Genomic DNA, 93,827 nt, shown 5'->3' with positions numbered 1-93,827 from the left:
GGATCCGGATATTCAGCAAATGCAGCTGACGTTGAAGATGGTCAAGGAGTTCATCAAGCAGCAGGCGCAGCAGCTGAAGGACAAGCAAGACGTGCAAGATCAGGTGAAGGGCGCGGAAAAAGCGTTGGAAGACGTCGACAAGATTCTGAAGGGCGGGCCGGAAGCGGAAGCGGCGATGGGGGAGCAGATGAGCGCCAACATCGTAGATGCCGCAAGCAACATCAATGTGACCGCCTGAATTTCGAAAGCGGTGGATTTCAGCGCGCGAAGGCGCGCCGGACAAGCCGCCAGACTACCCATAGCCGGGCGCCGCCCTGCAGCCAGCGGCGCAGGCGCGGACTCGGCAATAGTTTGCCCAGCGTTTCCAGCGTCGAACCGAGCCAGCCTTCGCGCCACAGCGAGAAGCCTGAGCCGGCCAGCCGCATCGGCTGGAGCAGCCTTTCCTTCTCCAGCTTCAGTTTGATGCGCAGGGCTTCGCCCTTCATCACCAACAGCTGTTTCTTCAGTTCTCGGTCCTGCGGCGTCACGCGCGCTCCCCGCCAGGACCCAAGGCTGTCCAGTCTTTCCGGATTTCCTCAAGGGTGGTTGCGAATGGCGCGGATTGCCGGCGCATGCGTTGCCGCAGGCCCAGCAGAAGCGCGAGGCCGCCGCCGCACAGCAGCAGGGCAAGGCCGGCCATGATGGCCAGCCGCCATTCGGGCGGCGTCAGCGCCCACAGGGCGAGCACGGCGGCGATCAGGCCGCAGCCGAGCAGAACCAGGCCCAGCATGCCCTGCAGCAGATTGCCGACGATCTCGTCCTTCAGCTCCTGTGCTTCCAGCGTCAGCAGCTCGGCGCGGGTCAGGAACAGCGACGCCAAGCCGCCCGCGAACGAACGCAGGGTGCCGGGGCGGGGGGCTTGGGTGGGATCGGACATGGGGCTCAGCGGCGGGAAACCAGCATGCCCAGCAGGAAGGCGACGCCGGCGGCGATGCCGATGGATTTCCACGGATTGTCGTGGACATACTGATCGGTGGCCTTGGCGGCTTCCTTGGCCTTGCCGACCACGGCGACTTCGGCGTCGCGCAGCTTGGCCTTGGCGGTGCCCAGCTTGTCCGAGAGGCGCTTGCGCAGCTCCTTGGCTTGCTGGCTGCCGTCGTCGACGGTAGCGTTGATCAATTCCTCGGTGCTGCTCAGCACTTGGCGCACATCATCCAGCAATTGCTCTTTTTCCTTGGCGCTAGCGGCGGTGGACATGACTACCTCCTGGCGAATATTGAAAATAAAGCGATCCGGCGCGACTTGGCATGGCACGCCGCGCCGAAGTCCAAGCTAACAGGCCGGCGTGGCCGAGTCAAACTGCCGCGCGGACGGCCCGCTAATGTTGGTAGAGCGCTTCATCCAGCGAAGGTTCCTGCGGGCTTTGCGCCGCGCGGACGCAGAGCATGCCGGTCAGCGCCATCAGCGCGCAGTAGAGCACGCAGATCCAGGGGCTCCAGGGCATGGCGGCGATCAGCAGCAGCGGCGTGACGCTGGCCCACGCAGAGTAGGCGACGTTGTAGGTGAACGAGATGCCGGACACGCGGACCTCGGCCGGGAACATGGCCACCATGATGGACGGTACCACGCCGACGATGCCGCAGCACAGGCCGGCGAAGGCGTAGGCGAGGCCCGGCCAGCCCCAGCCGGCGATCAGGTCGGCGTACAGCGCGGCGATGCCGACCGGCAGCAGCAGGCTGTACAGGATCAGGCTGCGGCGCTGGCCGATGCGGTCGCAGACATGGCCGGCGATCACGCAGCCGATGTTGAGGAAGACGATGCCCACGCTGCTGAGCGCGAACGCGCGGTCGGCGTGCATGCCGAAGCGCTGCTGCAGCAAGGTGGGCGTCACCACCACCAGCACCACCACCGCCGAGGTGAGCACGCAGGTCAGCACCGCCGCCGGCAGCAGGGCGTGTTTATGCCGGCGCAGCACGTCGACCAGCGGATAGGCGGCGCGCTCGTCCTGGCGCTCCCGCATCGCCAGGAACACAGGCGTCTCGCTCAGCCAGCGCCGCAGCCAGACGCCCAGCAAGCCGAACGGCCCGCCCAGTAGAAAGGGGATGCGCCAGCCGTAGTCCAGCATTTCCTGCGGCGTGAACGCCCGCGCCAGCAGCGTGGCGGTCAGCGCGCCCAACAGATAGCCGAAGGTCAGGCCGGCCTGCAGCACGCCCAGCGCGTAGCCGCGGCGGCCCCGCGGCGCGTGCTCGGCGACGAAGGACCATGCGCTGGGGACTTCTCCGCCCACCGCCGCGCCCTGCAAGACGCGCAGCGACAGCAGCAGCAGCGGAGCGAGGATGCCGATGTCGGTGTAGGTGGGCATCAGGCCGATCAGCAGGCAGGGGCCGGCCATCATCAGGATGGTGAGGCTGAACACGTGCTTGCGGCCAAGGCGGTCGGCGAAGTGGGCCATCAGGATGCCGCCCAGCGGCCGCGCCAGGTAACCGGTGGCGAAAATGCCGAAGGTTTGCAGCAGACGCAGCCACTCGGGCATGTCGGGCGGGAAGAACAGCTTGCTCAGCGTGGTGGCGAAGAAGGCGAAGATGATGAAATCGTAGATTTCCAGCGCGCCGCCCAGCGCGGCCAGGCCCAGGGTCTGGTAGTCGGCGCGGGTGAGCGGGGTGGATTGGGAGTCAGTCATGGGCAATCACGGAGTGCTGGGGCCGCCGCCATGGGACGGCCGCTGTAAAAGGCCCCGCGGGCACGCCGGCGCGCCGCAATGCTGCGGGCGCGCGGAACCGTGGGACGGGGCGATTGGTTGGCATGGACGCCAGTTTAGCGCGGGAATCGCATTCCGCGGGAATAATAATATTCTATTTGCATTGCCTGGCCGCGGGGGCTTCGCCATTCGCTTCGGCGGCGGGCAGCAGGCGCGCGGCCAGAAAATCGATGAATGCCCGTGACTTGGGCGGCAAATGGCGGTTGGCGGGCCAGACGGCGGAGAATTTTCCGGGTTCGGCCGCGCAATCCTCCAGCACCGGCCGCAAGCGGCCGTCGGCCAGCTCGCGGCGGACCGCGAAGTCCGGCAGCCAGGCGATGCCCAGGCCGTCGCTGGCGGCGGCGACCAGCGCTTCTATGCTGTTGCAGCTGAGAAAGGCGTTCGGCTGCGGCGGCGAGCCGGCCGGGACGCGCAGCGCCCATGGCTGCAATTGGCCGTTGTAGGGGAAGCGGTAGCGCAGGCAGGCATGGGCCTGCAAATCATCGGGCCGCTGCGGTTCGCCGCGGCGGCGGAAATAGTCGGGCGAGCCGACCAAGGCGAAGCGGAACGGCCCCAGCAGCCGCGCCTGCAGCCTGGAGTCGTCCAGTTCGCCGCTGCGCACCGCCACGTCGACGCCTTCTGCCACCAGATCCACCATGCGGTCGCTGAAGTCCAGTTCCAGCGTGATTTCCGGATAGCAGGCATGGAATTCAGGCAGCAACGGCGACAGCATGCGGTGTCCGATCAGCGGCAGGCTGACTTTCAGGCGGCCGCGCGGCGCGGCGGCGCTGTGCGCCAGTTCGGCCGAGGCTTCTTCCAGTTCCGCCAGGATGCGGCGGCTGCGTTCAAACAGCAGCAACCCTTCCTGGGTCAGGTGGATGCGGCGGGTGCTGCGGTGAAACAGCCGCGCCGCCAGTTTGTCCTCCAACCGGCTGACGCTCTTGCTGACGGCTGAGGCCGATATTCCCAAGCGTTCGCCGGCGGCGACGAAGCTGCCCAGCTCCGCCGCGCGGACAAAGGCCAGCAGACCGCTCAAGCTGTCCATGCCGTTCATGCTGCGGCTCCTTTGCTGATAAAATTTCATTAATCAGATGACATTGTGCCTGTTTTTCCATGCAATTGCGCTGCCTATCATTTGCCGTGTCAAAACCCGCGTTTGGCGATGGCCGCGCGCTGGATGAAAGGAGAGGCGAATGCAAAGGAAGCAAATGGAACGGCATGGCGGGAAATGGTCGGTGTTGGCGGCGGTTTGTCTGGCCGCGCTGGCGCTGCCGTGGAGCTTTGTCGGCGGCGCGGTGGCGACGCCGGCTATCGGGCGGGAACTGGGCGGCAGCCCGCAGGCGCTGGGGTGGGTGACCAGCGCCTTCATGCTGAGCTTCGGCAGTTGCCTGATGGCCGCCGGCGCGCTGGCCGACCAGCATGGCCGCAAACGTCTGTTCGGCGTCGGGATCGGCGGGTTCGCGGCGTCGTCGCTGGCCATCAGCCTGGTGCCGGACTTGTGGTGGCTGAATGGCTTGCGCGCCATGCAGGGGCTGGCCGCCGCCGCGGCGATGGCCGGCGGCTCGGCCGCGCTGGCGCAGGAGTACGAGGGGGAGGCGAGAGCGCGCGCCTTCAGCTTGCTGGGCACGACTTTCGGCCTGGGGCTGGCCTTTGGCCCGTTGCTGTCCGGCTGCCTGATCCAATGGCTGGGCTGGCGCGCCATCTTCGCCTGCGGCGCGGCGATCGGCGTGGCGGCCCTGTTGCTGGCGCTGCCGCGCATGCGCGAATCGCGAGATCCGGACGCCGCGGGTCTGGATTGGCCGGGCGCGGCCAGTTTCACCTCGATGCTGGCCTTGTTCACGACAGCGCTGCTGCAGGGGCCGCAGCAGGGATGGCGCAGTCTGTCGGTGCTGGCGCTGCTGGGAGGAGCTCTGGGCTTGCTGCTGGCCTTCATCTGGCTGGAGCGGCGGGCGGCGCGGCCGATGCTGGATCTGTCCTTGTTCCGCTACCCGGCCTTTGTCGGCGCGCAATGCCTGCCGCTGGCCACCAGCTATTGCTATGTCGCCTTGCTGGTGCTGCTGCCCTTGCGTTTCATCGGCATCGATGGGCGGGGAGAGGCTGACGCGGGACTGTGGATGCTGGCCCTGTCGGCGCCGATGCTGGCGATGCCGTCGCTGGCGGTCTGGCTGACGCGCTGGTTTTCCGCCGGCTTCGTTTCGGCAGGGGGCTTGCTGGCGGCTGCGCTGGGGCTGGCCGGCCTAAGCCAGGCGGAGGCCGGCTCGCCCGCCATGGCGCTGGCGCTGCTGTTGATCGGCAGCGGCAGCGGGCTGCCTTGGGGGTTGATGGACGGCTTGTCCGTCAGCGTGGTGCCCAAGGAGCGCGCCGGCATGGCCAGCGGCATCTTCAGCACCACCCGGGTGGCGGGCGAGGGCATGGCGCTGGCGGTCGTCAGCGCATTGATGGCCGGCCTCACCGGCAGGGCGCTGGACGGCGTTGGCCTGAGCGCGTCGACGGCCGCCGCGCAGCGGCTGGCCTCCGGCAATCTGGCCCAGGCTCACGCCCTGCTGCCGATGGCGGATATCGGCAAGCTGGCGCAAGCGTATGACTGGGCTTTCCAGCAATTGCTGTATCTATTGACCGCATTGACGCTGCTGTCGGCTTTGATGGTGTCGGCTTTGTTGAGGCGGGGGAGCGGAAAGGCGCGCTTGGCCTAGCGGAACGGGCAAGGAAAAACGTTACCCGAATCTCCCGCAAGCTCAGCGCACGATATCCGGAGCTTCCGAGCAGACTCTGTTGCGCCCGGCCTTCTTGGCCTGATACAGGGCCTCATCCGCCCGCTTCACCAGATCGTCCGCTGTTTCTCCCTTGCGCAGAACCGCAACGCCAAAGCTGCTGGTCTTGCTGCCAATCTCTGAGAAGGTGTGCGCTTGCACGCTGGCGCGCAAGTGTTCGGCCAGGCGCAAGGCCTGTTCCAGAGTGGTCTGAGGGCAGAGGATCAGGAATTCTTCTCCGCCCCAGCGGCCCACCGTGTCGGTCGGCCGCACCGTGCGGCTCAAGATGCCGGTGAATTCCTGAAGCAAGGCGTCTCCGACCAGATGCCCGCGGCTGTCGTTGACGGACTTGAACTTGTCGATGTCGGCCAGGATCACCGCCAGCGGGCGGCTGTCAGAGTCGGCCAGCGGCATGGCGCTCTTGAAAACCTCGTCCAGGCCCCGGCGGTTGGCTGTGCCGGTCAGCTTGTCGGTTAAGGCCTGCCGGGCCAGCTGCTGGTGGGCTTCGAGCAGCTCGGCCGTTCGCTGCGCGACCTCCTGGCTCAGAATCTCGTTGTGGCGAACCTGGAATTCGTGCGCCTTTTGGAGTCGGCCATAGGCATCGTTGAGCCTGTCGACCAGCACGCTCAGTTCATCGCGCGGTCCTTGCGGGCCCCGGCGCAGCACAAAGGGCGTGAAACGCTTCCCTGGCTCGAACGACTGGGCGAACTCCGCCATCTGCGTCAAATGCCGCGTGATCATCCATGAAATCAGCAAGAGGATGCTGATCGAAGTCACCAGCGACTTGCCGCTTTGCGTCGCCAGCACGATGCCAATGCGATCAAGGGTGCGGCGATAGAGCGTGTGCAGGTTGGGCGCAATGTAGATCTTGCCAACGACCACCCCATTGCGCCGCAAGACGTACTCGAAGCGCCTTCCCGCGCCAGCATCAAGCTGCCCGGTTGTCAGCATGGCCGACTGGCTGGGACCGTAGTGGATCGTGGCGCCGGCGACCCAGGGTGAATGACCGATGCCATCGAGCTGCACCTGCATGCCGGCGACGTTGAAGTTCCAGGCCGCATCGGCAATGCCAGGCAACTGGCTCTGCTCGATGTAGCGCATGCCCTGCTCGAGTTCGGACACATCGCGTCGGTAGTCGAAGAACAACTGCACCGAGGTCGCGATCAGCGCGGCCGTCGTGCTGATGCAGAGGATCCAGACCAGCATGCGCCGCGCCAGTCCACGCGGCGCGAGGAAAATCAACAGGAAGTTGCGCAATCGGGCGCTATCCCTGGCCTGGGGCTTTGCATCCATGCTTACTTCGCCTGCCTGCGGAACGGTGAATAGCGGGCGTAGACTGCTTCGTAGCGGTTGGCGGCTTCCGGATCAAGCAAGCGGGCTTCCGCGTCGATCCACGGTGGGCGCCTGCCAGCCTTGGCGACGACCTCATTGACACGCTTGACGATTTTTCGTCCCCACGCTCCCTTGGTGCAAGCGGCATACCCGACCGTGTATTCAGGGTGGCCGGCGATGGGGAGGTAAATAAATTTGACCGACGGCGGCAATTTCAGGTGCCTGGCGAACCAATAGACCTCGTCCGGATAGGCGATGATGTAGTCTACCCATCCGCTGGCCAGCTGGTTGAAAGGCGCCACGTCGTCGGCACTCGTCTGAAGGATGTTCTTTTGCCCGGCTGTCCTCGTGAAAGCGGACAGAACGACGGGCGGGTAGCCCCGCATCTCTTGTCGGACGGTGGTCAGCGATAGGTCTTGCATCAGCCGGGCGATGTCCATGGCGCCGTCGGCATTGCGGTAGGCCGTCAGACGGGCCGCCCGGTCGGAGCGCGCGACGATGTAATACGGCAGCACGAATTCGACCGGATTGCTGAATTCCATATACGCTTCGCGCTCGGTCGTCTTGAGCAGGCTGGGCTGGCAAACGTGCTCTCCCTGCTTCATCAGGCCGGAGACGCGCGCCAAGCTGGCGCGCTCGATGACGTTGTGGTACTCGGGCGTGCGCTCAATGAAATATCGCAGAAACACGTCAGCGTATCCTTGGCCCTTGTCGGGGCCGTCGATAATGGTGACCGGTGGATTGCCCGGCATTTGCCATCTGATGGTGTTGTCGTCGGCCCGAGCGTTGGCGCTCATCATCAGATGGCACAGCGCCATTCCTGCGCCAACGAGCGTCCAGGAAGAGGCGGTCTTCATCTTCCCGACGGTGGCTTGCAACATTTCCGTATCCCTTTCAATACACTAGCGATCGAGCCTGTGGTTCCTGGCCGGCTCGATGAGTTTCAGCAAATTCGGGCAGTGTCCCAGCTGCGTTGGCGCATCGCTGATCGCCCCGCCGCGAGCGACGCACTGGCCGGGCGGGAGCGGGGTTTTCTGTTCGACAAAGCGGACAAGCAGATCGAAGGCATGCTGCGCGTGCGGCTCGATCAACTCAAGCTGAGGGAAGAGGGTGGCGTAGCGCTCGACGTGATTGCCGTTCTGGATTTCGTAGAGCCGATAGGATTGGGCATGCGCGCCGCCTGCCGCGGCGACCTGCCGCGCATAGGCTCGCGCATGGTGATCGATGGGCAGCAACGCATCCATGGTGCCGGCGACCGTGATCAGCGGACGCTTGATCTTGCCGTCGGTGGCGATGGCCGCCACATTGTTTCCGACCGCAGAGGCGGACAGCCGCGCCAAGTAGTTGTAGCGGCCTAGCTCGGAGCCATAGGTGTTGTAGCTAGGGTCCAAGCGTTTTTGCCATTGGCACTGCGTGGGCTTCCAAAATGAGTCAGCGTGCATGCCCCATAGCGAGGCCGGGCCGTTTGCTGTGTCGGCGACGAGATCGGGCGGATAGCCGGCCGCCATGATGTTCAACGCGGCGGTGCTCGTCGGGGAGAAGTCGGAGGCGAGATAGTCGGGGTAGTTGAGGATCGCCGGGGGCAGGTCAGTCAACAGGTTCGGCCCGCGGGGATCGACGAAAGTGCCTGCCCACTCCACGCCGCCGTCGAAGTATTCCGGCGCGGTTTCGATCGCGCGGCGCACCTGATAGCCGCCGTTCGACGCGCCGACCGCATAGGTATAGCGCGGCTTGCGGCCATACTGCGCCTCTACGCCGCGGCGCGCCAGGTCAGAGGCCATCACCATGAAGTCGCGCCAGCGGGTGAACTCCTGGCCAGGATCGTCATCGTAGTAATGGACATAGCTCGGCTTATCCAGAGTCCCGGTTCGGCAGGCCAGCCGATCCTCCGCCGTGCTCGCGTACGCGCTGAGCGCGCCCTTGTTTTGCGACGCATAGGCATAGCCCTGCTGCAGCACGTAATCGCTCCAGACGAAGTCGCCGTTGAATTCGCTGCGGGCGCCGGAAGCGCCGGCCACGACAAGGCGGCCGTTCCAGTCCTTGGGCAGCCGCAGCAGGAAGCGCGCCTGCCCCAGCGGATCCTTGGCGAAGCGGGCCTGAATCTGCAAGCCGGGGACCATCTTTTTGATGGGCGGTCTGTGGGCGGGATCTGCCACGAGTATGTCGCGGTCGGCCTGCGGCATGAACGCCAAATGAGGCAGGCCGGGCAGCGAGTCGTTGGCCGGCGTGGTGTTGGGATTGCGGGTCGTCAGATCGGGGCTTTCGACGCAACTGGCGTCGGCGAGTTGCGAGTCCAATTTGCGGAGCAGGCGTTCGCAGGCGCTCTGTTCACCGGCAGTGGCCGCGCCAGCGAGCAGCAGCAGGGCAAGGGCGGCGGCTGTCGATTTCCACATGACTCGTTTCCTTGGTTTGATGTTTTTGTAGCCAGCTCAGCGGTAATCGCCCGGCAACCCAACGGTTACGTGATGCCATTGGTGATGCAGAATAACTGAATCGTTTGTCCTTTCCTAGACACCTCGAGAGCCTTGCGCCAGGTCCAGCAAGGAGGCGTCATGAGCAAGCCGCAGCCCACCCTGGACTCAAGCGTGTCTAGAGAAGCGGGGGCGACTCGGATGTCGCCAAACGGAAAAGCAAAAAAGCCCGCAATCATGCGGGCTTGTGTGTGTTTTGGCGCCTGTCGGCGCCAGGCCTCAGATCATTCCCACTCAATGGTCGCCGGCGGCTTGCCGCTGACGTCGTAGACCACGCGGTTGATGCCCTTCACCTCATTGATGATGCGGTTGGACGCGCGGCCCAGCAGGCTGTACGGCAGCTCGGCCCAGTGCGCGGTCATGAAGTCGCTGGTCACCACGGCGCGCAATGCGACGACATAGTCGTAAGTGCGGCCGTCGCCCATCACGCCGACGGACTTCACTGGCAGGAACACGGCGAAGGCCTGGCTGGTCAGCTCGTACCAGTTCTTGCCGGTCTTCTCGTCCACGGTATTGCGCAGCTCTTCGATGAAGATGGCGTCGGCCTGGCGCAGCAGGTCGGCGTACTCCTTCTTCACTTCGCCGAGGATGCGCACGCCCAGGCCCGGGCCCGGGAACGGGTGGCGGTAGACCATGTCGTGGGGCAGGCCGAGCGCCACGCCCAGCTGGCGCACTTCGTCCTTGAACAGCTCGCGCAGCGGCTCCAAGAGCTTCAGGTTCATGTCTTCCGGCAGGCCGCCCACATTGTGGTGGCTCTTGATGGTGTGCGCTTTCTTGGTCTTGGCGCCGGCCGATTCGATCACGTCCGGATAGATGGTGCCCTGGGCCAGCCACTTGGCGTTGGTCAGCTTGCCGGATTCGCGGTCGAAGACTTCGATGAATTCCGCGCCGATGATCTTGCGCTTCTTCTCCGGGTCGGACTCGCCTGCCAGCTTGGCCATGAAGTCGGCTTCGGCCTGCACGTGGACCACCTTGACGCCCAGGTTCTGGGCGAACATTTCCATCACCATCTTGCCTTCGTTCAGGCGCAAGAGGCCGTGGTCGACGAAGACGCAGGTGAGTTGATCGCCGATGGCGCGGTGGATCAGCGCGGCGGCTACCGAGGAGTCGACGCCGCCGGACAGGCCGAGGATGACTTCTTCGTCGCCGACTTGCTCGCGGATCTTCTTCACCGCTTCGTCGATGTAGTTGGGCATGGTCCAGCTGGGCTTGCAGCCGGCCACGTGCAGCACGAAGCGGTGGATCATCTCGGTGCCGCGCTTGGTATGGGTCACTTCCGGGTGGAATTGCACGCCGTAGAAGCCGCGGGCTTCGTCAGCCATCGCCGCGTACGGGCAGGACGGGGTTTCGGCGATCACTTGGAAGCCGGCCGGCAGCGCGGTCACCTTGTCGCCGTGGCTCATCCATACGTCGAGGAAGCCGTTGCCGGCGTCGTCGATCTGATCCTGCAGGCCTTCCAGCAGCTTGGAGTGGTGGCGCGCCTTGATCTGGGCGTAGCCGAACTCGCGTTTGTCGCCGCTTTCCACCTTGCCGCCCAGGGTCTGGGCCATGAACTGCATGCCGTAGCAGATGCCCAGCACCGGCACGCCCAGCTCGAACAGCTTGGGATCGGCCTGGTAGTCTGACTCGTACACCGAGTTGGGGCCGCCGGACAGGATGATGGCCTTGGGCGCGAAGGCCTTGATCTCTTCGATGGGCATGTCGAAAGAATGAAGCTCACAGTAAACGTGAGCTTCGCGTACGCGGCGGGCGATCAACTGGGTGACCTGGGAGCCGAAGTCGAGAATGAGGATCTTGTCCATGCCTATCCTTGAAAAGTAATGCAGGCCGTTAAGGCCATTATCGTCAATGCTGAAAATTATTCTGTGGTTTCGGGGTGCTCAGTCTTCGCTGGGCGGCAGCCGGCGCGGCGGCTCCGAGCGCTCCGGCACGCGATCGCTGCGCGCGATCAGCAGCAGCGCGCCCATCAGCACCATGCCCAGCGCCACGAAGTGGGTGGCGCGCAGGCCGAGCTGGTCTATCGCGTAGACGCTGGCGCCGGCGTAGGCCAGCATCGGGCTGGTGACCAGCGTCGATTTGTTGAAGCCGTCCAGCGCGAATAGCAACACGCCCGCGGCGAACAGCAGTAGGGCGAGCAGGGTGGAGGTGTTGGGCAGCAGGGCGGTGCTTTTCAGGAACCAGACGCTGCCCAGGCAGATCAGGGCGATGGGAAGGGCCGCGCCGCGCTTCATGCCGCGCCCCGCTGGTTCTTCATCACGCGCTGTTTTTCGCGCTGCCATTCGCGGTCTTTCTCGGTGTCGCGCTTGTCGTGCAGCTTCTTGCCCTTGGCCAGGCCGACCTCGGCCTTCACATTGCCCTTGGCGTAGTGAAGGTCCAGCGCCATCATGGTGTAGCCGGCGCGTTCCACCTTGCCGATGAAGCGGTTGATCTGCTCCTGCGACATCAGCAGCTTGCGCGGACGCACCGGGTCCGGGTTGACGTGGGTGGAGGCGGACTGCAGCGGAGTGATGTGGCAGCCGATCAGCCAGAAGGCGCCGTTTTTCCAGTCGACGTAGCTTTCCTTCAACTGGACGCGGCCGGCGCGGATGGCCTTGACTTCCCACCCTTCCAGCACAAGCCCGGCCTCGAGTTTTTCCTCGATGAAGTAGTCGTGGAAAGCCTTGCGGTTCTGGATGATGCTCATGTGTGGCGGGTTCCTTTGAATCCGGCATTGTATCAGAAGCCGGGCCGCAACCAAAATCGTGTCTTTTCAGTGGCTTGATGTGAAAGGACTTGGTTGCGGGCGCGCCGTGAAGCCGGAATGGGCGGCAATAGGCGCTTTTTGCTAGAATTGCGGCTTGATTGTCAGTTTCGAGACCCCGGCCGCGCCGGGTTTTTGCCGATGCAGCTTGTCGAAAAGAGCGTCCTGGTGGCGCATACGCCAGCGCAGATGTTTGCGCTGGTGGACGATATCGAACATTACAGCCGCTTCCTGCCCTGGTGCGGCAAGGCGGAGGTGTTGTCGCGCGACGGGGGGCAGGTGGTGGCCAGCCTGCATATCGATTACCTGAAGGTGCGGCAGCACTTCACCACCCGCAACCACAACGTGGAAAACGAATCGATCCGGATGGAATTGGTGGAAGGGCCGTTCGAGTTGCTGGAGGGGCTGTGGCATTTCAAGCCGCTGGGCGATTTCGGCTGCAAGATCGAATTCAGCCTGCGTTACCAATTCTCCAGCCGCATTCTGGAAAAACTGATCGGGCCGGTGTTCGGCCATATCTCTGGCTCGCTGGTGGATGCCTTCATCAAGGAAGCGGACAGGAAGTACGGGGATGACTGAGCGTTTGAGGGTGGAAGTGGCTTATGCCCGGCCGGATCGGCAGTGGCTGGTCGAGGTGAGCCTGCCTGCCGGAGCGGCGGCGGCGGATGCGGTGCGCGCATCCGGCATTCTGGCATCCTGCCCGGAGCTGGATGAGGCGGCATTGAAGCTGGGGGTGTTCGGCAAGGCGGTCAAGTCCGACGCGGTGCTGCGCGATCGTGACCGGGTGGAGATCTATCGTCCGCTGCTGGCCGATCCCAAGGAGGTGCGCAGACAGCGCGCCGAGGCGGGCAAGAGGATGAAAAAAGGCGGTTGAGCCTGAAGGATGGAAACAAAAAAGGATGGCCCGGAAGCCATCCTTTTTTTATTGCGGAAACGCCGTCTCAGCCGGGCATGTCTTCGGCCGAACAGACGCGGTTCTTGCCGTTGATCTTGGCCTGGTACATCGCGTGGTCGGCGCGCTCCAGCACGTCGGCCTCCTGCTCGCCGAGGTGCCAGCGCGCGACGCCGGCGCTGAAGGTGATCAACAGCTTGTCGTTGTTGGCCAGGAAGAAGGTTTTGGTCAGCTCGCGCTGCAGCCGTTGCACGGCCTGCACCGCTTCGGTTTCCGGCGTGTCCGGCATCAGGATCACGAACTCCTCGCCGCCGAAGCGGGCGACGATGTCGGCCGGGCGCAGGGTGAGCTTGATGGTGTCCACCAGATATTTCAGCGCGTCGTCGCCGGCCAGGTGGCCGTAGCGGTCGTTCAACTGCTTGAAGTTGTCGACGTCGATCAGCGCGACCGACAGCGGCGCGGCGGTGCGCTCGGCGCGGCCGATCTCGCGCTGGAAGTATTCCGCCAGGCCGCGGCGGTTGTAGGCGCCGGTCAGCTGGTCTTCCTTCACCTTGGCGCTGGCGGCCTCCAGCGCGGTTTCCAATTCTCTGATGCGGCGTTCGGCCGCCTCCACCTGCTCTTTGGCGGAAACCAGCTCGTCGCGGGAGCGGGTCAGGTCCAGCTGCATGATGGAGGTGTCTTCCATCAGCGAGCCTATGATGCCGCTCAACTCGTCGACGCCGGGCATCTGCTTCAGCTTTTCGCTGTGCGCCTGGATCTTGCCGTGGAATTCGTCGGTGCTGTCGGTCATCATCGCCAGCCGGCTGACGAAACGGTCCAGCAGCGCGCGCAGCGAGCTGGCGGCTTCGTCCAGCGAGGTCTTCAGCATGCCTTGCTTGCGGATCACCTCTTTCAAGCTGGTTTCCAGCTGGTAGATCTGCTGCATGGACAGCGGTTCGTGAGACAGGATTTCCTGCAGCGAGCTGACCTGGCCGAGCAGGTACTCGTCGGAGCGGTTCAGCTCGGCGACATTGTCCAGCATCAGCTTGAGCAGATTGGCGAGGCCGGTGGCCAGGCGTCCCTCCTGCTGGGATTGCAGCTCCAGCTTGATCATGAACGCCCTGAGCTTGGGCATGAACACGTTCAGGCTGGCATCGTCGGCGATGCCGTCCAGCTCCTGTAGCAGCGTTTCCAGGCCGTCCACCAGATCGGGGTAGTCGGCCAGGCGCGGCTCCAGGCCATGCTTGAGCGCGAAGGACAGCGTGCGCTGCCATGCCTGCCAGCTGCTTGCCGTCTCGGCGGACTGCTGGTCGTCGGCGTCCAGCGCGGGCAGAGGATCGGGAGGGGGGAGGGTGCGGCTGGATGGCGCGGCGTTCCAGTTTTGCAGCAGGGCGACCAGCTTCTGGTTGAGCTCTTCGGGCTGGTTGCCGTAATTGATCAGCACCCGCTCCAGCGTGCTTTGCTTGTGGTGCTGGGGGAGGTCGGGCTGGCGCAGATCCCAGCTCTTGACCAGGGTCTGGATCAGTTGGCCCCAGCTTTGCGTCAGTTGCTGGGCCGAGAAAATGCCGCGCAGGAAGTCGATGATCAGCTGGGGGGCTTGCTCCCAGCGGTTTTCATCCAGCACCTGGCGCAAGCGGGTCATGGTGACCTTGGCCTGGACATTGTCTTGGGGCAGCGTTTCCAGGGCCCGCAACAGCAGCACAGCCAGTTTGTTGTCGCGCCCGATGGGGGTTTGCGTCAACTCATGGTAGACCCGCTCGAAGTTTTCAGGTGTCGGAAGCAGCTTGCGCATGGATAGCTGCTTCAGGGTTTCTCTTGCCACTTCGATGGGATTCTGTGTCGTCATTGCCCAAACCTTGGTGCTTTTAAGGCGGCCTGCCATCATCGGTCGTCAGTGGGTGGGTGTGCGTTATCGACGGTTCGCCGCAGAGGAGGACTTGCTGGGATCCAGCAACTGGAAAAACACCTCGCCGTTGCGAATCATGCCAAGTTCGTTCCTAGCTCTTTCTTCGATCGCGTCACTGCCTTGTTTCAGATCGCGCACTTCTGCGTCCAGGGCGGCGTTGCGGGCGACCAGCTTTTGGGTGGTCGCCCGCTGTTCTTGCAGCTGCTTGTCCAGCTGCCAGACCCTGAGCCAACTGCCCTTGCCGAACCAGAGTGGCCATTGCAGGGCGAGGATCACGGTTACCAGGGTCACGGTCAGCCAGCGCATGCAATTACTTCAAATGGTAGAAAGCGGCACGGCCGGGGTAGTGGGCGGCGTCGCCCAGTTCTTCCTCGATGCGCAGCAGTTGGTTGTACTTGGCCATGCGGTCCGAGCGCGACAGCGAGCCGGTCTTGATCTGCATGCAGTTGGTGGCGACTGCGAGGTCGGCAATGGTGCTGTCCTCGGTTTCGCCGGAGCGGTGGCTCATAACGCAGGTATAGCGGGAACGTTTGGCCAGATCAACTGCTTTCAGGGTTTCCGACAGCGTGCCGATCTGGTTGACCTTCACCAGCAGCGAGTTGGCTACGCCCTTGGCGATGCCGTCTGCCAGGATTTTGGGGTTGGTGACGAATACGTCGTCGCCGACGATCTGCACCTTCTGGCCCAGGCGTTCGGTCAGCAGCTTCCAGCCTGCCCAGTCCTGTTCCGCCATGCCGTCCTCGATCGAGATGATCGGGTACTTGTCGGCCAGGTTTTCCAGGTAGTCGGCGAACTCTTCCGAGCTCAGCGACAGCTTTTCCGCGGTCAGGTGGTACTTGCCGTCGCGGAAGAATTCCGAAGCGGCGCAGTCCAGCGCGATCATCACGTCCTGGCCGGCCACGTAGCCCGCCGCGTCCACGGCTTCCAGGATCAGCTTGATCGCGTCTTCATGGCTTTCCAGGTTGGGCGCGAAGCCGCCTTCGTCGCCGACGGTGGTGGCGTAGCCATGGCGGTCGCAAATCTTCTTCAGGTGATGGAAGATCTCGGCGCCCATGCGCAGCGCTTCGCGGAAGGTTTGCGCGCCGACCGGAATGATCATGAATTCCTGGATGTCCAGGGTATTGTTGGCGTGTTCGCCGCCGTTGATGACGTTCATCATCGGCACCGGCAGCGCCATCGGGCCGGCGCCGCCCAGGTAGCGGTACAGCGGCAGGCCGGCGTCTTCGGCGGCGGCGCGGGCCACGGCCATCGAGACGGCCAGCATGGCGTTGGCGCCGAGGCGGGATTTGGTCTCGGTGCCGTCGAGTTCGATCAGGGTTTTGTCGATGAAGGTCTGGTCGGAGGCATCCAGGCCGATGATGGCTTCGCAAATCTCGGTGTTGATGTTGTCAACGGCCTTCAGCACGCCTTTGCCCAGATAGCGGCTCTTGTCGCCATCGCGCAGTTCCAGGGCTTCCCGGGTGCCGGTGGAGGCGCCGGACGGCACCGCCGCGCGGCCCATGACGCCGGATTCCAGCAGCACGTCCGCTTCCACGGTCGGATTGCCGCGGGAGTCCAGGATTTCGCGAGCTACCACGTCAACGATCGAACTCATTGTCTTTCCCTTCATAGCTTTCAGTTGAACTTGCAGAGGGCGGCCCGCCCGAAGGATCGGGCGGACATTACCAGCTGTGTATTACAGCGAGCGCTCAGCTTGGGATTGTGCCGCCCACGCTCGTCCGGCGCATTGAGCGTGGTCAGCAACTGCCAATCAGCCGGCTTGCTTGTCGGCCTGGTGCGCCAGCGCGGCCTTCACGTAGGCGATGAACAGCGGGTGGCCGTCACGCGGAGTGGAGGTGAATTCCGGGTGGAACTGACAGGCGAAGAACCAGCGGTGATTGGACAGCTCGATGGTCTCGACCAGCTTCTCGTGGCCGGCGGAGCGGCCGCTGATGGTCAGGCCGGCCTGCTCCAGGCGCTGGATGTAGTAGTTGTTGACCTCGTAGCGGTGGCGGTGGCGCTCGGTGATTTCAGCGCTGCCGTACACGCGCGCGGCCAGCGAGCCGGGAACCAGGTCGCATTGCTGGCCGCCCAGGCGCATGGTGCCGCCCATGTTGGAGTTCTCGTCGCGTTTTTCGATCTTGCCGTCGTGGTTCACCCACTCGTCGATCAGCGCCACCACCGGGAAGTTGGTGTCGAGGTCGAATTCGGTGGAGTTGGCGCCGGCCATGCCCGCCACGTCGCGGGCGTATTCGATCAGCGCGATCTGCATGCCCAGGCAGATGCCGAGGTAGGGAATGTCGTTCTCGCGGGCGAATTTCACCGCCTTGATCTTGCCTTCCACGCCGCGCTTGCCGAAGCCGCCTGGCACCAGGATGGCGTCCATGTCGCGCAGCGATTCGGCGCCGTCGCGCTCGATCTCTTCAGAGTCGACGTAGATGATGTCGACCTTGGTGCGGGTGTGGATGCCGGCGTGCTTCAGCGCTTCGGTCAGCGACTTGTACGACTCGGTCAGGTCGACATACTTGCCCACCATCGCGATCTTGATCGCGTGGTCAGGCTTTTCGATCGCGTCGATGATGTCGTTCCAGGCCGACAGGTCGGCCTTGGGCAGGTCCAGTTGCAGCTGTTCGGCGATGATGTCGTCGATGCCCTGGGCGTGCAGCATGGCCGGCACTTTGTAGATGGAGTCGGAATCGTAGCAGCCGATCACCGCGTTCTCTTCCACATTGCAGAACAACGCGATCTTGCGCTTTTCGTCTTCCGGCAGCTCGCGGTCCATCCGGCACAGCAGGATGTCCGGCTGGATGCCGATCTCGCGCAGCTCCTTCACCGAGTGCTGGGTCGGCTTGGTCTTGATTTCGCCGGCGGTGGCGATGTAGGGCACGTAGGACAGGTGCACGTACAGCGTGTTCTTGCGGCCGTGGTTGGAGCGCATCTGGCGGATGGCTTCCAGGAAGGGCAACGATTCGATGTCGCCCACTGTGCCGCCGATTTCGACGATGGCGACGTCGGCGTCGGCCGCGCCTTCGCCCATCTTCAGCTTGATTTCGTCGGTGATGTGCGGGATCACTTGGACGGTGCCGCCCAGGTAATCGCCGCGGCGTTCCTTGGTGATGACCGATTCGTACACCTGGCCGGTGGTGAAGTTGTTGCTCTTCTTCATCTTGGCGTGGATGAAGCGCTCGTAGTGGCCCAGGTCCAGGTCGGTTTCCGCGCCGTCTTCGGTGACGAACACCTCGCCGTGCTGGAAGGGGCTCATGGTGCCCGGGTCGACGTTGATGTAGGGGTCGAGCTTCAGCATGGTGACTCTCAGCCCGCGGGATTCGAGGATCGCGGCGATGGACGCAGCGGCAATGCCCTTGCCCAGGGAGGACACCACGCCACCGGTTACGAAGATGTACTTGGTCATGAGATTACGGCTCTGTGGGAATCCGGGATTTTACCCTGAAATCGAACGAAGTTGAATCACTTGCTGCATCTTGTTGCTGACTCTTGGTCGGCGCAGAATGCAACACTCACTATAGACACCCGGCGATAAAGCTCGCATGGCTGTGGCGAATCCGTTACAATGCCCGCCGACTGTTTCATTATGAGAGAGCGCCCGTCAACGCGTCGGGTGCTCGTTCCGCTTGAATTACTGGCTTTTTATATGTTATAAAGCCAGCTTTTACCGGTTTTGGGAGTTTAACCATGGCGCGTGTTTGCAAAGTCACCGGCAAGCGTCCGATGACCGGGAACAACGTTTCCCACGCCAACAACAAGACTAAACGTCGTTTCCTGCCGAACCTGCAATATCGCAAGTTCTGGGTGGAAAGCGAAAACCGCTGGGTGCGCCTGCGCGTATCCAACGCTGCACTGCGTACCATCGACAAGGTGGGCATTGATGTAGTGCTGGCTGATCTGCGCGCTCGCGGCGAGATCTAAGCGGTCAACCAGATAAAGCACTGAGGTATACATCATGCGCGATAAGATCAAGCTGGAATCCACTGCTGGTACCGGCCACTTCTACACCACCACCAAGAACAAGCGCACCATGCCGGAAAAAATGGAGATCAAGAAGTTTGATCCCGTTGCCCGCAAGCACGTTCTGTACAAAGAAACCAAGCTGAAATAAGCTGGTTTTGGGTTGGTAAAGAGCCCTTCTCTGGTGCACGGAGAAGGGTTTTTTGTTTGTCCCGCCGGCGGCTTTGCCGGCAGTGCGCGAAAAAAGCCAGTCATGCGACTGGCTTTTTTCATTGGGTTTCCGGTTTTGTCAGGATTCGGCCTGGCGGAAGATTTTCCTCGCCAGCAGCAGATCCTGCCAGGCTTTGGCCTTGTCCGGCTGGTTGCGGAGCAGGTAGGCGGGATGATAGCTGACCACCAGCGGCACGCCCTGGTAGCGATGCACCTTGCCGCGCAGCCGGCCGATGGAGTCCTCGGTTTCCAGCAGCGTCTGGGCGGCGAAGCGGCCCAGCGCGATGATCAGCGTCGGCTGAATATGGCGGATCTGTTGCAGCAGGTAGCCGTTGCAGGCGGCGATTTCGTCCGGGGCCGGATTGCGGTTGCCCGGCGGGCGGCACTTGAGCACGTTGGCGATATAGACGTCCTGGTCTCGCTCCAGTCCCGCGGCGGACAGCATATTGTCCAGCAGCTGGCCGGCGCGGCCGACGAAGGGTTGGCCTTGCCGGTCTTCGTTTTCGCCCGGCGCCTCGCCTATCAGCATCCAGCGCGCTTGGGGATTGCCGCGGCCGAACACCGTCTGGGTGCGGGTTTCGCACAGGCGGCAGTCCTGGCAGTCGGCCACCTTGCGTTGCAGCAGGGGCCAGTCTACCGGCGCGAGTTCGGCGCGAACCTCGGCGCGCAGCGGCTCGGTGGTAGGCGTCGGTTCGACGAAGTCCGGGATGATGGGGGCCGGCTCGGGCGCCTGCGCGGCGATCGGCGGCGGCGCGGTCGGCTCCGCTCCGCGGGCGGCAAGGGATTCGGCTGGCGGCGCTGCCATGGCCATGGCGGGCGGCTCAGTTTGTGCGGCGTCTGTTTGCCGCGACTGGCGCAGCAGCTGCGCCGGGTGTTGCTCGAACCACCCGGCGCGGGGCTGCCAGGCAGGTCCCAGGCCCATTTCCTGTCGCTGCAGGCTGGCGCGGCTCATAGCGACGCCTCCATCAGGATCGCGTGCTCGCGGCCGCCGCTGACGGGATAGTAGTTCTTGCGCAGCCCGCACTGGCGGAAGCCGCAGCGCTGGTAGAGCTTGCGGGCCGGCGCATTGCTTTCCCGCACTTCCAGAAACAGTCTGTGGCAGCAGTCGTCGCGCAGGTTCTGCAGCATGGACTGCATCAGTTGCAGCCCGAAGCCTTGGCTCTGGTGCGCTTTGGCGATGACGATATTGAGAATTTCCGCCTCGTCCAGCACGCGCATGATCAGTGCGAAGCCCATCAGCGAGCCGTCATTGCCAAACAGGCCATAGCAGGGGTAGCCGGCGGCCAGGCTGTCACGGTACTGCCCGACGCGCCAGGGGTGTTGCGTCGCCTGCTGTTCCAGATCGGCCAGTTGCTGCGGATCGGAGGGGTGGAAGAGGCGGACCGAGCTCATCGGCTGCGCGCCTGCTGTTGTTCGATCGAGGTCAGCGCCACCTTGTTGCGCACGTAGAGCAGCTCGGCCTCGCGCGGATGGCGCGCGGGATAGCGGCCGCTTTCCGCCAGCCGGATATAAGCGGCGGCATGGGGGCGGGCATGGGGCGACAGCGGCAGGCGCTCCCGGGCATCCGCCAGCAGTTGGGGATAGCTGTCGAAACCATCGCCGGCGAGCATGGAGACGCCTTCGGGCAGCGACACGTCTTCCGGCGAGACCACGGCGATCGGGCTGAGCCGTTGCCAGTCGGGTCCGACGCGGTACAGCGCGCTGTAGACCTGCTGCATGCGGGCGTCGAAACAGACCTGCACCAGCCCTTCGCCAGCCTGCCAGGCCAGGTTGTCCAGCGTGGGGACGGCGGTGACGGGCAGGTCGGCGGAGTAGGCTAGCCCCTGGGCGATGCCGCAGGCGATGCGCAGGCCGGTGAACGACCCCGGACCCTGGCCGAATACGATGCCGTCCAGCGCGTTCAGCGAGACGCCCGCCTCGGCGAGCAGCCGCGACACTTCCGGCAGCGTGCGCTCGGCGTGCTTCTGCTCCACGCATTGGTGGAAAACGAGCGTGTCGTCGCCGTGGCTAAGCGCGAGCGACAGGTAGGTGGTGGACGTATCCAGGGCTAACAGTTTCATTGGGCGTGATGCGACCTTGCAAGGCAGGGAATTATAAGCCCAGTTCCTCTACCCAGGCGAGCGCGGAGATATGCGCCTGGTTCAGCTGTTCGGTGGACAGGCCCAATTGGTCGCACAATTGCGGCACGCCGTCCATTTCCCCATCCTCGCAGGCGCGGGCCAGCTTCAGGTAAAGGCTGATCGCGCCGCGCTCATGCAGCAGGGCATCCATGACCTGAGGCGGGAGCTGCAGGTGCTCGATGATCTTGTCCATCGGCATGTCGAACAGCACATCCAGCAGGCTGAACAGGCCGACGATGAATAGATTGTCGTTGACGTCGTGGCGCTCGCCCAGCTCGACGCCCAGCAGCTCCATGAAGCGGCCGCGGGTGATGGCAGTCTTTTGCAGCGCCGGCGGGGCGTTGTTGTCATCGGAGGCGGTCACCAGCAGCAAGGTCAGCCAGCGGTACAGTTTCTGGTAACCCAGAACCGTGACGGCATGGGAGAAGGAGCTGATCGTGGTGTTGAGGCCGGCGGCGGCGGAGTTGACGTAGCGCAGCAGCTTGTAGGATAGGGCGACGTCGCGTTTGAGGACCTGCTCGATGTCGCGGATGTCGGCGTCTATGCGCAGCAGGTTCAGCAGCTCCAGCGTGTTGCTGAAGGCCGGATGAATCACCTTCGCCGCCAGCGTTTCGGGCCGGGCGAAATAATAGCCCTGAAAGCCGTCCATGCCGAGTTCCTTGCACAGGTGGAACTGGGCGTGGGTTTCCACCCGTTCGGCAATGCGGATCAGCGGGTAGCTGCGCAATCGCGCGGCCAGCATCTGGAAGCGGGTGGTGTCCTGGCTCTGAATATCCAGCTTGACGTAGTTGGCGAGTTCCAGAAAGGCCGCGGCCGGGGATTCGAAGCTGAAGTCGTCCAGCGCGATGCCGAAACCCATGGAGCGCAGATGGCGGGCGCGGGACAGCAGCTCGTTGCTGGGCACGATGCGAGGGGACAGGTCCAGGATGATGCGGCGAGGCGGCAGCAGCTCCAGAAAGTCGCTGTTGAGCATGGTTTCGCCGACATTGATGAAGGCCAGCTTGTTGCCGATCAGCCAGCTGGTTCCCATATTGTTGAGCGTGTTGACCAGCACGTCGGTGTCAGCCTGAAGCTCTGAGTGGCGGCCGACCCCGACCGCATCCCCGTTGGGACGAAAAAGCAGCTCATAACCTATGAGCTGCTGGTTGCGGTTCAGTACCGGCTGCCTTCCGATGAAGGCGGTGTTGGTGGTCATCACTGCACCCTGAGTTTAGGTGGCAATCATATCCGTCGTCCGCGCCTGGGTATTGTTGCTCTCGCTGGAGGCGAGAAGATCTTCCATGTCGAGCACCAGCACGACTGAGCCGTCGCCGGACAGCGTGGCGCCGGCCACGCCTTTCGGGCGGATGTTCTGCAACGGCTTGATCACCACGTCGTCACGGCCGACAAAAGAGTCGATTGCCAGAATGAAGGATTTTTCCGCGGACTGCATCAGCACGCCGAAGTAAGGTTTCTGGGTGGGCTCCCAGCTCAGCAGGCTCGCCAGCGTTTTCAGCGGCAGGATTTCGTCGCGGACCACGATGGTGGGCTTGCCCGACACTTCCTGAATCGCGCTGCCGTCGATGGTGATGATTTCGCGAACCATTGCCAGCGGCACGGCGAACGGCTGGTTGCAGGCGCGGACCACCAGTACGGGCAAGATAGCCAAAGTCAGCGGCAGCGAGATGCTGATGCGGGTGCCTTCGCCTGCCGCCGAGCTGATGTCGATCCGGCCGTTCAGCTTCTGGATGTTGGTGCGCACCACGTCCATGCCGACGCCGCGGCCGGACACGCTGGAAATCTGGTCCTTGGTGGAGAAGCCGGGCAAGAAGATCAGCTGTAGGCATTGCTTCTCGTCGAGGGAGTTGGCCGTTTCCTGATCGATCAGCCCCTTCTCGATCGCCTTGCGGCGCAATGCGTCCGGGTTCATGCCCTTGCCGTCGTCGGTGATCTCGATCAGGATGTGATCGCCCACTTGCTCCGCGGTCAGCTGAACCAGAGCCTGCGGCTTTTTGCCGGCGGCGATGCGCTCCTCGGGGGACTCGATGCCGTGATCGACCGCATTGCGCACCAAGTGGACCAGCGGATCATTCAGGTCTTCGATCATGGTCTTGTCGAGCTCGGTCTCCTCGCCGGACAATACCAGTTCCACTTCCTTGCCCAATTGGCGAGCCAGATCGCGCGCCAAGCGCGGATATTTCTGGAACAGGCGGCCGATCGGCTGCATGCGGGTTTTCATCACCGCGTTTTGCAGATCCCCGACCAGCAGGTCCAACTGGCTGATCGCTTCATCCAGGGAGCGCAGCGTGTTGGTGTCGCGGTTGCCTTGCAGAATTTCAGTGCGCAGCGTGGTCAGGCGGTTTTTGGTCAGGCCGATTTCGCCGGACAGGTTCAGCACCATGTCCAGACGCACGGTGTCGATGCGGATGGTGTTTTCCTGAGGGCCGCTGGCTGCCGGAGCGCCGCCTGACTTGGCGGGGGCAGGCTTGGGCGCCGGCTTTGCGACCGCTGGCGGCTGGGCGGCGGGTGCCGGAGCCGCTGCGGCCGCGGCCGGCGCTGCAGCCGGGGCGGTGGGTGCGGCTGCAGGCGCTGCCGCCGGAGCGGCGGAGGCCGGAGCCACGGCCTGGTACAGCTGATTCCAGTCGGGGCCGTTGCCGGCGGGGGCGGAGGGCGCTGCGGGAGCAGGAGCGGGGGCCGCGGCGGCTGGCTCGGCCGGAGCTTCGGCAGTGACGGGCTGGCCGGCCAGGGCGGCGTCCAGCGCGGCGAGCACGCGGGCGTCCGCGTCGCCGGGCATCAAGCCTTGGCTCAGCGTGCCGAACATGTCCCGGACAATGCCGGTGGCGTCGAGAATCACATCCATCACTTCCGAGGTGATGTGCATTTCTCCGTTGCGCAGCTTGTCGAACAGGTTTTCCGTGCGGTGGCACAAGTTCACCATCGGGATGACGTTGAGGAAACCTGCGCCGCCCTTGATGGTATGGAAGCCGCGGAAGATGTCATTGAGCAGAGCCTTGTCTTCCGGGCGCTTTTCAAGCTCGACCAGCTTGTTGTCCACATCGGACAGGAGGTCGGTAGACTCCATCAGGAAGTCCCCTAGCAACTCTTCCATGCCGCCAAATTCGCTCATTTTTCCACCCCACGCGTTCTGCGTTGTCTTGCTTGCGTTGCTTTAGAAGCCCAGGCTTTCCAGCAGGTCGTCCACTTGCTGCTGGCTGTTCACCACATCGGTCCTGCCTTCCGGATTGATGACCGGACCGTTCAGCAGGCTGGTATTCAGCTCTCCCTTCTTTTCATCGGGGGAGAACTCGATCAGGAAGCTGACCAACTCGGTTTCCAGGATCTTGACCATGCCCATCATTTTCTTGATCACTTGGCCCGTCAGGTCCTGGAAGTCCTGCGCCATGACGATTTCAAGCAATTGGGCATTGGTGGCCTGGGTTTGATTGGGCACGTCTTTCAAATACTGCTGGGTTTCGGCGGCCAGGTTTTTGAACTCTTCGATGCTCAGCAGATTGGCGAACAGCTTTTCCCAGCGCGCGCTCAGCGCCATGGCCTGGCTTTCCAGCTTGTCCTGGAACGGCTTGGCGATGTCGGTGGCGTTCAGCACGCGCTCTGCCGAGTTTTCCGTCAGCGTGGCGATATAGGCCAAGCGGTCTTTTGCGTCGGGAATCGTTTCTGCCACTTTTTCCAGCGACTTGTCATAGCCCAGATCGCGCAGGGCGTCGTGCATCTTGCGGGTCATCTGTCCGATATGCTCATACATCGTCGAAGGACTGGTCTCGCTCGAGAACAATTTGGCACCAGCCTCTTCGGCCGCGGGGGCGGCAGCGACGGGCGGTTCGGGTTCGCTGCTTTGTTGCTGGGCGATGCTGTTGAACAGCGCTTCCAGTTCCGGCGAGTCTCCGTTCTCCATAATATGGTCCGGCACGTTCAATCCTCCTCAATGCAAATGCGGGCAACCTTGCGCGATGTTCAGGCTGGTTTGTTCATGTTCTGGAAGATTTTGCTCATCTTCTCTTCCATGGTGGCGGCGGTGAACGGTTTTACGATGTAGCCGCTGGCACCAGCCATGGCCGCCTCGATGATGTTTTCTCTTTTGGCCTCGGCGGTGATCATCATGAACGGCAGATGCTTCAGTTGGGGATCCGCCCGCACTGCTTTGAGGAGCTCGATGCCCGTCATATTGGGCATGTTCCAGTCGGAGACGACGAAGTCGAAGCTTTGGGTTTTCAGCTTGTGCAGCGCGACCTGGCCGTCTTCGGCCTCGTCGACGTTGGTAAAACCCAATTCTTTCAGCAGGTTGCGGACGATTCTGCGCATGGTGGAGAAGTCGTCCACGACCAGGAATCGCATATTCTTGTCTGACATCGAGGTATATCCTGAATTATCTATGTTCCATCAAGGCGCACATTGTAGCGACTACCTTTGCAGGAATGGAATCAAAGTTTCTGCCAGTACGCCCGGGTCGAACTTGGCAACGTAGGAATCCACCCCGACACTGGAGCCCATCGCACGGTTGGCGTTGGACGACAGCGACGAGTGCATGATCACCGGAATGCCCTTGAAACGCTGATCGGATTTGATCAGCTTGGTCAGCACATAGCCGTCCATTTCCGGCATCTCGGCATCGACCAAAATGATTTTCAGGTAGTCGTGCAGGCATTCTCCATCGGCCCAGTTTCGGCCGGCCAGCACTTGCAGGCGATCCCATGCTTCGCGGCCGTTGGTCGCCTGCTGGAACTTGATGCCCATCTTTTCCAGCACGCCGGTGATTTCCTTGCGGGCGACCACCGAATCGTCGACGAAGAAGATGTACTGGTCAGTTTCCAGTTGGGCTGTGGGCACATCGGGCAGCCGAGGCTCGCCGACTACGCTGGCCAGAATCTGTTCGACGTCGAGAATGGAAACCAGCTTGCCATTTTCCAGTTCGGTCACCGCTGTGATCAGGGTCTGATTGGTGCCGGCCGCCGCCATGATGTTTTCCGGCGCCCGCACCTTGTCCCAATCGACGCGGATGATGCGGTCAACGGAGTCCACCAGAAAAGCTTGCGTGCTCTTGTTGAACTCGGTGACGATCATCGTGTCGAACTTGCTGCCACCGTGGTCATGGCCGATGAATTTGGCCAGCGAAATCACCGGAATGATATTGCCGCGCAGCGACAGCACCCCCTCCACCCCGAACGGCATATTGGGCGTTTTGGTGATGGTCGGCGTCTGCGAGACCTCGCGCACCTTGAACACGTTGATGCCGAATGTTTCGCGCGTTCCCAGCGAGAACAGCAGAATCTCCATCTTGTTGGAGCCGGCTAGCTTGGTCCTGGCGTCAACACTGGCGAGCAAGGAGGCGTCGGTGCTAGGCATGTCGTATCCCTATCCCTTGAAAATCTTGAAGAAGGCCTGTTAGTTGCTGGGTTCCAGTTTCAGCATCTGGCGCAGCTTGCTGGCGAGCTTCTGCGGTTCAAACTTTGACACATAGGCGTCCACGCCGACGGATTCGCCCAGCTTCTGGTTGGACGAACCGGAAAGCGACGAGTGCATCAGTACCGGAATGCCGGCGAAGCGCGGGTCGCTCTTGATCATCTTGGTCAGCATATAGCCGTCCATCTCCGGCATTTCCACGTCGGTCAGCACCAAGTGCAGCTCGTCGGACAGCTTGCGTCCGGCGGCTTCCGCCTGCTGAGCCATCTTCTGCAGGTCTTCCCAGCCACGCATGCCGTTGATCGCCGAGGTATAGCGGATGTTCATCACTTCCAGCGTGCGCTCGATCTGCTTGCGGGCGACTGCGCTGTCGTCGGCGAAGAAGATGCGGCGGTCTTCCTTGACCGGTTCGATATTGATGAAGCTGTGCCCGTCGTCAATGATGCTGGTTTCCGCCAGCACCTTTTCCACATCCATCATCATCACCAGCGTGCCGTTGTCCAACTCGGTGACAGCGGTCACCAGGCCGGCCATGCGGTTGGTGATCATGTCCGGCGGCACGCGCATCGCAGACCAGTCCAGCCGCAGAATGGTGTCCACGGCTTCGACCAGGAAACCCTGGGTATGGCCGTTGTACTCGGTAACAATCATGATCTCCGGCCGATTGCTGGTCACGATACCGGAGTATTTGGCCAGATCGATCACGGGAACCAGCGCGCCACGCAGGCTGACCATGCCTTCCACCGAAGACGGCATTTCCGGAGCGGAGGTGATCTCCGGGGTGCGCATCACTTCGCGGACCTTGAATACGTTGATACCAAAAATTTCTTTGCGACCGGTACGCTGGTCATGCCCCAAGGAAAACAGAAGGATTTCCAGCTTGTTGGTGCCTGCCAGTTTGGTTCTGGCGTCGATTTTTTTGAGAAGCTCTGACACAGAAACCTCCACAGCATCTTTTGGAATGGCGCACTACTTCCCTTTATACGCCAGATATTGGTTTTTCCCGTTTTTTTTTGCTCTTGGCGACGGCAACTGCATGTTGGCGCGCTATGGGCTGATCATTATCATACCGTTTAAGTGGTTTTTACAAATGACAGTGAAGCGATGCCTACTATGGTTTCAAGCCTGAAGGATCAGCAGCAACTCGAGGCCGCGTTCGAGCAATTCAATGCGGTTTCCAGTCAACTCATTGATGCATATAGACAACTTGAGGTTCAGGTCAATGTTTTGAACGCTCAGCTGGATGAGGCGAACAGTCAGTTGCGAAAACAGCGCGACGAGAATGCCGAACTCGCCGAACGGCTGGCGTCATTGCTCAAGATGCTGCCGGCTGGCGTGGTGGAGCTGTCGCCGGAAGGCCGGGTGACCGCTGAGAATCTGGCGGCGGAGTCTCTGCTAAGTGGTTGTTATATAGGAGAAGAGTGGGGCTGCTTGCTGGCGCGCTTGCTTAACCAGGAAGCGGATGGCAGCTTCGCTGTGGGCGGAGAGGGCGAGTCCAGGCGTTTGACGTTGCAGTATCAGGACCTGCCGGCGTCGGGCGGGCGAATTGTGCTTATTCACGACGTGACCCGGCTGCATCAACTCAATAGCGAGCTCGCTCAGCAGCAGAATCTGGCGTCTATGGGCAGTATGGCGGCATCGCTGGCGCATCAGCTGCGCACGCCGCTGGCCAGCGCGATGTTGTATACGGCCAACTTGAAGCAGGATATTCCCCGTCCGGAAGACCGGGCGCGCTTTGTCGACAAGAGCTTGGCGCGGATGCGGGCGCTGGAGGGGCTGATCCAGAACATGCTGGGGTTCGTGCGCGGCCAGGTGTCGTCGCTGGAGACGGCGAAAGTGGCTCCGCTGCTGGAGGATGTCTGCGCGGTGCTGGCGCCGCAATGTCATGACAAAGGTGTGTTTTTTGATTGCAATCTGCCCGCCGACTCTGCCATAACGGTCTTGATAGACCGTAAGGCGTTGCAGGGAGCGTTGATCAATCTGCTGGAGAACGCCTTGCAGTTCGCGTCGCCCGGCGGAAGGGTAGGCTTGGCGGTGGCGCCCGACGGCGATGACGTCGTATTCTGTGTCGATGACGATGGCCCGGGGGTGGACGACGCGGTGCGGGAGCGGATTTTCGAACCATTCTTCACGCAGCGTCCCGGCGGAACGGGCCTGGGACTGGCGATCGTGAAGAAGGTGGCTGAAGAGTTGGGGGGAAGTGTACGTTGTTACAACAAGGTGGCGGGCGGCGCCTGTTTCGAATTGAGGCTGCCGGCATCCCGGGAGTGAGTCCGGATGCGGTGGAGGCGCCCGTTCAATTTGTCAGCGAACCTATGGAAAGCCGAGGATCAGTGATGAGACCGATAGTCAAAGTCGAGGGGAATGTCGGGAAGATGGTGCTGATTGGGCAGTTTGATTTCAACCTGCACAAGGAATTCCGCCAAGCCAGCCAGGAATTGCTGGACACCCCCGATGTCCAGGAAATCCAGGTTGATTTCGATCAGGTGCCATTTCTTGACAGTTCCGCGCTGGGCATGCTGCTGTTGCTGAAGGAGCGGGCTGCGGGTCAGAAGAAAACGATGGTGCTGGTCAACTGCCGGGAAGCGGTGATGCAGGTCTTCGAGATCGCCTGCTTCAACAAGATGTTCACGATCCGGCCGGCGGCCTGAGCATGGTCATTGCTTGCGCCGCCGTCGGCATGCTCGCGCGGCGCGCGAGCGTTTCTTCAGAAGTGGTTCTAGCCCGCCTTCGGGCGCCGAGCCAGAGGCGCGTTCTGGCGCTGCCAAAGCGTTCTCTCGGCCGCATATTTGCGGCTTTGGTTTTGCCGGGGATGCCTTTTGTCTGTCGCTGAGGCATGCCATTCGCGCAAAACTATTCACTTCAGCATATGCCGCTTGATTTGCCGGTTTTTATGGTTGATCACGTAATTAAAGGCGATGTCGGGTTCGGTGCGCTCGGTTATCCATCCCAGAATGGCGGATGGCTGGACCGCCTCATTGTGTTGTTCCGATATTGTCGTGAAGAGTGATGACGTTGAGGTGGTGAGTCAGCTTGTGTTGGCAGGCCGCCGCTTGCTTTCCGGACCGGGGGGCGATCCGGATGACTGGCGGCGCCGGCATGGCTGGTCCGCAGGAAGCCGAGCGGGTGGGGCCATGCGTATTTCAACTGGAGTCTCGATAGCGGGAACGCGATGCCTAAGAAAATCCTCACGGTGGATGACTCCGCGTCGATTCGCCAAATGGTCAGTTTCACGCTGAAGAGCGCCGGCTATGAAGTGGCGGAGGCGGTGGACGGCAACGCAGGCTTGAGCAAGGCGCAGGGCACGCAGTTCGATCTGGTGCTGACCGACCAGAATATGCCGGGAATGGATGGTTTGACGCTGATCCGCTCGCTGCGCAAGCAACCCTCCTACAACGCCACCCCCATCCTGATGCTGACCACGGAGTCCAGCGATCAGATGAAGGCGCTGGGCAGGGCGGCCGGCGCTTCCGGATGGCTGGTCAAGCCATTCGATCCGCAGAAGCTGTTGGACGTCGTGAAGCGCCTGATCGGTTAACGCGGCCATCGCCAGAGGGGACGATTGTGACGATCGATATGTCCCAGTTTCACCAAGTATTTTTCGACGAGGCGGAAGAACATCTGGCCACGATGGAGTCGCTTCTGTTGGCGATGGATGTGGCTCGGCAAGAGCAAGAGGATCTTCATGCGATATTCCGCGCCGCCCATTCGATCAAGGGCGGCGCAGCCACTTTCGGCTTCGCCGAGATGGCCGAACTGACCCATGTGCTGGAAAACCTGCTGGACAGGGTGCGCAAAGGCGCGATGGAGCTGACCGCGCAGATGGTGGACGCCTTTTTGCAGGCGAAAGACGCGCTGCAGGCGATGCTGGTCGCGTACAAAAACGGCGAGGCGCTGGACGGAGAGCGGCGGGGCGAAATTCAACGGCGCCTGGAGGAGATCGAAAACCGGGCGGCGGAAATCAGCGATCCGGCGCCCGCGCAGGATGCCGTCCAGGCGGCGGAGTCGCTGTGGACGCTGTTTCTCGAACTGACGCCCGCCGCTGGCCAGGATATCCACCCCTTGTTGGCGAATCTGGCGGCGCAGGGCGAGCTGACCATCGTGCAAGAGGGCAAGCCGGATGACGAGTTGCCTTGGGTGGCGGTATTCACTTCTTCTCTGGCGGCGGACGAAGTCGCCGAATCGCTGGCGTTCACGCTGTCGCCCGAGCAGTTCCGCGTCAGTGTGGATCGCGGCGGCGAAGGCGGGGATGAGTACGGCTTTTTCTTGCTGGACGACCGCGTGGAGCCAGGCAAGCGCGCGACGGCGGGAGGCGTGTCCTACATGGACGAGGATGGCGGTTTTGGCTTATTCGAACCGCTGCCCAGCCAGCATGCGCCAGACGGGGATCCCGGGGCGAGGAGACTGGCGCAAATGGAGCGGGATGGCAGCTTCGGCCTGTTCGAACCGCTGACCGCTCCGGGGCGGGACGGCGCGCAGGATGTCGATGGCGATGGCTTCGGCCTGTTCGGCGGCGCGCCTGGCGTGGGCGCGGCCGCATCGTCGGCGCCGAAGCCGGCCGCGCCGGTGCGGCCGCAGCCGGATAAGGGCGCGGGCGAGAACTCGATCCGGGTCAATATCGAGAAGGTCGACATGCTGTTGAATCTGGTGGGCGAGCTGGTGATCACCCAGTCCATGCTGATGCAGTCCGGCAGCGCGCTGGACCCGGTGGAGCATGAGCGCCTGCTCAACGGCATCAGTTCCCTGCAGCGCAACTCGCGCGAACTGCAGGAAGCGGTGATGTCCATCCGCATGACTCCCATCGCCTTCGTGTTCAACCGCTTTCCCCGCGTGGTCCGTGACCTGGCGGGCAAGCTGGGGAAACAGATCGACCTGAAAATGGTGGGCGAGAACACCGAGCTGGACAAAGGCTTCATCGAAAAACTATCCGATCCTTTGACCCACCTAGTGCGCAACAGCCTTGACCACGGCATCGAGTCGCCGGAGCAACGCGCGGCCAAAGGAAAATCGCCGGCCGGCCGGCTGACGCTGCGGGCCTTTCATCAGGGCGGCAGCATCGTGATCGAGGTCAGCGACGACGGCGCGGGGCTCAACCGCGAACGCATCCTGGCCAAGGCGCGAGAGCGCGGCATGCCGGTCAGCGACAGTATGTCGGATGCCGAAGTGTGGGGGCTGATCTTCGAGGCCGGCTTCTCCACCGCTGCCGAAGTGACCGACGTGTCAGGCCGCGGGGTGGGCATGGACGTGGTCAAGCGCAATATCCAGAACATGGGCGGCCGGATCGAGATCGACTCCATGGCCGATGTCGGCACCACGATGAGCATACGCCTGCCATTGACGCTGGCGATCATGGACGGCATGTCGGTGAGGGTCGGGCACGAAATCTACGTGCTGCCGCTGGGCTTCATTCTGGAGTCGCTGCAGCCGGAGCCGGCTGCGATCAAGACGGTGGCCGGGCGCGGCGAACTGGTGCACATCCGCGGCGAATACCTGCCCATCGTCGCGCTGGGGCGGTATTTCAATGTGGGTTCGGCCAGGCTGCGGGCGGACGAGGGCATTCTGGTGATCGTGGAGGCGTCCGGCGCCAGGGTGGCGCTGCTGGTGGACGATCTGATCGGGCAGCAGCAATTCGTGGTCAAAAATCTGGAAACCAACTACCGCAAGGTGGATGGCTTGTCCGGCGCCACGATACTGGGGGATGGGCAGGTGGCGCTGATCCTCGACATTTCCACCATCGCGCGCAGCAATGGCGGCCCGCGCGGATCTGCCGCGCCGATGGCGGCCGCCGCAGAATGACAGCCGGAGACGCGACATGCAACTGGACAATCTGAGCGATGCCCAGGCGAGGGGCGAAGGGGCGAGGGAGCTGCTGGTGTTCACGCTGGGCAGCGAGGAGTATGGGCTGGATATCCTCAAGGTGCAGGAGATACGCGGCTACGACACGGTCACCCGCATCGCCAACGCGCCGGCGTTCATCAAGGGCGTGATCAATCTGCGCGGCAGCATCGTGCCCATCGTCGACCTGCGCCTCAAGTTCGGGCTGGGCGAACCGCATTACAACGAATTCACCGTGGTGATCATCCTCAATATCGGCAAGCGCACGGTCGGCATCGTGGTGGACGGCGTGTCCGACGTGATCCAGTTGGGCGAGGAGGCGATGCGCGCGCCGCCGGAGTTCGGCTCGACCGTCGATACCGCCTATATCGAGGGGCTGGGCACGGTGGGGGAGCAGATGATCATCGTTGTCGATATCGAGCGTCTGATGCGCAGCGAGGAAATGGCGCTGACCGACGAGGTGGCCGCCCGGGCCTGAGGCCGGGCGCCGAGCACGGAGGAGAGCATGAGCGACATCAAGTTGAAGCAGCAATTGACGCTGGGTATCGGCTTGCTGATGGCAGCGATGGCGGCCGCCCTGTATCTGGCCCAGGCGCAGCTGCACCGCCTGCAGGGCGCCGCCGACGATCTGGCCGGCGGCCAGGCGGCGCGGATCAGCCAGTTGGCGTTGGCCGGCCAGGCCCAGCAGGCATCCCAGCTGCTGGTGCGGCAGCTGGGCGGCTTGCTGCCCGAGACCGAGCTGGCGGCGCAGCGCGCGGCTCAGCCGCCGCTGGACAATGCGCTGGACGGCGTGACCGGCCGCCTCAATAGCCTGTCGGCGCATGCCTCGCCCGAGGCCAAGGCGCGGCTGGACGCGGCCCGCAATCTCGACGCTCCGCTGCGCAACCAGATCGCCGCCTACCGCCAGCTGCTGGCGGGAGGAAAGACGGAGGAAGCGAGCGGCTACTTGTCGGCCACGCTGTGGCCGGCGGCGCTGAAGTACCAGGACGCCATCGGCCGGTACGCGCGCTTCGAGGGCGAACAGGCGGCGAATGCCGCGCCCGAGGGCGACGCTGTTTCCGCCGGGATGATCAGCAACGAGCTGATCAGCATGGGCGCCACGCTGTTGTTGCTGGCCGCCGCGCTGGCCTGGCTGTTGCGCCGCGCGCTGGACCGGCAGTTCGGCGGGGATCCGCAATTGCTGGCCACCGTGCTGCGCGAGCTGGCCGACGGGGAAGTGCGGACCGAGTTCCAGGTGAGGCCGGGGGACAGGAGCAGCCTGTTCGCCTGTCTGGCCGATGTGGCCGCGCATGCCCGGGAAAACCTGAGGGTGCGCAACGCGCTGGACGTCTGCACCACCAATGTGATGATCGCGGATGAGAATCACTGCATCATCTATACCAACCAGTCGGTGTTGAAAATGTTCCAGCAGGCGGAGGCCGACATCCGCCGCGACATTCCCCGTTTCTCGGTCGCAGGGTTGATCGGCAGCAATATCGACGATTTCCACAAGAATCCGTCGTACCAGCGCGGCCTGCTGCAGCAGGTGAGGGAGACCCATCGCTCGTCCATCACCGTCGGCGGGCGGACCTTCAGCCTGATCCTGACGCCCATCGTCGGTTCAGGGGGAGAGCGCCTGGGAGAGGTGGTGGAGTGGCAGGACAACACCGAGATGCTCAGGCTGAAGCGCGAGGCAGACCTGCGCGCCGACAAGGCAAGCAAGCAGGCGGCGGAGAACGCCCGCATCCGCAGCGCGCTGGACGTGTGCACCACCAATGTGATGATCGCGGACGAGACCCATCACATCATCTATGCCAACCAAGCGGTGCTGAGCATGTTCCAGCAGGCGGAAGCCGACATCCGGCGCGAGATTCCCCGCTTCTCGTCCGCCGGGCTGCTCGGCGGCAAGATAGACGACTTCCACAAGAATCCGGCGTACCAGCATGGCGTGTTGCAGCAGGCGAGAGGCACGCACCGCTCGTCCATCGTGGTCGGCGGGCGGACTTTCAGCCTGATCCTGTCGCCCATTATCAATGCCGAGGGCGAGCGGCTGGGCGCGGTGGTCGAATGGCAGGACAATACCGAGACGCTGAGGCTAAAGGCCGAGGCGGATGCCCAGGCGGTCGAGGCGGCCCGCGTCGCGGGCGAGAACGCGCGCATCCGCAGCGCGCTCGACAACTGCACCACCAATGTGATGATCGCCGACAACGAGCGCAAGATCATCTACATGAACCACAGCGTGACCGACATGCTGCGCGGGGTGGAGTCGGACTTGCGCAAGGCGCTGCCCAATTTCGACGTGCGCCGGCTGATAGGCGCCAGCATCGACGAATTCCACAAGAGTCCTGCCCATCAGCGCGAGTTGCTGGCCAATTTGCGTTCCACCTATCGCACTGAAATCCGGGTGGCGGGCCGGACTTTCTCCTTGGTGGCCAATCCGGTGTTCGACGCCGGCGGCGAGCGTCTGGGCTCGGTGGTGGAGTGGAAGGATCGCACCGCCGAGGTGGATATCGAGCGCGAGGTGTCGGAGATCGTCAGGGCCGCGTCGGCGGGCGAGTTCGGCAAGCGGATCGCAGCGGAGGGCAAGCAGGGATTCTTCCGCCAATTGGGCGAGGGCATCAACCAGTTGCTGGATGTCACCAGCAGCGGCCTGAACGATATCGCCAACGTGCTGGGCGCGCTGGCCAGCGGCGATCTGACCAAGACCATCCATTCCGATTACGAGGGCCTGTTCGGCCAGTTGAAGACGGACAGCAATGCCACGGTCGAGCGTTTGCTGGAAATCGTCACCAATATCAAGGACTCCACCGACGCGATCAACACCGCGGCCAAGGAAATCGCCGCCGGCAACGCCAACCTGTCCAACCGCACCGAGCAGCAGGCGGCCAGCCTGGAGCAAACCGCTTCCAGCATGGAGGAGATCACCAGCACCGTTAAGCAGAACGCGGAAAACGCCAGGAAAGCCAATTCGCTGGCCACCGGCGCGTCGGATATCGCCGCGCGCGGCGGCAAGGTGGTCGGCGACGTGGTGTCGACGATGAACGAGATCAACGAGAGCGCGAAGAAGATCGTCGACATCATCAGCGTGATCGACGGCATCGCGTTCCAGACCAATATCCTGGCGCTGAACGCCGCGGTGGAGGCCGCGCGGGCCGGCGAGCAGGGCCGCGGCTTCGCGGTGGTGGCGAGCGAGGTGAGGAACCTGGCCCAGCGTTCCGCGGCCGCGGCCAAGGAGATCAAGTCGCTGATCGGAAACTCGGTCGGCAAGGTGGAGTCGGGCAGCAGGCTGGTGGACGAAGCCGGCCGCACGATGAACGAGATCGTGGTGTCGATCCGCCGCGTCGCCGACATCATGAGCGATATTTCGGCGGCGTCGATGGAGCAGAGCTCCGGCATCGAGCAAGTCAATCTCGCGGTCACCCAGATGGACGAGAACACCCAGAAAAACGCGGCGCTGGTCGAGCAGGCGGCGGCGGCGGCGGAGTCTCTGGAAGAACAGGCCCGTTATTTGTCCGGCGCGGTGGCGGTGTTCAAGCTGGACGACAAGCTGCAGCATGGCAGGCCGGCCATGTCCAAGCCTGCTCCGCGTCCGGCGGGGGGAGTCCCGCCCCGGACAGGCTTGGCCGGAGAGCTGGAGCGCAAGGCCAGCCAGCATTCCGGCCGCTACCAGATCAAGCCGAAGGCGATTGAGCCCATCCAGCCTCAAAAAGATGGCGAAGACGGCTGGGAGGAGTTTTGAGGATCTGAGGACTGGCTGGATATGGGATGCGCAGCCGCCGGGATGGCGGCTGCGCGGGGGGATGCGACATGGCCGACGAAACGGAACTCAAGTTCACCCGCAACGACTTCAAGCGGGTTCGCGAGATGATCTATCAGCGGGTAGGCATTTCGCTCAGCGATTCCAAAACCCATATGGCGTACGCCCGACTGTCCAAGCGGGTGCGCTCGCGCGGGCTGCGCAGCTTTGCCGACTATCTCGACCTGTTGCAGCACAGCGATGAAAGCGACGAGTGGCAGGGCTTCATCAATGCGTTGACCACCAATCTGACCTCGTTCTTCCGGGAATCCCATCACTTCGACATCCTGCGCGAACACGCCAGGGCGCGCCGGAAAAACGGCGAAACGTTCAGGGTATGGAGCGCGGCTTCGTCCACCGGAGAGGAGCCGTACTCGATCGCCATCACCTTGCTCGAGCTGCGGCGGGAGGCCGGCGGCGGCGCCTTCCAGCTGCTGGCGTCCGATATCGATACCAATGTGTTGCAGCAGGCGGCGCATGGCATCTATCCCAGGGAGCGGGCCGAGAAGGTGTCGAGCGCCCAGCTGCAGCGATATTTCGACAGGGGCGTGGGGCGCAACGAGGGCATGATCCGGCTCAAGCGGCAGGTGCGTGACGCGGTGTCCTTCTTCCAGTTCAATCTGGTGGCGCCAAGCTGGCCGGACATCGGCCGCTTCGACGCGATCTTCTGCCGCAATGTGATGATCTATTTCGACAAGCCCACCCAGACGGCCATCCTGAACCGGCTGGCCGGCTGCCTTCGGCCGGATGGCTTGCTGATGCTTGGACATTCGGAAAACATCACGCACCTGACCGACGCCTACGCCGGCTGCGGCAGAACCACCTATCGGCTGGCGCATCCTGGCGGAGGGGAGGAGGACGAATGAGCGTGGCGGGCAGGAAGATACGGGTGGTGGTGGTGGACGATTCGGCGCTGGTGCGCAGCCTGCTGACCGCCATCGTCAACGAGGCGCCGGACATGGAGGTGGTGGCGACGGCGGCCGATCCCATCATCGCCAGGGAGAAAATACGGGAAACCAATCCCGACGTGGTGACGCTGGATGTGGAAATGCCGCGGATGGACGGACTGGAGTTCCTGCGCCGCCTGATGCGCTTGAGGCCGACGCCGGTGCTGATGATCTCGTCCTTCACCGACGCGGGATCGGAAACCACGCTCGCGGCGCTCGAGATCGGCGCCGTCGATTTCATCCACAAGCCCGCCAACGACATCGCGCGGCACATGCAGGAGTACGCGGAGGACATACGCGAGAAGCTCAGGGCGGCCGCCGAGGCCCGGTTGAGGCAGCCAGGCCGCTTTCTTCCGCCGCGGTCGGCGAGGAGGATGGGCGTGGCCGCGCCGCTGAGAAAGGATGTGCTGGTGTTCGTCGGTGCCTCCACTGGAGGAACCGAGGCGATCAAGGACTTTCTGATGGGCATGCCGGCCGATGGACCGCCCATTCTGATCGTGCAGCACATGCCCGAGCGCTTCACTTTCACTTTCGCGATGCGGCTGGACAGGCTGTGCCCGGTACGGGTGAAGGAGGCCGAGGATGGCGAGGCGGTGCGGCCCGGGGTCGCCTATATCGCGCCAGGCCATTCCCATATGCGGCTGGCTCCGGCCGCCGCCGGCGGCTACCGGATCGCGCTGGACCAGGGCGAGAGGATCAATCGCCATCGTCCGGCGGTGGATCCCTTGTTCGAGTCCGCGGCCAGGCTGTTGGGCAAGCAGGCCATCGGCGTGATTCTCACCGGCATGGGCAAGGACGGCGCGGAGGGTCTGTTGCAGATGCGTCGCGCCGGCGCCGCGACTTTCGGGCAGGATGAAGCCAGCTGCGTGGTATACGGCATGCCGCGGGAGGCGTTCAATATCGGCGCGGTGATGCAGGTGCACCCTTTGAATCGGTTGGCGGAAAAGGTGGTCGAGTGCCTGCAGGGCCATGCCGAAGGGGCGATTACATGAGCCATGCCGATCCGGCGCCGAGCTACAGCCGCCAGTACTACGACAAGCATTTCCAGATCATGGCGGTCAAGGTGTTTCCCGGCGAGTTCCACGCCACCAACCAGCCCAGGCTCCTGACGACGTTGCTGGGCTCTTGCGTATCGGTATGCCTGAGCGACCGCCTCTCCGGCGTGGCCGGCATGAACCACTTTTTGCTGCCTGAAGGCTCGCTGGACCTGGGGGCCGGCGAGTCCGCCGCCCGCTTCGGCGTCAATGCGATGGAGTTGCTGATCACCGACATGCAAAAGCTGGGCGCGATGCGCAATCGGCTGGAAGCCAAGATTTTCGGGGCCGGCAATGTGCTGGACGGCATGACGATGGTCAAGGTGGGGGAGCGCAACACCGATTTCATCCGCAGCTACCTGGCCAACGAGCAGATTCCCATCCTGGCCGAGGATTTATTGGGAGATTACGCGCGCAAGGTGTACTTCTTCACGGAGACGGGCAAGGTGCTGATCAAGAAATTGAAGCGTCCCAGCGCGGCGATCAAGCAAGAGCTGCCGTATCGCGGCCGCATCGTGGACAGTAACGAGGGTTCCAGGACCGGCGACATCGATCTGTTCATCTGAGCCGGCGAGCAGGCCCGAAACGAAAAAGGCGGCCGGAAGGCCGCCTCTGGTTTTGAGCGGAATGCGGATCAGCGCTCCAAATGGGGCAGCTTGTCCTTCACGTCGGCCCAGTCGGCGTGGTCGGGCAGCGGATCGACGCGCTCGACGATGCTTGGCCAGCGCTTGGCCAGCTCCGCGTTGAGCGCGATGAATCCTTCCTGGCCCTTGGGCACGTCGTCTTCCGCGTAGATGGCGCTGACGGGGCACTCGGGCACGCATAGCGAGCAGTCTATGCACTCGTCCGGATCGATCGCCAGGAAGTTGGGGCCTTCGCGGAAGCAGTCGACCGGGCAGACTTCCACGCAGTCGGTGTATTTGCATTTGATACAGGCATCGGTTACAACGTACGCCATTCGTGTATCCTCAGTAAAGCTGGATCGTGATTCGGGATAATCGTTATTTTAGCGATAAATTCCCTTTCTGACGCTCCGGCAAATCCCTCAAGATGTCCAATCCGATCTACCGGGGCCGTTTCGCCCCTAGTCCCACCGGTCTGCTGCACGCGGGTTCGCTCAGCACCGCCGTCGGCAGCTACCTGGAAGCGCGCAGCCGCGGCGGCGAATGGCTGCTGCGGATGGAGGATCTGGATCCTCCGCGCGAGGTGCCGGGCGCGGCCGACGATATCCTGCGCACGCTGGAGGCTTTCGGTTTCGAGTGGGACGGCGAGGTGGCATACCAGAGCCGCCGCCATGGCTTGTACCGCGCCGCGCTGGAACGGTTGGCCGCTGCCGGCCATGCCTACGCCTGCTGCTGCACCCGCAAGGAAATCGCCGCGCATGCCCGGCGCGGCCTGGATGGCTATGTTTACCCGGGCACCTGCCGGCGCGGCTGCCCCGACGGCCGCTTGGGCCGGGCCTGGCGCTTGGCCGTGGCCGGAGGGGAGCGGGTGGTGGACGACAGGCTGCAGGGCGCGTATCGGCAGGACCTGGCGCGCGACATCGGCGACTTCGTGTTGCTGCGCGCCGACGGCTTCTGGGCCTATCAGCTCGCGGTGGTGGTCGACGACGCCGATCAGGGCGTCACCGACATCGTCCGCGGCGCGGATCTGCTGGTGTCCACACCTCGCCAGCTGGCGGTTTACGACGCGCTTGGCCTGCCCGCGCCCGGTTATTGCCACCTGCCGGTGCTGACCAACGCGGCCGGCGAAAAATTGTCCAAGCAGACGCTGGCGCCGGCGATATCGACCCGCGACGCCGCGCGGCAGCTCGGCGCGACGCTCGAGCTGCTGGGCCATGCTCCGCCGGCCGGTTGCGAGAGCCTGGACGAGCTGTGGTGCTGGGCGGTGGCGAATTGGTCACTGCGCCGCGTGCCGGCCGGCCCGCTGCAACTCCCTCATTCCTGATGACTTTTCATGCGGATGACATAGGCATCTGTCCGCTAGCGGTTTTTTGTTGAAAAAAATCGTCAATGCGACATGTTTTTACGTCAAAACTGTGTTTTAATGCGCCCTTTTTTTGGCGCGGCGGCAGGCCGCACCCGGCTGCGGCGCAGCCGAGAGTCCCGGCTTCGGCTATCTTGAAGCCATGGCCCATAGGCTTGCCGATGCGGTTTTGACCTTTTCCGCATGTCTGACGCCGGGTGCGGCCACCCCGGCGCGCGATGCTTTCGTTCCCACGGAGAGCCAGGTTTGAACGAAAACAGTTCCACTAAGAAGAAGGGCTCGCTCGGAGTCTGGATGTGCACCGCCCTAGTGGTGGGCAATATGATAGGCTCCGGCGTTTTCCTGCTGCCGGCCTCGTTGGCGCCGTTCGGCGGCGTGTCGATGCTGGGTTGGCTGGTGACCTCCTGCGGCGCCATCTGCCTGGCGCTGGTGTTCGCCCGCCTGTCGGCCATCCTGCCGCGCGAAGGCGGGCCGTACGCTTACATCCACGCGGGTTTCGGCGATTTCGCCGGCTTCTGGATCGCCTGGGGCTACTGGATCGCGCTGTGGGCCGGCAACGCCGCGCTGGCGGTGGCGGCCACCAGCTATATGCAGGTGTTCTTCCCGGTGCTGGGGCACAACGAGCCGCTGGCCGGCGCCGTCGCCATCGGCCTGATCTGGATCGTCACCTGGATCAACAGCCGCGGCGCGCGCAGCTCCGGCGTGGTGGCGGTGGTGACCACGCTGCTGAAGCTGCTGCCGCTGGCTGCGGTCACCTTCATCGGCTTCTTCCATTTTCAGCCGGACAATCTGGCGTTCAACCCGCACAACAAGCCCCTGTTGTCCTCTCTGTCGGCGACGATGGCGCTGACATTGTGGGCCTTCCTCGGCCTGGAGTCGGCGTCGGTGCCGGCCGGCGACGTAGTGGAGCCGGAGAAGACCATTCCGCGGGCCACCGTGATCGGCACCCTGCTGGCCACCGTGCTCTACATCCTGTCCACGGTGTCGCTGATGGGCCTGATGCCGGCCGATGTGCTGGCCGCTTCGCAGGCGCCGTTCGCCGACGCGGCCAAGCTGATGTGGGGCGACTGGGGCTACTGGCTGGTGGGCTTCGGCGCGGTGGTGTCCTGCTTCGGCGCGCTCAACGGCTGGAGCCTGATGCAGGCGCACGTGCCGGCGGCCGCGGCCAAGGATGGCCTGTTTCCCCGCCGTTTCGACCAGCGCAACGCGGCCGGCGTGCCCATCTTCGGCCTGGTGCTGTCCAGCGCGCTGGTCACCATTCTGATGGCGATGAAGTATGCCGGCGGCGACAGCGGAGTGAAGATCTTCGAGTTCATCATCCTGCTGGCCACCGCCACCACGCTGCTGCCGTACGCGTTCTGCTCGATGGCGCTGATCGCCATCATGCTGATGCGCGGCAAGGAGTTCACGGCCAAGGATTACATCGCGCCCGGTTTCTTCGCCGGCATCGGCTTCGTCTACTCGCTGTGGGCGCTGTACGGCTCCGGCGCCGACATCGTGATGTGGGGCATGCTGCTGTTGCTGATGGGCCTGCCCATCTATGTCTGGCAGTTGAAGGAGCGGTTTGCCGCAGATTGACCGGCGTGCCGATCAGTGAAAAAGCGCAGCGCGACAGCCTGCGCTTTTTCGTTTTCGAACCATTTCGACGTATGAAAATGAGCGGTTTTTTTCCTTGAAAAACATTTATTCAGACTGTTTGATATAGAAATAATATTGGCTTGCCAAGGCCCGGATATTGACACCATAATCGCCGGATCATACAGGAGAGAGCGGCTTTTCGGCCGCCGCCGAAGGCGCAAGCGCACCCGCAATCGCTCAGGCAAAAGGACTGTATCATCGGGCCGGCGGCAGCCGGTTCGCGCAATCTGGAGAGCGGCGTCCGCGCGACGCCCACCGAAGGGGCTAACGGCTTATCCGGCCGGAAAATCTCAGGTGCAGGGACAGAGGGGTGTGGTTGATAGAGGATATCCACACTTTGCTCGAAGGAACCGCGCCATGACGGCCCCGAAACGTACTCCGCTGTATGAAGCCCACCTCGCCGCCGGCGCCAAGATGGTCGATTTCGCCGGTTGGGAAATGCCCATCCATTACGGTTCCCAGCTGAAAGAGCACGAAATCGTCCGCAGCGACGCCGGCATGTTCGACGTCTCCCACATGACGGTGATCGACATCACCGGTTCCGACGCCAAAGCCTGGCTGCAAAAACTGATCGCCAACGACGTGTCCAAGCTCGGCTTCGAGGGCAAGGCGCTGTATTCCGGCATGCTGACCCCGGAAGGCACCGTCGTCGACGACCTGATCGTTTATCTCACTGCTTACGGCTACCGCATGGTGGTCAACGCCGGCACCACCGAGAAAGACCTGGCCTGGATGGAAGCCCAGAAGGCCGGCTTCGACGTGGCGCTCAAGGTGCGCCGCGATCTGGCGATGCTGGCGGTGCAGGGCCCCAAGGCGATTGAAAAAGTCTGTTCCATCAAGCCGGAGCTGGCCGAAGCCATCCGCGCGCTGAAAGTATTCCAGGGCCTGCCGCAGGGCGAGTGGTTCTACGCCCGCACCGGCTATACCGGCGAAGACGGGCTGGAAATCATGGTGCCGGCCGACCAGGCCATCGCCTTCTTCAATCAATTGCAAGCCGTCGGCGTGTCGCCGATCGGCCTGGGCGCGCGCGACACGCTGCGCCTGGAGGCCGGCATGAATCTGTACGGCCACGACATGGACGAGACCGTGTCGCCGCTGGAAGCCGGCATGGGCTGGACCATCGCCTGGGAGCCGGCCGAGCGCAAGTTCAACGGCCGCGAGGCGCTGGAAGCGCAAAAGGCCGCCGGCGTGAAGATGAAGCAGGTGGGCCTGGTGCTGGAAGGCCGCGGCGTGCTGCGCGAAGGCCTGAAGGTGGTGGTGGAGGGCGTCGGCGAAGGCGTGATCACCAGCGGCACCTTCTCGCCGACGCTGAAGCACTCGATCGCCATCGCCCGGGTGCCGGCCGCCACCGGCGCCGCCGCCCAGGTGGACCTGCGCGGCACGCTGACCGATGTGCGCGTGGTGAAGATGCCTTTTGTCCGCAACGGCAAGAAAGTTTTCGAATAATCGGGCAGCGCCTCGAGGCGACTGCCGTCACCATTGATCTGATCTTAAGCTGGAGAACTTCAAGATGAGCAACATTCCCGCCGAACTGAAATACGTCGACAGCCACGAGTGGCTGCGCCTGGAAGCCGACGGTTCCGTCACCGTGGGCATCACCGCGCACGCGCAGGAATTGCTGGGCGACATCGTCTTCGTCGAGCTGCCGAAAGTCGGCGCGCATCTGGCCAAGGATGAGCAGGCCGGCGTGGTGGAGTCGGTGAAGGCCGCTTCCGACGTCTACTGTCCGATCGCCGGCGAAGTGCTGGCCGTCAACGAGGAACTGGAAGGCGAGCCGGAACTGGCCAACAGCGATCCGTACGGCGACGGCTGGTTCTTCAAGATCAAGCCGGCCAACGCCACGGATCTGGATGGCCTGATGGACGCCGCCGCCTACGCCAAGGAAATCGGCGCCTGATAGCCTGACCGCCCCGCCGTCGCAAGACGCCGGGGCGTTGTTTTTCCCGGCGCGGCCTCGCGCAGGCCGCCGCAAAGAAGGAAGTCCCAAGCATGTCGCTCTCCGAACTCTTCAATCGCCACGAATTCCTCGCCCGCCACATTGGCCCGTCCGACGCCGAGCGCGCCGAGATGCTGGCCGCCGTCGGCGTGCCGTCCATCGACGCGCTGGTCGACCAGACCTTGCCGGCCGACATCCGCCTGAACCGCCGCCTGGATCTGCCGTCGCCGCAGCCGGAAGCGGAGGCGCTGGCCGCGCTGAAGGCGGTAGCAAGCAAGAACGTGGTCAACAAGTCCTTCATCGGCCTGGGTTACTACCCGGTGCTGACCCCTACGGTCATCCTGCGCAATGTGCTGGAAAATCCGGGCTGGTACACCGCCTATACCCCGTATCAGGCCGAGATCGCCCAAGGCCGTCTGGAATCGTTGCTGAACTTCCAGCAGATGGTGATCGACCTGACCGGCCTGGAAATGGCCAACGCGTCCCTGCTGGACGAGGCCACTGCCGCCGCCGAAGCGATGGCGATGGCCAAGCGCGTCTCCAAGTCCAAGTCCGTCAGCTTCTTCGTCGACAGCCGCGTGCTGCCGCAGACGCTGGACGTGATGAAGACCCGCGCCAAGTACTTCGGCTTCGAGCTGGTGCAAGGCCATCCGGAAGAGGCCGGCAACGGCGATTACTTCGGCGCGCTCTTCCAGTATCCGGGCGAAGCCGGCGACCTGATCGACCTGACCCCGCACATCGCGGCGATCAAGGCCAAGGGCGGCGTGGTCGCCGTCGCCGCCGACGTGATGGCGCTGGTGGCGCTGAAGTCGCCGGCGGAAATGGGCGCCGACATCGCGCTGGGCAACACCCAGCGCTTCGGCGTGCCGATGGGCTTCGGCGGCCCGCACGCGGCTTACTTCGCGTTCAAGGACGAGATGAAACGCTCGGCGCCGGGCCGCATCATCGGCGTGTCCATCGACGCCAAGGGCAAGACCGCGCTGCGCATGGCGCTGCAGACCCGCGAGCAGCATATCCGCCGCGAGAAGGCCAACTCCAATATCTGTACCAGCCAGGTGTTGCTGGCCAATATCGCCGGCCTGTATGCCGTTTACCACGGCGCGGAAGGGGTGCGGCGCATCGCCGCCCGCATCCATCGGCTGGCCGCCATCTTCGCCCACGCGGTGAAAGAGGCCGGCGGCAAGCTGGCGTTCGACCGCTTCTTCGACACCGTGCAGGTGGACGCGCCCAAGGCCGATGCCATCTACGCCGCGGCGCTGGCCGCCGGCTACAATCTGCGCCGCGTCGGCAAGACCGTGCTGGGCGTGGCTTTCCACGAGGCCGCCACCGAGGCGGATCTGGCCAAGCTGATCGAGCTGTTCACCGGCAAGCCGGCCGACATCGCCGCCTTGGACGCCGCCGCCCAGGACGCGATCCCGGCCGCGCTCAAGCGCGAGTCGGCCATCCTGACCCACCCGGTGTTCAACACCCACCATAGCGAGCACGAGATGCTGCGCTATATGAAGAAGCTGGAAAACCGCGACCTGGCGATGAATCACTCGATGATCTCGCTGGGCAGCTGCACCATGAAGCTGAACGCCACCAGCGAGATGATTCCGATCACCTGGCCGGAATTCGCCAATATGCACCCGTTCGCGCCGCGCGAGCAGACTGTCGGCTATCTGCAGCTGATCGAAGGCCTGCAGACGCAGTTGAAGGCGATCACCGGCTTCGACGCGATCTCGATGCAGCCCAACTCCGGCGCCCAGGGCGAATACGCCGGCCTGTTGGCCATCAGCCGCTACCATGAGTCGCGCGGCGAGGGCCACCGCGACATCTGCCTGATTCCGCAATCGGCGCACGGCACCAACCCGGCCACCGCGCAGATGATGAATATGCAGGTGGTGGTGGTGAAGTGCGACGAGGCCGGCAATGTCGACGTCGCCGACCTGAAGGCCAAGGCCGAACAGCACGCCGCCAATCTGGCCGCGCTGATGATCACCTATCCGTCCACCCACGGCGTGTTCGAGCAGGGCATCAAACAGATCTGCGAGATCGTCCACGCCCACGGCGGCCAGGTGTACATGGACGGCGCCAACCTCAACGCCCAGGTGGGCCTGACCCGCCCGGCCGACATCGGCGCCGACGTGTCGCACATGAACCTGCACAAGACCTTCTGCATCCCGCACGGCGGCGGCGGGCCGGGCATGGGCCCGATCGGCCTGAAGGCGCATTTGGCGCCGTTCATCGCCAATCATGTGGTGGCGCCGGTGCCGGGCGCGGTGGAAGGGCAGACCGCGGTCTCGGCCGCGCCGTTCGGCTCGGCTTCCATCCTGCCGATCTCTTACATGTACATCGCGATGATGGGTGCCGAGGGCATGAAGCAGGCGACGGAGAACGCGCTGCTGTCGGCCAACTATCTGGCCACTCGCCTGGCCGAGCATTTCCCGGTGCTGTACACCGGCGCCAATGGCCGTGTCGCCCACGAGTGCATCATCGATCTGCGCCCGCTGAAGGCCGCTTCTGGCGTGACGGAGGTGGACGTGGCAAAACGGCTGATGGACTACGGCTTCCACGCGCCGACCATGAGCTTCCCGGTGCCGGGCACGCTGATGATCGAGCCGACCGAATCCGAGCCCAAGGCCGAGCTGGATCGCTTCATCGCGGCGATGGCTTCCATCCGCGCCGAGATCGACCAGGTGCAAAGCGGCGCATGGCCTGCGGACAACAATCCGCTCGTCAACGCGCCGCACAGCAAGGCCGACATCGCCGGCGACTGGAACCGCCCGTACAGCCGCGAACAGGGCCTGTTCCCGCTGCCTTACGTGCTGGAGAACAAGTTCTGGCCGAGCGTGAACCGCATTGACGATGTCTACGGCGACCGCAACGTGGTATGCAGCTGCCCGGGCATGGAAAACTACGCGTAAACGCCTGCCGGCCTGGCCGGCTCCGCCTCAACCCGCCGGTTTTTGCCGGCGGTTTTTTTATGTCTGATAAATGTATAAGGGTAAATACTTAGAAATAATAACTAAGTAGTCATACGTTCACGTTCGAACTATCACTAAGAGGGATGCAAAGCCGCCTGGCGGGAACGACGCGCAGGCGCATATTTGGGGCAGGAAGCAAGCGGGAGTGAGTGAAAATGTGCGTCGCTAATTTTGATGCTTTTTATCGCGGAAACGATTCCTTTTATGGCGACAGGCCGGCGCTGTCGCTGATGTATTTTCTGGAGAAATATGGCGTGGGCGGCGGCGGCAGGGGGCTGGACCTGGCTTGCGGCCAGGGCCGCAACGCCTTGTACCTGGCGAACCGCGGATTCTCCATGTTCGGCGTGGATGAGTCGTCCGAGGCCGTGTCCAAGATGGGCGAGCAGGCTGATCGGCGGCGGCTGGACGTCAGCGGCAAGGTGGTCAACCTGACCGAGCTGGAAATCGAGCCGCAGCGCTACCGCATCATCATCGCCTATACCGCGCTGGATCATGTCGATGCGGCCGCCGGCGAGCGGCTGGCCCAGGCGATGATGGCGGGGCTGGAGCCGGGCGGCTATCTGTTCGCCGCGGTGTTCATGGTGGATGACCCAGGCTGCGCCGGAACGGGCGGGGGCGTCAGCGAAACCGCGGCTTATGTCCGCCACTACTACCAACCGGGCGAGTTGCGCGAGCAGTTCTCCGGATTGACGCCTCTGGCTTACCAGGAGGAGTTCGCGCTGGATCTCAGCCATGGGCATCCGCATCACCACAGCATGGCCAGGTTGTTCGCCCATAAACAGGCCGCCTGAGGGCGCGGTCGCCAATCCAGAAAACAGGGCGCGAGCCCTGTTTTTCATTGCGGGACGGGAAGGCGGGCGCCGATCGCTTGAGCCGGATTTCGCGATGAGCAAAAAACGCGTCAGGAAATGAGACGTGTTTGTTACAATGGCGGGCGCTCGCGATGGCAGTCGCGCGGCGCTTTTTTGATGAATAAATAAAAGGTTAGCGGCGGACATGCCGATAAGAAGCGTACTTTGCTGGCAGGGGGGCGACCTGGAGCTGCTGGAGGCCTTGAGCTTGCCGGTGTGGATTTTCGATATCGACCACAAGCGGGTGTTCTGGGCCAACGAGGCCGGGCTGCAGGTGTGGGGCGCGGCTAGCCTGCTGGAGTTGCAGGCGCGCGACATGTCGCAGGATATGTCGGTGTCGGTGGCGCAACGGCTGGCCCAGTACCAGCAGGACTTCGAACGCGAAGGCAGCTGTTTCGTGGAAAGCTGGACGCTGTATCCCAATGGCCGGCCCTGCGTGCTCAAGGTGAAGTTCCGCGGCATACGGGTGAATGGCCGGATGCTGATGTTCTGCGAGGCGCAGAACAGCCTCAGCGCCGACCCGGCGTCCCTGCGCAGCACGGAGGCGCTGTTGCACACCTCGGTGCTGATCACGCTTTACGACGGCGAGGGCCGCGCGCTGTATCGCAACCCGGCCTCGCGCGAGCAGCTGGCGGTGGCCGGAGAAGGCTGGCGCCAGCATTTCGTCCACGACAGCGATTGGCAGCAACTGCGGCAGGGCGTGGCCGCCTGCGGCGAGTCGCGGCTGCTGGCGCGGGTCAATACCCGGGAGGGCATGCGCTGGCACGAGGTGTCGGCCCGCGCCTGCCGCGACGCCGTCACCGGGCAGGACGCGCTGCTGGTCAGCGAGGTGGACATCACCGATCTCAAGCACGCCGAGGCGCGCGCCAGCTTCCTGGCCAACCACGACGTGCTCACCGGCTTGCCCAACCGCAACGGCATCCGCAGCGAGTTGCTGCCCCATCTGCAGCAGGCGCTGCGCAATGGCCGCCAGGTGGCGCTGATGTTCATCGACCTGGACCGCTTCAAGAACGTCAACGATTCGCTCGGCCACGCCTGCGGCGACGAGCTGCTGATCCGGATGGCCGGGCGGCTGGTCGGCCTGCTTGGCCATGAGGAGAAGGCCGCTAGGCTGGGCGGCGACGAGTTCCTGGTGATGCTGAGCGCGCCGCAGGTGGCGGAGCAGGCGGAGGCGCTGGGGCGCCGCATCCTGCAGGCGCTGGCGGTGCCGATGCGGCTGGAGGGCATGGACGTCGGCGTGTCGGCGTCCATCGGCGTCAGCGTGTGCGAGGGCCGGACGCTGGACCTGGAGCAGATGATGCGCCACGCCGATCTGGCGATGTACGCCGCCAAGGACGCGGGACGCAACAACCTGATGTTCTTCACGCCGGCGCTGGAGGCGCGCAGCCAGGCGCAGCTGGCGCTGGAGAACGATATCCGCCGGGGCCTGGAGCACGGCGAATTCGTCGCCTACTTCCAGCCGCGGGTGGACATCGCCAGCGGACAGGTGGTCGGCGCCGAGGCCCTGGCGCGCTGGCGCCATCCCTTGCGCGGCCTGTTGATGCCGGACAGCTTCATTCCCATCTGCGAAGACTGCGGCATGGTGATGGAACTGGGCCGGCAGATCCTGGTTCAGGCCGCGCGCCAGCAGCGCCAGTGGCGCGACCGGGGGCTGGACTTGCTGGTGTCGGTCAACCTGTCCGCCAGCCAGTTTGTCGATCCCGGCCTGCCCGGCCTGGTGGAGCAGATACTGGCCGACAGCGGCTGCCAGCCGGACAAGCTGGAGCTGGAGATCACCGAATCGGTGCTGCTGGGGCACGATGAGCAAACCATGCACACCTTGCAGGCCCTGCGCGCGCTGGGGCTGCGCATCGCGGTGGACGATTTCGGCACCGGCTATTCCAATCTGGCCTATCTGCAGCGCTACCCGCTGACCTCGCTGAAGATAGACCGTTCCTTCATCGCCGACCTGGACGACAAGCCGGCCATCGCCGAACTGATCACGACACTGTGCCGGATGATGGGATTGAACATGGTGGCGGAAGGCGTGGAAACCGAAGCGCAGCTGGCGTGGCTGGCCGAGCGCGGCTGCCAGGAATACCAGGGCTATCTGTGCAGCCCGGCCTTGTCCGCCCAGGAGTTTCTGCAGCGCCTGTTCTAGCGCTGTCGATAGCGGGGGAGGCGAGGGAGGCCGCCGATCATCCTGTTTCCTCAGCGGACAGCGGCCGCCATGGACGGCGTCTTTATATCAATATGTGGATTAAATCGTTGGATTCGAGGCATTCTTCGCTTACCCTATGCCGGTAATGCAGGCGGCATGTTCCGGCCTGCGGCAAGGAGAATGAGATGAAGACATTGAGCGCCGCCGCGTTGGCGGCCCTGCTGCCGATGGCCGCTGTCGCGGCCAAGCCCCTGACCGTATGCACCGACGCCAACCCGGAAGGCTTCGACGTGGTGCAGTACAACTCGCTGGTCACCACCAACGCTTCCGCCGACATATTGATGAACCGCCTGGTGGAGTACGACGCCGCCGCCGGCAAGCTGCAGCCGGGCCTGGCCAGCAGCTGGGAGGTGAGCGCGGATGGCTTGAACTACACCTTCCACCTGCGGCCCAACGTCGGTTTCCACAATACCGACTACTTCAAGCCGACGCGCAAGCTGAACGCCGACGATGTGGCGTTCACCTTCGACCGGATGCTGAACCCCGACAATCCCTGGTACAAGACCGCGCCGGCCGGCTATCCGCATGCGCAGGCGATGCAGTTTCCCAAGCTGATCAAGGCGGTGCGCAAGCTCGATCCGCTGACGGTGCGCTTCGAGCTGAATTATCCGGAAGCCACCTTCCTGTCCAGCCTGACCATGGGCTTCGCTTCCATCTATTCCGCCGAATACATGTCGCAGCTGCTGGCCGCCGGCAAGACCGGCGAACTCAACAGCAAGCCTGTCGGCACCGGGCCTTTCGTGTTCAAGAGCTTCGCCAAGGACGCCTTGGTGCGCTACGCGCCCAATCCGGGCTATTTCGGCGCCAAGCCCAAAGTATTAGCGCTGGTGTACGCGATCACCCCGGATTCCAATGTGCGGCTGCAGAAGCTGCGCGCCGGCGAATGCCAGATCGCGCTGTCGCCCAAGCCGCAGGATGTGCAGGCGGCCAAGGCGGACGGCAAGCTGCAGGTGTCGCAGACGCCGGCCTTCATGACCGCCTTCGTCGCCTTCAACAGCCAGAAGAAGCCGTTGGACAACCCACAGGTGCGTCAGGCGATCAATCTCGCCTTCGACAAGGCCAGTTATTTGAAGACGGTATTCGGCAATGCCGCCGGCGCCGCCAGTCTGGTCTATCCGCCCAATACCTGGAGCTACGACAAGACCATCAAGCCCTATGCCTATGATCCGGCGCAGGCGAAGAAGCTGCTGGCCCAGGCCGGCTATCCCAATGGATTCGACGTTTCGGTGTGGGTGCGCCCCAGCGGCAGCACGCTGAACCCCAATCCCAAGGCCGGCGCGGAGCTGTTGCAGGCCGATTTGGCCAAGGTGGGCGTACGGCTGCAGATCAAGGTGCTGGAGTGGGGCGAGCTGATCAAGCGCGGCAAGGCCGGCGAGCACGAGATGCTGTTCATGGGCTGGGCCGGCGACAACGGCGATCCGGACAATTTCCTGACGCCGCAGTTTTCCTGCGCCGCGGTGCAGTCCGGCACCAATTTCGCCCGTTATTGCGACGGCAAGCTGGACAAGCTGATCGCCGACGGCAAGAAAACCAGCGATTTCAAGGCCAGAGCCAAATTGTATCAAGCCGCCCAGCACGCCATCCATGAGCAGGCGTTGTGGCTGCCGCTGGCGCATCCGATCGCCTATGGCTTGGCGCGCAAGGAGGTGACGGGCTACATTGTTAATCCTTATGGACGGGTCAATTTCGCTAGTGTTGGCTTGAAATAAACGATTTATCGAGTAAAAATAGACCACTCCGTTTTATAAACAGAGTGGTCTCTTTCTTTTTTGGGTTTGCGCCAGAGCAAAGCCGCACTCGTCTCGGACGGAGATAATGCTTGATGGCGCGCAGGATGGGGCGTCGCCGCGACAAAGCGCTGATGCGTGGCGCGGAGCCGTGTTGCCAGTTGCATGCAGACCGCCGGGATTTGGTAGTATTGCTGGAGCGGCCGCGCCTGGCGCGGCTGTTGGGAGAGAGAGGAGCGCCTTGCCGTTGGCGTGTCTTGCTTGTTCTTAGAATGTGCCCGCCCTCGCTTGGGCATGCGCTTTCGCGTATCATGCGCTGGGCTCGGGCCGATAAATGATAAAACAATAGATGCAAACTAGACGAACACAGCAAAGCCGCAGGGAGTCCACCATAGGCAAACTGGTGGAGGCGGCGATCGAATGCCTGATGGAGAGCGGCTACCACGGCACCAGCGTGCAACTGATCTGCGGCCGCGCCGGCGTTTCGCAAGGCGCGCTGTTCCGCCACTTCGCCACCAAGAACGAGCTGATGCAGCCGGTGGGGCGCAAGGTGGTGGACGACATCTTCGAGTCCGCGCTCGCGTTGGCGGCGCAATTGCCGGCCGGCATGTCCGAGGAGGAGCGCATCATCGCGCTGATGAAGGCGCTGGTGATGTCGCCGCGCCACATCGTGCTGCTGGAGCTGCTGATGGCGGCGCGCACCACGCCGGATCTGCGCGACATCTTCCTGGGCAGCTCCAGCACCTATTTCCGCGACCGCTTCGTAGCGATGATGGCCTCGCTGTTTCCGCGCTACGCGATCTCCACCGGCTTCTTCGCCACCCTGCTCACCATGATGACTACGATGCACGGCATGGCGCTGTATCGCACGCTGGCCGAGCACCCGGAAGGCGACAAGATGCGCGAGCAATGGCTGCTGTCCGCGTTGAGGGCCGAGCTGGAGCGGATACGTCAGGAAGGGGCGGATACCCGCAACCCGGTTTACCAGCTGCCGTTCTGAATATCCGTTTTTCAGCTGAAAACCCCGTCGCTTGCGGCGGGCTTTTCTTTATCTATTGGATTTGGAATTGATCCGCTAGCAGGGAAGGGGCATGCGATTGTGCGGTGCTGGCCGCTAGGATTGTTCTATTCATCCATTTGAAACGGACATGAAAAAAGACCCGCCGAAGCGGGTCTTTTTGCGTCTAAGTTCGCAGGTTCTTGCGTCGAACCGTTGAATTAGAAGGCGTGAACCATGTTCAGGCCGAAGGACTTCAGATCCTTGTTGCCGTTGCCCTTAACGGCGATCTGGCCGTATTGAGCGCCGAAGGTGGTGCGCTTGGAGATGGCGTAGTCAGCACCCAGAACGTATTGATCGTACTTGGTGTTGTCGATGGATACGCCGTTCACCTTCACGTTGTTGCCGTGAGCGTAGGTGAATTTCGGAGTGATGGCACCGAAGGTGTAAGCAGCGGTCAACGCGTACTCTTGGGTCTTCACTTGATCGGTGATCTTGTAGCCTGCCGGAGCGGACTCGCCAACCAGACCGGCCCAGCTGCTGCCGATGATGTCGTAGCCACCCTTCTCTTGTTGGTAGCCCAAGCCTACGAACAGGTTGTTGGCGTTGTAACCAACTTCCAGGCGATGCTTGTCGTTAGCTTGGTAAGAGGTTTGGGTGTAAACGGTGGTGCTTACGCCCAGGACGGTAACCGGGGTGTTAACGCCGGAGCTTGCCTTGGATTGATGAGTGTAAGCGTACTTGCCGAAGAAGCCGCTGTTTTCGTAGCCCAGGCCAACAACGGAAGTTTCGCGGTCTTGCGAACCGGTGGTCTTGTCTTCCTTGGTACCGTACTGGATGGCGGCGGTCAGGCCCGGAACTACGGCCGGCAGGTCGTAGCGTACGGAATTCTTCAGACGAACGCCGTCACGAGTGAAGATGCTCAGGCCCAGCGCGTCGCTGTTGTATTCCCAAGTATCAACAGTGCCCATATCGCTGTCCAGGAAGTTGGACACGTTACCCAGGCGCACGGTACCGAAGCCGCCTTGCAGGCCAATGAAGGAATTACGGTTAGCGAAGGTGCCGCTGCTGGACTTGCCGTATTGATCCTTGTTGCCGTCAACAGCGAAGCCGGTTTCAACTTGCCAGATGGTCTTCAGGCCGTTGCCCAGATCTTCAGTACCCTTGAAGCCGATACGGGAACCCAGGTCGTCGATGTTGGTTTGCTTGGTAACGCCGTTGTCGTTGTATTCAACGCCGCCTTTGAGTTTGCCGTAGATGGTTACGTCGGCGAATGCGGCAGCCGGCAGGGTGGCTACCAGCAGGGCGATCAGACTCTTTTTCATGGTCAAGTCATCCTTTTTTAGGTTTAGGAATGTGAGCAAATGCTATTGGCTGGGTTGTGAAAATGCAACTTCACCTGCCGAATTGTGTTGCTATCAAGCAACTCATGTTGTGTTTTGCGCAGTATGAAATTCGATTTTGTTTGTTGTAAGTTGCTGAATTGTCAGGATTGTTACTGTGGTGGTGTGTGGCTTTGGAGTGTGTTGCAAAAAAGCATCAATGTTATGAAATGCTTATGATTATTGGATTTTATGAGGATGGCTGCCTGAAATTGGCAAAAAAATAGCCCGTCCGGAAGGGGGCGGGCTGAAAAATCAACGTGACTTGAAGTGAATCCAGCAGGCGCGGATTGCATCCACGTGAATTCGCTTTCGATCATGATAAAAGAAAGCATTAGCTCTGTAAATGGAGTAGATATTCCATTTTTGAATTGTTTGTCAATGCGGATTGTATTCAAGGTATTGATTTTATTTGAAAATTTACACGTTGAATAAGTTGCAAAAATGCGCATCTATAGTGCTGTAGTGAGGCATTTTGGCTACGAAGTCATGCGTTTGGGGGCTTGATGCGTGCCTGGCGCGGCAGCCGGCGATTGTGGAAATCCCCTACAATGTCGCCTCCGGATCCGAGGCTGAGGCCAGGTATATATAAGGTATGCAAACACTGACAGTGGTGGGGCTGGGAAGGTTGGGGCGCAGCGTGGCCAGGCTGGCGGCGCTGAGCGGCGCCTATCGTCTGCTCGATGTGATGGGGCGGCGCTTGCCGCCGCTGGAGGAGGCGCGCGCCTTTGTCGGCGCCGGGCGGCTGGTGAACGACATGAGGCAGTTGGCTCCAGCCGATCTGTATCTGCTGGCGGTGCCGGATGCCGCCATCGCATCCTGCGCGCGCACGCTGGCGGCGGCGGGCGTGGCGCCTGGGGGCTCTGTGGTGTTTCATGCTAGCGGCGCGGCCGACGCTTCGTTGTTGCAGCCGCTGGCGGAGCAGGGGGTGTTGACCGCCAGCCTGCACCCTGCATTTTCCTTCGCCGATCCCGGACGGGCGGTGGAGGGCTTTGCCGGCACGCTGTGCGCGTTGGAGGGCGATGAGGAGGCCTGCCGCAGGCTGGAGGCTTTCGCGCGCGCGCTGGGCGGGCGGCCGTTCCGGCTGGCGCCCGGCGGCAAGGCCGCCTATCACGCCGGCTTGTCGGTGGCGTCCAATTTCCTGGTGGCGCTGACCGAGATGGCGCGGCAGCTGACGGCCCGCGCCGGCGTGCCGCCGGAATTGACGCAGCCTTTGCTGGGCGGCTTGATGCGGCAGACGCTGGACAATGCGCTGGAGATGGGGCCGTACGAGGCGCTGACCGGGCCGATCCTGCGCGGCGATATCGGCACCGTCGAGCGCCATCTGGAGGTGTTGGCCGATACCGGCTTGCTTCCCGCCTACCGCGCGCTGGGCCGCCAGGTGGTGGCGCTGGCCGGAGATCGCCTGCAGGAACCGGCGCGCCAGCAGTTGCTGGCGCTGTTGTATTGAGCCGGCTTGGCGCGCCAGTCGTGCGGGTAGGCGCGGCGCCGGATCAGGGGGTGGTTGGCGGCTCTTGGCGCGGGGCGGGCACTTTGAATACCTGGCGCAGGTAGGCGAGGAAGGTTTCGTCGCTGCACATGGTCTTGCCCGGGCTGTCGGATAGCTTGGCCACCGGCTGGCCGTTGCAGCTGACCAGCTTCAGCACGATTTGCAGCGGCTCCAGCCCCATGTCGTTGGTGAAGTGGGTGCCGATGCCGAAGCTGACCTGGATGTGCGGGCTGAAGTGGCGCTGCAGCGCCAGCGCGCTGTCCACGCTGAGGCCGTCGCTGAAGGTCAGCATCTTGGTCGCCGGATCGATCCGCAGCTTGCGGTAATGGGCGATCGCCCGCTCTCCCCATATATAAGGATCGCCGCTGTCGTGGCGCAGGCCGTCGAACAGCTTGGCGAAATAGAGGTCGAAATCGGCGAGGAAGGCGTCCATGCCGACCACATCGGTCAGCGCGATGCCCAGGTCGCCGCGATATTCCTGCACCCATGATTCCAGCGCGGCCTTCTGGAAGTCCCGCAGCCGCACGCCCAGCGCCTGAAATGCTTGGAAGAATTCGTGCGCCATGGTGCCGATCGGCGTGATGCCCAGCTTGCGGGCCAGGTAGACGTTGCTGGTGCCGCGGAATACCTGCGGCAGCGCATGGTTCAGCCTTTCCACCACGTGGGCCTGCCAGTCGCGGCTGAAGCGGCGGCGGGTGCCGAAGTCGGCGATCAGCAGCGGAAAGCGCTGGCCGGCGGCCTCCTCGCGCTGGAAGCGCTCCAGTTCCGCCAGCTTGGCTTCCAGCCGGCGGCGGCCTTCCTCGCGCACCGCCTTGCTGTCCAGCGGGCGGAAATACAGCTCGTTGACGATGGCCAGCACGAAGATCTCGAAGAACATCGCTTGCACCATCGGGCCTTTGATCCGGATGGCCAGCTGCTCGCCTTCCTCGCTCACGCTGATGAAGCGGCGCTGCAGGTGGAACAGTTCCAGGTAGTCGACATAGTCGCTTTTGATGAAGCGCAGGCCGCGCAGATAATCCAGCTCGTCCTGGCTGAAGCGCAGTTCGCACAGCATGTCCAGCTGGGCCTCCAGTTGCTGTTTCAGCTGGGTCAGCGGCGTGTCCGGGTGGTTGCGGCAGCGGAATTCGTATTCGCCGTGAGCGGCGGGAAACTGGTGCAGCACCACCTGCAGCATGGTGAACTTGTAAAGATCGGTATCCAGCAGCGACTGGATGATGGGCGTGTTCTTGAGCATGGCGCTTCTCAGGCGGCGTGGATCACGAAAATGGCCGGCCGCTTGTGCAGATCGGGCGGGGTTTGCGGCCAGTCCTGCACCCGGTGGCTGACGATGGTCTGCGTCGGCAGGGTCAGGTCGCAGGCTACCGCGAGCCGGGTGGAGGGCGCCAGCGTTTCCCGCAGCTGTTGCAGCAGCGCATTGTTGCGGTACGGCGTTTCGATGAACAGCTGGGTCTCGTTGTTCTTGCGCGAGCGTTGTTCCAGCTCTTTCACCCGTTTGGCCTTTTCGGCGGCGTCCACCGGCAGGTAGCCATGGAAGGCGAAGCATTGGCCGTTGGCGCCGCTGGCCATCAGCGCCAGCAGGATGGAGGAGGGGCCGATCAACGGTTCGACGCGGATGCCGTGCTGGTGCGCCAGCGCCACCAGCTGCGCGCCGGGGTCTGCCACCGCCGGGCAGCCGGCTTCGGAGATCAGGCCGACATCGTGGCCGGCCTTCAGCGGCGCCAGCAGCGCGGCGACATCCGCCTCCTTGGTGTGCTCGTTCAGCGTGCTCATCGCCAGCTCGCGGATCGGCGTCGCCACGCCCAGCGCCTTCAGGTGCTTGCGCGCGGTTTTTTCCGCTTCGACGACGAAATGGCGGATGTGGACGACTTTGGCGCGCTCGCCTTCCGGCAGCCAGGCGATGTTTTCATCGCCCAGCGGGGCGGGGATCAGGAACAGGGCGCCGCTCATCGCAGCACCTCCACGCCCTCGTTGCCCAGCATGGTGACCAGCTGGAACAGCGGCACGCCGATCAGCGCGTTGGGGTCGTCGGACTCCACTTTCTCCAGCAGCGCGCCGCCCAGACCTTCGCTCTTGGCGCTGCCCGCGCAGTGGAGGGCGTCCGGCTCGCGGGCGAGATAATTGCGGATCTGCGCCTCGGTCAGCGCGCGCAGCGTGACGCGGGTGATGCCCACGCATTCCTGCAGCCGGCCGCTGGCGCTGTTGTACAGCGCCAACGCCGAGTGGAAGACCACGGTGCGGCCGCTCATCCACATCAGCATCTCCACGCCCTGCTCGAAGCCGCCGGGCTTGCCGATCTGCTTGCCGTCCAGCAGCGCCACCTGATCGGAGCCTATGATCAGGGAATCAGGATGCTTGCCGGCCAGCGACTGGGCCTTGGTGCGGGCCAGGCGCACCGCGGTTTCCAGCGCGGTTTCGCCGGGCAGCGGCGTTTCATCGCAGATCGGCGGTTCGGAGTGGAAGGGCAGGCCCAGGCGGGCGATGATTTCTTGGCGGTAGCGGGAGGTGGAAGCCAGTACGATGTGCATGTTGCGAGCCGGTTGACGGCAACGCCGGCGGCGCGGCCGCGTCGGCCGGCGGCCACGGTTCGGCCTTGCCTTGTTTCTTTTGACAAATCAGGGGAATGGATTGTACCATGCGGAGTTTATGTCTAAACCGATTTTGATCGATCCGCTCAAGTTCGCCCGGGAAGGGCGCTCGCTGTCCGGCAAGCTGCCGGTCGGCGGGCTGGACGAGCGCGTTCATAGCGACCTGTCGGATACCTCTGGCGAGGTGTCTTATCAGCTCGACGGCTCTCGAGACGAGCTGCAGCGTTTTACGCTGCGCATCCGCCTGACGGCGGACCTGCGCGTCACCTGCCAGCGCTGCCTGGACGGCATGCCGTTCAGCCTGGGCACCGATTCGGTGCTCACGCTGTTCGCCAGCCAGGAAAAGCTGGACGAGGCCTGCGAGCAGGGCGAAGAGCTGGACGCGGTTCTCGCCGAACCCGAACTGGACGTGATTGCGCTGATCGAAGACGAAATCATCATGGGCTTGCCGCATTCGCCGAAACACGACGAATGCAGCAGGGATACTCTCTCGCTCGCCAAGGCTGACAAGCCCAACCCGTTTGCGGTGCTGGCGGCGCTTAAGAGACCCAAGTCCGAGTAACCCGGATTCGCATTAGAATCTACTTGAATTTCTTAGGAGTCGACCATGGCTGTTCAACAGAACAAAAAGTCCCCGTCCAAGCGCGGCATGCATCGTGCACACGATTTTCTGACCGCTCCGGCTCTGGCAGTTGAAGCCAGCACCGGCGAAGCCCACCTGCGCCACCACATCAGCCCGAACGGCTTCTACCGTGGCCGCAAGGTTGTGAAGACCAAGGGCGAGTAATCTCCCTGTCCTCGCTTCCTTTCCTTTTTTGGTAGGCACTTTATACCGCAATCGTTGATGACTATCACCGTCGCGGTTGATGCTATGGGCGGTGACGTTGGCCTCAAGGTTACCGTCCCGGCATCGATCCAATTCCTGCAAGACCACCCCGACATCCATCTGATTCTCGTAGGCGACCAGCCGGCCCTGGAGGCTGAATTGGCCCTGCACGATGGCGCCGTGCGTGAGCGCATCCTCATCCAGCATGCCACCCAGGTGGTGGGAATGGACGAGGCGCCTCAGCTCGCCCTCAAGAATAAAAAAGATTCGTCGATGCGGGTGGCGATCAATCTGGTCAAGGAAGGCAAAGCGCAGGCCGCCGTTTCCGCCGGCAACACCGGCGCGCTGATGGCTACCGCCCGCTTCGTCCTCAAGACCATCCCGGGCATCGACCGTCCCGCCATCGCGAAGCTGCTGCCCAATGTCAAGGGCACTTCCTGCGTGCTGGATCTGGGCGCCAATGTCGATTGCACCCCAGAACAACTTTTGCAGTTCGGCATCATGGGTTCCGAACTGATGGCCTGCCTGCAAGGCAAGGCCAATCCTTCCGTCGGCCTGTTGAATATCGGCAGCGAAGATATCAAGGGCAACGACAATATCAAGAAGACTGCCGAGCTGTTGCGCCAGTCGGAGCTGAACTTCTACGGCAACGTGGAGGGCGACGACATCTGCAAGGGCACGACCGATGTGGTAGTCTGCGATGGTTTTACCGGCAATGTGGCGCTCAAGACAGCTGAGGGGCTGGCGCACATGTTCGCCGTATTCCTGAGGGAAGAGTTCGGCCGCAGCTGGTGGACGCGTTTGTGCGCGTTGGCCGCGCTGCCGGTGCTGGGCCTTTTCAAGAAGCGCATCGATCCGCGCCGCTACAACGGGGCCAGCCTGCTGGGCCTGCGCGGCATCGTGGTGAAAAGCCACGGCGGCGCCGATGTCACAGGATTCCGTTACGCGTTGGCGCAGGCATGCGAGGAGGCCGGTTCCGACGTGATTGCACACATCGCCGATCGGGTTGCCAAACAACTAGACAACCTCAAGCAATCCGAGGCGGAAGCGAACTGAAACATATGGGCTATTCCCGCATTCTCGGCACTGGCAGCTTCCTGCCGTCCCGGGTGCTCACCAATGCGCAATTGGCCGAACGGGTGGAAACCAGCGACGAGTGGATTGTCTCTCGCACCGGCATCCGCGCGCGCCATATTGCCGATGAAGGGCACAAGACCAGCGATCTGGCGCTGAAGGCGGCGGAAGCCGCCATCGCCAGCGCAGGCATCGACAAGGTCGAGATCGACCTGATCATCGTCGCCACCACCACTCCCGACATGATTTTTCCCAGCACCGCCTGCATCCTGCAGGAGAAGCTGGGCTTGCCCGGCGTGCCGGCTTTCGACGTGCAGGCGGTGTGCGCCGGCTTCGCTTACGCGCTGGCCACCGCCAACGCCTACATCAAGAGCGGCATGTCGAAGAAGGCATTGGTGATCGGCGCCGAAATCATGTCGCGCGTGCTGGACTGGGATGATCGCCGGACCTGCGTGCTGTTCGGCGACGGCGCCGGCGCGGTGGTGCTGGGCGCGTCCGACGAGCCCGGCATCCTGCATGCCAAGCTGGCGGCCGACGGCCGTTACCAGGGCTTGCTGAACACGCCGGCGCAAATCTCCGGCGGCAAGATCCAGGGCATGCCCTATCTGCACATGGATGGCCCGGCGGTATTCAAGTTCGCCGTCAAGTCGCTGTCCGAAATCGCCGCCGCCACGCTGGCGGAGGCGGGCGTCGACAAGGCCGATCTGGATTGGCTGGTGCCGCATCAGGCCAACTTGCGCATCATCGAGTCCACGGCCAAGCATCTGGGCCTGTCGATGGACAAGGTCGTCGTCACCTTGCCGGAGCAGGGCAATACTTCGGCCGCCTCCATTCCGCTGGCGCTGGACGCCGCGGTGCGCGACGGACGCATCCAGCGCGGCCAGACCGTGATGCTGGAAGGCATTGGCGGCGGTTTCGCCTGGGGCGCGGTGCTGCTGACCTTCTGATTGGAATTCCACAAAGTGGCTTTTTCGCCGCGTGATCGCCGATAATGACAGCGTTTATTGATCGGCCTCGTGGCGCGAACGGCCGCTTTGCGTCATCCTTTGCGTCGAATTCTGTGGAGTCGACTATGGCTTTTGCTTTTCTTTTTCCGGGACAGGGCTCGCAGAGTCTGAAGATGATGGACGGCTTCGCCGACCTGCCCGTGGTGCAGCATACTTTCGAAGAGGCGTCCGACACGCTGTCGCTGGACCTGTGGGCGATGCTGCAGGCGGATGGCGCCGACGCGATCAACGCCACCGTGAACACCCAGCCCATCATGCTGGCCGCCGGTTACGCCACGTATCTGGCGTGGCAGGAGCTGAACGGCAAGCAGCCGTCCATCGTGGCCGGCCATAGCCTGGGCGAATACACCGCTCTGGTGGCCGCCGGCGCGCTGCCGTTCGCCGAGGCGGTGAAGCTGGTGCGCCTGCGCGCCGAGGCGATGCAGGCCGCGGTGCCGGCCGGCGCCGGCGCGATGGCGGCCATTCTCAACCTGTCCGACGACGACATCCGCGCCGCCTGCGCGGAAGCCGCCCAGGGCGAGGTGGTGGAAGCCGTCAACTTCAACTCCCCGGGCCAGGTGGTGATCGCCGGCAACAAGGGCGCGGTCGAGCGGGCGATGGACTTGTGCAAGGCCAAGGGAGCCAAGCGCGCGCTGCCGTTGCCGGTATCGGTGCCGTCGCATTGCTCGCTGATGCGGCCGGCAGCCGAGCGACTGGCCGAGGCGCTGCAGGGCGTGCACCTGAGCGCGCCGGCCATTCCGGTGCTGCACAACGCCGATGTGGCCAGTTACAACGACGCGTCGCAAATCGGCGACGCGCTGACCCGCCAGCTGTACATGCCGGTGCGCTGGACCGAAACCATCCAGAAGTTGGCCGCCGACGGCGTGACCATGATGGCCGAGTGCGGGCCGGGCAAAGTGCTGGCGGGCCTCGCCAAACGCATCGACGGCAACGTCAAGTGCCTGGCGCTGACTGATCGCGCGGCGCTGGAAGCCGCGCGCGAAGCGCTGGCCTGACGTGAAATTCCGGCGGGCCGGCCCAGGCCGGACCGCCATCGCCCCTTTCGGCGACAGCCGGGCGGGACGTTGACAATAAGGAGACACATTGATGAGTCTGCAAGGCAAAGTGGCGCTGGTGACCGGCGCCTCGCGCGGCATTGGCGCGGCGATCGCCGACGCGCTGGCCGCCGAGGGCGCGGTGGTCATCGGCACCGCCACGTCGGAATCCGGCGCGGCCGCCATTCATGAGCGCCTGTCCGCAGCCGGCGGCGCCGGCCGCGTGCTGAACGTCACCGAGGAGGGCGCGGTCGACGCGCTGATCGAGTCGGTGGAGAAAGAGTTCGGCGCGGTGGCGGTGTTGGTGAACAACGCCGGCATCACCCGCGACGGCCTCCTGATGCGGATGAAGGATGAGGACTGGGACGCCATCATGGACACCAACCTGAAGTCGGTGTTCAAAACCTCCAAAGCGGTGATGCGCGGTATGATGAAGGCCCGCAGCGGCCGCATCATCAACATCGCCTCCGTGGTGGGCGCGATGGGCAATGCCGGCCAGGCCAACTACGCGGCCGCCAAGGCGGGCATCATCGGCTTCACCAAGTCGATGGCGCGCGAGGTGGGCAGCCGCAACATCACCGTCAACTGCGTGGCGCCGGGCTTCATCGACACCGACATGACCCGCGCGCTGCCGGAAGCGCAGCGCGAGGCGCTGGTTGGCCAGATTTCGCTGGGCCGTTTGGGCGATGCCAAGGACATCGCCGATGCCGTGGTATTCCTGGCATCGGATCGCGCATCCTACATTACGGGCCAGACTTTGCACGTGAATGGCGGCATGCTGATGCCTTAATTCTTGTCCGGCTGGCGCCGGATAGAGATTTAGGTAGGCTGCTCTAATTTTTTTTTGTAGAATACCGGGGTTTTGTGATCCCGAATCAGAAAGGTCAAGGGTTTAAACAAATGGAAAACATCGAAGCGCGCGTCAAGAAGATCGTTGCCGAGCAACTGGGCGTGAACGAAGCCGAAATCAAGGTGGAAAGCTCTTTCGTCGACGATCTGGGCGCCGATTCCCTGGACACCGTTGAACTGGTGATGGCACTGGAAGAAGAGTTCGAGTGCGAGATCCCGGACGAAGAGGCCGAGAAGATCACCACCGTTCAACAAGCCATCGACTACGTGACTGGCCATCTGAACAAGTAATCCCTCTTTTCGGGACCGGGACCTCTGCGTGGTGTGGCTTCGGCTCGCCTGCAGAGGTTCTTTTGTTAAGAAGGTTCCAAACGCGCGTTTGAACCTGGCTTGTGCTTGTCAGACGCGCGTGGTTTCATCGGGAGACTGCCCTCCCATCTATCACGGAGATTCTTCGTGTCCAAACGCAGAGTAGTAGTCACCGGCCTGGGCCATGTGTCCCCGGTCGGCAATGACGTCGCCACCGGCTGGGCCAACCTGTTGGCCGGCAAGAGCGGCATCGCCAAGATCACCCGATTCGACGCCAGCGACATGGCTTGCCAGATCGCGGGCGAGGTCAAGGACTTCAATATCGGCGACTATATCTCGCCGAAGGAAGCGCGCCGCAACGACCTGTTCATCCATTACGGCATCGCCGCGGCCCTGCAGGCCGTCGCCGACGCCGGGCTGGATGACATTCCGGGCCTGGACAAGACCCGCGTCGGCGTCAACATCGGCTCCGGCATCGGCGGCCTGCCGCTGATCGAAGAGACCGGCGTGGCGCTGATGGAGGGCGGCCCGCGCAAGATCGGCCCGTTCTTCATTCCGGGCTCGCTGATCAACCTGATCGCCGGCCAGGTCTCCATCCTGAAGGGCTATCAGGGGCCTAGCTACGGCATCGTGTCCGCCTGCACCACCGGCGCGCACTGCATCGGCGACGCCGCTCGTCTGATTCAGTACGGCGACGCCGACGTGATGGTGGCCGGCGGCGCCGAGGGCGCGGTTTCGCGCCTGGGCATCGGCGGCTTCGCCGCGATGAAGGCGATGTCCACCCGCAACGACGACCCCGAGGCCGCCTCCCGTCCGTGGGACAAGGGCCGCGACGGTTTCGTGATGGGCGAGGGCGCCGGCGTGCTGGTGCTGGAAGAGTATGAGCACGCGGTGAAGCGCGGCGCCAAGATCTATGCCGAGCTGATCGGCTTCGGCATGAGTTCCGACGCGCACCACATCACCGCGCCCAGCTCCGAAGGTCCGGCGCGCGGCGTGAGCAACGCGCTGCGCGACGCCGGCATCAACGCCGACGCGGTGCAGTACGTGAACGCGCACGGCACGTCCACCCCGCTGGGCGACGCCAACGAAACGACCGCCATCAAGATGGCGTTCGGCGATCACGCCAAGAAGCTGGTGGTCAACTCCACCAAGTCGATGACCGGCCACTTGCTGGGCGGCGCCGGCGGCGTGGAAGCGATCTACACCATCCTGGCGATCCACAATCAGGTGTCCCCGCCGACCATCAATCTGGTCGAGCAGGATCTGGAGGCTGGCTGCGATCTGGATTACGTGGCCAACACCGCGCGCGACATGAAGATCGAGGTGGGGATTTCCAACTCCTTCGGTTTCGGCGGAACCAACGGCACCCTGGTGTTCAAACGGGTCTGATCGACGCCGCAGGCGATTGACAGAGCGAACCGCTGCGTTACACTCGCAGCGGTTTTTCTTTTTTCGCCGCCGCTCAAGGCGGGCGGCGGTGTTGCAAATCAGCGCCGGGCCTTGCCGGCCCAGGACAGTAGATGTTCACTCAGAAACTCGACTTCATTCCCGACCTGTTGGCGCTGCATGCCGCCGATCGCGAACACTTCCCCTATCTGATGCAATCGTCCGGCGACAGCGGCTGGGATCTGCTGTTGATGCAGGGCGAGCGGCGCGTGTTCATGGCGGGCGAGGGGCAGGCTTTTCTCGACCAGGTGCGCGGGTTCCGGCCGCGGGCGGTGTCCAATCCGCATGGACTGCCCTTTGTCGGCGGCTGGTTCGTCTACCTGGCTTATGATCTGCTGTCTGAGTTCGAGCCGCATGTTCCGGCCGCTTTGCCGGACAGCTTTCCGCTGGCGGTGTGGGCGCGCGCGCCGGCCGCGGTGCTGGTGGACCGCGCCAAGAACGAAGCCTGGCTGGTCGGCGAGACCGCCGACGACTGGCACGCGCTGGAACGGCTGGTGGCGGCGAGGCCCGCTTTCGCGCCCAAGCCGGTGGCGCTGGCCGGCCTGGAGGAAGATCCGCCCGAGTGGTACACCGACGCGGTGGCCCGCCTCAAGCGCTACATCTACGAAGGCGACGTGTTCCAGGTGAACATCTCGCGCGGCTGGCGGGCCGAGCTGGCCGACGGCATCGCCGCGCCCGACCTGTTCGCCGCGCTGCGCCGCGCCAATCCGGCGCCGTTCTCGGCGCTGGCGGACTTCGGCGACGCGCAGATCGTCAGCTCCTCGCCGGAGCGGCTGGTGCGGGTGCGCGACGGCTGGGCCGAAACCCGGCCGATCGCCGGCACCCATCCGCGCTCCCAGGATCCAGCCGAGGACGCCGAGTTGAAAAAACGGCTGATCACCAGCATCAAGGAGCGCGCCGAGCACGTGATGCTGATCGATCTGGAGCGCAACGATCTGGGCCGCATCAGCCGCCCGGGCACGGTCGAGGTCAACGAGCTGATGGCGGTGGCCAGCTATGCCTACGTCCACCACATCGAATCCAATGTCCGCGGCAAGCTGCGCGACGACGTCGCGCCGGCGGACGTGCTGCGCGCGCTATTCCCCGGCGGCACCATCACCGGCTGTCCCAAGGTGCGGACCATGCAGATCATCCGCGAGCTGGAAAACAGCGCGCGCCGCGCCTATACCGGCAGCCTGGGCTATCTGAACCGCGACGGCACCATGGACTTCAACATCCTGATCCGCACCTTCATGCAGGAAGGCGGCAAGCTGCGCTTCCGCGCCGGCGGCGGCATCGTCGCCGATTCCGACCCCGAGCGCGAATTGCAGGAAACCCGCCACAAGGCGCGCGGCCTGCTCAGGGCGCTGGGCGTGGAGCAGGCCTGATGGCGATGCTGGTCAACGGCCTGCCGGGCGAGGCGGTGTCGGCGCTGGATCGCGGCTTCAACTACGGCGACGGCGTGTTCCGCACCATGCAGCTGCGCCGCGGCCGGCCGTGGATGTGGCGCTGGCAGTACGCGCGGCTGGCCGACGACGCCGCGCGGCTGGCGCTGACGCTGCCGGACGAGCAGATGTTGCTGGACGAGTTGATGGCGCTGGGCCGCGAACACGCGCTGGCGGTGGGCAAGATCGTGATCACCCGCGGCGCCGGCGCGCGCGGCTACGCGATGGCGGGCGCAGGCGCGCCGACGCGCATCGTGTCGGCCGCGCCGTGGGCCGGTTATCCGGCGGAGTATGGCGAGCGGGGCGTCGAGGCGCGCTGGTGCGAGCTGAGGCTGTCGCTGCAGCCGCGCCTGGCCGGCGTCAAGCACCTGAACCGGCTGGAGAGCGTGCTGGCGCGGTCGGAATGGAATGACCCGGCGATACAGGAAGGCCTGCTGCTGGACCAGGACGGCTGGCTGGCCGAGGGCACGATGAGCAATGTCTACCTGCTGCGGGAGGGAGAGATCCAGACCCCTTTGCTGGATCGCTGCGGCGTTAACGGCGCGGTGCGGGATTGGTTGACGGACAATGTTTCAAATTTCGGACTCAAATTTTCAGAAAAGCGACTTTCCGCCGCCGATTTGATTGACGCTGAGGCGGTGTTTCTCTCCAATAGCCTGATGGGCATCTGGCCGCTGGCCCGTCTGGGCGAGCGCGTCTGGATGCCTTCACCTTTGCTGCAGGCATTGCGGCAAGCCTTACTACAACAAGCCTGATGCATGGCGCCGGGGAACGTCGGCGCGATGTCCCGCTTGCCGCGCCGGCCGGCTCTTCCCTTCTTTCGCATCGATCCGATCGCGCCGGATGGGACGGGTTTTGTCCAGCGTCGCGCCAGGCGCGGCGGGCTGGATAACCCGGACAAGAGGTTGCCTGTGAAATTGATCCTGAAACTGCTGGCCGGCATGGCGGTCGGCCTATTGCTGGGGCTGTACGCGCCCGGGCCGCTGCTGACGCTGATGCTGACTTTCAAAGGACTGTTCAGCCAGTTCATCGGCTTCATGATCCCGCTGATCATCGTGTTCTACATCATGAGCGGCATCGCCGCGCTGGAGACCGGCTCCGGCCGCATGCTGGGCTGGACCGTGGGCCTGGCCTACGCCTCCACCATCCTGTCCGGCGTGCTGGCCTTCACCGCCGCGTCCGCCTTGCTGCCGCAATGGCTGGGCGAGGCCGCCGCCGCGCCGGCCGCCGCCAACCCGCTGGCGCCCTTGTTCAAGCTGGAGATCAAGCCGCTGTTCGACGTGATGACGGCGCTGATGCTGGCCTTCGTGTTCGGCCTGGGCATCGCCGCCACCGGCGCGGCGCGCTTGCGCGAGATCGCCGAGCAGGGCAAGGACATCGTCGAGAAGGTGCTGGCGCGCGTGCTGGTGCCGCTGCTGCCGGCCTACATCGCCTGCGAATTCGCCGACATGGCGGCCGCCGGCACCGCCTTCGCCACGCTGAAGACCTTCGGCGTGGTGCTGCTGATGGCCATCGCGCTGCACTGGCTGTGGCTGGCCGTGCTGTACGGCGCCAGCGGCGCGCTCTTGGGCCGCAATCCGCTGTCGCTGCTGCGCGCGATGCTGCCGGCCTATTTCACCGCGCTGGGCACCATGTCGTCCGCGGCCACCATCCCGGTGGCGCTGCGCTCGGCCGGCAATATGAAGGTGTCGCCGCCGGTGGTGAATTTCGTGATGCCGCTGTGCGCCACCATCCACCTGTGCGGCTCCACCATCACCCTGGTCAGCTGCGCCACCGCGGTGATGCTGATGACCCACGGCCTGGACGTGCCGGGCTGGGACGTGATGCTGCCTTTCATCCTGCTGCTGGGCGTGACCATGGTGGCCGCCCCGGGCGCGCCGGGCGGCGGCGTGATGTCGGCGCTGGGCATCCTCTCCAGCGTGCTGGGCTTTCCGGAAGCCAGCCTGGCGCTGATGATCGCCCTCTATCTGGCGCAGGACAGCTTCGGCACCGCCTGCAATGTGGCCGGCGACGGCGTGGTCGCGCTGTGGGTGGACCGCCTGGTGGGCCGCGCCCCGCAGCCGGCCGGCGAGGCGGCCGTCCAGCGCGGTTGACGGTGATTTGCTAAGCAGAACAAGTGATTTGGGGGATAGGGCGGCGCTGGTTATAGTGTCTGCCTGACCGTTTGGCTGCCGCCTCAGCGCGGGAGTTTCGGTTTCTCTCGTTAATCGTGTTTGTTTTGGCCGGGCCGCGCGCCCGGCTTTTTCTTGCCCGTCCGTTTTGCGGCTATAGCGGCTGAAACCATTCCTCGCTGGCCGGCAGCGTCAGGCCGTGGCGCAGCCGGGCCGCCTGCCATGCCGCGCGGAATGCGTCGCGATCAGCGATGCCGGGGTAGACCTCCATCCAGGTGTCGGCGTCGTCGCAGCGGCGCAGCAGCTCGCCGGTCCAGCCGGCCGCGGCCAGCTCCATCTGCAGCGCGCGGAATCGGCCCAGCACGGCTTCGCGCTCGGAGGGCACCTTGAAATAGCAATACAGCGTCGCGGTCATCGAAATCTCCAGACTGGCCATGGCGGCAAAATTGTTTATGATAGACCTTCTCGCCGCGCACGTGGCGGCAGGACAAGGGGGATGCAGGTGCAGCAGCAGATAGACACCCTGGTGGTGGCGGGCGTCGGCCTGATCGGCGGCTCGTTCGCGCTGGCGCTCAAGCGCGCCGGCAGGGTGAAGACCGTGATCGGCGTCGGGCGCACGCTGGCCAACCTGGAAAAAGCGCTGACGCTGGGCGTGGCGGACGAGATCAGCCAGGACATCGGCGCCGTCGCCCGCCGCGCCGACATGGTGCTGCTGGCCTCGCCGGTGGGCCAGATGGGCGCGTTGATGGCGGCGCTGGCGCCTGGGCTGCGTCCGGGGGCGGTGGTCACCGACGGCGGCAGCACCAAGAGCGACGTGGCGGCGCTGTATCGCCGGCACCTGCCCGGCCATCTGCCGTGGTGCGTGCCGGCTCACCCAATCGCCGGCTCCGACATGTCGGGCGCCGTGGCCGCCCAGTACGGTCTGTACGAAAACCGCCGCGTGGTGCTGACGCCGCTGGCCGAAACCGCCCCCGAGGCGGTGGAGACGGTGGCGGAGCTGTGGCGCGCCTGCGGCGCGGAAATCCACTGCATGGACGCCGCCGAGCACGACGCGGTGTTCGCCAGCGTCAGCCATCTGCCGCATCTGCTGGCTTTTTCCTACGTGGACCGGGTGGCGGCCAAGGCCAATGCCGAGCGCTGCTTCGATTTCGCCGCCACCGGCTTTCGCGATTTCACCCGCATCGCCGGCAGCCACCCCGAAATGTGGACCGACATCAGCCTGGCCAACCGCGACGCGCTACTAGCCGAGCTGGCGGATTACCGCGCCGGACTGGATCGCCTGGCCTCTTTGCTGGAGGCCGGCGACGCGGATGGCCTGAACCGGCTGTTCGGCGAGGCGCGCGCCGCGCGCACGCGCTGGCATCAGCAATTCCTGAGAAAGGGTTAGCGATGGACGGCAAGGTGGCGTTGGTGACCGGCGGCACGCGCGGAATCGGCGCCGCCGCCTCGCGCTTGCTGGTCGCCGCCGGTTGGCGGGTGGCCGCCAACTATCGTTCGGACGAGGCCAGCGCCGCCGCTTTGAAGGCCGAGCTGGGCGAAGCGGTGCAGCTGTTCCGCGCCGACGCGTCCGATGAAAAAGCCATCGTCCGCCTGTTCGATGATGTGTGCTGCCATTACGGCCGGCTGGACGGACTGGTCAACAATGCCGGCGTCACCGCGCCGATGTGCCGGCTGGAAGACTACAGCGCCGAGCGGGTGGAGCGGGTGTTGCGCGTCAATGTGCTGGGGCCGCTGCTGTGCTGCCGCGAAGCGGTGAGGCGCATGTCCATCCTCCGTGGCGGCGACGGCGGCGCCATCGTCAATGTGTCGTCCGCCGCGTCGCGGCTGGGCTCCGCCGGCGAGTACATCGATTACGCCGCCAGCAAGGGCGCGATCGACACGCTGACCCTGGGCCTGGCGCGCGAGGTGGCGGAAGAGGGCATCCGCGTCAACGCGGTGCGCCCCGGCCTGATCGCCACCGACATCCACGCCGCCAGCGGCGAGGCGGGCCGGGTGGCCAGGCTGGCGCCGACGGTGCCGATGCGGCGCGGCGGCCGGCCGGAGGAGGTGGCCGAGGCCATCGTCTGGCTGCTGTCCAACGCCGCCTCGTTTTGCACCGGCAGCCTGCTGGACGTGTCGGGAGGCCGTTAGTCTCTACGCACGCCGGCCAGAAAGTTGGCCACCAAGGGCGAGTCTTCGTCGCGGCGGACGGCGATGCCCATCGATAGATAGGCGCCGTCGTCGGCCAGCGGCACGTAGCGCACCGCCGGTATCTGCACGCATTCCAGCGGCGAGGGCAGGATGGCGATGCCGACGCCGGCCGCCACCAGGCCGATCTGGGTGATCGCTTCGCCCGCCTCTTGCACCATTCTCAATTCCAGGCCGTTCTGCAGCGCCAGCTGGCGCACCACCTCGCTGAGGCCGGAGCCGGACTCGCGCGGGTAGCCGATCAGCGGCTCGCCGGCCAGCCGCCTCAGCGCCAGCGTTTTTTCCGCGGCCAGCGGATGGGCGCTGGGCACCACCGCCAGCAAACGGTCGCGGTGCAGCTCCTCCACCCGGATCAAGGGGCTGGGCGTCGGGCCGTTGAAGCGGACGAAGCCCAGGTCCAGCTGGCGGCGTTCCAGCGCGTCGAATTGGCCGGCGGTGAACATTTCGCTCAGCGTCAGCCTGACTGCGGGATAGTCGCGCCGGTAATGCTGCAGGCTGTGGTGCAGGATGGGCGTCAGCGGCAAAGAGGAGGTGAAGCCGATGCGCAGCTCGCCGGTTTCGCCGTCGGCGGCGCGACGCACGGCGGCGGCCGCCGCCGCGCTGTCGGCCAGGATCTGGCGCGCGCGCGGCAGCAACTGCAGCCCGGCGGCGGTGAGCTCCACCTTGCGCTGGTGGCGGCGGAACAGCGGCGCGCCCAGCTCGGCCTCCAGCGACTGGATCTGCTGGCTCAGCGGCGGCTGGCCGATGTGCAGCCGCTCGGCGGCGCGGGTGAAGTGCAGCTCCTCGGCCACGGCGATGAAGTAGCGCAGATGGCGCAGTTCCATATTGATACTTTTAAAGTATTAATCATGGTTGAAATATATATTGGACTGCGGTTTTACCCAAGCCTAAGCTGACGGTGTCGTTGAAGAAGAGATTGATGCCGTGTCCGCCCCCTCCGTTACGCTGCAAGACAGCCAGCCAGATTCCGTTGCCTCATCCGGCAAGCTCCACGCCGGCACCCCGGCCTTCCGCTCCACCGCGCGGGCGATGTTCGTCGGCGGTTTTTGCACTTTCGCCATGGTTTACGGCACCCAGCCCTTGATGCCGCTGTTCGCCCATGATTTCTCGCTGACGCCGGCCGCGGCCAGCGGCGTGGTGTCGATGTCCACCGGCGGGCTGGCGCTGGCGCTGATTCCGGCCAGCCTGCTGGCAGACCGCTTCGGCCGCCGGGCGCTGATGAACCTGGCGCTGGCGCTAGGCGCTGTCCTGATGCTGCTGTCCGCCTTCGTCGCCGGCTTCGGCGCCTTTTTGCAGCTGCGCGCGGTCTTCGGCCTGGTGATGGCCGGCTTGCCGGCGGTGGCGATGGCCTATTTGAGCGAGGAAGTCGACGCCAGGTCGCTGGGCCATTCGATGGGGCTGTACATCGCCGGCAACGCGCTGGGCGGCATGTGCGGCCGGCTGTTGGCCTCGCTGCTGGCCGATCACGTCGGCTGGCGCGGCGCGGTGCTGGCGCTGGCCGCGATCGGCTGTGTCGGCGCCTGGCAGTTCTGGCGCTGGCTGCCGGCCTCGCGCCATTTCCAGCCGCGCCGCCACGACTTCGCCCGCATGGGGCGCGAACTGCGCGGCATGCTGCGCGACGGCGGCTTGCCTTGGCTGTTCCTCTCCGCTTTCCTGCTGATGGGCTGCTTCGTCAGCCTGTACAACTACCTGGGCTTCCGCCTGCTGGCCGCGCCGTTCCATCTGAGCCAGAGCGCGCTGGCGCTGGTGTTCTCGCTGTACGTGGTGGGCATCTGGTCATCGGCCTGGGTGGGACGGTTGGCGGATGGCCTGGGCCGGCGCAATGTGCTGTGGATGATGGTGGCGATGATGCTGGCGGGACTGCTGCTGACGCTGGGGGATACGCTATGGCTGCTGGTGCCGGGCGTGGCGCTGTTCACCTTCGGCTTTTTCGCCGCGCATTCGGTGGCCAGCAGCTGGGTGGGCCTGCGGGCCCGCGAGGGCAGGGCCTTGGCTTCGGCGCTGTATCTGACCGCCTATTACCTGGGTTCCAGCGTGTTCGGCTCGATGTCCGGCCTGATGTGGGGGAGAGGCGGCTGGCACGGCGTGGCCACGGCGCTGGCGCTGGTTCTGCTGGTCCAGCTGGGCGTCAGCCTGTGGCTGAGATGGCTGCAGCCCTTGCCGCAGGCTTGAGTCCTGGGCCTTGCATGGCGGGCAAGGCCGCGAGGGAAGAAAGGCCGATCACAGACTTGCCGCGATGTGGCCATTCAGTTCTGTTTGACCATCCAGAACCTGATTTGGACTGGCGTGGCGGCAGGCCATCGGTTTCATCCAAAGTCTTCTCATGCAGGCGGGCTTGGGCTGGCGTGTCCCGGGCTACTGCACTTTGTCCAGGCGGCGGCTGACGCTGCAGGTTCAAGTTCCCTACCGGAAAAGCTCAGGCGCACTGCATCTTGCAGGCCGATAGCGCCGGTATCAAATGGTCAAGTGGCAGCGCGGCAAGTGCGTGCTGCCATCTGGAACCGCTTCAGCATGCCAGGCCGTCCGCGCACGCTGGCTGTGGCGCGAATCTGTCTGGGGAAAGGGGACGCTCGCCCCGCCCAGGAGCGTCTTAAGAACGCCATTCATTGCATTTCTCGTCGATCATCAATAAATATACCCGGGTAATATTGACGGAAATTTTACCCGGGTGTAAATTGACCGCATCACGACTCCGATGGCTGTTATATGAACCCCGCTACCGACGTTCTGCCCTATGCCGTGTTTGACGGGCATCGAAAAATTGCATCCGGTCCACTAGCTGTGGCCGCGCTTGCGGTGAAGCAAGCTATGGAGAGTGGTTCGGTGGGGCCGGTTTTGATCTTCGACAATACGACTGGCCGTACTATCGATATCGATCTTCGTGGCACGGTCGATGAAATAACTGCCCGCCACACACAAACACCAGTCCCGGATAGTACGGATGGGGCTGGCGGCAAGTCCGAGCCTAGTGAGCCCCGTGGCAGAGGGCGTCCAAAACTGGGGGTTGTCGCTCGTGAAGTCACGCTATTGCCCCGGCATTGGGATTGGCTATCAGCGCAACCAGGGGGGGCTTCTGTCGCACTGCGGAAGCTTGTCGAGGATGCCCGACGCGTGAATGCGCAGAGGGAGAATCGACGCGCTGCGCAGGAGCGCACATATCACTTCATGTCCGCTATTGCAGGGGATTTGCCAGGCTTCGAAGAGGCTTCGCGGGCGCTATTTGCCGATGATCCTCTGAGATTTAGCGAACTTATAAAAAAATGGCCGGCAGATGTGCGTGACCACGCAATGGCACTTGGCTTCCGTGATGCGCCATGAATTGCACTCTTAAGAGGCAGAAATAATGGATGAAATTGATCTGAACAGTGGCGCACTCGCGCCAGTGACGCAAGAAATGGATCTTATCGCGTTACGCGTGACGGGCAAGATACCCGATGACCTCAACGGCATGCTAGTGCGCAATGGACCTAACCCGCTGTCAGGGCGGTTCGAAGGGGTGGGGTTGGATGCGTGGTGGCCGGAAGCCGCCATGCTGCACGCAATCACATTTGATAGTGGCCGCGTGGTTGGCTACCGTAATCGGTGGTTGCGTACTCAACGATGGGCGCGTACCTATTCTCCAGACAATGAATCGTCATGCCTTGAAACGAATCCGAACATCAACGTTATTAGCCATGCTGGTGAAATGTATGCCCTGGCGGAAGGCGGGGCGCCGCTCACTATTTCAGCAACGCTAGACACGCTTGGTGGCGCGAATCAGCTCGCAGGCTTTGCCTCAGGCATGACAGGGCACCCGAAAATTGACCACTATACAGGGGAGCTTGTGACCTTTCGCGCAGACTGGAAACAGCCCTACCTGCGCTACGGGGTGATCAACCATCTTGGTCAGTTGGTCGTCGATACGGAAATTGAGATGTCTTCGCCATCGATGATGCACGACATGGCGATAACAGAAACACATAGCATTTTTCTCGATCTGAATGTCGGCTATGACTTTTCGATGCTTGACCGGGGACATAAAATGCCTCTTCGATGGCGGGATGAGCACTGCGCACGACTAGGCGTGATTCCACGGCAGGGGGGAGACGTTCAATGGTTCGAGATATCGCCATGTTGTATTCTGCATGTCGTCAATGCTTTCAATGAAGATGAACAAACGATAGTGCTTGATGTCGTCCGCTATCCATGGTTCATGCGCATGGCACCTGATGGCGGGTCGTTTGATGGCAATCCCGCAGCTGTGCTGTGGCGGTACCGAATTGATGTCAGGTCAGGAATCGTGGATGAGGCGCCCGCATGTGACTACGCGATGGAGTTTCCACGGGTGAATGAGAAGCTGACGGGTCGCCCTTATCGATATTTGTATGCCGTTGAACAACCGACGCTTATTGAGCTCCGCGGAATTATAAGGTTCGACTGGCACAGCGGCGCGATCGCACGATATGTCGTCCCCCCGGGGGATCACAACAGTGAACCGGTTTTCGTTCCGAGACCAGGTGCCAAAACAGAGGACGATGGATGGCTGCTGTGCTGCGTATATCGGCGATTGACGGATACCAGCGATGTGGTCGTGCTTGATGCACGTAATATCGCTTCGGGGCCAGTCGCGACCGTGCATTTGCCGACGAGAATTCCTGCTGGATTTCATGGGGCATGGCTATCGAGTTAATTGCAGAAGTCGCAACCTGATCTGGCAGTCACCAGTTTTGACAGGAGCTGACTGCCAGATTCATGCGAGTTGGTGACTTTTGCAAACCGACAACATAGTGACGGAAATTTCGGTGGTTCCGGTGTGCAACCTCTGGTAGCAAAGGCCCGCGCCGCTGACCCAGCCGTAGCAGGGCCTCCAGTCTGATTGAACCGGCTGTCGCCGAGCGCGTCCTGCGCGATTGACGCAAATTCCGGAAGATGAGCGCCATTTCTTCGCGAGATGCATTGCTTCAAATTGTTGGAGGAACGGGGGCTGCCTGGTGCCTCGAGGGTCAAGTGCAAGTGCGTGCTGCCATCTTGAACCGCTTCGGCATGCTGGGCCGTCCGTGCTCGGTGGTTGTGGCATAAATCGATTTGGGGAAAGAGGGAGCTCGCTCTCGCCGGGATGTGTGCAATAGAGCCGCGGAAAAGACAGCACCCCGACTGGGCGGGGTGCTGGAGCATGAAGCCGGCGTTGGGCAGTAAGTGGCTTATTGTATGATGCCGCCGCCCAGGCAGATGTCGCCGTGGTAGAGCACGGCCGACTGGCCCGGCGTCACCGCCCATTGCTTTTCCGCGAAGGTGAGCGTGGCCTGGCCGTCGACGATGGGCGACAGCGAACAGGCGGCATCCGCCATCCGGTAGCGGTTCTTGGCGCTGTAGTCGCCAGGCTGCGGCGCGTCCGGCAGCGTCCAGCTGAGGTCGGCCATCGCCAGCGTCGGCTTCAGCAGCAGCGGATGGTCGTGGCCCTGGACCACGATCAGCCTGTTGCCCGGGATGTCTTTGCCGGCGACGAACCACGGCTCGCCGTTGCCGTCGCGGGAGCCGCCTATGGTCAGGCCCTTGCGCTGGCCCAGCGTGTAGTACATCAGGCCGATGTGTTCGCCCACCACCTTGCCGTCCGGCGTCACCATCTGGCCGGGCGAGGTGGGCAGGTAGCGCTGCAGGAATTCGCGGAACGGGCGTTCGCCGATGAAGCAGATGCCGGTGGAGTCCTTCTTGGCCGCGGTCGGCAGGCCGGCTTGCTCGGCCAGCTGGCGCACTTCGGTCTTGCGGATGTCGCCCAGCGGGAAGATGGCCTTGGCCAGTTGATGCTGTTGCAGACGGTACAGGAAGTAGCTTTGGTCCTTGGTATGGTCCACCGCCTTCATCAGGTAGTGGGTGCCGTCCTGTTCCAGCTTGCGCGCGTAGTGGCCGGTGGCGATGCAGTCGGCGCCCAGCGCCATCGCGTAGTCGAGAAAGGCCTTGAACTTGATCTCGGCGTTGCACAGCACGTCCGGGTTCGGCGTGCGGCCGGCCGAGTATTCCTTCAGGAAATACGAGAACACGCGGTCCTTGTATTCCTTGGCGAAATTGACGATTTCCATGTCGATGCCGACGATGTCGGCCACGCTCATCGCGTCCAGCGCATCCTGCTTGATCGAGCAGTATTCGTCGTCGTTGTCGTCTTCCCAGTTCTGCATGAACACGCCGATCACCTCATGGCCTTGCTGCTTCAGCAGCCAGGCGGTCACCGACGAATCCACGCCGCCGGACATGCCGACGACTATGCGTTTCTTACCCGTCACGGGGCGTTTCCTTCCTTGCTTTTGCTTGCCTGTCTGACAGGCTCGGATACGGCCGGAGGCTCGTATCCCGTCATCCAAACTGAAAGGGGAACCACCACGGGCGGTTCCCCGAAATCCTTGAACCAGGTGTCCACCGCCCAATCCTGATTGGCGGCGTTGTCGTGCAGCACGCCGGTGTAGTGCAGATCCAGAATCCACGGCGCCCGCCATTCAGGTGGCGCCGCGCGATGGAATTTCAACCATCCTTGCCGCTGCAGGTAGTTGAGGAAGGTGGTGACGTTGCTGCTGTGGTCCACGCAGTCCATCCGGCCTTCGGCCGGGCCGTCGCGGAAATTGCCGCCCTTGTCCTGCCAGATCGGCGTGCCGCGCGCGGCGATGCGGTACAGCGTCAGCACGGCGTCGGCCACCGCTTCGCGCTCGGACGCGGCGGAGTCGGCCCGGCTCATGCGCGCGGCCAGCCAGTCATGCTCCTCGTCGGAGATGTCGAACTGGGCGTGTCTGGAACATCCGTAATGATAACAGATGTTTAGCCCGTCGGCGCGGGCGGCGGGCAGGAGCAGGGCAAGCAGCAGCGGTATCAAGAGTCGCATCGGGCATCCTGTGGCGGGCGGGTCAGCGCAGGTCGTGTATCAGTTGCAGAGGATACGCGATGCCATTGCGATAGTCTGCAAGGCATTGCAGCACTACCGGGCTGCGCAGCCGCGCCGCCTGAGTGGCGATGTCCTCGTAGGCCAGCCAGTGCACGCCGACGATGCCCGCGTCCAGCCGCGGCGGAGAGGCGGGCGGGGCGGCGTCGCCGTGGAAGGCGAAACGCATGTAGGTGATGTCGCCATCCTGCGCGTCGGCCAGGTAGATGCCGGTGAGTCCGCGCGGGGTGAAGCGCCAGCCGCTTTCTTCGAGCGCCTCGCGCGCCACCGCCTGCAGCAGGGTCTCGCCGCGCTCCAGATGGCCGGCGGGCTGGTTGAGCCGCAGGCCGGACGGCGTTTCCTCCTCGATCATCAGGAAGCGGCCGCCGCGCTCGACGATGGCGGCGACTGTTGTATTCGGTTTCCACTGACGCTCTTTGTTATTGACAATCATTCTTGTTTATTTCTATGATGATAATTATTCTTGATTGTAAGCCAGAGGGGGCTTCCGATGTATGTCTGCTTGTGCAATGCAGTGACCGACAGCCAGATCCGCCAAGCGGTTCATGGCGGAGCCACGCGCATGTGCGACCTGCGTCGGGAACTCGGCGTCGCCTCCGATTGCGGCAAGTGCGCCTGCATGGCCAACCAGATACGCAAGGACGCGCAAAGCGAACTGACCGTCTGTTCGGTGGCCCGCACCGCCGCCTGACCCTCTCTCAAAGGGGCGGGAAGTCGCTCCTCATGCCAGCCCGCGAGCTGGCTGTTCCTATTTACGCCTTGAGCTATGCGCATGCTGTGCCATAATGCCTGAACGATTTTTCAGGAGAATATGACATGCAAGGCGACAAGAAGGTCATCAAGTACCTGAACCAGATCCTCAAGAACGAGCTCACCGCGATCAACCAGTACTTCCTGCATGCCCGCATGTACAAGAACTGGGGCCTGAAGAAGCTGAACGAGCACGAGTACGAGGAATCCATCGACGAGATGAAGCACGCCGACAAGCTGATCGAGCGCGTGCTGTTCCTGGAAGGTCTGCCCAATCTGCAGGATCTGGGCAAGCTGCACATCGGCGAGAACCCGAAGGAAATGCTGGAGTGCGATCTGAAGCTGGAGATGGAGGCGCTGCCCTTGCTGCGCGAGGCGATCGCCTACTGTGAAACCTCCAAGGACTACGTCAGCCGCGACATGCTGGAAGACATTCTGGAGAGCGAGGAAGAGCACGTGGACTGGCTGGAGACCCAGCTGGGCCTGATCGAGAAAGTCGGCCTGCAGAACTACCTGCAAAGCCAGATGGAAGACGCTTCCTGATCTCGCGAACATGCAAGAAAAAAGGGCTGTCGCAACGACAGCCCTTTTTTTGCGTCCGGCTTATTTCTTAGCCGCAGTCTTGGCAGGCTCCGCGGCGGGCGCCGAGGCGTCGACCATTTCGCTTTCCCACGGCAGCGGCACTTTCTGCTGGTGTATGGTCAGGCCCTTGGCGTCGTATTTCAGATCGGTGGAAATCTGGCCGTTGTCCTCCACCAGATAGCCGCCCGACTTCCATTGCGACAACTGGCTGTCCAGCAGGCTCCTGGCCAGGTCTTCCACTTCCTGCATGTTCGGCTGCTCTTCGGCGCTCTGGTCTACGGTGAACAGATTGCGGGCCTGGGTCAGCACCAGTTCTTCCAGCGTCTGGCGCGGCAGGCTCAGCTTGGCGTCGGCCTCGATGCGCTTGGCCAGCTGCGTGATGTCGTTGAGGTCGGCCGGGGTGAAGCCGTTGATGCCCAGGCTGCCCTGCAGCTTGGCCTCGCCTGCGGGCATCTTCAGGTAGAACTCGTTGATCAGCAGCTTGGGATTATTCTCCAGCAGCGGGATCGCGTTCTTCTTGATGGTGTCGACGTATTGCTTGCGCAGCACCGCCGGGTCCACGCCTTCGAACGGAATCTCGCTGATCGCTTTGTCCAGCTTTACCAGCGTCGGACCGTGCAGATGGTTGGCGGACACGTCCAGCCGCAGCGGGCCATAGCGGTTGGCGTTGAAGCTCAGCTCGGCGAAGTTCACCTTGCCGCGGGTGTTGACGAATTCGTCCTGCTCGCTGGTGACGATCTGGTAGCTGAAGTTCTTCAGCACCACCGACGACGGCTTGAACTCGCCGGACGGGTTGACGAACTCGCCGACGCGGACGCGGGTCATCAGGTAGATCAGCTCGTTCAGCTTGATGCTGTACGGCACGCTCTCGCGCGAGCTCAGCTGCACATTGCCTATGGTCAGTTCGCTGGTGCCGAGCTTGACGCCGGTGTTGCCCGGGCGCATGTCGGACACGTAGCGCACGCCTTCGAACGAGATGCCGCCCTTGCTGGCGGCTTCCAGCAGGAAGCCGGGCGACAGCGCCTCGGTCTTGTATTCCTTGTAGCCGTTGGCGTAATCGACCTTGAGGTCGAAGCCTTTCCACTTCATCTTGACGCCGGACAGCGCTTCTTCGTAATCGAAGGCCGGCACCGCCACTTCCAGCAGGCCGCCGCCGCCGAAGCCGATGCGGTTGGTGATGGCGATCGGCTCCTTGTCGCCGAAGAAGGTCTTCAGCGTCTTGCGGGTGGCGTCGCTCATCGCGAACTCGGTGCGCACCAGCGCGCGGCCCGGGCGGAAGTCGAAGCCGGCCAGGCCCGGCAGCGGGCCGTGCTTGACGTTGTTGGTGAACTTGATCGTGGAGTTCAGCAGCGGCTTCATATTGTCCGGCAGCATGTTCTCGTACGGGCCGGACAAGTGGCGGTTGAATACCAGCTCGGTGGTCTCGGTGGACGAGAACCAGCCGCGCTGGTAGCTGTGCGATTTGACCTTGAACAGCGGCAGGCCGGAGAGCATCCGGTACTGCTCCTGCAAGGTTTCCTCGGCCTTGACGCCGGCCCAGTAGCTGGAGCCCGCGTACAGGACGAACAAGCCGCCGATGGCGGCGCCGGCAATGATCAGTCGACGTTTTGGCAACACTAGTATTTTTCTGAACTAGGGTGAAATGATGCCCTATGGTACACCAATGCACCGGCGGATGCGCTCCCGGCGCGCTTGACCGGCAAATTTGATTCTGCATGGTGGCAGGGCTTGTTATAGAATAGAGCTTTGTCTCTAAGTCGACGGACGCATCGAATACATGAACCTGAACTGGCTCAACGGTCTGTTGGATCTGCCATGGTGGGGCAATATCGTCGCCGCCCTGATCCTGACCCACATCACCATCGCCGCGGTCACGATTTTCCTGCACCGCCACCAGGCCCACCGCGCGCTGGACCTGCACCCGATTCCCAGCCACTTCTTCCGTTTCTGGTTGTGGCTGACCACCGGCATGGTCACCAAGCAGTGGGCGGCCATCCATCGCAAGCACCACGCGCGCTGCGAAACGCAGGAAGACCCGCACAGCCCGCAGGTGCTCGGCATCAAGAAGGTGCTGTGGGAAGGGGCCGAGCTGTACCGCGCCGCCTGCAAGGACCAGTCCATCATGGACAAGTTCGGCCACGGCACGCCTGACGACTGGCTGGAGCGCAATGTCTACAGCAAGCACAACGCCAAGGGCATCGTGCTGATGCTGCTCATCGATCTGGCGCTGTTCGGGCCGATCGGCCTGTCGATCTGGGCCGTGCAGATGGTGTGGATCCCGTTCTGGGCCGCCGGCGTGATCAACGGCCTGGGCCACTTCTGGGGCTACCGCAATTTCGAGAACGAGGACGCCTCCACCAATCTGGTGCCCTGGGGCATCCTGGTGGGCGGCGAAGAACTGCACAACAATCACCATACCTTCGGCACCTCGGCCAAGCTGTCGTACAAGTGGTACGAGTTCGACATCGGCTGGATGTATATCCGCATGCTGGAAATCTGCGGTCTGGCCAAGGTGCGGAAGGTGGCGCCGCAACTGGCCCATGATCCGTCGCGCCCGCAGCTGGATCTGGAGCATCTGCAGGCCATCGTAGCCAACCGCTACGCGATCGCCGCGCGTTACGCCCGCGAGCTGAAGGCCGAGTGCGGCGCGGAATTGGCCAAGCTGAGCCTGCCCGAGCTGCCGCAGGTCAACCTGCCGCGCAAGATGAAGGTATGGCTGAAGCAGGACGCCAAGGACCTGCCCGAGTGCGACCGCGACCAGTTGGCCCGCATTCTGGAACAAAGCCATGTGCTGGCCACCATCTACACCATGCGCCAGGAACTGACCCGTCTGTGGGAGCGTTCCAGCCTGAGCCGCGAGCAGTTGCTGCAGGAGCTGCAGGACTGGTGCGCGCGCGCCGAAGCGTCCGGCATCGCCGCGCTGCAGCGTTTCTCGCTGAGCCTGAGGCAGACCGCGCTGGCCTGACGCCTGATACCGTTTTCATTGCCAACCCCGCATCCGACGATGCGGGGTTTTTTATCGCCGGCATGCCGTTAGAGTTTTTCTCTATATTCAAATATAAAATAAAGTTTTGTTTCAAAATATCCAAAAGAAATATAATGGCGGCCTGTTGCTATCCGAGCGAGGTCATCGAGATGAGTGCATTGCAATTGGCGCAGACGCAGTCCGATCTGCCTTACATCCACGGTTTTTCCGCCACCGAGCAGGCGCGGCTGGTGCGCCAGGCGCGCTTTTCCGAGGCGATGGTGTACCGCGACGTCGATTTTTCCGGCGTGCAAAAGTTGCTGGAGGTTGGCTGCGGCGTGGGCGCGCAGACGGAAATCCTGCTGCGCCGCTTCCCCGACGTCGACATCACCGGCCTGGATTTCAGCCAGCGGCAACTGGCGGTCGCGCGCCAGCGCTTGCAGGGCAGCCCCGAACATGGCCGGGCGAAGCTGCTGCACATGGATGCCGAGGATCTTGATTTTCCGCCCGCCAGCTTCGACGGCGCCTTCCTGTGCTGGATTCTCGAACACGTGCACTCGCCGGAGCGCGTGCTGGCCGAGGTGCGGCGGGTGCTGAAGCCCGGCGCGCGGCTGTACGCGACGGAGGCGATGAACGCCACCTTTTTCCTGGCGCCGTATTCGGCCAATCTGCAAAAGTACTGGATGGCATTCAACGACCACCAGTTGTCGGTGGGCGGCGATCCCTTCGTCGGCGCCAAGCTGGGCAACATCCTGATGCGGCTGGGTTTTCGCCATGTGGAGACCAAGGTGAAAACCTGGCATCTGGATAGCCGCGAGCCGCACCGGCGCCAGCAGGTGCTGGATTACTGGACCGAGCTCTTGCTGTCCGCCGCCGACCAATTGATAGAAGCGGGCAGGGTGGACGCCGAGTTGGTCGATTTAATGACGAAAGAATTAAGATTGCTTAGAAGCGACCCGGAACTGGTATTCTTCTACAGCTTCATGCAGGCCAGTGCGGTGGTATGAAGGCTTATTATATTTAGTAGGACGATTTCGGTTTTGTAGAAGGTTTTGCGATTTTTATATAACAAAAAATTACTAAAAGTAATTTTAAAATAGCCAGGAGTATTGAAATGCAGGACAATAGCGTTCTATCGTTGATCGGCAATACGCCGCTGGTCCGCGTCAGCCATCTGGACACCGGCCCATGCGAGCTGTATCTGAAGCTGGAAAGCCACAATCCGGGCGGCTCGATCAAGGACCGCATCGCGCTGACCATGATCGAGGCGGCCGAGCGCGACGGCAAACTGAAGCCCGGCGGCGCCATCATCGAGGCCACCGCGGGCAATACCGGGCTCGGCCTCGCGCTGGTGGCGGCGCAGAAGGGCTATCCGCTGACGCTGGTGGTGCCGGACAAGATGAGCCGGGAAAAGATTCTGCATCTGCAGGCGCTGGGCGCCAAGGTGGTGCTGACCCGCTCGGATGTCGGCAAGGGCCACCCGGAGTATTACCAGGACATGGCGGCGCGCATCGCCAGCGAGACGCCGGGCGCTTACTACATCGACCAGTTCAACAATCCGGCCAATCCGCTGGCGCATGAAACCACCACCGGACCTGAGATATTCCGCCAGATGAACGGCAAAGTGGACGCGGTGGTGGTCGGCGTCGGCTCCAGCGGCACGCTGACCGGGCTGACCCGCTTTTTCCGCGCCCAGTCGCCGGCCACCGCCTTCGTGCTGGCCGACCCGGTGGGCTCGGTGATGGCCGATTACGTCGAAACCGGCAGCTTCGGCCAGGCGGGCAGCTGGCTGATCGAGGGCATAGGCGAGGATTTCATCCCGCCGCTGACCGATCTGTCGATGGTGAAGCGCGCCTTCCGCATCAGCGACCAGGAAAGCTTCGACACCGCGCAGCAACTGCTGAGCAGCGAGGGCATCCTGGCCGGCTCCTCGTCCGGCGCGCTGCTGGCGGCGGCGCTGCGTTATTGCCGCGAGCAGACCGAGCCCAAGCGGGTGGTGACGCTGGTGTGCGACAGCGGCAACAAGTATCTGTCCAAGATGTACAACCGCGACTGGCTGGTGGACCAGGGCATGCTGCGCCTGCCCGAGGTAGGCGGCCTGACCGACCTGATCGTCCGCCGCCACCAGGACGGCAGCACCGTGTCGTGCCATCCGGACGAGCCGCTCAACGTCGCCTATCAGCGCATGCGGCTGCACGATGTGTCGCAGATGCCGGTGCTGGATGACGACAAGGTGGTCGGCGTGCTGGACGAGTGGGACCTGTTGCTGTCGGTGCACGGCGAGCCGGAAAACTTCCGCCAGACGGTGGCCAGCGCGATGAGCGGCCACGTGCGCACGCTGTCTCCGCAAGCCTCGCTGCAGGATCTGCTGCAGGTGTTCAACGACGGCCACATCGCGCTGATCGTCGACAAGGGCCGCTACCTGGGCCTGATCACCCAGGCGGATCTGCTGTCATTCTGGCGCCGGCAGCCGAAAGCCGCTTAAACCGATTTCCCGCCCCGACGCGATGCGCCGGGGCGCATGATTTTGAGAAAGGATAAAACATGACCGATTTCCACACCCTGGCCGTGACCGCCGGCGCCCACGAGGACCCGTTCGGCGCGGTGATGCCGCCGATCTACGCCACCTCCACCTACCGCCAGCACGCGCCGGGCGAGCACACCGGCTATGAGTATTCCCGCTCGCAGAACCCGACCCGCGAGGCGCTGGAGCGCGCGGTGGCCGAACTGGAAGGCGGCGCCCGCGGCTACGCTTTCGGTTCCGGCCTGGCGGCGATTTCCACCGTGCTGGAGCTGTTGCCGGCCGGCAGCCACCTGATCGCGGTCAATGATTTGTACGGCGGCACCTACCGCCTGTTCGAGAAGGTGCGCAAGGCCAGCGCCAACCTGGAGGTGACCTATGTCGCCTCCGAGGACAGCGCCGCGCTGGAGGCCGCCATCCGGCCGAACACGCGGATGATCTGGGTGGAAACGCCGTCCAATCCGCTCAACCAGCTGGTGGATCTGCAGCAGGTGTCCGCCATCGCCCGCCGCCATGGCTTGATCGGCGTGGTCGACAACACCTTCGCCTCGCCGGTCAACCAGCGGCCGCTGGACTTCGGCTTCGACATCGTCGTCCACTCCGCCACCAAGTATCTGAACGGCCACTCCGACGTGGTGGCCGGCGTGGCAGTGGTCAGCCGCGACAAGCCGGAGCTGGCCGAGCAACTGGCTTTCCTGCACAACGCGGTGGGCGCCATCCTCGACGCCTTCCCCAGCTTCCTGGTGCTGCGCGGCTTGCGCACGCTGGCGCTGCGCATCGAGCAGCACAACCGCAACGGCCTGGCCATCGCGCGCTGGCTGGAAGCGCAGCCGTGGGTGGAGAAGGTGCTGTATCCGGGCCTGGAGAGCCATCCGCAGCATGAGCTGGCGCGCCGCCAGATGCAGGGCTACGGCGGCATCGTGTCGTTCTACCTGAAGGGCGACGTCAAGGCCTTCCTGGCCAAGCTCAAGCTGTTCGCGCTGGCCGAGAGCCTGGGCGGTGTCGAGAGCCTGGTCTGCCTGCCGGCGGCGATGACCCATGCGTCTATCCCGGCCGAGCGCCGCGCGGCGCTGGGCATCCACGACAACCTGATCCGCCTGTCGGTCGGCGTCGAGGGCGAGGCGGCGCTGATCGCGGACCTGGAGCGGGCGCAGCGGGACAGCTGAGGGCTTTATCGCTAGAATCAGCCGTCATGCCCACCCACTCATCCAATAAGGAGAACGATATGAGCATTTACCGTCACAAGCAGGGCGCCCGCCTGGCCGAAGCCGTGGTCACCAATGGCCTGATCTTCCTGGCGGGCCAGGTGCCGGAAAACACCGACGCCGACGCGCGCGGCCAGACCGAGAACGTGCTCGCTCAGATCGATGCCCTGCTGGCGGAGCTGGATTCGGACAAGAGCAAGATCGTCGACGTCACCATTTTCCTGGCCAATCTGGCCGATTACGACGCGATGAACGCCGCCTGGGACGCCTGGGTGCCGGCCGGCAACGTGCCCGCCCGCGCCACGGTGGAAGCCAAGCTGGCGAACCCGGCGTGGAAAGTGGAAATCAAACTGGTGGCCGCGCGCTGATCAGCCGCGCATTCCTGCCGGGGGATTGACGGCGGCGACGCCGGTCCCGTCGGAGTTAGAAAGCCCGGAGCCTGCATCGCAGGTTCCGGGTTTTTTCATTTCGTCAGCTCATCTGTTGATTCCAGAGCGCAATTGCTTTTCCATTTTCTTTTCTCCCGCGGGCGCCCCCAGCTTGGGGCTTGTCGGGACAAGAAGTAAACATTCCTAAGTAATTTCAATTAGTTGTTTTCTAATTGAAACGTCATTTTGTCTTCGCTAGAACGGATATAGGCGCTTCATTCAAGCCGGCAGGCGGGGATGAGCGCCTTTTCCACATCCAGCCGTTTGATTTTCGGCCGGTAGGGCTTTCAGGGAGATAAGCACAATGTTCATTCTCAAACCGATCGCCGGCGCATCGATTGCGCTTGCCGCGTTGCTGGCCAGCGGCGCCAGCCAGGCGCAAAACGCCGTTCCCGTGGACGCGGCGCCGACCTGTACGGTGACCCCGGGCATGTTCCAGAGCTGGTTCCTGCTCGACCGGGTGACGCCCAATGGCGCGGTCACGCCGGCAAACAGCGTCAAGTTCAACCACGACACCGTCAATCCGCCGGCCAGCAACAAGACCATCAATTGCAATTTCTACCAGTGGTCGCAGCGGATGTTTCTGTGGCTGACGTCCGCGCCGATGCGCATGTACGGCGGCAGCGGAACGGTGATGGATTCGGTGGCGTTCTACAGCGTGCTGGATAGCGATGACGGCAAGGCGCGTTGCCTGGTCAACCGCGAACTGGGCGTGAACACCTGCGGCGGCAAGCCGGCCTCGGTGTTCAACATCCGGGTGAACAAGCCGCGCTTCGACAAGACCGATACTGTCGACAATGACAGCGCTGTCAATCAGGCCGACGGCAGCGGGCCGAAGCAGGCGGACGGCGCGGCGTTGATGGCGCAGGGCGGCAAGATGGTCTACTACACCATCCTGGTCAACGACGTGTACGCCTTTTTCGCCTCGGCCAGCGGCACCAAGAATCCCAGGCTGCGTTTTCCCACTACCCAGGCCGAGCTCGACAAGGTGCTGGCCTGGACCAAGCAGCACCACCATCAGGTGCCGGACGCCGACGCGCTGGCGCTGGAACTGAAAGCTTCCTGGGTGGACGCCAGCGGCCTGGATACCAACCGCTACATCACCACCGTGGGCGAGATTCCGGTGTTCGATACCCGCGATCCGCAGAAATGGGTGCAAACCGGCAGCCGCCAGGCGCTGCTGGCGCTGGTGGGGCTGCATGTGGTCGGCAGCGCGGCCGGGCATCCGGAAATGATCTGGGCCACGTATGAGCACGACAACAATTCGCCCAACGGCACCTATTCCTATGTCAACGCCAAGGGCGCCACCGTGGCGGTGCCGCAGGAAGTGCCGCGCGGCATGCTGTTTTCGGCCAATGGCGCGGCCGGGCCGTTCAATGTCCAGCACATGTACGTCGATCCGGATGCCAGCCCGCTGACGATCAAAGCCAGCGCGGGACAAACCATCTCGCCCAGCGACACCCTGCGGACCTTCCCCTGGGGCGTGTCCGCGGCCTTGCCGATACTGCCGGCGCAAAGCGCGGCGCAGGCCAACAGCGAGGTGATTTCGATCAACAACAGCGTGCGCAGCTTATTGAAGCAGGGCGACATCCGGCGCAACTATTTGTTGATCGGCGCCACCTGGACCAATGGCGGCAACGATCCGTACAACCCGTTCCAGCCGACAGGCGGCAACAACCAGCCCAATCACGTCGGCGGCAACGCGCTGGCTAATTCGACGATGGAAACCTACGTTACCCTGGGCAACAAGCTCTACAACTGCTTTTCCTGCCACAACGTCGGCAAGGCCACCAACACCAACGTCAAGGCCACGGTGGGCGTCAGCCACATCTACGAGAGCATCAAGCCGTTCACCGACCCCAAGCTGAACCAGCTGTGGGAGCGCGCGCTGGCCCGGTGAGCGCGGAGCTGCGGCGCGGTCCGGACGGGCCGCGCCGTTTTTATTCTGGCGTCCGGCAGGACGCCATCCGCGCGGCTCATTGCGGCGGGGGCGGCTTGCCGTTCGGCGGCGGAGGGGGAGGATGGTCGGGCACCGCCGCCATCCGGGACGGCATCATCTTGCACTTGCCGGTCATTTTCTCGCCGCGGGGCGTGGTGAACGACACGGCGTCGCCGGCTTGCTTGCCGTTGCAGGCCTGAAACGCCTCGTCGGGCGGCACGCGCGGGTGGTCCGGCGCGGGGGCGGCCTGGATCGATGCCGTTGCCAGCAGGGCGCATAGAAGCGGCGGAATGGCGATGCGCATGGGGCGTCTCCCGGGAAGATGTTTCACGATAGGCGGACGTTTGCATGAAGAACAAGTAGACTCCTGATCTTCCGAACAGTTTTTGTCTGTTTTTTTACTTTAAAAATATCGCGCAAGTGAATGTAATTCATTGATTTTTTATTGAAAATTCAATGAATTGGACCTTGTTTGCAAGTTTGAACCGCAGATTTTCGACCGCTAAGACTATTGGTATGCGTTTGGTATTGACGGCGCAGCAAACCGAACCCGCATTCCCAGCAAGGAGAGTCCAGCCATGCAGTCGAAATCCGCAATCATCCTGGCGGCCGCGCTCGGCCTGGCCGCCATCGCCGCCGGCCCCGCGACCGCGCAGCCGCTTCCCACATTAAGCGCAAGCCAGGAACAGGGCATCGCCGAAGCCGCCCGCCAGGGCCTGGCCGGCTTCGTCAAGCGGAACCAGGCCGAATACGGCGCCCGCCTGCCGGACGGCTTTCCGCTCTCGGTGGCGGACGGGCGGGAGCTGGCCTCGCTGCGGCTTGGCCGGGGATTCCCGGTGTACAGCGTGAATCCGCAGCGCCTGCTCGCCGCCGATGCCGACCTGAGCGCCTTGATGGCGCCCACCGGCAGCTGGCGCTTCGTGGCGCTGTCCGGTTCGCGGCCGGTGGGGCTGGTGACCGTGGAAAAGGTGGAGGGCCGCTGGCAGGCGATTGCCTTCGGCGCCGCCGAGCTGGCCAAAAATGTCGAAGCCGCGCAAGCCGGCCATGGCGGCCAGACCCGCTTCCTGCGCGTCTACCAGGCCCAGTCCGATTTTCTGGAGGTGGCGCAGACGGACGGCAAGCCGCGCTTCGCCGCGCTGATGTCCGCCCGCGAGACGCTGTCGCTGAAAAAACAGCCGGCGCTGCTGGACGGCGCGGACCTGATCGAGCCGCTGCGCGCCGCGGTGCGCGCCAATCTGGCCAGCTTCCGTTGAGGAGGGGGTGAACATGAACAAGCGCTTGAACACGACGATTCTGGCGGCGGTCCTGCTGGCGGCGACGGCCGCCGCCCAGGCGGACAGCAAGGTGCTGGGCGTGCCCCTGACGGTGCAGGAGCACAGCCAGTGGTGCTGGGCCGGATCGAGCAAGGCGGTGCTGGCGTGGTACAAGCAGGCGCCCAGCCAGTGCGCCATCGTCAACTGGGCCTTCGGCATCAACTACGCCTGCGGCAACAGCAACTTCAACTGGAACAGCGACGCCAACAGCCCAAACAATATGTTCGGCGGCGGCGGCAGCCTGCAGGACATCTTGCGCAACTGGGGGGTGTCCAACTTTACCGTCTACGACTATCTGTCATGGACCCATGTGCAGCAGGACATCCAGGCCAACCGCCCGTTCGTGATCCGTTACGGCTGGACCAATGGCGGCGGCCACTTCATCGTCGGCCGCGGCTATCAGACCGGTGGCGGCAATTACCTGTACATGATGAACCCGTGGCCGGGCGAGGGGATGACCTATGCCTTGTACAACAGCGTGGTGTCGGCCAGCGACCACGATTGGACCCACACGCTGAGGATGAGCGTCAGCCCCTGAGCGGGAGCGCGGATGCGAAAACGGCGGGCTGAGCCCGCCGTTTGCCGTTCAGAAGCCGCCGTCGTAGCGCAGCGATGCGGCCGGCGGCCGGCCGGCCAGGAAGTCGTCCACCGCGTCGCCGAGCAGCGCGGCCAGACCGTCCCGCTGCGCGTCCACCGGGATCACGTCCAGGCTGCGCGTCCAGGTCAGCTGGCGCTTGGCCAGCTGGCGGGTGGCGGCGATGCCGCGCTCGACGAATTCGTCCAGGCCGTACAGTCCGTCCTGATGCTCCCAGGCCTGGCGGTAGCCGACGCAGCGCATCGAGGGCAGATTCAGCGTCAGCTCCGGATATTCCGCGCGCAGCCGGCTGACCTCGTCGAGAAAGCCTTGCTCCAGCATGACGCGGAAGCGTTCGGCGACGCGCGCGTGCAGCCAGCCGCGCTCGCGCGGCACCAGCGCCAGCGGCAGGAAGCGGAAGCCGGCGGCGGCTTCCTTGCCCTGGGCGATCAGCTCCGACATCGGCCTGCCGCTGAGCAGGCACACTTCCAGCGCGCGGTGGATGCGCTGCGAGTCGTTGGGATTGAGCCGCGCCGCGGTGGCCGGGTCCAGCTCGGCCAGGCGGGCGTGCATCGCCGGCCAGCCCAGCAGCGCGGCGTCGGCGTCCAGCTCGGCGCGCAGCGCGGCGTCGGCTTGCGGCAGGTCGGACAGGCCTTCCAGCAGCGCCTTGTAATACAGCATGGTGCCGCCCACCAGCAGCGGCAGCCGGCCGCGGGACTGGATCTCCGCGATCAACCGGTTGGCGTCGGCGTGGAACTGCGCGGCGGAATAGCTTTGCAGCGGGCTGATGATGTCTATCAGATGATGGGGACAGGCCGCCATTTCCGCGGCGGAGGGCTTGGCGGTGCCGATGTCCATGCCGCGGTAGACCAGCGCCGAATCGACGCTGACGATCTCGACGGGAAAACGACAGGCCAGCTCCAGCGCCAGCCCGGTCTTGCCGGAGGCGGTGGGGCCCATCAGCAGTATCGCTTGCGGGGTGTCGCTCATGGTATTGCTCGTTGCGGTCAGGGGGCGATTGTCGCATAGCCGGCGGGGACATGCGCGAAAGGCTTGACCTTGCCGCTCAGCTGTTTACGATGTGAGTATCGACCCTGGGAGCAGCCAATGAAAATCGAAGCAGCCAGCGAGCAGCATCTGTCCGCCTATCGCCGCTATTTTCAGGCTTGTCGCGACGAGGATTTCGAATACTATCGCGGCCTGCCCAGCGATCCCGACGGCTGGCTGCGCAAGGTGGTGCAGCACGCCGACGGCGAAGCGCTGCCGGATGGCTGGGTGCCTTGCCAGACCTGGTTCCTGCTGAGCGACGACGGCGAGATCGCCGGCGCGGCGCGGTTGAGGGAGGGCGAAACCGCGGTGATCCAGGACTTGATCGGCCACATCGGTTTCGAAGTCCTGCCGCAGTGGCGCGGCAATGGCTATGGCCGGGTGCTGCTGCAGTACGTGCAGGCGATGGCGCCGCCGCCGGCATGCGGCAACTGGGTGCTGGTGTGCGATGCGGACAATCAGGCGACGGTGCGCACGATAGAGGCCTGCGGCGGCCAGCGGCTGGAAGACATGCCGCAGCCGGACGGCCGCGTGCTCCGGCGTTACAGCCTCGCTTCGATGAGCCTGATGCAATAGTTTCGCGCGCGGCCGAAGTCGTGTAGAATCCACGACTTCCCGCGCTTACGAAATTCTCCGGCACCCCGGTTTAATGTCCACCATTACCGATTTAAAGTATTTGAAGATTGTGCTGGAGACGGCCTTGCTGACAGCGCAGGAACCCTTGTCGGTTTCCCAGTTGAAACGGCTGTTCACCGAGGACGTCAAGGCCGCGCTGATCAACGACATCCTGGAAGATATCCAGGGCGACTGGCGCGGCAGGGGCATAGAGCTGGTCAAGCTGGCTTCCGGCTGGCGCTTCCGCGCCCGGGCCGAATTCACGCCTTACCTGAACCGGCTTAACCCGGAAAAGCCGCCGCGCTATTCGCGGGCGGTGATGGAAACCCTGGCGATCATCGCCTACAAACAACCTGTGACTCGCGGCGACATCGAAGCGATACGTGGAGTATCGGTGTCCACCAATGTGATGCAGACCCTGCTGGAGCGGGGCTGGATCGAAGTCATCGGCCATAAGGACGTACCGGGCCGCCCCGGCCTGTACGCCACCACACGCAAATTTCTGGATGATCTGAGCTTCGTCTCGCTGAACGACCTGCCGCCGCTGGCGGAGTTGGGCAGCCTGGTGGTGCCGGACAGCCAAACGCAGGACGACGGCCCCGACGCGGGCGCAGACGATCTCCCCCTCGACGATGAGGCGGACAATTTAGAGCCAGTCGCGGAATAACGCTTCCGCCAGTTGCTCGCATGGAAAGAGCAAGCACATGTCTACAAAAGGACAACGTAACCACGCGCGCCAACCGGTCGCGCGTGCCAAAGGTCATGAAACCTCGCAGCCGCGCCAGAATGCCGGCCGCAGCCAGAGCCAGTCGCGCCAGGGCCAAGGCAAGAACACTCCCGCCGGCGCCCAGCCGCGCTTCCCGCAGCAGCAACAGGGCCAGCAGGCGCGCCGAGGCGGCCAGCGCCTGGCGCGCGACGCTTACGGCAACCCCATCGCGCCGACGCAGAACGGCGCGCCGCTGTTCAAGCTGAGCCGCCGCGAGCAGGAGCAGCAGGCGCTGGCCGCGGGCAACCGCAAGCCGCAGTATCAACGCGACAGCAATGGCGACATCAACGGCAATGTGGCGCTGGACCACGAGCAGCGTTTCGGCAATAAGAACGCCGCGCGCCCGGCCGCCAACAGCAATGCCGCCAGGGGCCGCAAGCCGGCGGCCGCCCAGGCCCAGTCCGGCCAGGCGCCGGCGGCGGAAGCCAAGCCGCGCGGCGACGCCAAGCCCAAGCTGCAAGTGCAGAAGGCCAAGAAGCTGCGCCTGCGCAGCCCCAGCCAGGACATCAAGAACAAGGCGCAGAAGCTGAAGGAAGTGCGCGTCGATCTGAACGAGATCGAGCCGGTGCGCCTGCAGAAGGCCCTGTCCTCGTCCGGCGTCGGCTCCCGCCGCGAGATGGAAGAGTGGATCGAGGCCGGCCTGGTCACCGTCAACGGCAAGAAGGCCAGCCTGGGCGACAAGGTGGGTCCGCAGGACAAGGTGCTGGTCAAGGGCGACCAGATCAAGCTGAAATGGCCGGACCGCCTGCCGCGCGTGATCATGTACCACAAGGAAGAGGGCGAGATCGTCACCCGCGACGATCCGGAAGGCCGCGTCACCGTATTCGACCGCCTGCCGCAAGCCAAGTCCAGCCGCTGGGTGGCCATCGGCCGCCTGGACGTCAACACCGCCGGCCTGCTGCTGATCACCACCAGCGGCGAGCTGGCCAACCGCATGATGCACCCCAGCTTCGAAGTGGAGCGCGAGTACTCGGTGCGCGTGCTGGGCGACCTGACTCCTGAAATCATGAAGGAAATGACCAAGGGCGTGGAACTGGAAGACGGCGAAGCCCGTTTCGACCGCATCTTCCAGACCGGCGGCCAGGAAGAGTCCGCCAACCAGTGGTTCAACGTGGTGATCAAGGAAGGCCGCAATCGCGAAGTGCGCCGCATGTTCGAGCATTTCGGCCTGACCGTCAGCCGCCTGATGCGCGTGCGCTTCGGCAATATCGGCCTGCCTCCCCGCCTGAAGCGCGGCCAGTTCTATGAACTGAACGCCGCCGAGGTGGCCGCGGTGATGAAATGGTCCAACCTGACCGTCACCGGCGGCAAGAAGACCGGCGGCCAGCGCCGCGGTTCGCCTCGCAAGCCCAAGGCCGCGCGCAGCGAGTAAGCCGGGGTTTCCGCGACAGCGGAATCCGCGTCGAAGATATGGGCGACCGCCGAGAGGCGGTTGCCCGTTTTGTTTTCGGGAGGTCTGTTGGAAGAATTCGAACAATGCCAAGCCGGCCTGCCCTTGCCGGCGCCGGAGCGAAAACAGCGTGCGTCCATCGTCATCATCGAGGACGGCAGACTGCTGTTGATGCACAGGGTGAAGCCGGGCAAGGACTATTACTCGCTGCCCGGCGGCAATATCAAGCGTAGCGAGACGGCGGCGATCGCCTGCGTGCGCGAGACGCGCGAGGAAACCGGGCTGAACGTCTGGCTAGAGCCCGGCCCGCTGTGCGTGCTGGAGAGCGAGAGCCGGACCGAGCACGTGTTCGTCGCCCGCGAGCATCGCGGGATGTTGAGACTGGGCGGTCCGGAGCTGGCCAAGCTGTCGCCGGACAATCTTTACGAATTGGTCTGGCTGGACGCCGAGGCCTTGGCGCGGGTCAAGCTGCGGCCCAAGTCGCTGCGTTCGCATTGCCTGGCCCTGCTGGAGGCGGCGGGACAGGCTGGGGCATAATGGCGCAACCTGTATCAGGATGAACGACATGAGCAAGGCGTTTACCAAAGAAGACGAGCAGCAGGACGACGACCTGCCGGCCGAGCGCCGCCTGCCGGCCTCGACCAAGAACTACATCACGCCGGCCGGCTGGCAGCGGCTGAAGGACGAGCTGTACCACCTGGTGAACCGCGAGCGTCCGGAGATGGTGCAGGTGGTGAACTGGGCGGCCAGCAACG

At 63.6% G+C, this 93,827-nt stretch carries 94 protein-coding genes, 1 pseudogene and 2 riboswitches (1 of these 97 running past the window's edge); of the genes and pseudogenes, 58 read left to right on the top strand and 37 right to left on the bottom strand.

Annotated elements, in window-relative coordinates; translation table 11 throughout:
* On the top strand, positions 1-238 hold a 238-nt coding region (locus ACY3GB_RS07955), incomplete at its 5' end, for a hypothetical protein (RefSeq protein ID WP_463088278.1).
* 19 nt (positions 239-257) lie between these two features.
* Here ACY3GB_RS07955 and ACY3GB_RS07950 read toward each other — a convergent pair.
* The 5 genes from ACY3GB_RS07950 to ACY3GB_RS07930 all read right to left on the bottom strand — a co-directional run bounded on the left by ACY3GB_RS07950 (position 258) and on the right by ACY3GB_RS07930 (position 3,770).
* Complete coding sequence (locus ACY3GB_RS07950) at positions 258-527, bottom strand: hypothetical protein (RefSeq protein WP_463088277.1); 270 nt, start codon at positions 525-527, stop codon at positions 258-260.
* Positions 524-916, bottom strand: coding sequence for a phage holin family protein (locus ACY3GB_RS07945; protein ID WP_463088276.1), 393 nt, complete (start codon positions 914-916; stop codon positions 524-526). Before ACY3GB_RS07945 ends, ACY3GB_RS07950 begins: the two co-directional genes overlap by 4 nt.
* A gap of 5 nt (positions 917-921) precedes the next feature.
* Positions 922-1,236 (bottom strand): ElaB/YgaM/YqjD family protein, encoded by a 315-nt coding sequence (locus tag ACY3GB_RS07940; protein ID WP_463088275.1) that lies wholly within the window; start codon positions 1,234-1,236, stop codon positions 922-924.
* A 121-nt stretch (positions 1,237-1,357) separates the two neighbouring features.
* Complete coding sequence (locus ACY3GB_RS07935) at positions 1,358-2,659, bottom strand: MFS transporter (protein WP_463088274.1); 1,302 nt, start codon at positions 2,657-2,659, stop codon at positions 1,358-1,360.
* Positions 2,660-2,831: 172 nt separating this feature from the next.
* The gene (locus ACY3GB_RS07930) at positions 2,832-3,770 is read right to left on the bottom strand and encodes a LysR family transcriptional regulator (protein ID WP_463088273.1); all 939 of its coding nucleotides are present in this window, start codon (positions 3,768-3,770) and stop codon (positions 2,832-2,834) included.
* A 139-nt stretch (positions 3,771-3,909) separates the two neighbouring features.
* Here ACY3GB_RS07930 and ACY3GB_RS07925 point away from each other — a divergent pair, with 139 nt between their 5' ends.
* Positions 3,910-5,409, top strand: coding sequence for an MFS transporter (locus ACY3GB_RS07925; protein ID WP_463088272.1), 1,500 nt, complete (start codon positions 3,910-3,912; stop codon positions 5,407-5,409).
* Between the two features lie 42 nt (positions 5,410-5,451).
* Here the strand turns inward: ACY3GB_RS07925 and ACY3GB_RS07920 are convergent, their stop codons facing one another.
* From ACY3GB_RS07920 to smpB, 6 genes are all read right to left on the bottom strand, one after another.
* Positions 5,452-6,759: a sensor domain-containing diguanylate cyclase gene (locus ACY3GB_RS07920; RefSeq protein ID WP_463088271.1), complete on the bottom strand. Its 1,308-nt coding sequence runs from the start codon at positions 6,757-6,759 to the stop codon at positions 5,452-5,454.
* Between the two features lie 2 nt (positions 6,760-6,761).
* A complete protein-coding gene (locus ACY3GB_RS07915) occupies positions 6,762-7,679 on the bottom strand; it encodes a hypothetical protein (protein ID WP_463088270.1) in 918 nt (305 codons plus the stop codon).
* Positions 7,680-7,700: 21 nt separating this feature from the next.
* Positions 7,701-9,191 carry a 3-hydroxybutyrate oligomer hydrolase family protein gene (locus ACY3GB_RS07910; protein ID WP_463088269.1) on the bottom strand — a complete coding sequence of 497 codons (1,491 nt, stop codon included), beginning with the start codon at positions 9,189-9,191 and terminating at the stop codon, positions 7,701-7,703.
* 302 nt (positions 9,192-9,493) lie between these two features.
* Positions 9,494-11,077, bottom strand: a complete 1,584-nt coding sequence (gene guaA, locus ACY3GB_RS07905; RefSeq protein ID WP_463090926.1) for a glutamine-hydrolyzing GMP synthase — start codon at positions 11,075-11,077, stop codon at positions 9,494-9,496.
* Positions 11,078-11,149: 72 nt separating this feature from the next.
* On the bottom strand, positions 11,150-11,500 hold the full coding sequence (locus ACY3GB_RS07900; protein ID WP_463088268.1) for a hypothetical protein: 351 nt from the start codon (positions 11,498-11,500) through the stop codon (positions 11,150-11,152).
* On the bottom strand, positions 11,497-11,973 hold the full coding sequence (gene smpB, locus ACY3GB_RS07895) for an SsrA-binding protein SmpB (protein ID WP_268750400.1): 477 nt from the start codon (positions 11,971-11,973) through the stop codon (positions 11,497-11,499). Before smpB ends, ACY3GB_RS07900 begins: the two co-directional genes overlap by 4 nt.
* Positions 11,974-12,150: 177 nt before the next feature.
* On the opposite strand from smpB, the gene ACY3GB_RS07890 reads away from it, so the two are divergent.
* On the top strand, positions 12,151-12,588 hold the full coding sequence (locus ACY3GB_RS07890; RefSeq protein WP_463088267.1) for a type II toxin-antitoxin system RatA family toxin: 438 nt from the start codon (positions 12,151-12,153) through the stop codon (positions 12,586-12,588).
* Positions 12,581-12,883 carry an RnfH family protein gene (locus ACY3GB_RS07885; protein WP_463088266.1) on the top strand — a complete coding sequence of 101 codons (303 nt, stop codon included), beginning with the start codon at positions 12,581-12,583 and terminating at the stop codon, positions 12,881-12,883. Before ACY3GB_RS07890 ends, ACY3GB_RS07885 begins: the two co-directional genes overlap by 8 nt.
* 67 nt (positions 12,884-12,950) lie before the next feature.
* Here ACY3GB_RS07885 and ACY3GB_RS07880 read toward each other — a convergent pair whose 3' ends face one another.
* The 4 genes from ACY3GB_RS07880 to ACY3GB_RS07865 all read right to left on the bottom strand — a co-directional run bounded on the left by ACY3GB_RS07880 (position 12,951) and on the right by ACY3GB_RS07865 (position 18,177).
* Complete coding sequence (locus ACY3GB_RS07880; protein ID WP_463088265.1) at positions 12,951-14,672, bottom strand: GGDEF domain-containing protein; 1,722 nt, start codon at positions 14,670-14,672, stop codon at positions 12,951-12,953.
* 117 nt (positions 14,673-14,789) lie between these two features.
* Positions 14,790-15,092: a cell division protein FtsB gene (ftsB, locus tag ACY3GB_RS07875; RefSeq protein WP_046157160.1), complete on the bottom strand. Its 303-nt coding sequence runs from the start codon at positions 15,090-15,092 to the stop codon at positions 14,790-14,792.
* 4 nt (positions 15,093-15,096) lie between these two features.
* A complete protein-coding gene (gene eno / locus ACY3GB_RS07870) occupies positions 15,097-16,380 on the bottom strand; it encodes a phosphopyruvate hydratase (protein WP_463088264.1) in 1,284 nt (427 codons plus the stop codon).
* Positions 16,381-16,536: 156 nt separating this feature from the next.
* Entirely contained in the window at positions 16,537-18,177 is a 1,641-nt protein-coding gene (locus ACY3GB_RS07865; protein WP_463088263.1) for a CTP synthase, read from the bottom strand.
* 281 nt (positions 18,178-18,458) lie between these two features.
* Between ACY3GB_RS07865 and rpmB the strand changes: the two genes are divergently transcribed.
* Positions 18,459-18,692, top strand: coding sequence for a 50S ribosomal protein L28 (rpmB, locus tag ACY3GB_RS07860; protein WP_011137003.1), 234 nt, complete (start codon positions 18,459-18,461; stop codon positions 18,690-18,692).
* Positions 18,693-18,726: 34 nt separating this feature from the next.
* Positions 18,727-18,882 (top strand): 50S ribosomal protein L33, encoded by a 156-nt coding sequence (rpmG, locus tag ACY3GB_RS07855; protein WP_017506994.1) that lies wholly within the window; start codon positions 18,727-18,729, stop codon positions 18,880-18,882.
* Between the two features lie 138 nt (positions 18,883-19,020).
* Here rpmG and ACY3GB_RS07850 read toward each other — a convergent pair whose 3' ends face one another.
* From ACY3GB_RS07850 to ACY3GB_RS07810, 9 genes are read right to left on the bottom strand one after another with little or no spacing between them, the layout of a single operon-like run.
* Complete coding sequence (locus ACY3GB_RS07850) at positions 19,021-19,893, bottom strand: uracil-DNA glycosylase (RefSeq protein WP_463088262.1); 873 nt, start codon at positions 19,891-19,893, stop codon at positions 19,021-19,023.
* Positions 19,890-20,333, bottom strand: a complete 444-nt coding sequence (gene rimI, locus ACY3GB_RS07845) for a ribosomal protein S18-alanine N-acetyltransferase (protein ID WP_463088261.1) — start codon at positions 20,331-20,333, stop codon at positions 19,890-19,892. The genes ACY3GB_RS07850 and rimI overlap by 4 nt, the downstream gene beginning before the upstream one ends.
* Complete coding sequence (gene tsaB / locus ACY3GB_RS07840; RefSeq protein WP_463088260.1) at positions 20,330-21,001, bottom strand: tRNA (adenosine(37)-N6)-threonylcarbamoyltransferase complex dimerization subunit type 1 TsaB; 672 nt, start codon at positions 20,999-21,001, stop codon at positions 20,330-20,332. Before tsaB ends, rimI begins: the two co-directional genes overlap by 4 nt.
* 31 nt (positions 21,002-21,032) lie before the next feature.
* A complete protein-coding gene (locus tag ACY3GB_RS07835; protein WP_463088259.1) occupies positions 21,033-22,256 on the bottom strand; it encodes an EAL and HDOD domain-containing protein in 1,224 nt (407 codons plus the stop codon).
* A gap of 15 nt (positions 22,257-22,271) precedes the next feature.
* Entirely contained in the window at positions 22,272-24,167 is a 1,896-nt protein-coding gene (locus ACY3GB_RS07830) for a chemotaxis protein CheA (protein WP_463088258.1), read from the bottom strand.
* 42 nt (positions 24,168-24,209) lie between these two features.
* The gene (gene cheZ / locus ACY3GB_RS07825) at positions 24,210-24,968 is read right to left on the bottom strand and encodes a protein phosphatase CheZ (RefSeq protein WP_463088257.1); all 759 of its coding nucleotides are present in this window, start codon (positions 24,966-24,968) and stop codon (positions 24,210-24,212) included.
* Positions 24,969-25,012: 44 nt separating this feature from the next.
* Complete coding sequence (gene cheY, locus ACY3GB_RS07820) at positions 25,013-25,408, bottom strand: chemotaxis response regulator CheY (RefSeq protein WP_021478560.1); 396 nt, start codon at positions 25,406-25,408, stop codon at positions 25,013-25,015.
* 51 nt (positions 25,409-25,459) lie between these two features.
* A complete protein-coding gene (locus ACY3GB_RS07815) occupies positions 25,460-26,401 on the bottom strand; it encodes a chemotaxis protein (protein ID WP_021478561.1) in 942 nt (313 codons plus the stop codon).
* 39 nt (positions 26,402-26,440) lie between these two features.
* On the bottom strand, positions 26,441-27,394 hold the full coding sequence (locus ACY3GB_RS07810; protein ID WP_021478562.1) for a chemotaxis protein: 954 nt from the start codon (positions 27,392-27,394) through the stop codon (positions 26,441-26,443).
* A 177-nt stretch (positions 27,395-27,571) separates the two neighbouring features.
* Between ACY3GB_RS07810 and ACY3GB_RS07805 the strand changes: the two genes are divergently transcribed.
* From ACY3GB_RS07805 to cheD, 9 genes are all read left to right on the top strand, one after another.
* A complete protein-coding gene (locus tag ACY3GB_RS07805) occupies positions 27,572-28,729 on the top strand; it encodes a sensor histidine kinase (RefSeq protein WP_463088256.1) in 1,158 nt (385 codons plus the stop codon).
* The gene (locus ACY3GB_RS07800) at positions 28,666-29,109 is read left to right on the top strand and encodes an STAS domain-containing protein (protein WP_463088255.1); all 444 of its coding nucleotides are present in this window, start codon (positions 28,666-28,668) and stop codon (positions 29,107-29,109) included. Before ACY3GB_RS07805 ends, ACY3GB_RS07800 begins: the two co-directional genes overlap by 64 nt.
* Before the next feature lie 521 nt (positions 29,110-29,630).
* A complete protein-coding gene (locus tag ACY3GB_RS07795; protein WP_463088254.1) occupies positions 29,631-29,996 on the top strand; it encodes a response regulator in 366 nt (121 codons plus the stop codon).
* 38 nt (positions 29,997-30,034) lie between these two features.
* The gene (locus tag ACY3GB_RS07790; protein WP_463088253.1) at positions 30,035-32,254 is read left to right on the top strand and encodes a chemotaxis protein CheW; all 2,220 of its coding nucleotides are present in this window, start codon (positions 30,035-30,037) and stop codon (positions 32,252-32,254) included.
* A 16-nt stretch (positions 32,255-32,270) separates the two neighbouring features.
* Entirely contained in the window at positions 32,271-32,771 is a 501-nt protein-coding gene (locus ACY3GB_RS07785; RefSeq protein ID WP_463088252.1) for a chemotaxis protein CheW, read from the top strand.
* Between the two features lie 27 nt (positions 32,772-32,798).
* Positions 32,799-36,011, top strand: coding sequence for a methyl-accepting chemotaxis protein (locus ACY3GB_RS07780; RefSeq protein ID WP_463088251.1), 3,213 nt, complete (start codon positions 32,799-32,801; stop codon positions 36,009-36,011).
* Between the two features lie 68 nt (positions 36,012-36,079).
* Entirely contained in the window at positions 36,080-36,934 is an 855-nt protein-coding gene (locus ACY3GB_RS07775) for a CheR family methyltransferase (protein WP_463088250.1), read from the top strand.
* Positions 36,931-38,007 carry a protein-glutamate methylesterase/protein-glutamine glutaminase gene (locus tag ACY3GB_RS07770; RefSeq protein WP_463088249.1) on the top strand — a complete coding sequence of 359 codons (1,077 nt, stop codon included), beginning with the start codon at positions 36,931-36,933 and terminating at the stop codon, positions 38,005-38,007. The genes ACY3GB_RS07775 and ACY3GB_RS07770 overlap by 4 nt, the downstream gene beginning before the upstream one ends.
* A complete protein-coding gene (gene cheD / locus ACY3GB_RS07765; protein WP_463088248.1) occupies positions 38,004-38,615 on the top strand; it encodes a chemoreceptor glutamine deamidase CheD in 612 nt (203 codons plus the stop codon). Before ACY3GB_RS07770 ends, cheD begins: the two co-directional genes overlap by 4 nt.
* A 68-nt stretch (positions 38,616-38,683) precedes the next feature.
* On the opposite strand, the gene fdxA is transcribed toward cheD, so the two are convergent.
* Positions 38,684-39,007 (bottom strand): ferredoxin FdxA, encoded by a 324-nt coding sequence (gene fdxA, locus ACY3GB_RS07760; protein WP_463088247.1) that lies wholly within the window; start codon positions 39,005-39,007, stop codon positions 38,684-38,686.
* Between the two features lie 104 nt (positions 39,008-39,111).
* Here fdxA and gluQRS point away from each other — a divergent pair, with 104 nt between their 5' ends.
* The 9 genes from gluQRS to ACY3GB_RS07715 all read left to right on the top strand — a co-directional run bounded on the left by gluQRS (position 39,112) and on the right by ACY3GB_RS07715 (position 52,353).
* A complete protein-coding gene (gene gluQRS, locus ACY3GB_RS07755; RefSeq protein WP_463090925.1) occupies positions 39,112-39,996 on the top strand; it encodes a tRNA glutamyl-Q(34) synthetase GluQRS in 885 nt (294 codons plus the stop codon).
* Between the two features lie 333 nt (positions 39,997-40,329).
* A complete protein-coding gene (locus ACY3GB_RS07750) occupies positions 40,330-41,613 on the top strand; it encodes an amino acid permease (RefSeq protein WP_463088246.1) in 1,284 nt (427 codons plus the stop codon).
* 172 nt (positions 41,614-41,785) lie between these two features.
* A riboswitch (glycine riboswitch) is annotated at positions 41,786-41,876 on the top strand.
* A 14-nt stretch (positions 41,877-41,890) separates the two neighbouring features.
* Positions 41,891-41,989: riboswitch (glycine riboswitch) on the top strand.
* A gap of 41 nt (positions 41,990-42,030) precedes the next feature.
* Positions 42,031-43,119 carry a glycine cleavage system aminomethyltransferase GcvT gene (gene gcvT / locus ACY3GB_RS07745; RefSeq protein WP_463088245.1) on the top strand — a complete coding sequence of 363 codons (1,089 nt, stop codon included), beginning with the start codon at positions 42,031-42,033 and terminating at the stop codon, positions 43,117-43,119.
* Positions 43,120-43,183: 64 nt separating this feature from the next.
* Positions 43,184-43,570 carry a glycine cleavage system protein GcvH gene (gene gcvH, locus ACY3GB_RS07740; protein ID WP_463088244.1) on the top strand — a complete coding sequence of 129 codons (387 nt, stop codon included), beginning with the start codon at positions 43,184-43,186 and terminating at the stop codon, positions 43,568-43,570.
* Positions 43,571-43,662: 92 nt separating this feature from the next.
* Positions 43,663-46,515 carry an aminomethyl-transferring glycine dehydrogenase gene (gcvP, locus tag ACY3GB_RS07735; RefSeq protein ID WP_463088243.1) on the top strand — a complete coding sequence of 951 codons (2,853 nt, stop codon included), beginning with the start codon at positions 43,663-43,665 and terminating at the stop codon, positions 46,513-46,515.
* A gap of 290 nt (positions 46,516-46,805) precedes the next feature.
* Positions 46,806-47,366, top strand: coding sequence for a class I SAM-dependent methyltransferase (locus ACY3GB_RS07730; RefSeq protein ID WP_463088242.1), 561 nt, complete (start codon positions 46,806-46,808; stop codon positions 47,364-47,366).
* A gap of 205 nt (positions 47,367-47,571) precedes the next feature.
* Positions 47,572-49,566 carry a putative bifunctional diguanylate cyclase/phosphodiesterase gene (locus ACY3GB_RS07725; protein ID WP_463088241.1) on the top strand — a complete coding sequence of 665 codons (1,995 nt, stop codon included), beginning with the start codon at positions 47,572-47,574 and terminating at the stop codon, positions 49,564-49,566.
* A gap of 185 nt (positions 49,567-49,751) precedes the next feature.
* A complete protein-coding gene (locus ACY3GB_RS07720; RefSeq protein WP_463088240.1) occupies positions 49,752-51,335 on the top strand; it encodes an ABC transporter substrate-binding protein in 1,584 nt (527 codons plus the stop codon).
* 367 nt (positions 51,336-51,702) lie between these two features.
* Positions 51,703-52,353, top strand: coding sequence for a TetR/AcrR family transcriptional regulator (locus ACY3GB_RS07715; RefSeq protein WP_463088239.1), 651 nt, complete (start codon positions 51,703-51,705; stop codon positions 52,351-52,353).
* A 218-nt stretch (positions 52,354-52,571) separates the two neighbouring features.
* Here ACY3GB_RS07715 and ACY3GB_RS07710 read toward each other — a convergent pair whose 3' ends face one another.
* A complete protein-coding gene (locus tag ACY3GB_RS07710) occupies positions 52,572-53,675 on the bottom strand; it encodes a porin (protein ID WP_463088238.1) in 1,104 nt (367 codons plus the stop codon).
* Between the two features lie 652 nt (positions 53,676-54,327).
* On the opposite strand from ACY3GB_RS07710, the gene ACY3GB_RS07705 reads away from it, so the two are divergent.
* Positions 54,328-55,182, top strand: a complete 855-nt coding sequence (locus ACY3GB_RS07705; protein ID WP_463088237.1) for a Rossmann-like and DUF2520 domain-containing protein — start codon at positions 54,328-54,330, stop codon at positions 55,180-55,182.
* A 43-nt stretch (positions 55,183-55,225) separates the two neighbouring features.
* On the opposite strand, the gene pncB is transcribed toward ACY3GB_RS07705, so the two are convergent.
* Genes pncB through ACY3GB_RS07690 form a run of 3 tightly spaced genes read right to left on the bottom strand, consistent with a single transcriptional unit; the run spans position 55,226 to position 57,746 of the window.
* The gene (gene pncB, locus ACY3GB_RS07700) at positions 55,226-56,455 is read right to left on the bottom strand and encodes a nicotinate phosphoribosyltransferase (protein WP_463088236.1); all 1,230 of its coding nucleotides are present in this window, start codon (positions 56,453-56,455) and stop codon (positions 55,226-55,228) included.
* Positions 56,456-56,463: 8 nt separating this feature from the next.
* A complete protein-coding gene (locus ACY3GB_RS07695) occupies positions 56,464-57,168 on the bottom strand; it encodes an SAM-dependent methyltransferase (protein WP_463088235.1) in 705 nt (234 codons plus the stop codon).
* On the bottom strand, positions 57,165-57,746 hold the full coding sequence (locus ACY3GB_RS07690) for a Maf family protein (RefSeq protein WP_463088234.1): 582 nt from the start codon (positions 57,744-57,746) through the stop codon (positions 57,165-57,167). The genes ACY3GB_RS07695 and ACY3GB_RS07690 overlap by 4 nt, the downstream gene beginning before the upstream one ends.
* A gap of 118 nt (positions 57,747-57,864) precedes the next feature.
* Between ACY3GB_RS07690 and ACY3GB_RS07685 the strand changes: the two genes are divergently transcribed.
* The 11 genes from ACY3GB_RS07685 to ACY3GB_RS07635 all read left to right on the top strand — a co-directional run bounded on the left by ACY3GB_RS07685 (position 57,865) and on the right by ACY3GB_RS07635 (position 67,868).
* On the top strand, positions 57,865-58,368 hold the full coding sequence (locus tag ACY3GB_RS07685; RefSeq protein WP_463088233.1) for a YceD family protein: 504 nt from the start codon (positions 57,865-57,867) through the stop codon (positions 58,366-58,368).
* A gap of 45 nt (positions 58,369-58,413) precedes the next feature.
* The gene (gene rpmF / locus ACY3GB_RS07680; RefSeq protein WP_011136965.1) at positions 58,414-58,593 is read left to right on the top strand and encodes a 50S ribosomal protein L32; all 180 of its coding nucleotides are present in this window, start codon (positions 58,414-58,416) and stop codon (positions 58,591-58,593) included.
* 57 nt (positions 58,594-58,650) lie between these two features.
* Positions 58,651-59,688: a phosphate acyltransferase PlsX gene (gene plsX, locus ACY3GB_RS07675; protein ID WP_046155641.1), complete on the top strand. Its 1,038-nt coding sequence runs from the start codon at positions 58,651-58,653 to the stop codon at positions 59,686-59,688.
* Between the two features lie 5 nt (positions 59,689-59,693).
* Entirely contained in the window at positions 59,694-60,653 is a 960-nt protein-coding gene (locus tag ACY3GB_RS07670; RefSeq protein WP_463088232.1) for a beta-ketoacyl-ACP synthase III, read from the top strand.
* Between the two features lie 125 nt (positions 60,654-60,778).
* Positions 60,779-61,708 (top strand): ACP S-malonyltransferase, encoded by a 930-nt coding sequence (fabD, locus tag ACY3GB_RS07665; protein ID WP_463088231.1) that lies wholly within the window; start codon positions 60,779-60,781, stop codon positions 61,706-61,708.
* 91 nt (positions 61,709-61,799) lie between these two features.
* The gene (fabG, locus tag ACY3GB_RS07660; protein ID WP_463088230.1) at positions 61,800-62,537 is read left to right on the top strand and encodes a 3-oxoacyl-ACP reductase FabG; all 738 of its coding nucleotides are present in this window, start codon (positions 61,800-61,802) and stop codon (positions 62,535-62,537) included.
* Positions 62,538-62,647: 110 nt separating this feature from the next.
* Positions 62,648-62,887: an acyl carrier protein gene (gene acpP, locus ACY3GB_RS07655; protein WP_043596572.1), complete on the top strand. Its 240-nt coding sequence runs from the start codon at positions 62,648-62,650 to the stop codon at positions 62,885-62,887.
* A gap of 165 nt (positions 62,888-63,052) precedes the next feature.
* Positions 63,053-64,294: a beta-ketoacyl-ACP synthase II gene (gene fabF, locus ACY3GB_RS07650; RefSeq protein ID WP_463088229.1), complete on the top strand. Its 1,242-nt coding sequence runs from the start codon at positions 63,053-63,055 to the stop codon at positions 64,292-64,294.
* 131 nt (positions 64,295-64,425) lie between these two features.
* The gene (locus ACY3GB_RS07645; RefSeq protein WP_463088228.1) at positions 64,426-65,718 is read left to right on the top strand and encodes an aminodeoxychorismate synthase component I; all 1,293 of its coding nucleotides are present in this window, start codon (positions 64,426-64,428) and stop codon (positions 65,716-65,718) included.
* Positions 65,718-66,530 (top strand): aminodeoxychorismate lyase, encoded by an 813-nt coding sequence (pabC, locus tag ACY3GB_RS07640; RefSeq protein ID WP_463088227.1) that lies wholly within the window; start codon positions 65,718-65,720, stop codon positions 66,528-66,530. Before ACY3GB_RS07645 ends, pabC begins: the two co-directional genes overlap by 1 nt.
* 156 nt (positions 66,531-66,686) lie before the next feature.
* Positions 66,687-67,868, top strand: coding sequence for a dicarboxylate/amino acid:cation symporter (locus tag ACY3GB_RS07635; protein ID WP_463088226.1), 1,182 nt, complete (start codon positions 66,687-66,689; stop codon positions 67,866-67,868).
* 172 nt (positions 67,869-68,040) lie between these two features.
* On the opposite strand, the gene ACY3GB_RS07630 is transcribed toward ACY3GB_RS07635, so the two are convergent.
* Positions 68,041-68,301: a DUF4936 family protein gene (locus tag ACY3GB_RS07630; RefSeq protein WP_463088225.1), complete on the bottom strand. Its 261-nt coding sequence runs from the start codon at positions 68,299-68,301 to the stop codon at positions 68,041-68,043.
* An 81-nt stretch (positions 68,302-68,382) separates the two neighbouring features.
* Between ACY3GB_RS07630 and ACY3GB_RS07625 the strand changes: the two genes are divergently transcribed.
* Both ACY3GB_RS07625 and ACY3GB_RS07620 read left to right on the top strand, forming a co-directional pair.
* Positions 68,383-69,273 (top strand): prephenate dehydrogenase, encoded by an 891-nt coding sequence (locus tag ACY3GB_RS07625; RefSeq protein WP_463088224.1) that lies wholly within the window; start codon positions 68,383-68,385, stop codon positions 69,271-69,273.
* A gap of 2 nt (positions 69,274-69,275) precedes the next feature.
* Entirely contained in the window at positions 69,276-70,016 is a 741-nt protein-coding gene (locus tag ACY3GB_RS07620; protein ID WP_463088223.1) for an SDR family oxidoreductase, read from the top strand.
* Here ACY3GB_RS07620 and ACY3GB_RS07615 read toward each other — a convergent pair.
* Positions 70,013-70,897 carry a LysR family transcriptional regulator gene (locus tag ACY3GB_RS07615; RefSeq protein ID WP_463088222.1) on the bottom strand — a complete coding sequence of 295 codons (885 nt, stop codon included), beginning with the start codon at positions 70,895-70,897 and terminating at the stop codon, positions 70,013-70,015. The genes ACY3GB_RS07620 and ACY3GB_RS07615 overlap by 4 nt on opposite strands.
* A 100-nt stretch (positions 70,898-70,997) precedes the next feature.
* Between ACY3GB_RS07615 and ACY3GB_RS07610 the strand changes: the two genes are divergently transcribed.
* The 5 genes and pseudogenes from ACY3GB_RS07610 to ACY3GB_RS07590 form a co-directional block, all read left to right on the top strand.
* Positions 70,998-72,245 carry an MFS transporter gene (locus ACY3GB_RS07610; RefSeq protein ID WP_463088221.1) on the top strand — a complete coding sequence of 416 codons (1,248 nt, stop codon included), beginning with the start codon at positions 70,998-71,000 and terminating at the stop codon, positions 72,243-72,245.
* A 109-nt stretch (positions 72,246-72,354) separates the two neighbouring features.
* A complete protein-coding gene (locus ACY3GB_RS07605) occupies positions 72,355-72,519 on the top strand; it encodes a transposase (RefSeq protein WP_463090924.1) in 165 nt (54 codons plus the stop codon).
* Positions 72,520-72,779: 260 nt separating this feature from the next.
* A complete protein-coding gene (locus tag ACY3GB_RS07600) occupies positions 72,780-73,391 on the top strand; it encodes a DUF2239 family protein (protein ID WP_463088220.1) in 612 nt (203 codons plus the stop codon).
* 25 nt (positions 73,392-73,416) lie between these two features.
* Positions 73,417-74,742 (top strand): carotenoid oxygenase family protein, encoded by a 1,326-nt coding sequence (locus tag ACY3GB_RS07595; protein WP_463088219.1) that lies wholly within the window; start codon positions 73,417-73,419, stop codon positions 74,740-74,742.
* 258 nt (positions 74,743-75,000) lie between these two features.
* Positions 75,001-75,131 (top strand): annotated as a pseudogene (locus ACY3GB_RS07590) (IS5/IS1182 family transposase); the annotation flags it as partial.
* 122 nt (positions 75,132-75,253) lie between these two features.
* On the opposite strand, the gene mnmA reads toward ACY3GB_RS07590, so the two are convergent.
* The 3 genes from mnmA to ACY3GB_RS07575 are packed head-to-tail and all read right to left on the bottom strand — an operon-like array spanning position 75,254 to position 77,410.
* Positions 75,254-76,330 carry a tRNA 2-thiouridine(34) synthase MnmA gene (gene mnmA, locus ACY3GB_RS07585; protein ID WP_463088218.1) on the bottom strand — a complete coding sequence of 359 codons (1,077 nt, stop codon included), beginning with the start codon at positions 76,328-76,330 and terminating at the stop codon, positions 75,254-75,256.
* Positions 76,327-76,920, bottom strand: a complete 594-nt coding sequence (locus tag ACY3GB_RS07580; RefSeq protein ID WP_463088217.1) for a hypothetical protein — start codon at positions 76,918-76,920, stop codon at positions 76,327-76,329. The genes mnmA and ACY3GB_RS07580 overlap by 4 nt, the downstream gene beginning before the upstream one ends.
* Positions 76,921-76,942: 22 nt before the next feature.
* Complete coding sequence (locus tag ACY3GB_RS07575; RefSeq protein WP_463088216.1) at positions 76,943-77,410, bottom strand: NUDIX hydrolase; 468 nt, start codon at positions 77,408-77,410, stop codon at positions 76,943-76,945.
* 57 nt (positions 77,411-77,467) lie between these two features.
* Here ACY3GB_RS07575 and ACY3GB_RS07570 point away from each other — a divergent pair, with 57 nt between their 5' ends.
* Positions 77,468-77,668 carry a (2Fe-2S)-binding protein gene (locus ACY3GB_RS07570; protein ID WP_021478607.1) on the top strand — a complete coding sequence of 67 codons (201 nt, stop codon included), beginning with the start codon at positions 77,468-77,470 and terminating at the stop codon, positions 77,666-77,668.
* Between the two features lie 125 nt (positions 77,669-77,793).
* Positions 77,794-78,270, top strand: a complete 477-nt coding sequence (bfr, locus tag ACY3GB_RS07565) for a bacterioferritin (RefSeq protein WP_021478608.1) — start codon at positions 77,794-77,796, stop codon at positions 78,268-78,270.
* Positions 78,271-78,330: 60 nt separating this feature from the next.
* Here bfr and ACY3GB_RS07560 read toward each other — a convergent pair whose 3' ends face one another.
* Positions 78,331-79,926, bottom strand: a complete 1,596-nt coding sequence (locus tag ACY3GB_RS07560) for a YdgA family protein (protein WP_463088215.1) — start codon at positions 79,924-79,926, stop codon at positions 78,331-78,333.
* A 160-nt stretch (positions 79,927-80,086) separates the two neighbouring features.
* Between ACY3GB_RS07560 and ACY3GB_RS07555 the strand changes: the two genes are divergently transcribed.
* From ACY3GB_RS07555 to ACY3GB_RS07530, 6 genes are all read left to right on the top strand, one after another.
* On the top strand, positions 80,087-81,274 hold the full coding sequence (locus ACY3GB_RS07555; protein WP_463088214.1) for a DesA family fatty acid desaturase: 1,188 nt from the start codon (positions 80,087-80,089) through the stop codon (positions 81,272-81,274).
* 170 nt (positions 81,275-81,444) lie between these two features.
* The gene (locus ACY3GB_RS07550; protein WP_463088213.1) at positions 81,445-82,281 is read left to right on the top strand and encodes a methyltransferase domain-containing protein; all 837 of its coding nucleotides are present in this window, start codon (positions 81,445-81,447) and stop codon (positions 82,279-82,281) included.
* A gap of 107 nt (positions 82,282-82,388) precedes the next feature.
* Positions 82,389-83,759, top strand: a complete 1,371-nt coding sequence (locus ACY3GB_RS07545) for a pyridoxal-phosphate dependent enzyme (RefSeq protein WP_463088212.1) — start codon at positions 82,389-82,391, stop codon at positions 83,757-83,759.
* Between the two features lie 59 nt (positions 83,760-83,818).
* Positions 83,819-84,961, top strand: coding sequence for a trans-sulfuration enzyme family protein (locus tag ACY3GB_RS07540; protein ID WP_463088211.1), 1,143 nt, complete (start codon positions 83,819-83,821; stop codon positions 84,959-84,961).
* Between the two features lie 59 nt (positions 84,962-85,020).
* Positions 85,021-85,368 carry a RidA family protein gene (locus ACY3GB_RS07535; RefSeq protein WP_021478614.1) on the top strand — a complete coding sequence of 116 codons (348 nt, stop codon included), beginning with the start codon at positions 85,021-85,023 and terminating at the stop codon, positions 85,366-85,368.
* A gap of 364 nt (positions 85,369-85,732) precedes the next feature.
* Positions 85,733-87,328: a hypothetical protein gene (locus ACY3GB_RS07530; RefSeq protein ID WP_463088210.1), complete on the top strand. Its 1,596-nt coding sequence runs from the start codon at positions 85,733-85,735 to the stop codon at positions 87,326-87,328.
* Positions 87,329-87,404: 76 nt separating this feature from the next.
* On the opposite strand, the gene ACY3GB_RS07525 is transcribed toward ACY3GB_RS07530, so the two are convergent.
* The gene (locus tag ACY3GB_RS07525; protein WP_463088209.1) at positions 87,405-87,671 is read right to left on the bottom strand and encodes a hypothetical protein; all 267 of its coding nucleotides are present in this window, start codon (positions 87,669-87,671) and stop codon (positions 87,405-87,407) included.
* Between the two features lie 274 nt (positions 87,672-87,945).
* Between ACY3GB_RS07525 and ACY3GB_RS07520 the strand changes: the two genes are divergently transcribed.
* Both ACY3GB_RS07520 and ACY3GB_RS07515 read left to right on the top strand, forming a co-directional pair.
* Positions 87,946-88,620 (top strand): hypothetical protein, encoded by a 675-nt coding sequence (locus tag ACY3GB_RS07520; RefSeq protein WP_463088208.1) that lies wholly within the window; start codon positions 87,946-87,948, stop codon positions 88,618-88,620.
* A gap of 13 nt (positions 88,621-88,633) precedes the next feature.
* Positions 88,634-89,218, top strand: a complete 585-nt coding sequence (locus ACY3GB_RS07515; protein WP_463088207.1) for a C39 family peptidase — start codon at positions 88,634-88,636, stop codon at positions 89,216-89,218.
* A gap of 48 nt (positions 89,219-89,266) precedes the next feature.
* Here ACY3GB_RS07515 and miaA read toward each other — a convergent pair whose 3' ends face one another.
* Positions 89,267-90,244, bottom strand: a complete 978-nt coding sequence (gene miaA, locus ACY3GB_RS07510; protein WP_463088206.1) for a tRNA (adenosine(37)-N6)-dimethylallyltransferase MiaA — start codon at positions 90,242-90,244, stop codon at positions 89,267-89,269.
* A 117-nt stretch (positions 90,245-90,361) separates the two neighbouring features.
* Here miaA and ACY3GB_RS07505 point away from each other — a divergent pair, with 117 nt between their 5' ends.
* From ACY3GB_RS07505 to greB, 5 genes are all read left to right on the top strand, one after another.
* Positions 90,362-90,877, top strand: coding sequence for a GNAT family N-acetyltransferase (locus tag ACY3GB_RS07505; RefSeq protein WP_463088205.1), 516 nt, complete (start codon positions 90,362-90,364; stop codon positions 90,875-90,877).
* A 73-nt stretch (positions 90,878-90,950) separates the two neighbouring features.
* Positions 90,951-91,583, top strand: coding sequence for an SMC-Scp complex subunit ScpB (gene scpB, locus ACY3GB_RS07500; RefSeq protein ID WP_021478621.1), 633 nt, complete (start codon positions 90,951-90,953; stop codon positions 91,581-91,583).
* Between the two features lie 394 nt (positions 91,584-91,977).
* Positions 91,978-93,054, top strand: a complete 1,077-nt coding sequence (locus tag ACY3GB_RS07495) for a pseudouridine synthase (protein WP_463090923.1) — start codon at positions 91,978-91,980, stop codon at positions 93,052-93,054.
* A gap of 87 nt (positions 93,055-93,141) precedes the next feature.
* Entirely contained in the window at positions 93,142-93,609 is a 468-nt protein-coding gene (locus ACY3GB_RS07490; protein WP_463088204.1) for an NUDIX domain-containing protein, read from the top strand.
* Between the two features lie 28 nt (positions 93,610-93,637).
* Positions 93,638-93,827 carry the 5' end (the start) of a transcription elongation factor GreB gene (gene greB, locus ACY3GB_RS07485; protein WP_463088203.1) on the top strand. 365 nt of this gene lie beyond the right edge of the window, so only the first 190 of its 555 coding nucleotides appear in the window; the start codon lies at positions 93,638-93,640; the stop codon falls past the right edge of the window.

This window comes from Chromobacterium sp. Ag138, assembly GCF_055181315.1.
This window is presented reverse-complemented; position numbering and strand designations above follow the sequence as displayed.

Excerpts from the sequence above, each read along its gene's own strand:
- gcvH (WP_463088244.1), top strand. The coding sequence starts at position 43,184 with ATGAGCAACATTCCCGCCGAACTGAAATACGTCGACAGCCACGAGTGG.
- gcvT (WP_463088245.1), top strand. The coding sequence starts at position 42,031 with ATGACGGCCCCGAAACGTACTCCGCTGTATGAAGCCCACCTCGCCGCC.
- ACY3GB_RS07940 (WP_463088275.1), bottom strand. The coding sequence starts at position 1,236 with ATGTCCACCGCCGCTAGCGCCAAGGAAAAAGAGCAATTGCTGGATGAT.
- cheY (WP_021478560.1), bottom strand. The coding sequence starts at position 25,408 with ATGTCAGACAAGAATATGCGATTCCTGGTCGTGGACGACTTCTCCACC.
- ACY3GB_RS07830 (WP_463088258.1), bottom strand. The coding sequence starts at position 24,167 with ATGAGCGAATTTGGCGGCATGGAAGAGTTGCTAGGGGACTTCCTGATG.
- ACY3GB_RS07615 (WP_463088222.1), bottom strand. The coding sequence starts at position 70,897 with ATGGAACTGCGCCATCTGCGCTACTTCATCGCCGTGGCCGAGGAGCTG.
- ACY3GB_RS07725 (WP_463088241.1), top strand. The coding sequence starts at position 47,572 with ATGCCGATAAGAAGCGTACTTTGCTGGCAGGGGGGCGACCTGGAGCTG.
- scpB (WP_021478621.1), top strand. The coding sequence starts at position 90,951 with ATGTCCACCATTACCGATTTAAAGTATTTGAAGATTGTGCTGGAGACG.
- ACY3GB_RS07695 (WP_463088235.1), bottom strand. The coding sequence starts at position 57,168 with ATGAGCGGCGCCCTGTTCCTGATCCCCGCCCCGCTGGGCGATGAAAAC.
- cheD (WP_463088248.1), top strand. The coding sequence starts at position 38,004 with ATGAGCCATGCCGATCCGGCGCCGAGCTACAGCCGCCAGTACTACGAC.
- pncB (WP_463088236.1), bottom strand. The coding sequence starts at position 56,455 with ATGCTCAAGAACACGCCCATCATCCAGTCGCTGCTGGATACCGATCTT.
- plsX (WP_046155641.1), top strand. The coding sequence starts at position 58,651 with ATGACTATCACCGTCGCGGTTGATGCTATGGGCGGTGACGTTGGCCTC.
- pabC (WP_463088227.1), top strand. The coding sequence starts at position 65,718 with ATGGCGATGCTGGTCAACGGCCTGCCGGGCGAGGCGGTGTCGGCGCTG.
- tsaB (WP_463088260.1), bottom strand. The coding sequence starts at position 21,001 with ATGAAACTGTTAGCCCTGGATACGTCCACCACCTACCTGTCGCTCGCG.
- ACY3GB_RS07630 (WP_463088225.1), bottom strand. The coding sequence starts at position 68,301 with ATGACCGCGACGCTGTATTGCTATTTCAAGGTGCCCTCCGAGCGCGAA.
- ACY3GB_RS07580 (WP_463088217.1), bottom strand. The coding sequence starts at position 76,920 with ATGCGACTCTTGATACCGCTGCTGCTTGCCCTGCTCCTGCCCGCCGCC.
- ACY3GB_RS07575 (WP_463088216.1), bottom strand. The coding sequence starts at position 77,410 with ATGATTGTCAATAACAAAGAGCGTCAGTGGAAACCGAATACAACAGTC.
- ACY3GB_RS07530 (WP_463088210.1), top strand. The coding sequence starts at position 85,733 with ATGTTCATTCTCAAACCGATCGCCGGCGCATCGATTGCGCTTGCCGCG.
- ACY3GB_RS07545 (WP_463088212.1), top strand. The coding sequence starts at position 82,389 with ATGCAGGACAATAGCGTTCTATCGTTGATCGGCAATACGCCGCTGGTC.
- ACY3GB_RS07850 (WP_463088262.1), bottom strand. The coding sequence starts at position 19,893 with ATGAGCCGCGCCAGCCTGCAGCGACAGGAAATGGGCCTGGGACCTGCC.
- ACY3GB_RS07925 (WP_463088272.1), top strand. The coding sequence starts at position 3,910 with ATGCAAAGGAAGCAAATGGAACGGCATGGCGGGAAATGGTCGGTGTTG.
- miaA (WP_463088206.1), bottom strand. The coding sequence starts at position 90,244 with ATGAGCGACACCCCGCAAGCGATACTGCTGATGGGCCCCACCGCCTCC.
- ACY3GB_RS07730 (WP_463088242.1), top strand. The coding sequence starts at position 46,806 with ATGTATTTTCTGGAGAAATATGGCGTGGGCGGCGGCGGCAGGGGGCTG.
- ACY3GB_RS07885 (WP_463088266.1), top strand. The coding sequence starts at position 12,581 with ATGACTGAGCGTTTGAGGGTGGAAGTGGCTTATGCCCGGCCGGATCGG.
- ACY3GB_RS07570 (WP_021478607.1), top strand. The coding sequence starts at position 77,468 with ATGTATGTCTGCTTGTGCAATGCAGTGACCGACAGCCAGATCCGCCAA.
- ACY3GB_RS07785 (WP_463088252.1), top strand. The coding sequence starts at position 32,271 with ATGCAACTGGACAATCTGAGCGATGCCCAGGCGAGGGGCGAAGGGGCG.
- ACY3GB_RS07900 (WP_463088268.1), bottom strand. The coding sequence starts at position 11,500 with ATGAAGCGCGGCGCGGCCCTTCCCATCGCCCTGATCTGCCTGGGCAGC.
- ACY3GB_RS07600 (WP_463088220.1), top strand. The coding sequence starts at position 72,780 with ATGAACCCCGCTACCGACGTTCTGCCCTATGCCGTGTTTGACGGGCAT.
- rimI (WP_463088261.1), bottom strand. The coding sequence starts at position 20,333 with ATGAGCTCGGTCCGCCTCTTCCACCCCTCCGATCCGCAGCAACTGGCC.
- ACY3GB_RS07620 (WP_463088223.1), top strand. The coding sequence starts at position 69,276 with ATGGACGGCAAGGTGGCGTTGGTGACCGGCGGCACGCGCGGAATCGGC.
- ACY3GB_RS07865 (WP_463088263.1), bottom strand. The coding sequence starts at position 18,177 with ATGACCAAGTACATCTTCGTAACCGGTGGCGTGGTGTCCTCCCTGGGC.
- ACY3GB_RS07525 (WP_463088209.1), bottom strand. The coding sequence starts at position 87,671 with ATGCGCATCGCCATTCCGCCGCTTCTATGCGCCCTGCTGGCAACGGCA.
- ACY3GB_RS07945 (WP_463088276.1), bottom strand. The coding sequence starts at position 916 with ATGTCCGATCCCACCCAAGCCCCCCGCCCCGGCACCCTGCGTTCGTTC.
- ACY3GB_RS07520 (WP_463088208.1), top strand. The coding sequence starts at position 87,946 with ATGCAGTCGAAATCCGCAATCATCCTGGCGGCCGCGCTCGGCCTGGCC.
- ACY3GB_RS07645 (WP_463088228.1), top strand. The coding sequence starts at position 64,426 with ATGTTCACTCAGAAACTCGACTTCATTCCCGACCTGTTGGCGCTGCAT.
- ACY3GB_RS07835 (WP_463088259.1), bottom strand. The coding sequence starts at position 22,256 with ATGACCACCAACACCGCCTTCATCGGAAGGCAGCCGGTACTGAACCGC.
- ACY3GB_RS07775 (WP_463088250.1), top strand. The coding sequence starts at position 36,080 with ATGGCCGACGAAACGGAACTCAAGTTCACCCGCAACGACTTCAAGCGG.
- ACY3GB_RS07535 (WP_021478614.1), top strand. The coding sequence starts at position 85,021 with ATGAGCATTTACCGTCACAAGCAGGGCGCCCGCCTGGCCGAAGCCGTG.
- ACY3GB_RS07795 (WP_463088254.1), top strand. The coding sequence starts at position 29,631 with ATGCCTAAGAAAATCCTCACGGTGGATGACTCCGCGTCGATTCGCCAA.
- fdxA (WP_463088247.1), bottom strand. The coding sequence starts at position 39,007 with ATGGCGTACGTTGTAACCGATGCCTGTATCAAATGCAAATACACCGAC.
- ACY3GB_RS07890 (WP_463088267.1), top strand. The coding sequence starts at position 12,151 with ATGCAGCTTGTCGAAAAGAGCGTCCTGGTGGCGCATACGCCAGCGCAG.
- ACY3GB_RS07515 (WP_463088207.1), top strand. The coding sequence starts at position 88,634 with ATGAACAAGCGCTTGAACACGACGATTCTGGCGGCGGTCCTGCTGGCG.
- ACY3GB_RS07910 (WP_463088269.1), bottom strand. The coding sequence starts at position 9,191 with ATGTGGAAATCGACAGCCGCCGCCCTTGCCCTGCTGCTGCTCGCTGGC.
- ACY3GB_RS07670 (WP_463088232.1), top strand. The coding sequence starts at position 59,694 with ATGGGCTATTCCCGCATTCTCGGCACTGGCAGCTTCCTGCCGTCCCGG.
- fabG (WP_463088230.1), top strand. The coding sequence starts at position 61,800 with ATGAGTCTGCAAGGCAAAGTGGCGCTGGTGACCGGCGCCTCGCGCGGC.
- ACY3GB_RS07935 (WP_463088274.1), bottom strand. The coding sequence starts at position 2,659 with ATGACTGACTCCCAATCCACCCCGCTCACCCGCGCCGACTACCAGACC.
- ACY3GB_RS07550 (WP_463088213.1), top strand. The coding sequence starts at position 81,445 with ATGAGTGCATTGCAATTGGCGCAGACGCAGTCCGATCTGCCTTACATC.
- fabD (WP_463088231.1), top strand. The coding sequence starts at position 60,779 with ATGGCTTTTGCTTTTCTTTTTCCGGGACAGGGCTCGCAGAGTCTGAAG.
- ACY3GB_RS07710 (WP_463088238.1), bottom strand. The coding sequence starts at position 53,675 with ATGAAAAAGAGTCTGATCGCCCTGCTGGTAGCCACCCTGCCGGCTGCC.
- gcvP (WP_463088243.1), top strand. The coding sequence starts at position 43,663 with ATGTCGCTCTCCGAACTCTTCAATCGCCACGAATTCCTCGCCCGCCAC.
- bfr (WP_021478608.1), top strand. The coding sequence starts at position 77,794 with ATGCAAGGCGACAAGAAGGTCATCAAGTACCTGAACCAGATCCTCAAG.
- rpmF (WP_011136965.1), top strand. The coding sequence starts at position 58,414 with ATGGCTGTTCAACAGAACAAAAAGTCCCCGTCCAAGCGCGGCATGCAT.
- ACY3GB_RS07770 (WP_463088249.1), top strand. The coding sequence starts at position 36,931 with ATGAGCGTGGCGGGCAGGAAGATACGGGTGGTGGTGGTGGACGATTCG.
- ACY3GB_RS07750 (WP_463088246.1), top strand. The coding sequence starts at position 40,330 with ATGTGCACCGCCCTAGTGGTGGGCAATATGATAGGCTCCGGCGTTTTC.
- ACY3GB_RS07915 (WP_463088270.1), bottom strand. The coding sequence starts at position 7,679 with ATGTTGCAAGCCACCGTCGGGAAGATGAAGACCGCCTCTTCCTGGACG.
- ACY3GB_RS07720 (WP_463088240.1), top strand. The coding sequence starts at position 49,752 with ATGAAGACATTGAGCGCCGCCGCGTTGGCGGCCCTGCTGCCGATGGCC.
- ACY3GB_RS07505 (WP_463088205.1), top strand. The coding sequence starts at position 90,362 with ATGAAAATCGAAGCAGCCAGCGAGCAGCATCTGTCCGCCTATCGCCGC.
- rpmG (WP_017506994.1), top strand. The coding sequence starts at position 18,727 with ATGCGCGATAAGATCAAGCTGGAATCCACTGCTGGTACCGGCCACTTC.
- ACY3GB_RS07805 (WP_463088256.1), top strand. The coding sequence starts at position 27,572 with ATGGTTTCAAGCCTGAAGGATCAGCAGCAACTCGAGGCCGCGTTCGAG.
- ACY3GB_RS07930 (WP_463088273.1), bottom strand. The coding sequence starts at position 3,770 with ATGAACGGCATGGACAGCTTGAGCGGTCTGCTGGCCTTTGTCCGCGCG.
- ACY3GB_RS07540 (WP_463088211.1), top strand. The coding sequence starts at position 83,819 with ATGACCGATTTCCACACCCTGGCCGTGACCGCCGGCGCCCACGAGGAC.
- ACY3GB_RS07815 (WP_021478561.1), bottom strand. The coding sequence starts at position 26,401 with ATGCCTAGCACCGACGCCTCCTTGCTCGCCAGTGTTGACGCCAGGACC.
- ACY3GB_RS07685 (WP_463088233.1), top strand. The coding sequence starts at position 57,865 with ATGTCTAAACCGATTTTGATCGATCCGCTCAAGTTCGCCCGGGAAGGG.
- rpmB (WP_011137003.1), top strand. The coding sequence starts at position 18,459 with ATGGCGCGTGTTTGCAAAGTCACCGGCAAGCGTCCGATGACCGGGAAC.
- ACY3GB_RS07920 (WP_463088271.1), bottom strand. The coding sequence starts at position 6,759 with ATGGATGCAAAGCCCCAGGCCAGGGATAGCGCCCGATTGCGCAACTTC.
- ACY3GB_RS07715 (WP_463088239.1), top strand. The coding sequence starts at position 51,703 with ATGCAAACTAGACGAACACAGCAAAGCCGCAGGGAGTCCACCATAGGC.
- ACY3GB_RS07880 (WP_463088265.1), bottom strand. The coding sequence starts at position 14,672 with ATGCGCAAGCTGCTTCCGACACCTGAAAACTTCGAGCGGGTCTACCAT.
- ftsB (WP_046157160.1), bottom strand. The coding sequence starts at position 15,092 with ATGCGCTGGCTGACCGTGACCCTGGTAACCGTGATCCTCGCCCTGCAA.
- ACY3GB_RS07705 (WP_463088237.1), top strand. The coding sequence starts at position 54,328 with ATGCAAACACTGACAGTGGTGGGGCTGGGAAGGTTGGGGCGCAGCGTG.
- acpP (WP_043596572.1), top strand. The coding sequence starts at position 62,648 with ATGGAAAACATCGAAGCGCGCGTCAAGAAGATCGTTGCCGAGCAACTG.
- ACY3GB_RS07625 (WP_463088224.1), top strand. The coding sequence starts at position 68,383 with ATGCAGGTGCAGCAGCAGATAGACACCCTGGTGGTGGCGGGCGTCGGC.
- ACY3GB_RS07780 (WP_463088251.1), top strand. The coding sequence starts at position 32,799 with ATGAGCGACATCAAGTTGAAGCAGCAATTGACGCTGGGTATCGGCTTG.
- ACY3GB_RS07790 (WP_463088253.1), top strand. The coding sequence starts at position 30,035 with ATGTCCCAGTTTCACCAAGTATTTTTCGACGAGGCGGAAGAACATCTG.
- eno (WP_463088264.1), bottom strand. The coding sequence starts at position 16,380 with ATGAGTTCGATCGTTGACGTGGTAGCTCGCGAAATCCTGGACTCCCGC.
- ACY3GB_RS07690 (WP_463088234.1), bottom strand. The coding sequence starts at position 57,746 with ATGCACATCGTACTGGCTTCCACCTCCCGCTACCGCCAAGAAATCATC.
- ACY3GB_RS07595 (WP_463088219.1), top strand. The coding sequence starts at position 73,417 with ATGGATGAAATTGATCTGAACAGTGGCGCACTCGCGCCAGTGACGCAA.
- ACY3GB_RS07555 (WP_463088214.1), top strand. The coding sequence starts at position 80,087 with ATGAACCTGAACTGGCTCAACGGTCTGTTGGATCTGCCATGGTGGGGC.